Source organism: Arthrobacter pasteuri, from assembly GCF_054510955.1.
In genome coordinates this window covers 1-115,343 of the sequence record NZ_JBTNDO010000005.1, presented here as the reverse complement: position 1 = coordinate 115,343, position 115,343 = coordinate 1, and the positions used below count along the sequence as shown (strand labels likewise).

The window sequence follows — 115,343 nt, the reverse complement described above, 5'->3', positions numbered from 1 at the left end:
CGTGACGGCGCCGGACCGCGAAGCCGTCCTGGCCCGCTTCATCGGCAGCGTCTCCGAGGCAGAGGCAAAGACGCTCCGCAAGCTGCTCGGCGGCAGCTGACCCGTCCGTGTTCTGGGCCTCGTACCTGCTCGCGGCACTCGCGATCATCCTCGCGTGGCCCGCCCCGATCGCTCTATCACGCGCTTCCTGGCCCGCGCGTGCCCCCTTCACCGCCATGGTGCTCTGGCAGTCGATCGCGCTCGCCGGTGGCCTGTCCATGATCGGGGCGATGCTTGTCTGGGGCCTCCAACCGCTGGGTGACAACCTCGTGTCGGCATCGGCGGGGTTCTTCAACATCCTGATCGATGACGAGTCGGCCCAGACGCTCGGCGTGATCCACGTCTTCGCGATCAGTGCCGCCACCCTGTTGTTCGGGCACCTCGTCTTCACCCTGGTCCTGACCTTCATCCGGATCAGGCGACAGCGCAGACGGCACCGGGACATGCTCAACCTGCTGAGTTCTCCTGCCGCCGATCAACCCGCGACGCTCGTGATCAGTCATCCCGCGCCCGTGGCCTACTGCCTTCCCGGCGGGGCCCGGTCGGTCACGGTCATGTCCGACGGCCTCATGGGCCTCCTGTCCCGTGCCGAACTCGACGCGGTCCTCCTGCACGAAAGCGCGCACCTGCACCAGCGCCACCACCTGCTGCTATGGGCGTTCGCCGCGTGGCGGTCGGCCCTGCCATGGCTGCCGACGTCGCAGCTGGCGCAGCGGGCGGTGAGCGAACTCATCGAGATGCTGGCCGACGACGAGGCCCTCCGTACCGTGGACGAGCCGACGCTCGTCCGGGCGATTGCCATCGTCGGCTCCGGCGCCCTGCCGTCGCCCTCTTCGGCGCAGGACGCGTTCGAGGACCCCCTCGAGGAGGGCCGGCCGAGCCCGGGGAACGGCTCGATGGCCGTGACCGGCGGCACCGCGGATGCACAGTCGACAGCCCACCGACTACGGCGGCTGCTCACCCCCCTGCCGCCCCTCAGCAGGATCCAGCAGGCCGCAGCCCTGTCCGCCGCGGGCCTGCTGCTGGTGGTTCCGCCCGTCCTGCTGGTGGCCCCCGAACTCCTCGGCTGACCCGCCCTCCTCTCGGCGGCCCGGATGCCGTTTTCCTCGTCTTTCCCCGCCGACCACGGGCCTTCGACCTGCCCAGAACGGGCGTCCCGCTCCCCTTCCGCGGGAACGGGCTCCTGAGTAGACTGCCCGGCACGGGCCTCGGTGGGCTCGTAGGGAGCAGACCTGCGCTGGGCAGTGTCGTGGTTTGCAACCACTACCGCGCGCGTGCGTCGGCGACCTGGAAGCAAGGGCACTTCTAGAGATCGAGGTACTTCATGCGCAAGACATCACTACTCGGCGCCGCAGTCTGCGCCCTGGCACTGGCAGGTCTGAGCACATCCCCAGCATTCGCGGCCGGCCAGGTGGAAAGAGGCACCGAGCACGCCAATTCCATCTGTTCGTACTCCGGCCTGAACGACGAACCCGACGCCGCCTTCCCGGAGGGCGGCCGCGTCCAGTCCTACGGGCAGTTGGTGAAGCTCGGGCTCAAGGCTGAGGCTCCGAGCCCGGGCGAATTGTGCAACGGACACAAGTTCCCCTACCCCGAGGGATTCGGTCCGGAGGCTCCGTAGCGGATCGCCGGCGCCGACCCTCCGGTCTCGGGGCCGGCGCCGGCCATGCACGCCGTACCGGACGCGGAAAGGACACCCACAGGACGTCAGGTTCGGCCGCGCAGCACCGAAGCAGCGAGGTCGATCAGACGCCGATCAGGCGTCGTCGTAGATCAGGCGTCCATGTGGATCAGGCGTCGATGCGGTCCCGGTCCAGGGACGAGGCTCCCGCGACGATAAAGTCCTTGCGGGGGGCGACGTCGCTCCCCATCAGCAGGTTGAACACCCGCTCGGCCGATTCGGCCTCCTGGATCCGCACGCGCCGCAGCGTGCGATGCCGCGGATCCATGGTGGTCTCCGCGAGCTGGCCCGCGTCCATCTCGCCGAGGCCCTTGTAACGCTGGATGGGTGACTTGTACCGCTTGCCCTTCTTCTCCATGGCAGCCAAGAGGCGTGTGAGTTCCGCTTCCGAATACGTGTAGATCATCTCGTTGGCCTTCGAACCACCGTTGATCACCTCCACACGGTGCAGGGGCGGGACGGCGGCGTAGACCCGCCCGGCCTCGACCAGGGGGCGCATGTACCGGAAGAACAGCGTCAGGAGCAGCGTCCGGATATGGGCGCCGTCCACGTCCGCGTCCGTCATCAAGATGACCTTGCCGTACCGCCGTGCATCGAGCTGGAAGCTCCGCCCCGAGCCAGCGCCGACGACCTGGATGAGGGCAGCACACTCCGCGTTGGACAGCATGTCCCCCACCGATGCCTTCTGCACGTTGAGGATCTTCCCCCGGATGGGAAGCAGCGCCTGGTAGTCGGAGGACCGCGCAAGCTTGGCGGTGCCGAGCGCGCTGTCACCCTCCACGATGAAGAGCTCGGAGCGCTCCTGGTCGTCGATCCTGCAGTCCGCGAGCTTGGCCGGCATCGTCGAGGTCTCGAGCGCGTTCTTGCGCCGCTGCGTCTCCTTGTGCACCCGTGCAGAGATGCGGGACTTCATCTCGGCGACGACCTTCTCGAGCAGCAGCGCCGACTGTGCCTTATCGTTGCGCGCCGAGGATGACAGGCGTGCCTGCAGTTCCTTCTCCACCACCCGGGCCACGATGGCCTTGACAGCGGACGTTCCGAGGATCTCCTTGGTCTGGCCCTCGAACTGGGGCTCGGCGAGGCGCACCGTCAGGACGGCGGTCAGGCCGGCGAAGACGTCGTCCTTCTCGATCTTGTCCGTGCCGGCCTTCAGCTTGCGGGCGTTGGCCTCGATGACCTTGCGGAAGGTCTTCAACAGCGCCTGCTCGAAGCCGCTCTGGTGTGTGCCGCCCTTGGGGGTGGCGATGATGTTCACGTAGCTCCGGACCGTGGTCTCGTAACCGATGCCCCAGCGCAGGGCGATGTCGACGTCGCAATCCCGTTCCACCTCGGCCATCTGGCTGTGCCCACGCTCGTCGAGCACGGGCACGGACTCCTTGAAGCGGCCAGATCCCTGAAATCGCCAGACGTCCGTGACCGGCGCGTCGAGTGCCAGGAATTCGGCGTATTCGGAGATGCCGCCGTCGTGCTGGAATACCTCCTCCACCGGACCCGACTCGCCGGGCGTGCCCGGGAGCTTCCGCTCGTCCCTCAGCGCGATACGGAGGCCCGGCACCAGGAACGAGGTCTGCCGCGCACGCGTCTGCAGCTCCTCGTAGGAGAAGGTCGCGTCAGGGGTGAAGATCTGGCGGTCGGCCCAGTACCGGATGCGCGTACCTGTGACGCCGCGCTTGGCCGTTCCCACGACCTCGAGGCGGGAGCCGTCGAGGAAGGGTTCGAAGACGGACATGGGTGACGGCGTCCGGGCGTCCTTGAAGATGCCCGGTTCGCCGCGCCGGAAGGACATCGCATAGGTCTTGCTGCCGCGGTCCACGAAGACGTCCAGCCGGGAGGACAGCGCGTTGACGACACTCGCTCCGACGCCGTGAAGGCCGCCGGATGCCGTATAGGATCCGCCGCCGAATTTGCCTCCGGCATGGAGCTTCGTGAAGACGACCTCGACACCGCTCAGGCCCGTCTTGGGTTCGATGTCCACAGGGATGCCGCGGCCGTCGTCGTGGATCTCCACGGAGCCGTCGGCATGCAGGATCACCGTGATGCTCTGGCCGTATCCCGCCAGCGCCTCGTCGACGGAGTTGTCGATGATCTCCCAGAGGCAGTGCATCAGACCGCGTGAATCCGTGGATCCGATGTACATTCCGGGACGCTTGCGGACTGCTTCGAGGCCCTCGAGGACGGAGAGGTGCCGGGCGGTGTAGTCCGAGGTGGGGGGTGTCACGGTGGAATGGTCTCCTTGGCGGAACGGCACGATCCAGGACAGGCGTCAGGAGGGTGATGGCGGGGAAAGAGTGCCTTCAGTTTATTACGCACCACTGACATGGGGCGGACAGTGCGTCCTCACGCGCATTCCCGCACTCCGGGGACAACACATACCCCCTGGTACGCCCGGAGCGAAAGGAGGCCCAACCTGCGAAGGGCCGACTACGAATAGTGGTTATATGAGTACACGATCCACATGAGGAGGCATTCATGACCACTGCAGTAGCAACTCGCGAACTCACTGCCCTGGACCGCTGTGACCGATGCAGCGCCCAGGCCTACGTTCGAGCAGTCCTTCAGACCTCCGGTGGAGAGCTTCTGTTCTGCGGCCACCACGCGCGCGCCGTCGAAGCGAACCTGAAGCCGCTCACTTCTGAGTGGCAGGACGAGACGAATCGGCTTCACGAGAAGCCGGCCGTCGTCGGCGACTGACCGCCGACAGACGTACCCACTACCTGACGAACAGGCGCCCCGTGTACAGGCGTTGAAGCACAAGGAAGGGCCCCCTCCGCCAGGAGGGGGCCCTTCCTGCGTTCGGGGTGCTTCAGTTCCTCCCCCGGGTAGGGGGCATCGCGCTCAGCGCCGATCATGCTCGGGCCGTTCCGGCCACGAAAAAGGGCCCTTCCCGGGGGAAAGGCCCTTTTCGCGGATCCTGCCGGATCAGTCGAGGTAGTCCCGCAGCACCTGCGAACGCGACGGGTGACGCAGCTTGGACATCGTCTTCGATTCGATCTGGCGGATGCGCTCACGCGTTACGCCGTACACCTTGCCGATCTCGTCCAGCGTCTTCGGCTGGCCGTCGGTCAGTCCGAAGCGCATGGCCACGACGCCCGCCTCGCGCTCCGACAGGGTGTCCAGGACCGAGTGCAGCTGCTCCTGCAGGAGCGTGAAGCTCACGGCATCCGCCGGCACAACCGCCTCGGAGTCCTCGATGAGGTCACCGAACTCCGAGTCGCCGTCCTCGCCCAGGGGCGTGTGGAGGGAGATGGGCTCACGGCCGTACTTCTGCACCTCGACGACCTTCTCGGGGGTCATGTCGAGTTCGAGGGCGAGTTCCTCGGGAGTGGGCTCGCGGCCGAGGTCCTGCAGCATCTGGCGTTGCACGCGGGCCAGCTTGTTGATGACCTCCACCATGTGGACCGGGATACGGATGGTCCGGGCCTGGTCCGCCATGGCACGGGTAATGGCCTGCCGGATCCACCAGGTGGCGTAGGTCGAGAACTTGAAGCCCTTGGTGTAGTCGAACTTCTCGACGGCGCGGATGAGGCCGAGGTTGCCTTCCTGGATGAGGTCGAGGAAGAGCATGCCGCGCCCGGTGTACCGCTTGGCGAGCGACACCACGAGGCGGAGGTTCGCCTCGAGCAGGTGGTTCTTCGCCCGCTTGCCGTCGTGAATGACGAATTCGAGCTCACGCTTCAGCTTCGGATCCATGTCCGGGTCGGCGGCGATCTTCTCTTCCGCGAAGAGACCGGCCTCGATGCGGAGGGCCAGGTCCACTTCCTGCTCGGCGTTGAGCAGTGCGACCTTACCGATCTGCTTGAGGTAGTCCTTGACGGGGTCGGCGGTGGCGCCTGCCGAGACGACCTGCTGCGCCGGAGCGTCGTCGTCATCGGCGTCCGAGTAGACGAAGCCTGTCGTCGTTCCGACCTCCGCCGCTTCGGGCTTGAGGTCCTCGGGGTCGACGTCGACGGCAACGTCCAACGCCGGGTCCGCTCCATCGAGCCCATCCACCGCGGTCTGTGCGTCCGAGGTCGAAGCCTTTGCGGCCGCAGCGGACGAAGCGGCCTTGGTGGCAGGCTTCTTGGCCGCTACCCGTCGCTTGGTAGTGGTGGTACCAGCGTCTGTCGACGCGGGTACTGCTGTCTTCTTGACCGGCACAGAGAACCTTTCGTACGGCGGTGTGTGGTGCAACCAGAGGGACAACACCACTATGACCCTGTCAAGTCCGCGCTGGTTTCCAGAACGATCCGGCCGAACCGACTCCCTACGGAACAGTCCTGCCACCCTTGCTATTCCCCCGGAAATCGCTCGTCGGCGACGCCCGTTCTGGAATGCTCGGTGATTTTCTGATGCACGGACCCCACCGGGTCTCAACCTCCATTGTCTCACGTCGGGGGCGCACGCCGGAAATGCGCGACGTGCTTCGTCGTGCATTCTCCGTACCGCGGGGAGAGCCTGAATCACCGATCATGCTGCGTCCGGTGGCTCAGGGGGCGCACCCGGAGTCCAGGCGGTCGACCGCTTCCGCGCCCAGGCGGGCAGGCCCCCACGGCGGAGGAGCTCGTGCAGCAGGCGGGCCAGCCGATAGCCGGGTACCGCGCGCTCGGCTGCCTCCAGGTAGACCGCCGCCCTGGAACCGCGTCCTCGCGCGTATTCGAACCAGGCGGACATGGTGAGGGCAGCCGCACGGGACTCGCCGTCGGACACCGCGGCGAGCCGCGCCAGGAGGCATGCCGTCGCGTCGACCCTGTTCCAGGCGATGGCACCCGTGTGCCGGCCGGCGAGGACGTCCGCATAGAGCTGGGCGGCACGTCCCCCTGGCACCGGCGCACTGGACTCGGCACTCGTGGTCGCGGCGACCGGCTCCGCCATCGACGCTGGGACCGCTGCCAGTGCGGTCCGGAGTTCCCCTGCACACTGCGCATCGGGGAGGATCCACCCGGCAGGTGGGGCCGAACGACCCGACGGGACAGCAGCGGCATCAGCCGGCCCCAGGAGCCCACAGGCAGCAGCTCCCTCCAGCGCTGCGGCAGACCCGAGGCACGCACTCACCAAGAGGAAGTCCCGGACCACCCGGGACTCGATACTGGCCAGGAGGAACCCCGCGATCCCGGGCTCGGCCTCCGCCTCGAGAACCTCCGGCCGCAGGATCGCGGCATCCGACACAGCGGACGTAGCCCGGAACTGGTCCGGTGCGGTCCACCGGCCGGTGCAGCACGCGGCGTAGTGTGCCTGGGCATCCTCGACGGCCGATAGCCCTGGTGCCGATGGGGCATCCCGTCCCCCGACGGCGGGCACCATCCGGAGGACGGCCTCGGAGGGCGATGCATCGAACGCGCTTCCACCGAAGATCAATTCGGCGCCGAGAGGGCTGGAGAGGACGGCGTCGAGCGGCTGCCCGGGCCACGGGCAGCATTCCTCGTCGGTACAGAAGAAGTCCCGCCACCTGGTCGGCGAGACGAGCCACCCTGCTCTGACCGGCAACCCGGCGGCCAGGAGAACGCCGTCGATGGTCCCCACGAGTCCGTCGCGCGGCGGTGGCTCCAGGCGCCGCCAGCTCTCCTTCGTATAGATCACCAGGAGTGTCCCGTTGGCCCCGGTGTCGCCCTGCAGGAAGGAAAGCACCCCCTCCGCGAACGCGAGGAAATCTGCATCGTGGGCAGGCAGGTCCACCCGCAGGGTCGCCCCCAGCCTCCTGCCCGTCGTCGTTAGCACCACGAGGCTCTCGTCGGGCATGAAGCCGAGCGCATGGGGTATATAGGAGAGAATGTCCGCCGGCGAGGTGACGGAGAAGGACGGGGACCGGCCCGGCGCGGGGCTCATGGGAGATGACATGCCGCCAGCCTGCTGGTCCTGGGCGGTGATCAGTCGGCCTGCGGGCCCTATGTGGACAAGTGCCCCCCCCCCCCCGCGGGCACGAGCGGGTCCACGGACCCGCGGACCCCGGGCAGGCCAGGCGCGGGCGTCTCCGCCCGCAGCAGTGCTCAGCCGCCCTGGGGCTTCCGTGCGGCCTTCTGGTCGCGGCGGCGCCGGCGCTCGCGGGCGAGGGCATCGCGGATGGGCGGAACGACCACGCCCTGCTGTGCCATCTGCCGCCGCACCCTCCGCCGCGCGACGAGCAGGGCGGCCGTCCCGACCGCGAGGATGACGAGTTGTACGGACATCGCCAGCCGGAAGGACGGAAGGGCGTAGAGATCGCCCTGCGAGAACCCGGTTCCGAGGAGGACGTCGAGGATGATCCCGATGACGAACATGGACAGGAGGGACGCCATGAAACCGCCGATGTTGACGATACCCGTCGCCGTTCCCATCCTGCCTGCGGGATTGAAGGTGCGGGCGAAGTCGAAGGCGATCATGGAGCCTGGCCCGCCGATCGCCAGGGCGATCACCAGCAGCGCCAGGAGAGACAGGGGCGCCGGTCCGGGGTGAAGCAGCACCGCGAGCCAGGCTCCGGCCATCAGGGCGACGATCGCGAGCACCATCGTGGACCGCCGTAGGGGGTGCCGGCCCACGTAGCGTCCGAGGAGCGGCCCGCAGGCGATACCCACGGCGACGAACAGCGTCATGAGGGCGGAGGCCACGCCCTCCCCGACCTTCTCGGCGCGCACCAGGTAGGGGTAGCCCCACATGAGGACGAAGACGGTACCGGGGAACTGGACGGTGAAGTGCGACCACAGCCCCAGGCGCGTACCCGGTTGCCTCCACGCCTCCGCGAGCGAGATGCCGGTCTGCCGGAGCGTCTGCGGGGAGCGCTCGCTGGCGTGGGGCGAGTCGCGGATTACGGTGACGGACAGGACGACGGCGAGCGCGGAGAAGGCCGCGGCCGAGAGGAAGGCCGTCTGCCACCCGAACGTCGACAGCAGTGCCACGAACGGCAGGACGGACACCACCTGGCCCAGCTGGCCGATGATGCCCGTCCACTGGGTGAGGATCGGGATCCGACGGGGCTCGAACCAGGCGGGCAGCAGCCGGATGACACTGATGAAGGTGGTGGCGTCCCCGGCGCCCACGAAAAGGCGCCCGACGATGCCGGCGCCCACGGAGTCCGCGAAGGCCAGCTGTGCCTGACCCAGGGCCATGAGCACCCCGCCCGTGACGATGAGGACCCGGGGACCCCAGCGGTCCACGAGGACACCGACGGGCACCTGCAGGCCCGCATAGACGAGCAGCTGCACCACGGTGAAGACTGACAACTGCGAGGCGGAGGCTTCGAAACGATCGGTCGCCTCGAGTCCGGCCACCCCGAAGGTGGTGCGCTGGGTGACTGCGACGAGGTAGGCCGCTACACCTGCTGCCCAGACCAGAAGCGCCCTCGAAGAATTCACTCCCCCATTATGGCGCGGCGCACCGAACGCCCTGCTACAGGTCCCCGTGCACTAGGCCAGGAAGCGCGGCTCCGGGCCGGACGGTCCTTCGTCGTCGTGTCCCTCCGGCGCCGCGGGCTCCTCGCGGTCGCCGCGGGTGCCGTAGTCGATCGGACTCGTGCCGAGGAACTCCGTGTCCCACAGCAGGGTGGACTCCTCCTCCGCCTGCGGGCTCGCCAGGTACGCCTCGGCCGCGGCACCCAGCTCCTCGGCGCTGGCCAGCTCGCTGTTCTCCTTGACCAGAAGTGACCTGCGCTCGGCTCCCTCCGCGTACTCGTCGTACCGCTTCTCCAGCGAGGTGACGACGGACTGCACTTCCGCCGAATTGCCGACCTGTCGTGCGATCTGGCGCTCGACATCGCGTCCCGTCTCGCGCAGCCGGTCCGTCGGCAGGACGAGGCGGGCTGTGGCCCCCAGGTACTCGAGTCCTGCCACCGCTGCGGGCGGGTACTCGGCCTCCGAGAGGTAGTGGGGGACGTGGATGACGTGCCCCACGACGTCGTGCCCGGCCTCGATGAGCCGGAGCTCCAGCACGTGCCCGATGGACGCCTGCAGTTCGGCGGTCGGCCGCCAGGCGTTCATGCCGTCGATCAGGTCGGAGCGGTTGCCGTGCAGTGTCACGCCGATCGGACGCGTGTGCGGAACCGGCATCGGGATGGCGTGGATCCATGAGATGAGGGGAACCTCGAGGTCCTCCACGAGTCCGACGACGGCGCTCGCGAAGCGCTCCCACTGCAGGTCGGGCTCCACGCCGGTCAGGAGCAGGAAAGGCTCGCCCAGACCGTCGTACAGCCGGTGCAGCTCGAGCCGGTGCGGCTGGTAGTCCGTGAGGTGGTCCTCGGCGAAGGTGATCTTCGGGCGCCGCCCGCGGTAGTCCATGAGCTGGTCGGCGTCGAACTCGGCAACCAGGTCGTGGTCGAGGATCTCCAGCAGCTCCTCGCTCACCTGGGAGACGACGTGCCCGGCGTCCATGAAGCCGGTGAGGCTCACGAGCAGGGGAAGCCCCTTGGTCTCAGGGTCGCCGGAGACCTCGGCGTCCGTGTTGTACAGGGTTCGTGGGTCCAGCATGGCTCTCTCCTAGCGGTCGGGTCCTGCTGGTATCAACACCGCTCGGGCCTCCTTCATTCCGGGCGCTCCCGCCGTTCGGCCGCGGCGTTCCGCCCCCTGCGGGTCCGGCACCGGCAGCGTTCCGCGCAGCACCGGGATCGCTCCGGTGTAGCACCCTGTTCCGGCCCGGCACCGGCGCTGCCGGACAGCGCGCCGTCGGCGGCAGGGCAGAGACTACGATCGTCAGGATGGTTCCCGGTCCACCAGCTGCCGGAACCACGAATGCTGCTGCACCTGGACAACCCATCCGGACACGAGGAGACAGATTCTGTGATCAAGACGACCGAACTACACCTGACAGCTTCCGGGAAGGACCTCAAGAAGATTCCGAGCGACGCGCTGGTGATCGCGGTCGCCAAGGGGACGGACGGACCGGTCCTCCTCGACAGTCCGCTGCCGGCGAAGGCCGCACGCGCCCTGGGGGATTCGCTCCAGGTGCTCGGCATCACCGGTGCCGCCGACGAAGTGCGCCGTCTGCCGGGCCTGCCCGAGACCGGAGCCGATTCCCTCGTGCTCTCCGGTGTGGGAGCGGCGCCGGCCGGGGACGTCCTCGACCCTGAGACCCTGCGCCGCGCTGCCGGCGCTGCAGTACGCCAGCTGACCGGCCTGGAGACCGTCGTGATCGCCTTCCCGGCCGCCTCGGTCCCATCGGCAACGGCGGTCGCCGAGGGCGCCGCCTTCGGCGCCTACAGCTACGAGGGCCACAAGTCGGGGATCAGGGCCGATGGCACCGTCGCACCCGCCAAGGACAAGGCCGCCGTCCGCAACGTCGTCGTCCACACGTCCGCGGCCGACGACGCCGACCTCGCACCGGCCTTCCGGCGCGCCGTCATCCTGGGCAAGAACGTCAACGCCACGCGCTCGCTCGTGAACCAGCCGCCCAGCCACCTGTACCCGGAGACCTTCGCGCAGGCCGCGAAGGAACTCTCCCGCGGGCTCCCCGTCAAGGTGACGGTGATGGACGAGAAGCGCCTCGAGCGTGACGGCTACGGCGGCATCCTCGGCGTCGGCAAGGGATCCTCCCGGCCACCGCGCATGGTGAAGGTCGAGTACACCCCGGCCCGGTCCGCCGTCCACCTCGCACTCGTGGGCAAGGGCATCACCTTTGACTCCGGCGGTCTCTCCCTCAAGCCCGCCGCCGGCATGCAGACCATGAAGCTCGACATGGCGGGCGCCGCCGTCGTCCTGACCACGCTCCTCGCCGTCGCCGAACTCGGCCTTCCCGCCAGGGTCACAGCGTGGCTCTGCCTCGCCGAGAACATGCCGTCGGGCACGGCGCAGCGCCCCGAGGACGTCCTCACCATCTACGGGGGACGCACCGTCGAGGTCCTCAACACCGACGCCGAGGGCCGCCTGGTGATGGCGGACGGCCTCGCCGCCGCGAGCGAGGAAGCACCGGACGCCATCATCGACATCGCGACCCTCACGGGCGCCCAGATGGTCGCCCTGGGCACGCGTGTCTCGGGTGTCATGGGCGACGACGGGGTGCGCGACGCCGTGAAGGCCGCAGCGGACCGCGCGGGCGAGCAGTTCTGGCCCATGCCCCTGCCGGAGGAGCTCCGTCCGAGCCTCGACTCCCAGGTCGCCGATATCGCGAACATCGGCGAACGGCACGGCGGCATGATGACCGCCGCCGTGTTCCTCCGCGAATTCGTCGGCCAGGTCGACGGCGAGAAGATCCCGTGGGCCCACCTCGACATCGCCGGACCGGCCTTCAACGAGGGCGGTCCCTACGGATACACGCCGAAGGCCGGAACCGGTGTCGGCGTCCGCACGCTGCTGGCCTACGTCGAGGACGTCCTGGCCCGCACGGCCTAGGTTCCCCGGAGAAGGGCGCCGTGCCACCCGGCATGGCGCCCTTCGTCCCGCCCCTTCCTCCCGACCCTTCGTCCTGCAGCTCCCCCCGACTCCGTCCCCTACCACTGCCTCCACCCCGACCGTTCCGCGGCCCGCAGGGGCGCCGCGTGAGACTGAGCACATCAGGGCGCTATGGCGCGTCCCACATGCACTTCAAGTGGATGCAGGCTTCTTCTGGGGATAGGGTGAAAAACGAGATTCCAGCAAGCACCTGCGACCGCACCGCGACCGCATCAGCAATCGATTTATCAACCGACGCGCCCTGCGCGTCAACAGACCACGCGAGGGAGCGTTCAAGTGGCCGGATCGGCAACTGCGCAAGAATTCGACATCCTGGTACTCGGTGGAGGTAGCGGCGGTTACGCCGCGGCACTCCGGGCGGTGCAGCTGGGCTTCACCGTGGGGCTCATCGAGAAGGGCAAGCTCGGCGGAACCTGCCTCCACAACGGCTGCATCCCCACCAAGGCACTCCTGCACTCGGCCGAGATCGCCGACGGCGCCCGCGACTCCGAGAAGTACGGCGTCAAGGCCAGCTTCGAGTCCATCGACATGGCCGCGGTGAACGCGTACAAGGACGGCATCATCGCCGGGAAGTACCGCGGACTCCAGGGCCTCATCAAGTCCAAGGGCATCACCGTCATCGAGGGTGCGGGCAAGCTCGCGTCGCAGAACACCATCGACGTCGACGGCACGGTCTACACGGGCAAGCACATCATCCTTGCGACCGGCTCCTTCTCCCGCAGCCTCCCCGGTCTCGAGATCGGCGGCAAGGTCATCACCTCCGACCAGGCGCTGACGATGGACTTCGTGCCGAAGACCGCCATCATCCTCGGCGGCGGCGTCATCGGGTGCGAGTTCGCGTCCGTCTGGAAGTCCTTCGGCGTCGACGTCACGATCATCGAGGCCCTCCCCTCGCTCGTGCCGAACGAGGACGCCTCGATCGTCAAGAACTTCGAGCGCGCGTTCAAGAAGCGCGGCATCAAGTTCAACACCGGCACCCGGTTCAAGTCCGTCCAGCAGAACGACGACGGCGTCGTCGTCTCCCTCGAGGACGGCAAGACCTTCGAAGCCGACCTCATGCTCGTCGCCGTCGGCCGCGGACCCGTCACCCAGAACCTCGGATACGAGGAAGCCGGCCTCACCCTGGATCGCGGCTTCGTCATCACCAACGAGCGCCTGCACACCGGTGTCGGCACCATCTACGCGATCGGCGACATCGTCCCCGGCCTCCAGCTGGCCCACCGCGGCTTCCAGCAGGGCATCTTCGTCGCAGAGGAGATCGCGGGGCTGAAGCCCGTCGTCGTGGCCGACCTGAACATCCCCAAGGTCACCTACAGCGATCCCGAGATCGCCTCCGTCGGCTACACGGAGAAGGCCGCCCGCGAGAAGTTCGGTGACGACCGCGTCGAGACGCACGAGTACAACCTCGCCGGCAACGGCAAGAGCTCGATCATCGGCACCGGCGGCATCGTGAAGCTCGTCCGTGAGAAGGACGGTCCGATCGTCGGGGTGCACATGCTCGGCAGCCGCATGGGCGAGCAGATCGGCGAGGCACAGCTCATCGTGAACTGGGAGGCGTACCCCGAGGACGTCGCCCCCCTCATCCACGCGCACCCCACGCAGAACGAGGCTCTCGGCGAGGCGCACCTCGCGCTCGCCGGCAAGCCGCTGCACGGCTGAGGCCGGACACCAGCACACACCCGGCTTAGTCCACGCCCCGAGGGCGTGGACTAAGCTCGGACGCAGGAACTTCAAGCATTTCCAGCTGAACCGGCGCCGCTCGTCGACCAGCTGCCAGGAACGATCTACGAAGGAGAAACGGGCGCATTATGTCTGAATCCGTGAACTTGCCCGCTCTCGGTGAAAGCGTCACCGAAGGCACCGTCACCCGCTGGCTCAAGCAGGTCGGTGACCGTGTCGAGGTCGACGAGCCCCTCCTCGAGGTCTCCACCGACAAGGTCGACACCGAGATCCCCTCGCCCATCGCGGGCGTCATCGAGGAGATCCTCGTTGCGGAGGACGAGACCGCAGAGGTCGGCGCCCCGCTCGTGCGCATCGGCGACGGCTCGGGCAGTGGCGATTCGGGCAGTGCAGCCCCCGCCGAGGCCCCGGCCGAACCCGCGCAGCCGGCGGCGGAGGAAGCTCCCCAGGCCGCAGCAGCACCCGCGGCACCCGCAGCAGGCGAGGACTCCCCCGCCGGCGACACGGCGGGTGATTCCGAAGGCACCGAGGTCACGCTCCCCGCGCTCGGCGAAAGCGTCACCGAGGGCACCGTCACCCGCTGGCTCAAGGCTGTCGGCGACGACGTCGAGGTCGACGAGCCCCTCCTCGAGGTCTCCACCGACAAGGTCGACACCGAGATCCCCTCGCCCGTCGCGGGCAAGCTGCAGGAGATCCGCGTCAACGAGGACGAGACCGCCGAGGTCGGCGCAGTGCTCGCCGTGATCGGCTCCGGTGCAGCCGCACCGAAGAAGGTCGAAGCCGCCACGGGTGAGCCCCTCGTCGCCGCACCGGCCGAGGAGCGCAACGACGCCCCGACGGAGAAGCCTGCCGCCGGCCAGGAAGCCGGTCGGGCCTCCAGCACCTCCGAGCCCGACGACGATGCCAGCGGCGCCCCGGCCCCGCAGCCCGCCGCTGCAGAGGAGAAGCCCGCCGCTCCCGCCGGGAAGTCCTCGACGTCGGAAGACTCCGGCACCTCCGACGCCTCCGCCTACGTCACGCCCCTCGTCCGCCGCCTGGCGAACCAGAACGACGTCGACCTCTCGACCGTCAAGGGAACCGGTGTCGGTGGCCGCATCCGCAAGCAGGACGTCCTCGAGGCCGCGGAAGCCCGGAAGGCCCAGAGCGCGGCGCAGCCCGCAGCCGCGCCTCAGGCCGCGTCGGCACCCGCCGCGCCGTCGAAGCCCGCAGCTCCCGCCGTCGAGCCGTCCAAGCTCCGCGGCACGGTGGAGAAGGCCCCGCGGATCCGCCAGACCATCGCGAAGCGCATGCGCGAGTCACTCGAGGTCTCCGCACAGCTCACCCAGGTGATCGAGGTCGACATGACCCGCGTCGCGAAGCTCCGTGCGGCATCGAAGGACACCTTCCAGGCCCAGAACGGCGCAAAGCTCACCTTCCTCCCCTTCATCTCGAAGGCCGTCACGGAGGCGCTCAAGCAGCACCCGAAGCTCAACGCCTCCTTCGACGAGGAGAAGAAGGAAGTCACGTACCACGACGCCGAGCACCTCGCGATCGCGGTCGACACCGAGAAGGGCCTGCTCGTTCCGGTCATCAAGGATGCGGGCAACCTGAACCTCGGTGGGCTTGCCAAGAAGATCGCCGACGTCGGTGCTCGCACCCGCAACGGCCAGATCGGTCCGGACGAGCTCTCGGGCGGCACCTTCACGATCACGAACATCGGATCGGCCGGCGCCCTCTTCGACACCCCGATCATCAACCAGCCGCAGGTCGGCATCCTCGGAACCGGCATCATCGTGAAGCGCCCCGTGGTCATCACGGGGGTCGACGGTGACGACACCATCGCCATCCGCTCGATGATGTACCTGAGCCTCACGTACGATCACCGCCTCGTGGACGGCGCCGATGCGGGCCGCTTCCTGCAGACGCTGAAGGCACGCCTCGAGGGCGGCGCCTTCGAGGCCGACCTCGGCCTGTAGAACCACCCCGGCGCCGGCCGGCAGTAGTGGAGCCGCTTCCCGCCCGGGAGGCGGCTCCACTGCGTTGCCGCCCCGGTTCCGACGGTGCCACCACACTTCCGCGTCCAGGGCGAGGGCGTGGGCAGGCGATGGAACTACGTCCTGTGGCTCCCTAGGATGGGGTGAAGTACCGGACGCGATACCCGCGGCCGTTCGACAGCAAGGAGAACCATGGCTACCGTTCGCACAGCCCACACCATCTGGAGTGGGGACCTCCCCTCCGGCTCAGGCCAGGTAACGCTCGATTCGTCCGGGCTCGGGACCTACGACGTCACCTGGAAGGCACGCGCCGAGCAGTCCGAGGGCAAGACGAGCCCCGAGGAGCTCATCGCCGCCGCACACTCCGCATGCTTCTCGATGGCCTTCAGCCATGCCTTGGGCGAGGAGGGCAAAACCCCCGAACGCGTCGAGACGAAGGCGGAGGTCGACTTCCAGCCGGGCACCGGCATCACGGCCATCCGGCTCACACTCGACGCCACGGTGCCGGGCCTGTCCGAGGAGGACTTCCAGCGCGTGGCGCAGGCCGCCAAGGAGGGCTGCCCCGTGTCGCAGGCCCTCGCAGCCGTCAAGGACATCTCGCTGAACGCGACTCTCCACGGCTGACCCGCCCCACTGCACAACGGCAGGGAAGGACTCCGGACACTGTCCGGAGTCCTTCTGCTTTACCCGGCGCACGACTGACGGTGGGGTGCATGTCTCCGCGATGCGACGGTGCCCCGGGATCCAGGAGTGGCAGCGCAGCCTGCGGCGCGGGTGTCCCGGTACCCTTCGCAATGAACAAGTGGTTCGATGGGTCCATGCGCATCCTCCTTGCCGGCGCGTCCGGGACCATCGGCACAGCCCTCACCCGCCAGCTCGAGAAGAACCACGAGGTCACGCGCCTCGTCCGCAGGGCGCCGAAGGGCCCGTCGGAGATCCGCTGGAATCCGTCGGCGGGTGAACTGGATGTCTCGGCCGTCGAGCGCGCCGACGCCGTCATCAACCTGTCCGGAGCCGGCATCGCGGGCGGTCTGTGGACCAGGAGCTACAAGGAGACCCTGTACTCCTCGAGGATCCTGGCGACCCGGACGCTGGTCCAGGCGATGCGGAAGGCCGCCAAGCCCCCGGAGGTCTTCATCAGCCAGTCGGCCTCCGGCTACTACGGGGACCGGGGCGACGAGGTCCTCACGGAGGGCTCGGCCTCGGGCGGGACCCTCCTCGCCGATATCTGCCGCCGGTGGGAGGCCGAAGCGCTGCGCGCTCCCGACTCCGTCCGCGTCGTGCTGCCCCGCACAGGCATCGTGATGGCCAGGGACGGCGGGGCGCTGCCCAACCTCCTAATCCCGATCCGCTTCTTCGCCGGGACGTCCCTCGGCTCCGGCCGGCAGTGGTGGCCCTGGATCAGCCTGAACGACGAGATCCGGGCCCTCGAATTCCTCCTCACCGCACCCCTGGCCGGTCCCGTCAATGTGAGCGCTCCGGCACCGGCCACCCTGGACACCATCCTGCTGCAGCTCGGCAGGGCGTTCCACCGACCCGTGTGGTTCCGGGTCCCCGGCGCCATCCTGACATCGGTCATCGGCCAGCTCGCGTACGAACTCCTGCTCGTGAGTCAGCGCATGGAGCCCCGAGCGCTGACCCGCGCGGGCTTCGCGTTCGACGAGCCCACGCCCGAGGCACTCGCCGAGTGGGTGCGCAGGACCGCCGGGTCGACCGAACGGTAGGCGGACCGGACACGCGGCGGGACGTGATCGGCCTCTGGAGCGGCCCACCTCGTGTACTCGGGCCGCTCGGGCCGGTTGCGCAGCGTCTCACTCCGGAGGCGATACCACGGAGTGGATCTGCCACGCGGAGCCGGACTTCCACAGGACGAAGATGAGCTCCTGCTGGCCGGCAGCCATCAGCGGACTCGGCTCGGCATCCGCCTGCGGTGTCGACGCAGCCCTTTCCGTGTACGACGAGAGCGCCGCCGTCGCCCGGATGAGGGACACCTGCGTGCCGCCGGGTGCTCCGGCGACGCCCGGGAGGTCGGCAACCGCCGGCGCCGCTACAAGGTCGGCCTCACTCAGCACCACGGGATCCCGGATGTCGATCGACAGGCCGTGGAGGTTCCGGCCCGAGTCCGCGAGCGCCGCCACGGCCTTCCGGTCGGCTGACAGTGCTGGGGATCCTTCGACGTCGACGGTCGTCAGGACGGCGGTGTCCGCCGTGGTGAAGGCTGATGCCCGAAGATCCGCGAGACCCCTGAGCGCGGTGACAGGATCGCCGGTCAGCAGCGCCTCGGCCGGCGGCTCGGACGGCCCATCCGCTCCCCCGGATCCTTCGATCCCCTCCTGTCCTTCCGATCCGGGGTCGGCGCCCTCCCGGCCCGTGGCCCCCTGCCCTGCTGGCGAACCGAGGCCTGCGCTCGACCCGGGGCCGGACCCCGGGCCGGGAAGGACAGCGGTTGGAGCGCCGCCCGACGTCACGGCGATCCCCGCGACCAGAAGCACAACGGCGGTCAGAGCTGCCGCCACGGCAACGCTGTTCCGGGTCCGCTCGCCCGGTCGGCCTGTCCCGCGACGGGTGCCGAGCGGCGAGCCGCGGGACGGACCCTTGTGCCCGCGCGAGGGCGGCCGGCGTGCGCCTTCCGACTTTCCCGTCATGGTGCTTCCACGGCCCCCGATGATCCGCCTCCACCACGACGGGGGGACGGCGGGGCGCGGGCCCGCGTGCCTCGTCACCAGGTCGGGAAGCACGCTGGAGTGGACTGCTGACACGAGGTTCACGGGGTCCGGGGCCGCACTGGACAGCAGGATGCGCGCGAAGTGGTCGGCCGTGGGCCTGCGGTCCCGGGTGGAACTCAGTCCGTCCTCGATGAGCTGCATGAGCTGCTGGGGGACCTCTGGAACGATCAGGACGAGGGGTGGCCGTTGCTCCGTCGGACCGGGAACCCTGCCCGTCAGGGCGAACCAGGACACCGCCGCGAGCGCGAAGACGTCCGCGCCGGAATCGAACGGACCACGCCGCGTCGGATCGAGAAAACCCGGTGTGCCCGCAGCGGCTGCCCTGTCGGAGCCGAGGAGCCGCGCCGTTCCGAAGTCTCCGAGCAGCGGCTTGCCCTCGGCAGTGAACAGGATGTTTCCGGGTGTCACGTCGCCGTGCAGCGCTCCGGCGCCGTGAAGGTGGCTGAGCACCTGCGCTATGGGCACGAGGGCCGTGACGACTTCCGGGATGGGAAGCGGACCCCTGCTGGTGACGAGACCCAGCAGGGAACCGCCTGGTGCCAGGTCCATCAGCATGCCCGGCCCCTGGTCGGTCCGGACTACGCGGTGCACCCTGAGGAGGTGTTCATGGGAGAACCGCTGCAGGAGCCGGAGCTCCCGAACCATGTCCTCCGCCCCGGCTCCCGGTTCCGGGGGCGGCCGCTCCCCGTCCGCCTGCTGGAGCTGTTCCTCGGCCGACCCAGCGGCACGAGGTACCGAGGCGGATGTATCGGCCGGGGCCTGTGCGACACGACGGCCGCGCCGGACGGGCGGCGCACCCACAGGATGGTCCGATGCGCCCTCCCCTACCCGGGACGGACCCGCCACCTTGAGGGCGAACCGCTGTCCGCCGTCGTCCGTCACCAGCCAGACGGTTGAGGACCCGCCCCTGCCGAGCAACCTTCCCACGCGCAGCCCCTGGACCACAGGCGGTGGCACGTCCTCGGCCGAGGAACGGGAAGGTGAGGAACGGGAAGGTAGTGGGCCGGCCGGGGCATCCGGCAGGACTCCGTCCGGGGCAGTCCCCCGGTGATCCCCTGCAGGCAGTAATGGCGCGGCGTCGCTCATGCATCAGTTCTAGGCCACGGGAGCAGGTAGGGCGGCGTTATCCACAGGGACTCCCGCAACTGCTCCTACCCCGTTGCTTTCGTCGAACATACGTTCTATTTTTAACCCTCAGGCATCCACGAGACAGGCAACGTCATGAAGCCCACCCCCGACACGACCGGCCCCTGGCGGCCGTGCGACGAAGCGGTCGCGCTCACCTTCGAGGAGACCGGCGGCACGCCCGAACCCTCCTGCCTGCGCTGGCGCGGCTCGCTGTGGCGCGTCGTCGGGCGCAGCCGGCACTGGTCCACCTGGCATGCGCTGCCCGTGGCGCCCCTCCATGCGGGTGACGGGCCGACCACGCGGGGCTTCAGGGCCGACTTCTGGCGGTTCCGGGCGCAGACCGATCCGGTCTCACCCGTGGCATGCTTCGAAGTACGGCGGGCCCACCAGGGATGGCGCCTGGTCCGGCGCGACGCGACGTTCGACGTTCCTGGGCAGTTCGGCTAGGCAGCGCGCCGCGCCCCTCATGGAGCGGGCGGAACCGGTGGGAAGGAACGTCACGAACGGGACTACGATTGCACCATGACTCTAGTGCTGTCGCGCGTCGGCCTCGCTCCCGACTACATCGAGTACACACAGGCGTGGGAGATGCAGAAAGACCTGCATGCGAAGGTCGTCGACGGCGCAGCACCCAGTACGGTCCTCCTGCTCGAGCACACCCCCGTGTACACCGCGGGCAAGCGCACCGAGGACCACGAGCGCCCCTTCGACGGCACTCCGGTCGTCCCCGTGGACCGCGGCGGAAAGCTCACCTGGCACGGGCCCGGACAGCTGGTGGGATACCCGATCCTTGCCCTGCGGAATCCGGCGCGCGTCGCGGAGTACGTCCACACCCTTGAGGAAGTCATCATCACCGCCCTCCGCCACTTCGGCATCGACGGCATCCGGATCGACGGCCGGTCCGGCGTCTGGCTCGCGGCAACGGCTGACCGACCCGCGCGGAAGATCGCCGCGATCGGCATCCGTGTGAAGGATCGGGTCACGATGCATGGCTTCGCCGTCAACTGCAGCAACGACCTCGCACCGTTCCAGCAGATCGTTCCCTGCGGGATTAGTGATGCCGGAGTCACCTCCATCTCCGCGGAGAGCGGCCGCACCGTGCCTCCTGTGGACGTCGTTTCGCTTATCGAGGCCGAACTGCGCAAGAATGAGGCGTTGCTGGTGGCCGACGACGACGCCGCCCCATCCCAGATCGGCGCCCCTGGCACTGCCGCTACATCCGGCGCCACCCATGGCATCCAGCCAGAAGGAGCTTTACTGTGAGCCTTGCCCCCGAGGGCCGCCGCCTGCTGCGCATCGAGGCGCGCAATGCCGAGACGCCGGTCGAGCGCAAGCCGGACTGGATCAAGGCGAAGGTCAACATCGGACCCGAGTTCGTCGCCATGAAGAACCTGGTGAAGAAGGAGGGCCTGCACACCGTCTGCGAAGAGGCGGGGTGCCCCAACATCTTCGAGTGCTGGGAGGACCGTGAGGCCACCTTCCTCATCGGCGGCTCCGAGTGCACCCGCCGGTGCGACTTCTGCCAGATCGACACCGGCAAGCCGCAGCCGCTGGACCGCAGCGAACCCTTCAAAGTCGCCCAGTCGGTGAAGTCCATGAACCTGCGCTACGCGACGGTCACCGGCGTCGCCCGCGACGACCTCGCCGACGAGGGTGTCTGGCTCTACGCCGAGACCATCCGGCAAATCCACAGCATGAATCCCGGCACGGGCGTCGAGATCCTGATCCCCGACTTCTCCGGGCGCCCCGAGCACATCGCCGCCATCTGCGACGCCGCCCCGGAGGTCTTCGCACACAATGTGGAGACGGTGCCGCGCATCTTCAAGCGCATCCGTCCCGCCTTCCGCTACGAGCGCTCACTCGACGTCATCACCCAGGGGCGTGACCGCGGGATGGTCACGAAGTCCAACCTCATCCTCGGCATGGGCGAGACACGCGAGGAGATCTCCGAGGCCCTCCGGGACCTGCACGCTGCGGGATGCGACCTCATCACGATCACCCAGTACCTGCGCCCCAGTGAACGCCACCTCCCCGTCGACCGCTGGGTGAAGCCCGGCGAGTTCGTCGAGCTGAGCGAAGAGGCGGAAGAGATCGGCTTCCTCGGCGTCATGAGCGGCCCGCTCGTGCGCTCGTCCTATCGCGCGGGCCGCCTCTGGGCGCGCGCCATGCGGAAAAAGGGCCTCGAGCTGCCCCCCGAACTCGCGCACCTCGACGAATCCGGCTCCGCCTCCCAGGAAGCGACGTCGCTCCTCGCCGGCTGACGCCGTTACCGTCCCGGCGGCTACCGCAGCGAACCGCCCCCGGAACCGCAGCACATCGCCGGTGAACCGCCGGTCATCCTGATCTCATCCCGTAGAATCGAAGTACTATGTCGCACGCAATCGATCCTTCAGGCTCACCCACGCCCAAACGCCGCCTCTTCTCGCGCAAGCCGAAAGCCGGGGCTGCGCCGAAGCGGGCCGGGCGGATGAAGCAGGTTGTCGAAGTCTTCAAGATGACGCGGCGCAACGATCCCAGCGCCGTCTGGTTCATGCTGCTGGCGTTCGTCGGGATCATCGCGCTGGGCCTGCTCGTCGGACTCCTGATCAACAACGTCATCACGCTGATGATCATCGCGATCCCGCTGGCCGTCCTCGCGGCCATCTTCATCCTGTCCCGCCGGGCCGAACGCGCCGCGTTTTCCCAGATCGAGGGAAGGCCCGGCGCTGCCGGCGCCGCGCTGAGCGTCCTTCGCCGCGGGTGGATCCTCCAGGAGCAGCCGGTCGCAGTGAACCCGCGGACGCAGGACGCCGTGTTCCGGATCATCGGACGGCCGGGCGTCGTCCTGGTGTCGGAAGGCCCCTCCACGCGGGTCAAGCAACTCCTCGACGGTGAGAAGCGCAAGATGGCGCGGATCATCCCGAATGTGCCGGTGCACGTGATCGAGACGGGCCGCGACGACCGTCAGGTACCCCTCTCCAAGGTCCCGAAGACCGTGCAGAAGCTGAAGAAGACGCTGACCAAGCAGGAGGTCCACGCCGTCGACAAGCGCCTGGCCGCACTGGGCACCAAGCTTCCGATCCCCAAGGGCGTCGACCCCTTCAAGGCCCGCCCCGACCGCAAGGCGATGCGCGGGCGCTGACCACAGGCCACGCAGACGCGAAGAGCCCCTCCCGACGACGGGAGGGGCTCTTCGCGTATGCAGGATCTGCTCGCGGAGTCCCCGGCGCCCCAGCAGTGCTGGAGACGGCAGTGCTGGAGACGGCGGGGCTGGATACGGCAGGGCTAGATACGGCAGGGCTAGATACGGAACAGGCCGGTGTTCCGGGCCCGGTCGTGGAGACCGCGCTGGTCGGCGTCGATGATGAAGGCCGGGATGACGAGGCAGAGGAGCACACTGCGGACGATGGCTGTCAGGTAACCGGCCGGTCTGCCGTCGAGCGTCTGCACCTGCATCCGCAGGATCCGGTGCCCGATGCTGTAGCCGAAGAAACCCACGAACAGGATCTGCTCCACGAGGAAGATGTACAGCGTCGCGAAGCCGTCGTAGTCGAAGAACGCGAAGGAGATCAGCGAGCAGAGGATCCAGTCGATCAGCAGGGCAGCCGCCCTGGCCGGGAAACGGGCGAGGGACCCGGGTCCGTACTCGGGCCGGCCGAGCCGCTGTCCCGGCCATTGCTGATCGCCCGACGGTGGCGGGCCTTCCATCCACGAACCGAGGTTCTTCCTGTTCACCACGCCCCCAGCCTACCCGCGCAGCGGGAGCCTCCGGCCCGGCCGTATTATGCCGTCGCGGTCCCGGGGGCGCTAGGGTGGGAGGCGCAGTTCAGGTCATGTAACGTCCCGGAAACAAAGACGACACCAGCGAGAAACTGCCCGCTCATACAGTTGGGACGAGTCGGCGGTAGCGTACCAGCCTGCCAGAGCCCGTGACATCCCGTGCGGCGCAGGGACACGCGCTGGCGCCGGTTTTCCCCCAGCCATGCGTTAGGAGCATGAATCGATGTTTAAGAATGCGGACGAGGTCCTCAAGTTCATCGCCGACGAAGACATCAGGTTTGTCGATGTCCGGTTCACCGACCTCCCGGGAGTGCAGCAGCACTTCAACGTTCCCGCCAAGTCGGTCGACGCGGACTTCTTCGTGCACGGCCAGCTCTTCGATGGGTCCTCCATCCGCGGCTTCCAGGGCATCGCGGAATCGGACATGCAGCTCATCCCGGACGTGACGACGGCGTTCATCGACCCGTTCCGGACGGAGAAGACCCTCGCGCTGAACTTCTCCATCGTTAACCCCCGCACGGGCGATCCGTACCACCGCGATCCCCGCAGCGTCGCAGAGCGTGCCGAGGCGTACCTCTCCTCCACGGGCATCGCGGACACCGCGTTCTTCGCCCCCGAGGCGGAATTCTTCATCTTCGACAACGTCCAGTACGAGTCCTCCCCGCAGGGCAGCTTCTACAAGGTCGACTCGATCGAGGCTCCCTGGAACAGCGGGCGCGAGGAGGTCGGCGGCAACCTCGGCAACAAGACCCCGTTCAAGGGCGGCTACTTCCCGGTTTCCCCCGTGGACAAGCAGGCAGACCTGCGCGACGCGATCTGCATCGAGCTGGACAAGGCGGGCCTCGAGGTCGAGCGTTCGCACCACGAGGTCGGCGGTGCGGGCCAGGCCGAGATCAACTACAAGTTCACGACCATGACGCACGCTGCGGATGACCTGCAGAAGTTCAAGTACATCGTGAAGAACGTCTCCGACGCCTGGGGCAAGTCCGCGACCTTCATGCCGAAGCCGGTCTTCGGCGAGAACGGCTCCGGTATGCACTGCCACCAGTCGCTGTGGAGCGACGGACAGCCGCTGTTCTACGACGAGCGCGGCTACGCCGGCCTGTCGGACACCGCCCGCTGGTACATCGGCGGCCTGCTGAAGCACGCCTCCGCCGTCCTGGCCTTCACCAACCCGACGGTGAACTCCTACCGTCGCCTGGTCAAGGGCTTCGAAGCCCCGGTCAACATGGTCTACTCGCAGGGCAACCGCTCCGCCGGTATCCGTATCCCGATCACCGGATCGAACCCGAAGGCCAAGCGCATCGAATTCCGCGCGCCGGACCCGTCGTCGAACCCCTACCTGGCCTTCGCTGCCCAGCTCATGGCCGGCCTCGACGGGATCAAGAACCGCATCGAGCCCGCCGAGCCCATCGACAAGGACCTCTACGAGCTCCCCGCCGAGGAGGCCAAGGATATCCAGAAGGCTCCCGGCTCGCTCGAGGAGGCCCTGCTGGCTCTCGAGGCCGACAACGAGTTCCTGCAGGCCGGCGACGTCTTCACCCAGGACCTGATCGACACCTGGATCGAGTACAAGCGCGAGATGGAGATCAAGCCGCTCTCGCTGCGCCCGAACCCCTACGAGTTCGAGCTCTACTACGGCGTCTAGCAGCAGAACGGGTCGGAAGCGCGGGTAGTCCGCCTCCGGTCCGGGCAGCTGCGCGGAGGGTCCCTCGGATGACATCCGAGGGACCCTCCGTTCGTTGTCCGGCCCCTACCCCGACATCGCCGCTTCGCCGAGGCCAGCGGGTGAGCGGCGCAAGCCGTACCAGGAGGCCTAGTACCCGTAGAAGTGCCGCTCGAAGACGGCACGGCTCCGGCGGGTCATGCGGAGGTAGTCCTCCTCGAGGTCCGATCCGCTGCCCGGGCCGTACCCGCACCACCGGGCGACGGCTTCCAGGTCGCGGCGCGGAGCCGGCAACAGGTCCGACCCCCGCCCGCTCCAGATGACGTTCGCCGCGCGGATGCGGGTGGCGAGGCTCCAGCTCCCACGCAGCGTGGCGACGTCCTCCGCGGGGAGCAGGCCCTCCGCCTCGATCACGTCCAGCGCGGCGAGTGTGGACTGCACCCGCAGGGCCGGGACCGCGGCGGCATGCTGCAGCTGGAGCAGCTGTACGAGCCATTCGACGTCGCTGAGTGCACCCCGCCCCAGCTTGAGGTGCCTCGAGGGGTCGGCTCCGCGCGGGAGCCGCTCCGACTCGACGCGCGCCTTGATCCGCCGAATCTCGCGGACGTCCGACTCGCTGAGTTCCCGCGGGTACCGCACCGGGTCGATGAGTTCGGTGAATTCCGCGGCGAGCCCGTCGTCACCCGCGAGGGGACGGGCCCGCAGAAGGGCCTGCGCCTCCCAGACGAGGGACCAGCGCCGGTAGTACTCGCGGTAGGAGCCGATGGACCGCACCATCGCCCCCTGCTTGCCCTCCGGCCGGAGCGCGGCGTCGATCTCCAGGACCCGCTCGGCCAGGACCGGCGGCTTGCAGGGCTGGGTGAGCAGTGCAGCAAGGCGGGACACCACGGCCTCGGCCTGCTTCTGGGCGGCCGCCTCGTCGGCTCCGGGGAGCGGCCTGTGCACGTAGATCACGTCCGCATCCGAGCCGTAGGTGATCTCCCGACCGCCCTGGCGTCCCATCGCCATCACGACGACGTCGGTGAGCTGCTCCTCCTGCCCGAACACCTGGCTCTCCGCGACGTGCAGCGCGCCGAGGACGGCGGCACGGTCCGCGTCGGCGAGAGCTTCCCCCACCTCCGCCTGGGACAGGAGGCCGGAGCTGTCGGCGATGGCGATGCGCAGCAGCTCCCGGCGGCGGATCAGCCGGATCAGGCGGATGGCTTCCCCGGGCTCCGGATGCCGCGACATCTTCGACTGGATCTCCTGCCACTGGGCGTCGAAGGAATCCGGCACCAGCGCCGCGTCGGAGCCGAGCCACTGCGTCGACTCGGGCGATACCTCCAGGAGGTCGGTGATGAACCGGCTGCTCGACAGGACGGCGCAGAGCCTCTCCGCGGCGGCGTTGGAGTCGCGGAGCATGCCCAGGTACCAGTGGCTGTCACCGAGGGACTCGCTGAGCCGGCGGAACCCGAGCAGGCCTGCGTCTGGGTCGACGCCGTCCGCGAACCAGGCCAGGAGGATGGGCAGCAGCTGCTTCTGCAGCATCGCCCGGCGCCGCAGGCCGCCGGTGAGAGCCTCGATGTGGCGCATGGCCCCGCGCGGGTCCTGGTAGCCGAGGGCCGCGAGGCGGGCCTGTGCGGCCTCGGCCGTGAGTTGGACGTCCTCGGGCTGCAGCGTTGCGGCGTTGTTGAGCAGGGGCCGGTAGAAGATCGACTCGTGGAGCCGCTTGACGAGCCTCCGGGTCCGCTGCCACTTGTCGACAAGGCTCTGCGCGCTCGGCCTCACCGTGACCATGCAGCCCTCGGAGGACCGGGCGAGGGCGCGCAGGGCGGAGTTGTCCTCCGGCATGAGGTGCGTCCGGCGCATCTGCGTGAGCTGGATCCGGTGCTCGAGGACCCGCAGGTAGCGGTAGGAGTCGTCGAGGTCCAGCGCGTCCGAGCGACCGACGTACCCGCCGGAGCTCAGCGCACCGATCGCGGTGACGGTATCCCTCACGCGGAGGGACTCGTCGAGCCTCCCGTGGACGAGCTGCAGCAGCTGGACGGTGAACTCGACGTCCCGCAGGCCTCCCGGTCCCAGCTTGAGCTGTCGTGCTTCCTCGTCGCGCGGGATGTTGTCCGTGACGCGGCGGCGCATGGCCCTCACCGCCTCGACGAACCCCTCCCGCTGCGAGGACGCCCAGACGAACGGGGCGATGGCCGCCTCGTAGCGTCGGCCGAGGTCCGGGTCCCCGGCGGCGGCCCGGGCCTTGAGGAGCGCCTGGAACTCCCAGGTCCTGGCCCACCTCTCGTAGTAGGACACGTGGGACTGCAGCGTCCGCACGAGCTGCCCGTCCTTGCCCTCGGGCCTCAGGTTCGCGTCGACCTCCCACAGGGCGGGTTCCGGCCCCGGCGAGTACACCCCGCGGGACATGCCGGAGGCCAGGCCCGTCCCGATCCTGGTGAGCAGCGTGTCGTCGAGGTCCTCGCCTTCCACGACGTAGACGACGTCGACGTCGGAGATGTAGTTCAGCTCCCGCGCACCGCACTTCCCCATGGCGATGACGGCGAGCTTCACCCGGGCCACGACGTCGGCCCCGTACACCTCGCCCAGTTCGGCACGGGCGACGGCGAGCGAGGCCTCCAGGGCGGCCGATGCGAGGTCCGCGAGTTCCCGGGCGACGACGGGCAGGTAGTCGACAGGCGAACGGTGGCAGAGATCGCGGACCGCAAGGTCCGTCAGGAGGCGCCGATAGGTCACGCGGAGCCTCTGGTACGCGTCCACGCCGAACCTGCCGGCCACCGGGTTCGCATCGGCGGGTTCGGCGTCGACCGACCGCAGCAGCAGCGCCCGGAGGTCGTCCGGCGCCACGTCCGGGAGGGTCGCAGGATTCGGGCGGACGACGTCGAGGTGCTCGGGGTGGCGCATGAGGAATTCGCCGAGCGCCTCGGACGCTCCCAGCAGCCGGAAGAGGGGGCCTCGCCGGCCCTCGTCGGAGAAGGCCGCCAGCGAAGCCTTGCGGTTGACGGCAAGGAGGCGGACGAAGGACTGCAGCGCCAGGTCCGGGTTCGCGGCCAGAGCGATCCCGCCGAACAGGGCGTCGTCGTTCAGTCCCTGCAGCTCGGGCGCGTCCAGGAAGCGCCTGCTCTTCTCCAGGTCCGTGAAGCCGTAACTGATCAGCTTGCGGGTAAGGCTCATGGGCCAACCCTAGCCAAGCGCCGGAGATGCACGCAGGCCTACAGGATGTTGAGGTTCCTGCGCAGCTCGTACGGCGTCACCTGGATGCGGTAGTCGTGCCACTCGGCGCGCTTGTTGCGGAGGAAGTTCTCGAACACCTGCTCCCCCAGGATGTCCGCGACGAGCTCCGAGTCCTCCATCACCCGGATGGCGTCGTGCAGGCTGGCCGGCAGTGGGTCGTGCCCCATTGCGCGGCGCTCCGCGGCGGTCAGGCTCCAGATGTCGTCCTCCGCGGCCGGCGGCAGCTCGTAGCCCTCCTCGATGCCCTTGAGCCCGGCACCCAGAAGCACCGAGTAGGCGAGGTAGGGGTTGCTCGCGGAATCGATGCCGCGGTATTCGATGCGCGCGGACTGGCCCTTGTTGGGCTTGTAGAGCGGCACGCGGACCAGCGCCGAGCGGTTGTTGTGGCCCCAGGACAGGTAGCTCGGTGCCTCGCCGCCGCCCCACAGGCGCTTGAACGAGTTGACGAACTGGTTGGTCACGGCCGTGAACTCGGGCGCGTGCCGGAGGATGCCGGCGATGAACTGCCGAGCGGTCTTCGACAGCTGGAACTCGGCGCCCGCCTCGAAGAAGGCGTTGGTGTCGCCCTCGAAAAGCGAGAAGTGGGTGTGCATGCCCGAGCCCGGGTGCTCGGAGAAGGGCTTGGGCATGAAGGTCGCGTAGCTGCCGGAGGTGAGCGCGACCTCCTTGATGATGGTCCGGAACGTCATGATGTTGTCCGCGGTCTGAAGCGCATCCGCGTACCGCAGGTCGATCTCGTTCTGCCCCGGCCCGGCCTCGTGGTGGCTGAACTCGACCGAGATGCCCACGGACTCGAGCATCGCGACGGCCGTCCTGCGGAAGTCCTGGGCCACGCCGCCGGGAACGTGGTCGAAGTAGCCGGCCGAGTCCACGGGCACGGGCTGGCCGTCGGGACCGAGCTCCGCCGACTTCAGCAGGTAGAACTCGATCTCCGGGTGGGTGTAGCAGGTGAAGCCCATGTCGGCAGCCTTCGCCAGGGTCTTCTTGAGGACGCCGCGTGGGTCGGCGGTGGACGGCTGGCCGTCCGGCGTCAGGATGTCGCAGAACATACGCGACGTCTGTTCCTTGTCACCGCGCCACGGCAGGATCTGGAACGTGGTCGGATCGGGCTGGGCCAGCATGTCCGATTCGTAGATCCGGGCCAGTCCCTCGATGGATGATCCGTCGAATCCGAGGCCCTCCTCGAAGGCGCCTTCGACCTCGGCAGGAGCCAGGGCGACCGACTTCAGCGAGCCGACGACGTCCGTGAACCACAGACGCACGTAGCGGACGTCGCGCTCCTCGATCGTTCGCAGTACGAACTCCTGCTGCCGGTCCATGACCACCCTCATTCCTTGACTCGTCGCCCGGGCCGCCCGGTCAGGGCAGCGGGCTGTCCATGCCCGACGTCGTGCGCGTCCGGCTGCACCGTTCCCGGGGCGCGGATGCACCTCGTGCGCGCGTGCGCCTGCCGTGAACACTCTACTGACCCGCACGCTGATGAGGTGCACGTGCCCTCCCCGTTGCGGCGCGCCGGAAATCCCTGGCGGACACCACGCGCAGTCCATGGCCGGGCCCCGGGGAGGATCTGCATCCCGGGACCGTGGCAGAGGGTCCAGTAGTCTCATGGCATGACTTCCGCGGAATTGCCAGCCCCCTACGGAGAGGGAGCAGCCACGACGCCGGCCCGGGAGGCGACCGCCCCTGCCCCCGCCGGTACCAAGCCGGCGGGCCGGATCCGGATCCACCACCTGCAGCAGGCCAAGGACCAGGGCCGGCACTTCGCCATGCTGACGGCCTACGACCAGTACGCGGCGCAGGTCTTCGACGAGGCCGGCATCGAACTGCTCCTGGTCGGTGACTCGGCGGCCAACAACGTCCTGGGACACGCCACGACCCTGCCCATCACGCTCGACGAGATGATCCTCTTCAGCCGTGCTGTCAGCAGGGCGACGACGCGGGCCCTCGTCGTGGCCGACCTTCCCTTCGGCAGCTACGAGGTCTCACCCCAGCAGGCTGTCGAGTCCTCCGTGCGCCTGCTCAAGGAGGGGCTGGTCCACGCCGTGAAGATGGAGGGCGGCGCCGACTACGCGGACACCGTCCGCGCCCTCGTCCGCGCGGGCATCCCGGTCATGGCCCACATCGGGTTCACTCCGCAGAGCGAGCACGCGCTCGGCGGCTACCGCGTGCAGGGCCGCGGGGAGGCGTCGCAGCGCATCGTCGACGACGCCGTCGCACTCGCCGACGCGGGAGCATTCTGCGTGCTGATGGAGATGGTGCCCGCCGAGACCGCGAACGCCGTCGACGCGGCCGTTCGCGTCCCGACGATCGGCATCGGGGCGGGCCCGGGCACCACGGGCCAGGTGCTCGTATGGCAGGACATGGCCGGGCTGCGCGGCGGACGGCAGGCGACGTTCGTCAAGCAGTACGCCGACGTCCGGAGCGTCCTCTCCGATGCGGCCCGCGCCTACGCCGACGACGTGCGTGCGGGCACCTTCCCCGGCCCCGACCACACCTTCTAGGTGTACGGCCGGCCGGCTGAACGGAGCACGGGCCGAAGAGCCCTAGTCGTCGTCCTTGTCCCAGGCATCGTTGCGCTGCTGAACCTTCTCGAGGGCCTTCTCGGCTTCGGCGCGCGTCGCATACGGCCCGATCAGCTGGGACCAGTCCGACTGCCGGTCCTCCTCGACCTCGTGCGTGCGCACATTGAACCAGTACTCCGTCATGGCGACCCCCTCGATCCGTGGCATCCGGCCATGTCATCCGGCGATCGCGCCGTCGGCGCCTTTGAGCCGGTGACCTGAGCCCGCTATAGGATCAAGGGTATGCCCCAGTCCTCCCCCACCGCTCCCCTTGGGACCCTGACCCCCGGCACCATCTCGCCCCAGCGCCCCGTCCCGCCCGGCATCCCGCGCCCCGAATACGTGGGCCGGAAGGCGCCAGCGCCGTTCACGGGCTCCGAGGTCAAGACTCCGGAGACCATCGAGAAGATCCGCATCGCCGGCAGGATCGCCGCCCAGGCCATCGTCGAGGTCGGCAAGGCCGCCAGGCCCGGGATCACCACGGATGCCCTGGACCGCATCGGACACGAATTCCTGCTGGACCACGGCGCCTACCCGTCGACCCTCGGGTACCGGGGCTTCCCGAAGTCGCTGTGTTCATCGCTCAACGAGGTCATCTGCCACGGCATCCCCGACTCCACGGAGCTCAGGGACGGCGACATCCTCAACATCGACATCACCGCGTACAAGGACCGCGTACACGGGGACACCAACTACACCTTCTGCATCGGAGACGTGGACGAGGAGTCCCGCCTCCTCGTCGAGCGCACGCAGGAGTCCCTCAACCGCGCGATCCGGGCCGTCGCGCCCGGACGCGAGATCAACGTCATAGGGCGCACCATCGAGTCCTATGCGAAGCGCTTCGGTTATGGTGTTGTCCGTGACTTCACCGGGCACGGCGTCGGAGAAGCGTTCCACACGGGCCTGATCATCCCGCACTACGACGCCGCCCCCGCCTACAACCGCGTCATCGAACCGGGGATGGTCTTCACCATCGAACCGATGCTGACGCTCGGGACCATCGACTGGACCATGTGGGCGGACGACTGGACCGTCGTCACGAAGGACCGGAAGAGGACGGCACAGTTCGAGCACACGCTCGTCGTCACCGACCGCGGCGCGGAGATCCTGACCCTGCCCTAGCGCAGGCGCACCGCAGAGCCTGCCCGTACACCGCACCACCCCCATTCCGGCTAGCGCCGGCCGCCCAACCACTCGTCGACGGAGAATCATGGCCAAGGACACCGAGAAGAAGAAATCGAAGAAGCTCCCCGCAACCGTCATCGGAGTCGATATCGGCGGCACGGGCATCAAGGGCGGCATCGTCGACCTCGAGAAGGGCGTGATCGTCGGTGAGCGCTACCGCATCCCGACGCCGAAGCCGTCCACGCCGGAGGCGGTCGCCGAGGTCGTCGGCCAGATCGTCGCCGAGCTCGCCTCGCGGCCGGAGGGTCCCGCCGCCGACGTGCCCGTCGGCGTCACCTTCCCGGCCATCATCCAGCACGGCGTCGCCCGCTCGGCAGCGAACGTCGACAAGAGCTGGGTCAACACCGACGTCGATGCCCTCTTCACGAAGGTCCTCGGACGGGACGTCCACGTCATCAACGACGCCGACGCGGCAGGGCTCGCCGAGGTTCGCTACGGCGCGGGCAAGGGCAAGATGGGGACCGTCCTGGTCATCACCCTCGGCACGGGCATCGGCTCCGCCTTCATCTTCGACGGCCGGCTGGTCCCCAACGCCGAACTCGGCCACCTGGAGATCGACGGGCACGATGCCGAGACCAAGGCATCGGCCGTGGCCCGCGAGCGGGACGGGATCGACTGGGACGAGTACGCCGTGCGGCTCCAGCGCTACTTCTCGCACGTCGAGTTCCTCTTCTCGCCCGAGCTGTTCATCGTGGGCGGCGGCATCTCGAAGCGGAGCAGCGAGTACCTACCGTCTCTGCAGCTGCGCACCCCGATCATCCCGGCGCAGCTCAAGAACCACGCCGGCATCGTGGGCGGCGCCCTGCAGGCGGCGCTGCTCCTGGGCACCAAGGGCCACACGCCGGCCGGTCCCCTCGCCCTGACCCCGACCGACCTGGGCTGAGCTGACAGGGAAGCCCGGTACGGTTGCACGCCGTACCGGGCTTCCCTGCGTCGGCATCGAGGCTGACGTGGTGCCGGTGGTGGCGTCGGCTTCCCCTCCGCAGCCACCACCGGGGTTCTGGGGCGCTAGTGCGCCGTCAACGGCCTCCGTGCCCCGCTGGGCACGCGCTCGTTGTCCTTCGCCTGGTGGCGGAGGGTCTGGATGGCCTCTTCGAAGTCCTCGAGTGATTCGAAGCCCTGGTAGACGCTCGCGAAGCGCAGGTACGCGATCTGATCCAGCTTGCGCAGCGGACCGAGGATGGCGAGTCCCACCTCGTGCGCGTCGATCTCGGCGACGCCGCTGGCACGGACGTTCTCCTCGACCTCCTGCGCCAGGAGCGCGAGGTCGTCCTCGGTCACCGGCCGGCCCTGGCAGGCCTTGCGGACACCGTTGATGATCTTCATCCTGCTGAACGGCTCACCGGCTCCCGACCGCTTGATGACACTCAGGCTCGTGGTCTCGACGGTGCTGAAGCGGCGGCCGCACTGCGGACAGAGACGACGGCGGCGGATGGCCGACCCGTCATCGCCGAGCCGGCTGTCGACGACCCGGGAGTCGGGGTTGCGGCAGTACGGACAGTACAAGGCTCCCCTCCCGGTCGTGAGTTCTCGTCAGCCCCAGTTTAGAACTACATGTGGTGAAACAACAACACTGTAATTACCAGATGTGGTGCTCTCGGGGCATCCCGAGGATCAGGGGGCGGCGGCGTCGAAGCGGGCCGTGACCGCCTCGCCGTGTGCGGGCAGGTTCTCCGCACCCGACAGTGCGACGATCGAGGACGACACCTCGCGCAGCGCCTCGCGGTCGTAGTCGACGAGCTGGACGGCACGCAGGAAGGTCGTGACGTTCAGGCCCGAGGCGAAGGCCGCGGTCCCGCTGGTCGGCAGGACGTGATTCGATCCGGCGCAGTAGTCGCCCAGGCTGACGGGGCTGTAGTTCCCCACGAAGATGGCACCCGCATTGCGGATCCGTCCCGCGACGGCTCGGGCGTCCGCCGTCTGGATCTCGAGGTGCTCGGCGGCGTAGGCATCGCACACCGCGATGCCGTGCTCGAGGTCGTTGACGAGGATCACGCCCGACTGGGGACCCGCGAGAGCCGTGCGGACCCGATCGGCGTGCCGGGTGGCGGCGGCGCGCCCCTGGAGGGCCTCGACGACGGCGGCCGCGAGGTCCTCGGAGTCCGTCACCAGGACCGACGCGGCCTGCGGATCGTGCTCCGCCTGGCTCACGAGGTCGGCGGCGACGAGGTCGGCGTCGGCCGTGGCATCCGCGAGGACCGCGATCTCCGTGGTGCCCGCCTCCGAGTCGATGCCGACCCGCCCGCGGACCAGGCGCTTGGCGGTGGCGACGAAGACGTTGCCCGGACCGGTGATGACGTTGACCGGATCGATGGCGTGCTGCCCGGAGCCGTCGCCCTCCCCCTCGACGCCGTAGGCGAGGGCGGCGATGGCCTGGGCCCCGCCCATCGCGTACACCTCGGTGATACCGAGCATCGATGCCGCGGCGAGGATGACCGGGTGCGGCCAACCGTCGAACTCCTTCTGCGGTGGCGATGCGAGGGCGATCGAGCCGACGCCGGCGGCCTGCGCGGGCACCACGTTCATCACCACGGAGGACGGGTAGACCGCCAGTCCGCCGGGAACGTAGAGCCCCACGCGGTCCACCGCGATCCACTTGTGCGTGAGGCGGGCTCCGGGGGCGACCTCCGCCTCGACGTCGTCGGGTACCTGCGCCTGCGCGAAGATGCGCGCACGCCGAATGGCTTCCTCGAGTGCCGCCCGCACCGTGGCGTCGAGCCCGGCGACAGCAGCTTCGATGACCGCGGCCGGCACACGGGGGTGTTCCTGCTCCACGCCGTCGAACCGCCGCGCGAGGTCCCGCAGGGCCCCGAGGCCGCGCGAGCGGACGTCGTCGATGATGGCCTGGACGGCCGCTTCGGAGGAGGACGCGCTGGCGGCCGCCCGGGGCATGGCGCCCTTCAGGTCGCCCGGGGACAGGGTACGGCCGCGCAGGTCGATGGTGCGGAAGCCGACGGTCGGGGTGGTAGGCGCTGGATTCACCCTGAGAGTCTACCGGGAGGCCGGGGAGCGCAGGGTTCTGGGGCGCTCCCGGTCAGCTCCGCCGCCCCGGAGCGCTCAGCTCCGCCGGCGCGAGAGGCCGAGAAGCGCGGTGGCGAAGATGATGACGGCGGCGACGGCCGGCCAGACGGCGAGCGCTCCGTAGGACTGCAGCAGGAACGCGGAGCCGGGCACGTCGTCGCGCCCCTGCGGGCCGAGAAGGTGGGCGAGGCCCTCGCCGACCGCGAGGGCGAGGAGGGAGCCGAGGACCGATCCGCCGACGGCGGCGAGGATCCTGGCCACCACGCCGGGCAGCGCGAGGCGGAGGGCGACGACCGTGCCGACGGCGATACCGGCGGCCAGCTCCAGGCCCGCGAGGGTCAGGTCGCGCAGCAGCCACTGGTCGGCGGAGGCGGGGTCGCCGAAGAGGCGTCCCGTGGGTGCGAGGAGCCACCAGGACGCTCCGACCAGGGCGCCGAGCAGGATCGTGGATCCGAGCCACCAGACCACTCCGAGGGGAGGCACCGACCTCCGGTCCTCGGCCACGGCGTAGACCGGAGGTGGATACGTGCTTGATCCGGTGTCCGGCTCCTGGCGTGCGTACATGACTTCTACATTAACAAACCGCGCCCAGCGCGCGGCGCGCGCCTAGTGTGGTGGTGGCAGCGTAGAGGGCCGTCAGCATCGGACCGGCCATCCGCAACCGCGTTGTCCACCGACGTCGATCCCGGAGGAACCACGTGAACAACCCGAGCCCCGCACAGACAGGCCTGCAGTCCCCGTCCGAGCCTCACGGGGAGTCCTTCCGCGAGGTCTTCCGCCGTCATGCCGCAGGCGTCGCCATCATCACCGCGGTGTACGACGACGTCCCCTACGGCTTCACGGCCACCTCGGTCGCCTCGCTGTCCGCCGAGCCGCCCCGCTTCTCGTTCAACATGGCCCGGACGTCGTCCTCCTGGCCCGCCGTCGCGAACACCAACTTCGTGGGGGTCCACATGCTCAGTACGGAGAACGAGGGCCTCGCCAACCGCTTCGCGCGGACGAAGGACCGCTTCACCGGTGACCACTGGGAGCCGGGGCCGGAGGGCGTCCCCATCATCCGGGATGTCGCCGGCTGGCTCGTGGGCCGCATCAGCATGCGCCTGTCCTTCGAGAACAACGCCGTGGTCGTCGCCGAGGTCATCGCGGGGAACATCGGCCCGGACGGCGCGCCCCTGCTCTACCACGGCGGCAGCTACGGCACGCCGACGGCCACCGACTATGTCATCTGAGGACGTCCTCCCGGGGATGTCCTCCCGGGGATGACCTCCCGGGGATGTCCTGGGGATGTCCCTCACGGCAGTCGGCTGAGGCGGCGGTCCCCGGCCCCCGGAGGCCCGGCGGAGTGAGCGGGCCTCCACTCCCGCCCGTCAGGCGTCGAGGCAGGCGGGCCCGAGCAGCACCTTGAGGTCGCCGAAGAGACCCGGCGTCGGATTCACCCGCAGGTCGACGCCGAGCTTCATCACCTCGACCGTGCGGGACCCGTTCAGGCGGATCAGCACCTCGCTCGTCCCGGGATGCGTCCGCAGGACGTCCCCGAGCGCGGTCACGGCGGTCTCGGTGGCCTTGTGCTGCAGCATCGAGATCACCACGGGCCCGGAGTGTCCCTCGCTGAGGTCCGGCACCGTGAGTTCCTGCGCGTTGAGCATCACGGCGCCGTCGTCCCGGCGCTGCAGGCGTCCGCGGACCACCACGATCAGGTCCTCCGCCAGGACCGCCGAGATGGGTCCGTACACCTGCCCGAAGAACATGACCTCCATGGATCCGGCGAGGTCCTCGACCTCGGCCCGCGCGTAGGCGTTGCCGCTGTTCTTGGCGATCCTCCGCTGCAGGGAGGTGATCATGCCGGCGATCGTGACGATCGCGCCGTCGGCCGGTCCCTCCTCGCTGATGATCGAGGGGATGGACGAGTCCGCGTGCTGGCTGAGGATCCCCTCGAGGCCCTGCAGCGGGTGGTCCGAGACGTACAGCCCGAGCATGTCCCGCTCGAAGGACAGCTTGTCCTTCTTGTCCCACTCCGGCAGGTCGGGAACCTCGACGGACAGGCCGCCCACCGCGTCCGGGCCGTCGTCGAACGCGCTGAAGAGGTCGAACTGGTTGGCGGCCTCGTTGCGCTTGAGGACGATCACGGAGTCCACAGCCTCCTCGTGGATCATCGCGAGGGCCCGGCGGGGGTGCCGGAGCGAATCGAAGGCGCCGGCCTTGATGAGCGATTCGATGGTGCGCTTGTTGCAGACGACGGCGGGCACCTTCTGCAGGAAGTCGCTGAAGGACGTGAAGGCGCCCTTCTCCTCCCGTGCGCCCACCATGGCTCCCACGACGTTCGCGCCGACGTTGCGGATGGCGCCCATGCCGAAGCGGATGTCCTTGCCGACCGGGGTGAAGTTGACGCTCGACTCGTTGACGTCGGGCGGCAGCACGGTGATGCCCATGCGGCGGCACTCGTTCAGGTAGATCGCCAGCTTGTCCTTGTCGTCGCCGACGCTCGTCAGCAGCGCCGCCATGTACTCCGCGGGGTAGTGCGCCTTGAGGTACGCGGTCCAGTAGGACACGAGCCCGTACGCCGCGGTGTGGGCCTTGTTGAACGCGTAGTCGGAGAAGGACTCGAGCACGGTCCACAGTTTGTCCATGGCCGCCTGGGAGTAGCCGTTGGCCTTCATGCCCGCAAAGAAGTCCGCCTGCTGCTTGTCCAGCTCGGACTTCTTCTTCTTGCCCATGGCGCGTCGGAGCATGTCCGCCTGGCCGAGCGTGAAGTTCGCGAGCTTCTGCGCGGCCGACATGACCTGCTCCTGGTACACGATGAGGCCGTACGTCCCGCCGAGAATCTCCTCGAGCGGTCCCTCGAGTTCGGGGTGGATCGGCTCGATGTCCTGCAGGCCGTTCTTGCGCAGCGCGTAGTTCGTGTGCGAGTTCACGCCCATGGGCCCCGGCCGGTACAGCGCCAGGACGGCGGAGATGTCCTCGAAGTTGTCGGGGCGCATGAGCTTCAGCAGGGAGCGCATGGGCCCGCCGTCGAGCTGGAAGACACCGAGGGTGTCCCCGCGTGCCAGGAGTTCGTAGGACTCCTTGTCATCGAGCTCGAGGTCCTCGAGGACGAGGTCCACGCCCTTGTTCGCCGTGATGTTCTCGACGGCGTCCGTGATGATCGTCAGGTTCCTCAGGCCGAGGAAGTCCATCTTGATCAGTCCGAGCCCCTCGCACGTGGGGTAGTCGAACTGGGTGATGATCTGGCCGTCCTGCTCACGGCGCATGATCGGGATGATGTCGATCAGGGGGTCGGAGGACATGATGACGCCCGCCGCGTGCACGCCCCACTGGCGCTTCAGCCCCTCGAGGCCGAGGGCCGTCTCGAAGACCTTCGCGGAGTCGGCGTCGGTCTTGAGGAGCTCCCGCAGTTCCTCGGCCTCGGAGTAGCGCTTCGCGTCCTTGTTGTGGACGTCCGCGAGGGCGAGGCCCTTGCCCATGACGTCCGGCGGCATCGCCTTGGTGAGGCGCTCCCCGGTGGAGAACGGGTAACCCATGACGCGCGAGGAGTCCTTGAGGGCCTGCTTGGCCTTGATGGTGCCGTACGTGACGATCATGGCCACGCGCTCGTCGCCGTACTTCTCCGTCACGTAGCGGATGACCTCGGAGCGGCGGCGATCATCGAAGTCGACGTCGAAGTCGGGCATGGACACGCGCTCCGGATTGAGGAACCGCTCGAAGATCAGGCCGTGCTTGAGGGGATCGAGGTCGGTGATGCGCATGGCGTACGCCACCATGGAGCCCGCGCCGGAGCCACGGCCCGGGCCCACCCGGATGCCGTTGTTCTTGGCCCAGTTGATGAAGTCGGCCACCACGAGGAAGTAGCCCGGGAAACCCATCTGGGTGATGACGCCGACCTCGAACTCCGCCTGCTTGCGGACGTCGTCGGGCACGCCTGCCGGGTAGCGGTACTGCAGCCCGGTCTCGACCTCCTTGACGAACCAGGACTGCTCGTTCTCGCCCTCGGGGACCGGGAACCGCGGCATGTAGTTGGCCTTGGTGTTGAAGTCGACGTCGCACCGCTCGGCGATGAGCAGCGTGTTGTCGCAGGCGTCGGGGAAGTCCCGGAAGATCGCCCGCATCTCGGCCGGCGACTTGAGGTAGAACTCGTCCGCGTCGAACTTGAACCGCTTGGGATCGGCGAGGGTGGATCCCGACTGCACGCAGAGCAGCGCCGCATGGGCCTTGGAGTCCTCGGCGTGGGTGTAGTGCAGGTCGTTGGTGGCGACGAGCGGCAGGCCGAGCTCCCGGGCGAGCTTGATCAGGTCCGCCTTGACGTTGCGCTCGATGTCGAGCCCGTGGTCCATCAGCTCGCAGAAGTAGTTCTCGGCGCCGAAGATGTCGCGGAAGTCCGAGGCCGCCTGCTTCGCCTCGTCGTACAGGCCGAGGCGGAGCTTCGTCTGCACCTCGCCGGACGGGCACCCCGTGGTCGCGATGAGGCCCTTGCCGTAGGTCTGGAGGAGGTCGCGGTCCATGCGGGGCTTGTAGAGGTAGCCCTCGAGGGACGCCAGCGAGGACATCCGGAACAGGTTGTGCATGCCCTCGGTGGTCTCGGACCACAGCGTCATGTGCGTGTACGCTCCGGCGCCGGAGACGTCGTCGCGCCCGCCGCCGCCCCACTGGACACGCGTGCGGTCGTTCCGGGCGGTCCCCGGCGTGAGGTACGCCTCGACACCGATGATGGGTTTGATGCCGGCGCTCTTGGCCTTGCTCCAGAAGTCGAAGGCGCCGAAGACGAACCCGTGGTCCGTCGTGGCGAGGGCGCTCATCCCGAGTTCCTCGGTGTGGCTGAACAGGTCCGTCAGGCGGGCCGCGCCGTCGAGCATCGAGTACTCGGTGTGGTTGTGGAGATGGACGAACGGGTCGGTCGATGCAGGAGTAGCCACCGGACAAGTCTAGTGCGCCGGTGCCCGGGGAACCGTCGCGGGACTATCCTCCGAGGTGGGCCCGGCGTGTCACACGAGGCCCCTGGACAGCGCGGTCAGGGCGTACGCCAGGTCCACGGGATAGGGGCTCGTGACCGAGACCGGCTCGCCGGTCCTGGGGTGGGCGAAGCCGAGCCGGTGGGCATGCAGCCATTGCCGCGTGAGGCCCAGTTCGGCGGCCAGGCGCGGGTCCGCGCCGTAGGTGAGGTCGCCGGCGCAGGGGTGCCGGAGCGCGGAGAAGTGCACGCGGATCTGGTGTGTGCGGCCGGTCTCGAGGTGCACCTCCACGAGGCTCGCACGGCCGAACGCCTCGAGCACCTCGTAGTGGGTCACCGAGTCCCGGCCTCCCTCCATCACGGCGAAGCGCCACTCGTGGTGGGGATGGCGTCCGATCGGGGCGTCGATGGTCCCCGCGAGCGGCTCGGGAAGGCCCTGCACGACGGCGTGGTACACCTTGTCGACCGTCCGCTCCTTGAAAGCACGCTTCAGCGCGGTGTAGGCGGGCTCGGTCTTGGCGACGACCATGGCGCCCGAGGTACCCACGTCGAGCCGGTGGACGATGCCGACGCGCTCGGGCGCGCCCGACGTCGAGATCCGGTACCCCGCGGCGGCCAGGGCGCCGACGACCGTGGGTCCCACCCAGCCCGGGGACGGGTGCGCGGCGACGCCGACCAGCTTGTCCACGACGACGAAGTCCTCGTCGTCGAGCAGGATGCCCATGCCATCGACGGCTTCGGGGATCACGCGGTGCTTGTCCTCGGGATCCGGCAGGTCCACGTCGAGGCGGTCGCCGGCGTGGACGCGGTCCGACTTCGCGAGGCGGGCCCCGCCGCGCAGCACCCTGCCGTCGGCGCACCACTGGGCGACCGCCGATCGGGAGACGCCGAGCAGGCGTGCGAGGGCCGCATCGGCGCGGCTGCCGCCGTCGGACTCCGGGACGACGACCTCCTGGTGCTCATCGGCCATCGCCGTCACGCTCCCCGGTCCTGCTCTCCGGAGCGTCGGCTGCCCGCCCGGCGTTAGCCTGCGTGTCCGAGCTGCGCCTTCCGTCCATGCCGATGCCACGCAGGGTCAGGATGCAGATGAGCACCACTCCGCTCACGACGGCCGAGTCCGCGATGTTGAAGATGGCAAAGTTCGGCAGCGCGATGAAGTCCACGACGTGACCCTGGCCGAACGAGGGTTCCCTCAGGAGCCGGTCCGTGAGGTTGCCGAGCGCCCCGCCGAGGACCAGGCCGAGCGCCACGGACCAGCCCCAGGAGGCGATGTTCCGCACCTGCAGCGCGATGGCGACGGCCACGACCACCATGATGATCGTGAAGACCCAGGTGTAGTCCGTACCGATCGAGAAGGCCGCTCCCGGGTTCCGGATGAAGCGCCAGTTGAGCAGGGGCGGGAGCACGGGGATGACCTGGCCCTCGCTCATCGTCGACACCACCCAGGCCTTGGTCAGTTGATCCATCACGTAGGCGGCGAGCGTGCAGAGGAGCATGACGACGCCGTACCGGGCCGGGACCCGGCGGGCATGGCTCCGCCCCGGGGTCGCGCCGACGGCCGCCGCGCCGTCCGCGGTCCCCCGGCCCGGGGATGCAGGTTCCGGGCCGGCTGCGTCCGGGCTGCCGGGCCTCGGCGCGGAGTCCGGGGACCGGGCATCCCCGGAGTGGGTCTCTCGGGCCTGGGCATCCCGGGACTGCGACTTCCGGGACGGGGCATCCGGGACGGCGGACGCTCCGGCCTGCGGCTCGGGTGCGGGTTCGGCGGGCTGGTGCTCGTTCACGATCTGTCCAAGGTGTAGGTGCTGAAAGGGTGTGCCGCGGGAGCGGCACGAACGGCGGAAGGGCCGGTCCCCGGGGTGTGTGCCCCCGGCAACCGGCCCTTCTCCTGCTGCCCGGCCGGAGCCGGGCGGGACGTCCTGCTAGGAAGCCGCCGCGTCGGTCGCGAGGGAACCGCGGGCGTCCAGATCGCGCAGCTGGCCTTCGATGTAGGCCTTCAGGCGGGCGCGGTAGTCGCGCTCGAATCCGCGCAGCTGCTCGACAGTGCTCTCGAGCACTGACTTCTGGTCCTCCAGCTCGCCGAGGATCGTGCGGCTCTTGTCCTGGGCGTCGTTGACGAGGCCGTTGGCCTCGAGCTGGGCCTCGGCGATGATCTTGTCACGCTGCTCCAGCCCGGCGGTGACGTACTCGTCGTGCAGGCGCTGTGCCATGGCGAGGACTCCGGCGGCGGACTCGGCGGTGCCGGTCGACGCTGCGGGGGCGGGCGCCGGTGTGGGCTCTTCGACGTCGGCGGCGACCTCCGGCAAGTTGTCCTCGGCGGGGACGTCGTCGGTCTTCGTGCTGGCGGCGACCGGTGACGGTACGGCGGTCGTCGGGGAGACGTCCGAGGAGCCTCCCGCGGCCTTGCGCAGCTCCTCGTTCTCGGCGTTCAGGCGGCGGAGCTCGACGACGATCTCGTCGAGGAAGTCATCCACCTCGTCCTGGTCGTAGCCTTCGCGGAACTTCGTCGGCTGGAACCTCTTGTTGACAACGTCTTCTGGCGTCAGAGCCATATGGTCACCTCATACTGATAGGAGCCGGCCCGCCTGCTGGCGGGGCCGAGCTGCGGTACCGGACTGTGGACATGAACCGCTGGACTCACGTCGAACTGGAATTCAGCGTATATCTTCTGGAACTTCATCATGAAACGGACGGGGACGCTAGGTTGCGAGGCCCGCCGACACCGACATGAGGATCAGTACCAGGATGAAGAGCACCAGGAACGCGAGGTCGAGCTGCACGCCGCCCATGCGCAGCGGCGGGATGAGCCGGCGGAGGCCCTTGACCGGCGGATCGGTGACCGAATAGACGCCCGAGGCGACCACGAGGGCCAGCTTCTGCGGCCGCCAGTCGCGCGCGAACCCCTGGACGGCGTCGTAGATGATCCGCAGGATCAGGGCGAGCTGGAACAGCATCAGTACCAGGTAGATCAGGGCAAATACCAAACTCACAGAGCGGTTCCAGTCCTTCGGGCCTTGATGGGTCGGACGCGACCGTGACGGCCGCTGGGCTCAGCTCTGGTTGAAGAAGCTGGTCTGCGCTTCGCTGGCCTTCAGGTCCTCACCGAGGACTTCAATATACGACGGCGACAGCAGGAACACCTTATTGGTGACCCGCTCGATGCTGCCGTGGAGACCGAACACGAGTCCGGCCGAGAAGTCCACGAGACGCTTCGCGTCGGCCTCCCCCATGTCGGTGACGTTCATGATGACCGGGATCCCGTCGCGGAAGCTCTCGCCGATCAGCTTGGCGTCGTTGTAGGAGCGGGGGTGGATCGTGGTGATCTGGCGCAGGGCGGCGGAGTCCTCGCGGGACGACGGCGCGCGCTTGATCGGTGTGACGGGGGCACGGTATTCCTCGGCGGGGGCTACCCGGGCGGCAGGAGCCGGCTCGAGATGGCGTTCGTCGCGGTCGTAATCCACTGAATAGTCCTCGTTCCTGCTGGGCGCGCTTTTCGCTTCGGGCTCGTAGTGCTCGTCACCGTCGGCGAGCCCAAGGTAGATCATTGTCTTGCGCAGTGCGCCAGCCATGGTGACTCCTGTCTGAGAGAGAGTGGATCGTGGACTCCGGGGGCGTGCCGCATGCCGCACCCGGCTACCTGTCGTGCCGCCGTTACAGCCTCGACGCTACCCCACGGCCGGACGCGGACCGAGGACATCAGAACCAATCCGCAGGTGTGTCGCCCCTGCCGCGACGGCCTCCTCGAGGTCCCCGCTCATACCCGCCGAAACGGCCGTGGCGGACGGGTCGACGGCCCTCACCGAGTCGGCGATGCGGAGCAGCCGCTCGAACGCCGCTGCGGGCGGTGTGCCGAGTGGTGCCACGGCCATGACGCCGGCGAGCCGCAGGCCCGCGGTGGCCGCAACGGCCTCGGCCAGTGCAGTGGCCTCGCCGGGAAGCGCTCCTCCCCGACCGCCCGGGGTGGCCTCGGCATCGAGCGTGAACTGGAGGAAGCAATCGAGGTCGTCCCGGGCTCCGAGGCCGGCCGCTCCCCGCCGTTCCTGCTCGGCCGCAACCGCCCTGCCCAGCGCCGCGACCAGCGCGGCGCGATCCACCGAGTGCACGCTGTGCGCATAGCGGACCACCGACTTCGCCTTATTGGTCTGCAGTTGACCGATGAAGTGCCATGCCAGGGGGAGGTCGTCCAGCTCGGCCGCCTTGGCGGCGGCTTCCTGGTCCCGGTTCTCCCCGACGTCCCGGACGCCGAGGTCCGCGAGGATGCGCAGGTCGGAGGACGGGAAGTACTTGGTCACCACGATGAGCTCCGGTTCCGTCCGCCCCGCGGCCTCTGCCGCCGTCGCGATCCGCCTCCGCACTGCACCGAGCCGGGCCTCGAGGTCCCGCGCCCGGATGCCGTCGTGCTGCACGGGTCCGTCCGCGGTCACGCCCGCCACACCAGCCCGGCGAGGCGGCCGGCTCCCGGTTCGCGGCGATGGGAGTAGAGCGCGGGATTCTCCAGGGTGCAGGACGCCCCCCGTACCGGTTCGACCCGGACGGACGACTGCTCGAGCTGGTGCCGGACCGCTGCGGGCAGGTCGAGCGCCGGCGTGCCGGTCCTTGTCCGGGCTGCAGCCTCCGGAAGGCTACGTGCCATGGCGCGCATCATGTCCTCCGGGACCTCGTAGCAGGCGCCGCAGACGGACGGCCCGATCCAGGCGGACAGGTCGCTCGCGCCCAGGCTCCGCAGGGAACGCACGGCGCCACCGATGATCCCGTTGCCGACACCGGCGCGACCGGCATGCACCACGGCCGTCGCGCCGGTACCGCCGTCCGCGGGCGATGCGTCGGCGAGGACGATCGGCACGCAGTCGGCGACGAGCACCGCCAGCGGCTCGGTCCCGCGCGGGGAGATCATGCCGTCCGCGTCGGGCACTCCCTCCCCTCCACCCACGACGGCGACCCTGTCGGAGTGGGTCTGGCTCATGAAGCGCAGGGATCCCGGGGCGACCCCCATGTCATCCTCGAGGCGGCGCCGGTTGCCACGGACGCCGTCCGGGTCGTTCCCCACATGGAGGGCGAGGTTGCCCGCGCCGGCAGAGGTGAAGGCCACCCGGAGCCCCGGACGCACCTCCTCGTTCCAGTAGAACGGGGACGTGCGCCCGCGACCTGCGGCCGGCTGCATGAACGGCCGGACTACTTGAGGAAGTCGGGCACGTCGAGGTCGTCCGAGCGTCCGGCGGACAGGTCGGGCTCCACGATGGCAGGAAGGTCCACGTCGAAGCCCGAGTCGGCGGGCACGGCCTGGATGTTCTGCGCACGCTGCTGCGACCATGCGCCGAGGCCGGCGGTGGCTGCACCGGCCATGCGGTGCTGGTCTCCGCCGACACTCGGCGCGACGGCCGGCCTCGACGCGGGAGTAGCGGCTGCCACCGGCTGCGAGGTGGCGTCGACCTGGTCGAAGCCCGCCGCGATCACGGTGACGCGCGCTTCGTCGCCGAGCGCGTCGTCGATGACCGCACCGAAGATGATGTTCGCCTCCGGGTGCGCGACTTCCTGGACGAGGCGCGCGGCCTCGTTGATCTCGAAGAGGCCGAGGTCGGAGCCACCCTGGATCGAGAGCAGGACACCGTGGGCGCCGTCGATGGATGCTTCGAGCAGCGGCGACGCGATGGCGAGCTCCGCGGCCTTGACGGCACGGTCCTCACCGCGTGCCGAGCCGATACCCATGAGCGCCGAGCCGGCGCCCTGCATCACGGACTTCACGTCGGCGAAGTCGAGGTTGATCAGGCCCGGGGTGGTGATGAGGTCGGTGATGCCCTGCACACCGGAGAGCAGCACCTGGTCCGCCGAGCGGAAGGCGTCGAGCATCGAGACATTGCGGTCGCTGATGGACAGCAGCCGGTCGTTCGGGATGACGATGAGGGTGTCGACCTCCTCGCGGAGGGTGTCGATGCCGCTCTCGGCCTGGTTGGATCGACGGCGTCCCTCGAAGGTGAACGGGCGCGTGACCACGCCGATGGTGAGGGCGCCGAGCGAGCGCGCGATGCGGGCGACGACGGGGGCGCCGCCGGTACCCGTACCGCCGCCCTCTCCTGCTGTGACGAAGACCATGTCCGCCCCGCGCAGGACTTCCTCGATCTCCTCGGAGTGGTCCTCGGCGGCGCGACGGCCTACCTCCGGGTCGGCGCCGGCACCGAGGCCGCGCGTGAGTTCGCGTCCGACGTCGAGCTTCACGTCGGCGTCACTCATGAGGAGCGCCTGGGCATCGGTGTTGATGGCAATGAACTCGACGCCGCGGAGTCCCACCTCGATCATGCGGTTGACGGCGTTCACGCCGCCGCCGCCGATGCCGACGACCTTGATGACGGCCAAGTAATTCTGAGGTGCTGCCACGTCCTGTGTCCCTTGTTCGAATCTGTGTGCTGTACGGGGGCTGCCGGTGATCCGGCTTCAACCTTTACCCGAAAAACGTTAACGTTCAGGTTGAGAGTTAACGTTATGTCAAGTAACTTCTATGTTTGACGCTAGGTGCAAGCGTTCCGCGTTGCAATGACCGAACGCCGCGTGTCGGCATGTCGCTCGCTGCCCGCCTCCTTAAGGCTAGACTTCCGTCCGGCCTCCGATGACCACGGCCTGCTTCGTTCCGGCCTCACCGCGTGACCGGACGGTCGGGGGTGCTCACGTCGAATTCCTTCACCGGCGGGTCCGTGGCGCGCATCGCTAGCAGCGCCTCGAGCACCTTCGCCTTCTCGGCGCTGCGCTCGGCGCTCCCCCAGAAGATCTTCTGGTCCCCGGACAGCGACAGCTGGATCGAATCGACACTCCTGGCCGATGCGCTCCTGAGCCGTGACAGGACGGGGACGGGCAGCTCGGCCAGGACTGCGGTGATCGAGGAGAACACCTCTGAGTTGACCGCCTCGGTCCCGCCGTCGATCAGCGGCAGCTTGACCTCCTCGCGCCGGGCGACGTTCGACAGCTGGCGCCCCTCGGAGTCGATGAGCACGAACCCGCGTCCGCTCTGCAGCACCGCGACCGGCACGCGCTCCTCGATCGAGACAACGAGCGTCGACGGCGGCTCGGCCGCGATCTCCACGTCCTCGATGGGCGCCTTGTCGGCCAGCAGGTCGCGCACCTGGTCCGGCGAGATCCGCGTCAGCGACGTCCCCATCAGCGGAGCGAGCGCCGTGTCGACCTCGGTCGTAGGCACCAGCGAGTTGCCCTCGACCACGACGGTCCGCAGCGCGAGCGCAGGCGAGAAGACGGCGTACGCGACGACGCCGCCCAGGCACAGCAGCACCGCGGTGATCACGAGGACCGCGTTGCGCACCCGGTGCGTCCTCCGTGGAGCCGGGAAGTCGAGGATCGTGCCCCGCGGCAGCGGACCGTCCGCCCGATCGAGCAGTGAGACCTTTCCGCTCACCCGGTCCGCGGCCCGCGTGACGGGAGGCTTCCTCGGTGTCACTCCCCGGCCGCCGATGGTCCGGGTGAGGTGGAGCGCTCCCGCAGCAGGCCGACGAGCTGGACACCGTACTGCGTGACGTCCCCCGCGCCGATGGTGAGGATGATGTCGCCGGTCCGTGCGTGGCCCGTCACCGTGCGCAGGGCTTCGGCAGGGTCCTCGCTGTACGCCGCGCCTGCGCCGGGCATGAGCTGCGTGATCGTCCAGCCTCCTACGTCGTCGACGGGGTCCTCGCGCGCCGCATAGACCGGGAGCACGGTCGCGGTGTCGGCGAGGGCCAGCGCGTCGGCGAAGCCGGCGGCGAATTCCCGGGTGCGCGAGAAGAGGTGCGGCTGGAAGAGGACATGCACCCGATGCTCCCCCGCCACCGTCCGGGCCGCGGTCAGCGCCGCCTGTACTTCCGTCGGGTGGTGCGCGTAGTCGTCGAAGACCCGGACGCCGTCGCCCTCTCCCCTCGCCTCGAAGCGGCGCGCTGCGCCGGAGAAGGAGGACAGCCCTGCTGCTGCGACGGCCGGGTCGACGCCGAGTTCCAGGGCGACGGCGAACGCCGCGGCGGCATTGAGGATGTTGTGGCGGCCCGGGACGCGGAGCTGGAGCTCCTGCTGGGCGTCGAGGCCGTCGACGAGGAAGGAGAGCAGGCTGACGGTGGTGCTGCCGGCAGCCCTGGTCCCGCTGATCCGAATGTCCGCCGTCGCGGCATAACCGTAGGTCCGGACGCGGCGTGCCGCGGGGACGCCTGCGGCGAGTGCTGCAGCCCCGGCGTCGTCGGCGCAGGCGACGAGGAGCCCGTCCTCGGGAAGGCGCTGGGCGAACTCCCGGAAGGCCGAGTGGACGGCGTCTGCGGTGCCGTAGTGGTCGAGGTGGTCCGCTTCGACATTGGTGACGACGGCGATGCCCGGCGTGTAGTTCAGGAACGACCCGTCCGACTCGTCGGCCTCGGCCACGAATACGTCTCCCCCGGTCCACTCGGCGTTGACGCCGAGGGCGGCAACGTCCCCGCCGATGGCGAAGGACGGGCGGAGCCCGGCGCTGCGGAGCAGCACGGTGATCATGGCCGTCGTCGTCGTCTTCCCGTGCGTGCCCGCGACGGCGATGGCCTGCCGTCCGGTCATCGCGGCTGCGAGTGCCTGGGAGCGGTGCAGGACGGGGAGTCCGCGGCGGCGGGCCTCGGCGAGTTCCGGGTTCTCGTCGCGGATCGCCGAGGAGACGACGACCGTCCCTGCCTCGGGGACGGCTTCGGCGGAATGGCCCGTGGTCACGGCCGCGCCGAGCTCCGCCAGCGCGCGGAGGCCCCGGGACTCGGCGGCGTCCGACCCGGACACGCGCAGGCCCTGGCCGAGGAGGACCCTCGCGACGGCCGACATCCCTGCGCCGCCGAGTCCGATGAAGTGCACGGGTTCCTGCAGCCCGGCAGCGCGTGCCGGGGCGGTGCTGCTCGTTGCGATGCCGCTGCCTTCCATTCCGCCCGATGTCCGGGCCGTCGTCGTTGCCTGGTTCCCGAGGGCCGATACCGCCGGGCCTGCCGCCTCGTGCCCGGTGGTCATCGCCCGGCTCCCGCCGCGGCGAGGACCAGATCGGCCATCCGCTGGTCCGCGTCGCGGACGCCCTGCGCGTGCGAGGCCGCTGACATCCCGCCGAGCCGCACGGGGTCGGTGACGAGCGTCAGCACGTTCTCCCGGATCCACCGCGGGGTGAACGCGGCGTCATCGACCAGGACGGCTCCGCCGGACTCCACGAGTCCCGCGGCATTGAGCCGCTGCTCCCCGTTGCCGTGCGGCAGAGGGATGAGTACGGCGGGCAGGCCCACCGCGCTGATCTCGCTCACGGTGGCGGCACCGGCACGGGCGATGAGCAGGTCGGCTGCTGCGTAGACCCGCTCCATCCCGTCGACGAACTCGACCTGGTGGTAGCCCGGCGTCGCCAGCGGGGCGTCGTCGTCGCCGGCCACCTGCTTGCCGCGCCCCGTGATGTGGAGGACCTGCACCCCGGCGGCGGTCAGTTCGGGGACCGCGGCGGCGAGGGAGCGGTTCAGGCTCGCCGCTCCCGACGACCCGCCCGTCACGATCAGGGTCGGACGGTCCGGCTCGAGTCCGAGCGACGCGCGGGCCTGGGTCCGGGCTGCTGCGCGGTCGAGATCCGCGATGCTCCTGCGCATCGGCATGCCGACGAGGACCGCATCGGCGAGTCCCGTCCCCTCGAACGCGACGGCGACGCGTGCCGCGATCCTGGCCCCTACCCTGTTGGCGATGCCGGGGCGCGCGTTCGCCTCGTGGATCACGACGGGCACGCGACGCGTCCAGGCCGCGAGGTAGACCGGGGTGGAGACATACCCGCCCACGCCGACGACGACGTCGGCCGCAGCGTCGGACAGGATCGTGCGTGCCTGCCGGACGGCGCGTACGAGGCGGACCGGGAGCTTGACGAGGTCGGTCGACGGTCGCCTCGGCAGAGGCACGCGGTCGATCGTCCGCAGCTCGAACCCGGCGGCGGGGACCAGGCGCGTCTCCATGCCTGCCTCGGTCCCGACGGCGGTGATGCGCGTTCCGGGACGCTGCTCGAGAATCGCCCCCGCGATGGCGAGAAGCGGGCTGACGTGCCCGGCCGTCCCGCCACCCGCGAGGACGACCGACACTGGGCGGTCACCCGGGCGGTCACCCGGGCGGTCAACCGCGCGTTCGCCTGTGGGTTCAACCGTGCGTTCAGGGGGGGATGTCATGAAAGGATGTGGCTTCTTCCGGAGGTGGTGGCAGGGGCGCCTGCCGGGACGGACGCGTGCGGGGTCTTCCGCGCGAAGGACAGCAGGACGCCGACGGCGGCGAGCGTGAACGTCAGCGCGGAGCCGCCGTAGGAGATGAAGGGCAGCGGTACGCCGATGACGGGCAGCAGGCCCGTGACCATGCCGATGTTGACGAAGGCCTGGCCGATGATCCAGACGAGGATGGACGCCATGAGGATCCGCACGAAGGGGTCGGTGTAGCGCAGCGCCACCCGGATGGTGGCCACCGCGAGGATGCCGAACAGGAGCACGACGACGAGGGTGCCGATGAGCCCGAATTCCTCGCCGATGATCGCGAAGATGAAGTCGTTGTGCGCTTCCGGGATCCAGTTCCACTTCTGCCGGCTCTGTCCGATCCCCACACCGAACCAGCCGCCGGAGGCCATGGCGAACAGGCCGTTGTTCGACTGCAGGCAGAGGTCCGCGCCGTCGTCGCAGTTCAGGCCCAGCCACGCGCTGATGCGCCCGCCGCGGTTGGAGCTCGTCGCCACCATCAGGAGGGACCCCGCCAGCGCGACCGCTCCGGCGAGGGAGAACAGCTTGAGCGGCGCACCCGCGAAGAACAGCGCCGCTCCGGCGATCATCATGAGGACGAGTCCGGTTCCGAGGTCCCCGCCGATGAGGACGAGGCCGATCGGCAGGCCGCCGAGGGGCAGCGCCGGGATCATGGCGTGCTTCCAATCCCGGATGAGTGCCTTCTTCCGCTCGAGCACGGCGGCGAACCAGAGCGCCAGTGCGAGCTTCGTCGGTTCGGACGGCTGGAAGGTCTGGGAGCCGATGCGGATCCAGTTCTTGTTGCCGTTGATCTCCACGCCGATCACGAGCACCAGGATCAGCAGCGCGATGGCGATGCCGAGGCTGGGCCACGCGAGTGCCTTATAGGCGCGGGGGCCGAGCCTGGACAGCACGAGCATCAGGACGAGGCCCGCACCGGCCCAGATGGCCTGCTTGAGGAAGAGGTCGAAGGTGTGCTTGCCCTCGGAGATGGCCTCGACGGACGAGGCCGAGAGGACCATCATCAGCCCGATGGCGGTCAGCGCGAGGGCCGCACCGAGAATCAGGTAGTAGCTCGACCCGGAAGGGGCCCGGTCGGAGCCCTCGAGGAAGGTCCAGCCGCGCTTCACCAGAGCACGGATGCCCATGCCTGCCTGCCCGGAGCCGGTGGGGTGCTCCGCCGTCGCCGGCCCGCCGGGCTTGATGGTCCGCGCCCTGGCGGCGGCACTCCCGGCGGTCGTGCTGCCCGCGGGAAGGGCGTTGCCGGGGCCGGCGGTCCTGCCCGTCTCCTTGGTCCGGACCGGCCGGACGGAGGGCTTGCGTCCTCCGGGCCTGGTTGGGGTGGCCACCATTACGACTCCTTCGCGGTTGTCCCCTGTCCGCCACGTGCACCGACGGCCGCCATGAAGGCGGCACCCCTGTGCGCATAGGAGGAGAACTGGTCCATAGAGGCAGCGGCCGGAGCCATCAGGACCGTGTCGCCGTCCCGGGCGAGACGCCCTGCTTCGGCAACGACCCACTGCATCAGGGAATCGCCGGTCACCGGATCGGACGACCCGTCGCCGCTCCCCTGTCCAGTGTGAAGGCTCGGGTGGAGGGAGACCGGAACATCGGGTGCGTGTCGGGAGAGGGTGCCCAGGAGCGGTTCCGGGTCCTCGCCGAGGAGCACGACGGCCCGGAGACGCCGTGCGTGGGTCTTCACGAGGTCGTCGTAGGAGACTCCCTTGGACAGCCCGCCGGCGATCCAGACCACGGAGGAGAACGAGGCCAGCGACGCCGAGGCCGCATGGGGATTGGTGGCCTTCGAATCATTGATCCAGAGCACTCCCCCCTCGTTCGCGACGACCTGGATCCGGTGGTCCCCCGGCTGGAAAGCCCGGATGCCGTCGCGCACTGCCGACGCCGGTATGCCCGCGGCGCGGACGAGGGCCGCAGCGGCGAGGGCGTTGGCCACCAGGTGCCGCGGGACGACCTCCCCGAGCTCGCTGACGGAGGCGAGCTCGGCGGCCGAATCCTTACGCTGTTCGATGAAGGCGCGGTCCACGAGCAGGTCCTCGACGACGCCCATCATGCTGATGGACGGCATGCCGGTCGTGAAGCCGACGGCCCGGCAGCCCTCGACGACGTCGGCCTCCTCGACCATCGCCTCCGTCTCGCGCTGCTCGACGTTGTAGATGCAGGCGATCTTCGTCCGCTCGTAGACCGAGGCCTTCGCGGCGAGGTAGGCCTCGTAGCTGCCGTGCCAGTCCACGTGGTCCTCGGCGATGTTGAGGCAGACGCTCGCGAGCGGCGAGAGGGAGTGGGCCCAGTGCAGCTGGAAGCTGGACAGTTCGACGGCGAGGAACTCGTAGCCCTGGGGGTCGCGGATGACGTCGAGGATCGGCGTGCCGACGTTGCCTGCCGCGACCGCCCGCTTCCCGGCGGCGAGGAGCATGGACTCCGTCAGGCCGACGGTGGTCGTCTTCCCGTTGGTCCCCGTGATCGTCAGCCATTCGGCGGTCGGGCGACCCTCGCGGATGCGCACGCGCCACGCGAGCTCGACGTCGCCCCAGATGGGCACGCCGGCGGCTGCGGCCCGGGCGAGGAGCGGCTGGGTGGGCGGCCAGCCGGGAGAGGTCACGACGAGGTCGGCCTGCTCGCCGTCGACGAGCGGCAGGGAGGCGGCGGAGTCCGGGCCGAGCAGCACGGCATGCGCTCCGACGATGCGCAGGGTGTCGGCCTTCGCCTCGTTCTCCTCGGTAACACCGCCGTCCACCACGACGACGACGGCGCCGAGCTCGATCAGCGTGTCGGCCGCGGAGAAACCGGACGCTCCGATGCCGGCGACGACGACCCGCAGGCCTGCCCAGTCGGCATCCCAGGTGGTCAGGTCCCGGACGCGCGGCGTCTCCCAGGGAGGGGCACCGGTGGTGCCGTCTGCTTCGCTCATCCGACGACCCATTCCGCGTAGAAGATTCCGAGTGCACTGGCTACGAAGAGCCCGGCGAGGATCCAGAACCGGACGACCACCGTGACCTCCTGCCAGCCCTTGAGTTCGAAGTGGTGCTGCAGGGGTGCCATCTTGAAGACGCGCTTGCCGCCCGACAGTTTGAAGTAGCCCACCTGGATGATCACGGACAGCGTGATCATCACGAACAGTCCGGCCAGGATCACCAGGAGGAGCTCGGTGCGGGTCAGGATCGCGAACCCGGCGATCGCGCCGCCGATGGCCAGCGAGCCGGTGTCGCCCATGAAGATCTTCGCGGGTGAGGTGTTCCACCAGAGGAAGCCGATGAGTGCTCCGCACATGGCGCCGGCGATGAGCGCGAGATCCAGCGGGTCCCGCACTTCGTAGCAGACGCTTCCCGCCCCGGGCGAACCGCAGTTCTGGTTGCTCTGCCAGATACCGATCAGGAGGTAGGCGCCGAAGACGAGGACAGATGCGCCGGCTGCCAGCCCGTCCAGGCCGTCGGTGAGGTTCACGCCGTTGCTCGCCCCCGTGATGATCAGGTTGGACCACACGACGAAGAGGATCGCCCCGGCCAGTGTTCCGGCGAATGCCAGGTCGATCGGGGTGTCACGGATGAACGAGATCGCGGTCGATGCCGGGGTGCGTCCGGCGTCGTCGGGGAACTTCAGGGCCAGGACGCCGAAGGTCACACCGACGGCGGTCTGGCCGATGATCTTGGCCGGTGCGCTCAGGCCGAGGCTGCGCTGCTTGGAGATTTTGATGAAGTCGTCGGCGAAGCCCACCAGTCCCATGCCCGCGGTCAGGAACAGCAGCAGCACCCCCGACGCGCTGGGGCCTCCCACCGTCGAGCCTGTCGCCATCATGAGCAGGTGTGTCAGGAAGTAGGCCAGGAGCACCGATCCGACGATCACCGCCCCACCCATCGTGGGAGTGCCGCGCTTGGTGTGGTGGGCCGTCGGACCGTCGTCGCGGATGAACTGGCCGTACCCCTTCGTCACGAGGAACCGGATGAAGAGGGGCGTGCCGACGAGGGAGAAGAAGAGTGCCGAGGCCGAGGCTATGAGGAGTGCGATCACGGCTGCTGGGCCTTTCCGGAAGCGTCGGGTGCACTGCCGGCTTCGAGGTGTGCGGTCTTGGAGGCCGGATCGTCGTCCGGGGTGTTCCCCGGCGGCCCGTCCGGGGCGTCACCCTGGCTGCCGGCCGGCGCCGGCAGGGCCCGGGCCACCCGATCCCCGAGGAAGCGCAGTCCTGCGCCGTTCGAGGACTTGAGCAGGACGATGTCACCGGGCTCCAGCTCGGCGGCGAGCAGCCGCTCGGCGGCCTCGACGTCGTCGACGTGGACGGCCTCGCTGCCCCAGGAACCCTCGAGCACGGCGCCGTTGAACAGCGCCCGGGTATTGGGCCCCACGCAGATGAGCTTCGAGATGTTGAGGCGCACCACCACGCGGCCCAGGAGGTCGTGCTCCTCGATGGAGCGGTCCCCGAGCTCGAGCATCTCCCCGAGCACCGCCCAGGTCCTGCGGCGTCCGCGGCCGAGTTCGGCGAGCGTGCGGAGCGCCGCACGCATCGACTCGGGATTGGCGTTGTAGGCGTCGTTGATCACGGTCACGCCGTCGGGGCGCTCGGTGCGCTCCATGCGCCAACGGCTCGCCGCGGCCTGCGCCCGGAGGCTCGACGCGATGCGTTCCGGGGCGCAACCGAGCTCGTAGGCGACGGTCGCCGCCGCGAGCAGGTTCGTCGTGTGGTGCAGGCCGAGGAGCGGCGAGACGACGTCGTGCTCGCTGCCGTCGGGGAAGACCAGCAGGAAGGAGGGGTTGCCGTCGGCGGTCGTGGTGCTGTTGCGCGCCCGGACGACGTCCGTGTCCGCCCTGAAATCGTCGGTCGACGTGAAGAAGGCGGTCCGGGCCCGGGTACGCCCCTGCATCCCGAGGACGCGCTCGTCGTCGGCGTTGATCACGGCCGTGCCGGACGGCGCGAGGGCCTCGAAGAGTTCGCCCTTGGCCCGGGCGATGTTCTCGACCCCGCCGAACTCGCCCGCGTGCGCCGATCCCACGCCGAGCACGACGCCGACGTCGGGCTGGACGAGCGAGGCGAGGTACGCGATGTGCCCAGGCTTGGTGGCGCCCATCTCGATGACCAGGTACCGCGTGTCCCACCCTGCTTCGAAGACGGTCAGGGGAACCCCGACCTCCCCGTTGTAGGAGCCGCGCGGCGCGACCGTCGGCCTCTCGGCCGCCAGGATGCCGGCGAGCAGGTCCTTGGTGGTGGTCTTCCCCGCCGAGCCGGTGATACCGATGACGGTCACCTCTCCGTTCCCGCGGAGCCGGCGGACCGTCTCGGCGGCCAGCTCGCCCATCGCGAGGACGGCATCGGGTACGACGACGGCGGCGAACGGCGTCCCGTCGGGCCGGGAGACCTCGCGCTCGGCCAGCGCCAGGACGGCGCCGCGTTCGAAGGCCGCTCCCAGGAAGAGGTGCCCGTCGGACTCCTCGCCGGGCTTGGCGACGAACAGGGACCCGGGCACGCACTCGCGGGAATCAGTGGCTGCGGAGGTGACGATGATGGAGGAGGTTCCGGCTCCCACCAGGACACCGCCCGTGAGTGCCGCGATCTCGGCTGCGCTGAATTCAATCATGACGGTTCAGGACTCTATCCCGGAGGTGGAAAGCACAGAGAATCCGTGCCTTGTCAACGCGGACCGCAATTCGACGCGGTCGTCGAGGGACAGGTTCACGCCCTTCACTTCCTGCCATACCTCGTGGCCGCGCCCGGCGATGATGATGGTGTCGGCGGGCGTCGCGAGGGCGACGGCACGGTCGATGGCATCGGCACGCGGGAAGACCTCGAGCACCTCGCAGTCGAGCCCTTCCTCGCGGACTGCCGTATCCGCGCCCGACCGGACGGCGGCCCGGATGACGGCGTCGTCCTCGTCGTGCGGGTCGTCATCCGTCACGATCAGGATGTCCGAGAGCCGCGCGCCCACGGCACCCATGATGGGGCGCTTCGTCTCGTCACGCTGGCCGGTGGCCCCGAACACGCTGATGACCCGACCGCCCGGCCGGCGTACCGAGGCGAGGGTCCGCTCGAGGGCGTCGGGGTTGTGCGCGAAGTCGACGATCGCCGCGGGATCCTCGCCGATGAGCTGCATGCGTCCGGGCACTTCCGTGGTGAAGGGATCGTGCGCGTCCAGCGCGCGCTGGACGTCCTCCACCGGGACGCCCGACGCGAGGACCATGACCGTCGCGAGGGCTGCATTGGAGATGTTGAACGTCCCGGGCAGGCCGGTACGGACGCGGAGGTGTTCCCCCGTGCTCCCCGCCAGGACGAACGCGTGGCCGAGGCCGCTCGGTTCGACGCCGGTCACCGTCCAGTCCGCTGCCGGCCCTCCCCCGTCCTCGCCTGGGCCGGTCCGCACCGTCAGGACGGGCACGTCGGCCACGTCGGCCAGCCTGCGCCCCCACACGTCGTCGACCAGCACCACGGCGCGGCGGCAGCGCTCCTTCGTGAAGAGTGTGGCCTTGACGGCGAAGTAGTCCTCCATGGTGCCGTGCAGGTCCAGGTGGTCCTGCGTGAGGTTGGTGAAGCCGGCGACGTCGAAGCGCACGCCGTCGACCCGCCCGAACTCGAGTGCGTGCGAGGAGACCTCCATGGATGCCGCATCGAGGCCCCGCTCCCGCATCAGTGCGAGGAGGGAGTGCACCTGCGGCGACTCCGGCGTGGTGAGGGCGCTGGGGATGGCGCCGGCACCGGCGCGGATCTCGATGGTGCCGATGAGTCCGGTGGTCCTGCCGAGCGCCTCGAGGAGTGCATTGAGAAAGTAGGTGGAGGTGGTCTTCCCGTTCGTCCCGGTGATGCCGAACAGGGCCGGAGGGGCACCTGCCGAGTCGTCCTGGCGACCGGAGAAGATCTCGCGGGCGAGCGGTCCCACAGCGTTCCGGGGATCGGGGACGACGACGACCGGCGGCATCCGCAGATCGCCGGCCCCTCCACGGTCCGCCTCGGCCACGATGCGGGCGCCCGACTCGTCCGTCAGGATCGCGAGTGCGCCTGCCCGGACGGCCTGCACCGCGAACTCGGCGCCGTGGCGGGTCGCGCCGGGCAGGGCTGCATAGACATCGCCGGGGAGGACCGACCGCGAGTCGATGGTGATGCCGGTGACGGTGGGAAGCCCGCCCTGCGCCGTCGGACCGGCCGGCACGCCGGCGGCTGCGAGGGCCGCCGAGAGGTCGACCGGGTGTGGGGCGCGCGGCCGCATCAGGGAGGCGGGGGCCCCCTGCGAGGTGTTCAGTTGCACGGTGCTGTGGCCTCCGGGTCAGTATTCGACCGGGTAGATGTCCGGCTTCGCCGTCGAGGCCGGAACGTTGTTCGAGTTGAGGACCTGCTGCATGACCTTCTGGAAGGACAGGCCGGGAATCAGGTAGTACAGGTCACCCTGAGGACGCTGGAGCGTGACCACCACGACGTACTTGGGATCCTCGATCGGCGCGATCCCGGCATAGGACAGAGTGTAGCCGTCGTAGCCGCCGGTGGCGCCGGGGGCCTCGGCCGTGCCGGTTTTCGATCCGACCCGGTACTGGTCGAGCTCGCCGGACTTGCCGGAGCCCTCCTCGGTGACCGTCTCCAGCATCTTCCGCGTCTCGGCCGCGGTCTCCTCCGACACGACCCTCGTGCCCTCCGCCTCGGGCACCTTGTGCTCGGTGCCGTCCGGGTCGATGTAGGCGTCGATCAGGCGGGGCTGCAGGCGGACGCCGTCGTTCGCGATCGTCTGGTACACCATCGCCGTGTGCAGGGCGGTCTGCGTGAGGCCCTGCCCGAAGAGGACCGTGTACTGCTGGCGGTCGTCCCAGCTGTCCGGCGTGGTCAGCAGGCCCTGGTTCTCCTCGCCGAGTCCCGTGCCGAGCGGCTCACCGATGCCGAACTTCTTGAGCCAGTCGTAGCGCTCCTGCTTGGTCAGCTTCTGCCCGATCTGCACGGTTCCGGTGTTCATCGACTTCGCCAGGATACCGGCGGCCGTCCGCTTCTCCTTCCCGTGCTCCCACGCGTCCTTGAACGTCTGGTCGCCCACCGTGTAGCGGTTCTCGAGGACGAACTTCGACGTCGGCTCGATGAGTCCCTGCTCGAGGGCTGCCGCCATCGTGATGACCTTCGTCGTCGAGCCGGGCTCGAAGGAGGCGCTGACGGAGTTCGGGCTGCGCTTATCGGCCGGTGTCGTCTCGGGATCGTTCGGGTCGAGCGTCGTCGACTCGGCCATCGCCCGGATCGCGCCGGTCTCCGTCTCGACGACGACGATGTTGCCCCATTCGGCGTCGTAGTCCTTCACCTGGGAGGCGATGGTCTGCTGCGCGAACCACTGCAGGTCCTGGTCGATCGTGAGGCGTACGCTCTCACCGTCCACGGCCGGCACGTCCTCGTTGGTCGCGTAGGGGATGCGGATGCCGTCACCGCCGATCTCGAAGGTGCGGCTGCCGGCCTCTCCGGTGAGCTGGTCATCGAGGGAGACCTCGAGCCCGGACCGGGGGGCGCCGTCCGCGCCGACGTACCCGATGACGGACCCTGCGACCGGGCCCGCCGGGTAGGTGCGCACACTGGTCTTGTCGGCGTAGACACCCGGGATGCCGACGGCCAGGGCGCGGTTCTTGACCTCCGGGGTCACCGACTTCGCGACGTAGTTGAAGCTCTTGTCACCCATGATGGAGCCCTTGAGGGTCTCCGCGTCGATGCCGAGGACGGCCGAGAGCTCGGCGAAGCCCTGGTCGATCGGGATGTCCGTCTCACGCTCGTCCGCGTCGGGGACGCTGCGGTCGAATTCCTCGACGGCGCTCAGGCGCTGGTCCACGACGATGTCGTAGCGCTCGACACTCCGGGCGAAGTACTTGCCGTTCATGTCGACGATGGACCCGCGGATCGGCTGCACGGCCGTGCTGGTGAGCCGTTTGGACAGGCCCGCCTGCGCCATCCCGTTGAGGTCGAGCGCCTGCAGCTGGAACAGGCGCACGCCGAGGACCAGGAGGAGCACGAGGACGAAGGCCAGCCCCACGCGGAGCCGGGTCGAGCCGAGGGCCAGGCGCAGGCTGTCAGGGCTGCCGGTGCGTGCAGGGGTCACGGAGGAATCCTTGTCGATCAGTACGTGCAGGGCGGAGAGCGGCGGGTATGCCTGCTACCCGTCCGAGCCGAACTGCTGGGGACCCGGGATCGTTCCCGAGGCCGAGCCGTCCGCTGTGACATCGGGGTCCGCGGTGCCGGGGTCCGCACCGGCCAGGCCGGCATCGCCTTCGGTCCCCGTGCCTGCAGCCTCCTCGGGCGTTTCGACCGGAGGTGCCTCCACGGCCACAGGTGCCGGCTGCTCGGTGACTAGCTTCGGAGCAGGAATCAGCGCTTCGGGCTTGGGACTGTCCGTCGCAGGTTCCGGCGTGCCCGTCACCTTCTTGGAATCCAGCTCGACGGTTCCGAAGGTCGGCGAGGAGACCATGCCGAGTTTCGTCGCGGCGGCCGCCAGGTTCTGCGGCGCTTCCTTGCCCTCGATCTCGAGGACCAGGGCCTCGTTCTGCTGGCTCAGGGCGACCTGCTGGTTCCGGAGCTGCACCAGTTCGTACTGCGTGCCCGAGACGGAGATGTTGAGCATGAGCACGGCGGCCAGCGCAGCCGCCAGCACGAGCAGGCTGAAGACCGCGAAGGGCACCCTGCGGCGGGCCGGGCGCGCGGGCACGACGGACAGCGGGGTCCGGGGCTTCGGGGACGTTCCTGCGTAGCGTCCGGCGAGCCGCTCGGGGGCGACGGCGAGAGCGCCGTGCCCCGAGAAGGCCGCAGCGCCGTGTCGCTTCTCAACAGTCAGTGCCTGGCTCATCTGGTGTTCCTGTCGACGGGTCCTGCTTTGATTCGTTCAACTGCCCGCAGCTTGGCCGATGCCGCCCTGGGATTCTCCTCGATCTCCGCCGCCGTGGGCGCTTCGGTGCCGCGCGTCAGGGAACGGAGATAGGCCTTGTGTTCCTCGAGCTCCACCGGGAAACCGACGGGCGCGGAGGACTTCGTCCCTGCGGTGAAGGCGCTCTTGACGATGCGGTCCTCGAGTGAGTGGTAGGACATCGCCACGACACGGCCGCCGGTCAAGATCGAGTCGACGGCTGCAGGTACAGCGCGCTCGAGGACGGTCAGCTCCTCGTTGACCTCGATGCGCAGCGCCTGGAAGGTCCGCTTCGCAGGGTGTCCCCCGGTGCGTGCCGCAGAGGCGGGCACGACCTTGCGGATGACGTCCACCAGCTGCGAGGTGGTCCGGAGCGGTTCGACCTCCCGGGCCTGCACGATCGCCGTCGCGATCCGCCCGGCGAACTTCTCCTCGCCCCAGGTCCGGATGATGCGGAGCAGGTCCTCCGCAGCGTAGGTGTTGACGACCTCGGCCGCGGTGATCCCCCGGCTCGTATCCATGCGCATGTCGAGAGGCGCGTCGTAGGAGTAGGCGAATCCGCGCTCCCGCTCGTCCAGCTGCAGGGACGAGACGCCGAGGTCGAACAGGACGCCGTCGACTCCGTCGATGCCCAGGTCGGCCAGGACATCGGGCAGTTCGTCGTACACGGCGTGCACCAGGTCCGTGCGGTCGGCGAACCGGGCGAGCCGCTCGCCGGCGAGCCCGAGGGCCTCGGTGTCACGGTCGATGCCTACGAGGTGGGCCTGGGGGAAACGCTCCAGCATGCTCTCGGAGTGTCCGCCCATCCCGAGGGTCGCATCGACGACAACAGCCCGGCGTCCGGCGGCTTCGGCGGAGGCGACGGCTGGAGCGATGAGGGATACACAGCGGTCGCGGAGGACGGGAATGTGTCGCTCACCCGTCGGCCGGTCACCCCCCATGCGCACTCTCTCCCCTGCAGCTCGTGGTACAGCTCGTCATACATCGTCTCGGTGTGTGCAGGCTGTCGGGAGGAGGCTCCGCCTTCTTGGATCAGATCCCCATCCGGCCGGAAGGTCGTCGCCTGGCTTCGGGGAAGTGAAGCCAGGAGTCCAACCACCGGCGGCTGGAGATCTCATCCAAGGGACGTTGCCCATCCGCGTCGTCGTTGCTGCGTCCGTGCCCTGCTGGTCCTGCTCGTCGTTCTGGTCGTACTGGTGGTGCCGGATCAGATGATGCCGGGGAAGGCATCCTCGTCCGTGTCGGAGAAGGCGGCCTCCTTTTCCGCGAGATACGATTCCCATGCCTCCGCCGCCCAGATCTCTGCGCGACTTCCTGCACCGATGACCGCGAGGTCCCGGTCCAGTCCCGCGTAGCTCCTGAGTGCCGGCGGGATGGTGATCCTTCCCTGCTTGTCGGGAACCTCGTCGGAGGCTCCTGACAGGAAGATGCGGTTGTAGTCCCTCGCCTGGCGTGACGAGATCGGCGCCGCACGCATCTGCTCGTGAACCCTTTCGAACTCACCCATGCTGAACACGTAGATGCACCGTTCCTGGCCCCTTGTGAGGACCAGCCCCTCGCTCAGTTCCTCCCGGAACTTCGCAGGAAGGATCAGCCTGCCCTTCTCGTCGAGGCGGGGGGTGTGAGTTCCGAGGAACATCCCTGACCGCCTGTTCTGAGTCCGCCAAGCCCAGCTCGGTGCTGCCTTGCTCTTATATTCCCCACTTTACTCCACAACTCTCCACGGTCAACGCAGCCTGGCGCGGCGCGGGGCGTGTCGCTCCTCCCGCGGTCGGGGCCGTTCTGGTGAGGGCGCGGGCTATGTGGGGGGCGGTTCCGGGGAGGAGAGTGGAGGGCGCAGCGGAAGAGCTCCCGGAGCTGCCGTGAGCCTGCGTCGGACCTGCGGTGAAGCTGCAGTGAAGCTGCAGTGAAGCTGCGTCGATGCTTCGCGAAAAAAAGAACCCGCCGTGGCGGGTTCTTTCTGGGCGTTCCGGCAGCATGTGCCGTCAGCAGGAGTACAGGCGGCGGGTGCCGCCCCGGGGGCTAGGTCTGGTCGCGCTTCCGCTCGTCCCACTTGTCCTCGAGGCTGGACATGAATCCGCTCTTGCCACCGGACGCAGCTTTCGTCGGCTTGCCCATCGGCTGCCCCGCCTCCACCTGCCTGGACTTCGAGGTCGCAAAATACACTCCGCCGCCCATGATCAGGAAGCCGACCACACCGATGAAGATGTTCTGGTAGACGATGCCCGCGAGAAGGACGAGGATTCCTGCGATCGTGATGAGCGATCCGATGACGAGACGCCGGGTCGACATCGACTTCCGGGTGTCCGAGGCCATCGAGTGCGCGAACTTGGGATCGTCGGCATGCAACTGCTGTTCAAGCTGATCAAGCAACCTCTGCTCGTGTTCCGAGAGTGCCATGACCGCCTCCTTGATTATGGGTACCAACGTTCCTTCACCCCACCAACGTTTCGAACGCGGACCAGGTTCCCGGTGGAAGGGTCGATGACCACGGGCTCCGGACGATGGACTTGCGTACTCCACGGCAGTTGAGCTACCGGGTTAAAGACTAGTTTGCTACGGGGTAGGTGCAAAGTCACAATGCGGGGTTGATCGGCCGTTCCGACGGATGATATTCGTCCCCGATCGGCTCAACGGCGCGGTTTCCGTCCATTGTCCCCCCGCTGCGCCGGCGGCACTCCCGAACCCGATGGCGCTCCCGCCCGGTTCGCCCCATCGGGTCCGGGAGCGGCCCTACCGTTCCCCGGAGTGTGGTCACCCGACCCGACTGTTTGCCGCCCGCCCGGACGGGGAGACAGGAGGCCCGCCGGGACGACCCCTGCATCCCCGAATTTCCGGTTCACGTCGTCCAGGGCGCGCTCGGCGATCCTCCAGTTGTCGTCCCGCCGGTCGATGGTCAGCTGGGTGGAGCCGTCCCCTCCGGTCTCGAGGGACTCGGCTCGCAGGCCGATCAGCCGGACGGACATGGGACGCTCCCCCAGGGCTGCGAGGAGAGCCGTCGCTGCACCGTAGAGGGCGTTCGCACTGTCCACCGGCTCATCGAGCCTCTTCGACCGGGTGAGCGTGGAGAAGTCCGCGTAGCGGAGCTTCAGCGAGACTCCCCCGGCACGGTACCCGGAGGCACGGAGCCGGGTTGCGGTGCGGTGAGCGAGCCTCAGCAGTTCCCGCCGCAGGACGTCCGAATCATCGACGTCGTTGGAGAACGTCTCCTCCGCGCCGATGCTCTTCTCCGGACGCGACACGACAACCCGCCGTGGGTCCCTTCCCCAGGCGAGGTGGTGGACGTGCTCGCCCGACACCCCGAGCAGTCTCCTGAGGGTGGGCAGGGGAGTATGGGCGACGTCCTCGACGGTCCGGATGCCGATCCGGGCGAGCACTTCCTGCGTCTTCGCACCGACACCCCAGAGCGCGGATACGGGCAGCGTGTGCAGATAGGCGACTGTCTGGTCCCCCGGGATCAGCAGGAGACCATCGGGCTTGGCCCTCGTCGACGCGATCTTCGCGACGAACTTCGTGGTCGCGGCTCCCACGCTCGCAGTAATCCCGAGGGACGATCGGATCTCGGCCCGGACCTGCTCGCCGATGGCGCGGGGTCCGCCGAGCCGCCGGATGGACCCCGAGACGTCGAGGAAGGCCTCGTCCACGCTCAACTGCTCCACCTCGGGGGTCACCGAACGGAAGATCTGCATGACCTGCCCCGACACCTCCGAGTACCGCCCGTGATGGGGCGGCAGGATGACGGCCGTGGGGCATTGCCGCATCGCGACGGCCATCGGCATGGCGGAGCGTACCCCGAACCGGCGCGCTTCATAGGAAGCGGACAGCACGACGGAGCGCCCCGACGGGGACCCGACGACGACGGGCACACCGCGTAGGTGGGGATGGTCGAGGAGTTCCACCGAGACGAAGAAGGCATCCATGTCGATGTGCAGGATGGAGCACTCCGCGTGTTCTGTTGCCCTCGGTCCCTCGTCGTTCGACACGGACATATCGTACGCAGCATCACCGACACCGCGGCATCGGGCCTGTGCCTGCCATCTCCCCGGCCTGCCTCGCCTGCCCGACCTGCGGCACGGTCCTCGGGGAGCCGGACGGCAGGACGTCCGGGCCCGCCGGATAGAGTGGACGGACCACGACCAGCCGAGCTGCCCGGGAGATCCATGCCGTCCGCACCTGCCACCCCCGACACGGGCGGATCCATCTCCGACATCGTCACCGCCGAGCAGGACGGCTTCCGGTCCTCGCTCACGCAGACGATCGAGGACTTCCTCGCGGAGCAGCGGGAGGTGCTGGCAGGAATCTCCGACGAGTCCCTTCCCCTCATCTCGAGCATCGCCACCCTGACGAAGGGCGGCAAGAGGATGCGTGCGCTCCTGTGTTACTGGGGATGGCGGGCTGCGGGCGGATCACCGTCCGCGTCGGCGCCGGTCGTCGCCGGAACGGCCCTCGAGTTCTTCCAGGCGGCGGCACTCATCCATGACGACATCATCGACCGGTCGGACACCCGTCGGGGGCGGCCCAGCGTCCACCGGCAGTTCACGGCCCGGCACTCGGACGCGGGCTGGCACCTCGATCCCGAGCGCTTCGGGGTGTCGGCGGCCATCCTGGCCGGAGACCTCTGCCTCGCTTTCAGCGAGGAGCTCTTCACGGCGTCGTGCCCGGATGCCACGGCCGGTGCCGCCCGCACGATCTTCAACCGCATGCGCACGGAAGTGATGGCCGGACAGTACCTCGACCTCCTGGAGGAGGCCGTCGGTCCGGACCAGGCACCCGCCGTCGCCGAGGAGCGCGCCCTCAACATCCTCCGGTTCAAGTCCGCCAAGTACTCGATGGAGCGTCCGCTCATGCTCGGCGGGGCGCTGGCCGGAGCGGACGACGCGGTACTGCGGTCCTACTCCGCCTTCGCCCTTCCTCTCGGCGAGGCGTTCCAACTCCGGGACGACGTCCTCGGCGTGTTCGGCGATCCGGAGGTGACCGGCAAGCCCGCGGGAGACGACCTCCGCGAGGGCAAGCGGACCTTCCTCATCGCGCGCGCCCTGGGGTCCAGCGGAAGCAAGGCGCGCGCCGGGATCAACGCAATGCTGGGCGACACCTCCCTGGACGACGCCGGGGTCGGGATGCTGCGCGGCCTGATCGTCGAGAGCGGCGCGCTGGCCCACACCGAGCGACTGATCGCAGTCAAGTCGGAGGAGGCCTTCTCAGCACTGGCCGGGCTCGGGATCGATGCCGTGTCGAGGCGCGCACTGCACCTGCTGGCCGAAGCGGCGGTCACCCGGACCGCGTAGACGCAGCGGCCCGCCGACCCGAGGCAGGACCGCCGTGACCGGTGAGGCTGGACCTCCTACCAGGCGGCTGCCTGGGCACGACGCCGGATCTCGGTCTTCCGTCCTTCGCGGAGTGCATCGATAGGGCGACCCGGAAGGGATTCATCATCGGTGTAGAGCCAGCGGATGATGTCCTCATCGCCGTAGCCGGAGTCCGCGAGGACGACGACGGTCCCCCGCAGGCTGTCGAGGACATCGCCGTCGACCAGGAAATCGGCGGGCACGCTGCGGACTTTGCGCTCTCCGATCCGCACGCTGACCAGGGACCGGTCGCTGATGAGCGAGTGCACCCTGGTGATCGGCAGATCAAGGGCCTCGGCCACCTCCGGAAGGTTGAGCCAGGCCGGGACGAGTTGTTCGATGTCAGTCACCGTCCAAGCGTGCCATGCTCCGGCAGCCAACTCCACCCGAGAGGCCGCGGGGCACCTGCGGCGCGGCCGGGAGGTCCATCCGACGCCGGAGCACTCCCCCAGCGACACGCCGGGCGGGAGAAATCCGCGGTTTCCGCACCCCTTGTGCTACGCCCTTTTTCGTGTAGATTCACAGGAGTCACACAAGTAACAGTATCAACAGTGAACTCACTAGCATCATCAGAACGTGCAGGTGCCCGGCCACGACCAGCTCTTCGGGTACATGCGTCCGCGCGGACTCAGCCGCCAACAGACGAGGAACGAAACATGACTGCCCAGCGATCGAATGCACCGCTGAACGGGAACCGCCGGAAGGTTGCCGGCGCACGCCCGCGCGGCCTGAACGTCGCCGTGACCACCGCCGCCCTGCCCGCGGTGATTCTCTCTTCCGTCGCCCTCGCCCAACCGGCGTCGGCCGCCCCCGCCCCGCAGACATCCTCCACCCGACACATCGCAGCAGCAGCGGTGACGCTTCCCGCGCGTGCAGTCGTGCCTGCCGCCCTCGTCGCCGGCCAGGTACCGGCGCGCAACATCGCCATCGCGGCCCAGACCGTCCCCAGTGAATACACGATCAAGCCGGGCGACACGATCGGGGCGATCGCCAAGCGCTACGGCCTGTCCACGGACGCGGTCCTCAAGCTCAACGGGATGACCGCGCGCACCATCATCTACCCGGGCCGGAAGATCCGGCTGACAGGCAGCGCACCTGCGGCCACGCCCGCTCCCGCCCCGGCCGCTCCCTCCTCGGGAACGACCTACGTAGTGAAGCCCGGCGACACCCTCGGTGCCATCGCAGCACGGAACGGCGTCAGCCTTCAGAGCGTCCTCACGGCCAACAACCTCTCGCTCACCTCGACCATCTACCCCGGGCAGAAGCTCCGCCTCTCGGGTACGAGCCAGGCTCCCGCGCCCGTCAAGCCCGCGCCCGTCAAGCCGGCACCCGCGCCTGCTGTCAGCACCTATACGGTCAAGGCCGGCGACACCCTGGGCGCCATCGCAGCACGGAACGGCGTCAGCCTGCAGAGCCTCCTCACGGCCAACAACCTCTCGCTCACCTCGACCATCTACCCCGGGCAGAAGCTCCGCCTCTCGGGGACGAGCCAGGCTCCCACCCAGCCCACACCGCCGAAGGCGACCCAGCCGGCGCCCGCGCCCGCCGCCGGCTCCTACACCGTGAAGGCCGGTGACACGCTCGGCGCCATCGCGTCACGCAACGGTGTCAGCCTCTCGGCCCTGCTCACGGCCAACAGGATGACGACGGCCACGGTCATCTACCCCGGGCAGAAACTCGTCCTCCCGGGCAAGAGCACCACACCTGCTCCTGCTCCCGCTCCCTCCGACCTCGTCCCCTCGACCTTCCTCGGCTACACCTACCCCGACAGGATCGTTGCCGACGCGAACGCCAACAAGGCACTGCTCAACTCACTCCCCGCGCCATCGCCCGCGGAGATGAAGCAGATCGTCGCCGACACCGCCCGCTCCATGGGCGTGGATCCCAGCCTCGCGCTGGCCTTCGCCCACCAGGAGTCGGGGTTCAACCAGCGGGCTGTGTCTCCTGCGAACGCCATCGGCACCATGCAGGTCATCCCCTCCTCCGGGGAGTGGGCGAGCGACCTCGTCGGCCGCAAGCTGAACCTTCTCGACCCGTACGACAACGCGACAGCGGGCATCGCGATCATCCGCTCGCTGGTGCGCACCAGCCCGTCCCTGGACATCGCCATCGCCTCGTACTATCAGGGCCAGTACTCGGTGCAGACGCGGGGGATGTACGAGGACACCAAGCAGTACGTCGCATCCATCAAGGCCCACCAGAAGAACTTCCGGTAGGACCAGGACTGCTCGGTAGGGGCCGTGCCCGACAGGCACGGCCCCTACCGGGCACCAGCGTGATACGAGGACGGTACGGGGGCGGGGTCGCGTGGTGGTTCCGCCCCCTCCTGCCGCGCGCGCTTACTATCGGATGGTGCACCAGCAACGGAAGGACCCGCTCGAGGGCGCGACCGTCGACGGTCGATACGTCGTCCAGTCGCGGTTGGCCCGTGGCGGCATGTCCACCGTCTACCTGGCGACCGACCGCCGGCTGGACCGCCGCGTCGCGCTCAAGGTCCTGTATCCGCACCTCGCGGACGAGCCGGGCTTCGTCGACCGCTTCGAGCAGGAGGCGAAGTCCGCCGCACGCCTGTCCCACCCCCGTGTCGTCGGAGTCCTCGACCAGGGCGTCGACACCATCGGCGGTCAGGCGCTCGCCTACCTCGTGATGGAGTTCGTCCCCGGCAGGACGCTCAGGGACGTGCTGCGCGAGCACGGCCGCCTTCCGCCCCGCCGTGCGCTGGACCTGCTCGATGCCGTCGTCGAAGGGCTCGCGGCCGCACACGAGGCCGGGCTGATCCACCGCGACGTCAAACCGGAGAACGTCCTCCTGTCCGACGGCGGGCAGGTGAAGATCGCCGACTTCGGCCTCGCCCGCGCGGTGTCGGCGACCACAGGAACCGCGACCCTCGTCGGCACGGTGGCCTACCTCTCCCCCGAGCTTGTGCTCGGCAGGCCGGCGGAAGCCCAGAGCGACATCTACTCGATCGGCGTCCTGCTCTTCGAACTCCTGACGGGCCACCAGCCCTTCACGGGCGAGACGCCCATCCAGGTGGCGATCCAGCACGCGCAGTCGGAGGTGCCGGCCCCGTCCGTGCTGCTCCCCGGACTGGCACCGGACATCGACGAGCTCGTCCTCTGGTGCACCTCGCGGGACCCGGAGGACCGCCCGGTGGACGGCTCGGCCCTGCTCGGCGAACTGCGGCACATCCGGCAGACCCTGACCGACGAGGAACTCGACTTCGCGCCCGCAGCTGCTTCCTCCCCGGCGCTCCACCAGGACCAGCTCACCGCGACGGCGATTCCGCGGCTCCCGGACGATGGGCGGACCAAAGCGCTCTCCCGGGTGGACCCCGAAGGTGACGAGGACGCTGCCTCCCCGCCCGGATCGACGGAGGTGCTGCCGCACGCGGCCCATCAGGACAACGCGACGAGTGTCGTCCGCCGGCACTCCAATGCCACGAGGGTGATCGGCGCAGTGCCGGCAGTGCCACCGCCGCCGTCCGCGCCGTCCGCCGCCTCCGGCTCGGCCACGCCGACAGGCGAGTTCCCGAACCGGGCCGCGCAAGGTACTCGCCCCGGCAGCGGCGTCTCCGACGAGGACGGCTCCGGCGAGGACGGGTTCGGCGAGGACGGGTTCGGCGAGGACGGGTTCGGCGACGAACAGCACCGCCATGGCTACGAAGGATCCGCCGGTGCCCGTCCATCCGGTGGCCGTCCATCCAGTGGCCGGACGGGGAGCACCGTCCGCCCGCCGTCCAGGAGGCAGCAGGCACGGCAGGCCCAACGACCGCAGAACACCCTGCACGGCCGGGGTGCCCGACGCTCGGTGCGGCTGCTCGTGGTCCTCCTGGTGCTCCTCGCGGGACTTACCGCCGCGGCCGGCTGGTTCTTCGGGTCCGGCCCGGGCGGCGTCGTCTCGCTGCCGGACGTCGCTGACGTCCCCCTCGCCACGGCACGGGCCGCGCTGAACGAGGAAGGCTTCGCGGTGGGAACCATCGAGGAGCAGTACAACGAGTCGGTGGTTGCGGGGATCATCGTCGGGCAGGTACCCGAGCAGGGCGCCGAGCGGCGCCGGGGCTCCGCCGTGGACCTGACCGTCTCCCTGGGTCCCGAGCCGGTCGCCGTCCCGGACGTCACGGGCCTGCCCGAACAGGATGCCGTCGCGGCGGTGGAGCAGGCGGGGCTGGAGGCGGTTGTGGACGACGCCGCCGGGTACAGCCGCACCGTGCCCGCCGGCGCGGTCCTCGGCCAGAGCCCCTCGGGCCAAGTGCAGCGGGAAACGCGCGTCACTTTGACGCTGTCCAGGGGGCCACGCATTGTGCGGGTCCCCAACGCCTTCTCCTCGGCCTCGTAGCCGGACAGAGTCCGACGGGCGACCAGCCCGAAGGGACGACGATCCGTATCACCGTCACCTGACCCAGACTGCTCCGCCACTCCGGACACCGAGCCCGTCCGGACCCCGAAGCCATCCGGGACGCCGAAGGCGGCTACCGGGGGTAGCCGCCTTCAGTGCACTGCGCGAACGGGAACGGGCTGGTCAGCGCTTGGACAGTGCTCCGGCGACGAGGAACGCCATCTCGAGCGACTGCATGTGGTTGAGGCGGGGATCGCAGACCGACTCGTAGCGCTCGATGAACGCGTCCTGGTCGATCGGGTCGGACCCACCGAGGCACTCTGCGACGTCGTCGCCCGTCATCTCCACGTGCAGGCCACCGGGGAAGGTCCCCAGGGAGTTGTGCACCTCGAAGAAGCCGCGCACCTCGTCGATGACGTCGTCGAAGTTACGTGTCTTGTACCCGTTGGGCGAGGTCACGGTGTTGCCGTGCATCGGGTCGGTGACCCAGAGGACCTGGGCACCCGAGTCGGTCACGCGCTCGACGAGCTTGGGCAGCTTCTCGCGGATGTTCTGGGCGCCCATGCGCGTGATGAACGTGAGCCGGCCGGGCTCGCGGTTCGGATCGAGCTTGTCGATCAGGGCGAGCGCGTCATCACCCGACGTCGAGGGCCCGAGCTTGACGCCGATCGGATTCCGCACGCGGGACAGGAAGTCCACGTGCGCGCCGTCGATGTCACGCGTCCGCTCCCCGATCCACAGGAAGTGGGCGGAGGTGTCGTACGGCAGGGAGGTGCGCGAGTCGATGCGGGTCAGCGCGCGTTCGTAGTCGAGGAGCAGGGCCTCGTGGCTGGCGAAGAACTCCACGCGCTTCAGTGCCTCGAAGTCCGCTCCGCAGGCGTCCATGAACCGCACCGCACGGTCGATCTCCCGCGCCAGCGATTCGTAGCGGGAGTGCGCGGGGTTGGCCATGAAGCCCTTGTTCCAGTGATGGACCAGCCGCAGGTCCGCGAACCCGCCCTGCGTGAACGCACGGATCAGATTCAGGGTCGATGCGGAGGTGTGGTAGGCCTTCACCATGCGCGACGCGTCGTGCCCGCGGGTCTCGGGCGTGAAGTCGTAGCCGTTGACCATGTCGCCGCGGTAGGCGGGAAGCGTGACGCCGTCGCGCGTCTCGTCGTTGGACGAACGCGGTTTGGCGAACTGGCCGGCCATGCGCCCCATCTTGATGACGGGCAGCGAGGCGCCGTAGGTGAGGACGACGGCCATCTGGAGGATGGTGCGGACGCGGGCGCTGATCTTGTCGGCGGTCGCACCGTCGAAGGTCTCCGCGCAGTCCCCGCCCTGCAGGAGGAATGCCTTCCCCTGGGCCGCGGCCGCGAGCCGCTCACGCAGCACGTCCACTTCACCAGCGAAGACCAGCGGCGGGAGGCTCGAGAGTTCCTTGACCGACGCGGTATAGACATCCGGGTCCTGCCACGAGGGCTGCTGGACTGCTGTCATCGAACGCCAGGCATCGAGGCCGGCGGTGGGGGACGAGGCAGGAGCCGCGATACGCGGAAGGACGGGAGCTAGTGAATCAGTCACACGGAAATTCTACTGGCTGCGAGCCCGGCCCCCGATTCGGCCTGTCATCGCCGCTTAGCGCGATGTCACACAGCCGGCGGGACGTCCGCCGGCAGCGTCACACCGCTTCGGTTCCGGCTTGTCCGGCGTCCGTGTCGTCCGCCGGCTTCGCCTTGTCCGCCGAAGTGGCCCGGCCGATCTCCGTGACGGTACCCGGTGCCGGACCGGCGGGGTCGCTCGAGATGCGCACGGCGGCCCGGCGGCTGTCGGCTCCTGGTTTCGGCGTCTTGCGGCCTGCTGCCTTCTCCGCTGCCAGGCGCTCCTTCACCGTGCTCGCGTAGGCATCGACGTACTCCTGCCCGGACAGGCGCATCAGTTCGTACATGATCTCGTCGGTGACGGAACGCTGGACGAAGCGGTCGTCCTCCAGTCCCTCGTACCGGGCGAAGTCGAGGGGCTCACCGATGATGATGCCGACCCGGCGGATGTTGGGGATGCGGCGGCCGATGGGCTGCACCTTGTCCGTGCCGATCATCGCCACGGGGATCACCGGCACGCCCGTGGCCAGCACCAGCTTCGCGACCCCCGTCTTGCCGCGGTACAGGCGTCCGTCGGGGCTGCGGGTCCCCTCCGGGTAGATACCGAGGATGCCGCCCTCGTTCAGGATGTCCATGCCCGCCGTCAGAGAGGACGACGACGCCGCGCCGCCCGAGCGGTCCATCGGCAACTGGTTCGACAACCGGAAGAAGAGAGCGGTGAGCCTGCCCTTGACGCCCTTGCCCGTGAAGTACTCGGATTTCGCGAGGAAGACGACGGGCCTCGGGACGACGATCGGCAGGAAGATCGAATCGGAGAAGGACAGGTGGTTGCTGACGATCACCGCCGGTCCCGACGAGGGGATGTTGTCGAGACCCTTCACCCACGGCCGGAAGAGGAGATTGAGGATCGGACCGACGATGATCCGCTTCATCACCCAATAGAACACGCTGCCAGCCTCCCTGCATGGACGGTGCGGCATCCGGCATGCCGCCCGCTTTTTCCTGTGGAAGCCTACTCTAAGGGCGCCGGGGTCTTTCGACGGCGGCGATCCTCCGGAACCCGACCCCGCAGACCGGCAGTTCGGGAGCCAGGACCGGCTGGGGAGCGGCCTGTTGACGTAGGGGCGCCGGATGTCCACGATTGAATCAGCACGCCCTCAGATTTCCAGGACGCCGGCCGGACATCCTCCGAACCCGGGCCGCAGCACGCGACGGCAGGTAGCAACGTATGGGCCCCCGAGGTCAGGAACCGAACGAATCCACGGATGACGCAGTCTGGCAGGACCTCGTGGCGCGCCTCGAAGGAACCTCTGCGGATCCCCCGGGGCCGAACGCCTCCGGTTCCTCCGCCGCCGAACGGACGGACCCGGACGGTGGCGTCGGCCGGGGACGGACCGATGCGCGCGGCGAATCCGGGGCCGGCGGACCCACGGACCGCGAGCGTGCCGACGCGATCTTCCGCAACCAGCCCTTCCACCCCAGCGGGCCGCGGGACTCCGCGCCCGTCGAGCCGGAGGACGACGAGGGCTTCACACCGGAGGAGCCCCCGCCCCTCGGCTCGGGCGACCCCCTGACGGTCCTCGCCTGGATCGGCGCGGCGGGCGGGCCCATCCTGCTCCTCCTGTTCGCCATGTTCTGGCGGAACGCGCCGCTGGCGGCCACGCTCGGAGTCCTGGCGATCTTCCTTGCGGGTGCCGGCTACCTCGTGACGAAGCTGCCGAAGAACCGGGACATCGGGGACGACGGCGCGGAGGTCTAGCGCTGCCCCTCCCGGTGGGCCGGTGACCGGTCAGGTTCCGCTGCGGGAGAGCAGGCGGGACAGGTCCGCCGCTCCGATCAGCCCGGCCTCGGGCCCCAGGGCCGCGCGTTCGATGCGTGCGGCCGGGCGGAAACCGCGGCCCGTCAGGTTCCTTCCGAAAGCCCGCCGGGCAGGCTCGAGCAACAGGTCGCCGGCGGCGCTCAGGCCGCCTCCGATGACGAACGTGCCCGGATCCAGGGCGGCGGCCAGGTTGGCCAGCCCCAGTCCCAGCCACTGCCCGACGTCGTCGACCAATTCCCGCGACGCCGGGTCCCCCTCCATCGCGAGGCGGGTCACGAGCGCGCCCGTGATGGCCGCGCCGTCGCCCTGAGCCGCCGCGATGATCGCCTGGGCCACCGGGGAGTTCGCTGCGGCAAGTTCCCGTGCCTCGCGTCCCAGCGCGTTCCCCGAGGCGTACTGCTCCCAGCACCCGCGGTTGCCGCACTCGCAGCGGTGGCCCTGGGGCACGATGATCTGGTGTCCGAACTCCCCCGCGACGCCATGCCGACCGCGCTCCACGCGCCCGCCCAGGATCATCGCGCCCCCGATGCCGGTGCCGAGGGTGACGCAGACGAGGCGTGACTCCCCGCGGCCCGCGCCGAACCGCCACTCGGCCCAGGCAGCGGCGTCGGCGTCGTTCACCACGGTCACGCGCCGCCGGAGCAGTTTCTCGAGGTTCCGCCGCAGTGGCTCGTTGCGCCACGCGAGGTGCGGGCTGAACAGGACGGTGCTGTTGGACAGGTCCATCCACCCGGCCGCCCCGATGCCGATCGAACGGATCCTGTAGTCCGCGGACAGCTCCCGGACGAGGTCGGTGATCACGGATTCGACCGCGCGTGGATCCTGACCCGGGGTTGCGCGGCGCGCTTCGGCGAGGATCTGCCCGTGGACGTCGACCACGCCCGCTGCGACCTTCGTCCCGCCGATGTCGACGCCGACCGAGAGGCCGCGCCGCGAGGGATTCGGGAAGGTGCTGCGCGCGGCCCGTGCGGTCAGCGGGCCGTTGCCGCGCCACGCAAGACCGTATTCGGTGCGCAGCCGACGGGCATGGGGGCCGGCCGCCTCGGGCATGATCGGCATACGGTCCTTCCTCGTCCTGTTCCTCGTCCTGTGCTGCGCGATGGCGCGCCGTCGTTACCGATTCGTACAGTACTGGAAGGTAATTCGAGCGGGTAACCCTATAGTCTGAAGCGACCGGTCAAGGTGATACCGAAGGAGTTATCGTGCGCGACATCAGCGTTCCCGTCCTCGTGGACGTCCCCCGCCGGAGCAACATCACGGACCTGGTGGTCCGGCAGGCGGCGAAGCCCTCCAATCCGGCGCTGTTCGCCGTCAAGGGCGCGTCGGGCGAGTGGAAGGACATTTCGGCCACGGAGTTCCGCCGACAGGTCGAGGACATTGCGAAGGGCCTGATCGCGTCGGGCGTGCAGCCGGGCGACCGCGTGGCGATCATGGCACGTACGCGGTACGAGTGGTCGCTGGCCGACTTCGCCGTCTGGTTCGCGGGCGCGGTCTCGGTTCCGGTCTACGAGACCTCCTCCCCCGCGCAGGTGGCGTGGATCCTCGGTGATTCCGGGGCCGTCGGTGCCTTCGTCGAATCCGCCCGCCACGAGGACGTGGTCCGCCAGGCGGTGACGCTGGGGACCATCGGGTCCCTGCAGCACGTCTGGCAGTTCGACGGCGACGGACTCGACACGCTGCGGACCGCCGGGGCAGGCACCGACGAACAGGCCCTCTCCGACCGCCGTGCCTACGCCGGGCTCGACGACGTCGCGACGATCATCTACACCTCCGGCACCACCGGAAAACCCAAGGGCTGCGAGCTGACGCACGGCAACTTCGTGGACCTCTCCGAGAACGCCGCTGCCGCCCTTCCCGAGGTGGCGCACGAGGGTGCTCAGACGATCATGTTCCTGCCCCTGGCCCACGTCTTCGCGCGGTTCATCTCCGTGCTGTGCGTTGCGGCCGGCGCCACCGTGGCCCACACCCCCGACGTCAAGAACCTGCTCCCGGACCTCCAGAGCTACCAGCCGACGTTCATCCTGGCCGTGCCGCGCGTCTTCGAGAAGGTGTACAACAACTCGATGCTGAAAGCCGAGGACGGCGGCAAGGGCAAGATCTTCCACGCAGGGGCCGACGTGGCCATCGCGTGGTCGAAGGCCGAGCAAACCGGCAAGATCCCGCTGGGCCTTCGAGTGAAGCACGCCGTCTTCGACCGGCTGCTCTACGGCAAGATCCGCACCGCAATGGGCGGGCGCGTGCAACACGCGGTGTCGGGCGGTGCGCCCCTGGGAGACCGGCTCGGCCATTTCTTCCACGGTATCGGCCTGCTGGTGCTCGAGGGCTACGGCCTGACGGAGACGACCGCCCCCATCACGGTGAATACCCCGAAGCGCGTCAGGATCGGCACGGTGGGTGCTCCGCTCCCCGGCAATGCCGTGAAGATCGCGGACGACGGCGAGATCCTCACCAAGGGTGTCTGCGTCATGAAGGGCTACTTCAACCGTCCGGACCTCACCGACGAGACCTTCGTCGACGGGTGGTTCCGGACCGGCGACATCGGTGAGCTGGACGACGACGGGTTCCTCCGCATCACGGGCCGCAAGAAGGAGATCATCGTGACGGCCAGCGGGAAGAACGTCGTCCCGGCGATGCTGGAGGACGCCATCCGGTCGAACGCCCTGGTCTCCCAGTGCGTCGTGCTCGGCGACCAGCGCGCTTTCATCTCGGCGCTCATCACGCTCGACGAGGAGGCGCTGCCCGGCTGGCTCGAGCGGCACCACCTGCCGGCCGGGACCACGACGGCCGAAGCCGCCGTGCATCCGACGGTCCTCGCCGAGGTCCAGCACATCGTGGACACCGCCAATACGACGGTGTCCCGCGCGGAAGCCATCAAGGAGTTCCGGATCGTCCCGACCGACTTCACGGAGGCGACCGGCCACCTGACACCGTCCCTCAAGATCAAGCGCGCCCAGGTCCTCACGGACTACGCGGACATCGTCGAGTCGATCTACGCGCCGGCCACCGTCTAGGCGATCCGGCTGACTCCGGCGAGGCGTCAGCCGGTCCGAAGGGACAGCAGCGCGTTCTCGATTACCTCGGTGAGTGCCGGGTGGATCCAGTACTGGCCCCGCGCCATGGTGTGCGCGTCGAGGCCGAAGGACATCGCCTGGATGACGGGCTGGATGATCACCGAGGCCTCATGGCCGAGGATGTGCGCCCCGAGGATGCGCCCTGTCGACTGCTCGGCGATGAGCTTGGCGAATCCCTGCGTGTCCTCCATCGCCCACCCGTACGCCGTCGAGCCGTAGTGCTGGACGGCGGTGACGATCCGCGTTCCCGACGCCTCGGCATGGGCGAGGGCCTCCTCCTCCGTCATGCCGACGGAGGCTGCCTGCGGGTGCGAGAACACCGCCGCGGGCACGAAACGGTGGTCGCTGGCGCGGAGGGCGCCGGGGTGCAGCAGGTTGTGCGCGACGACCTTAGCCTCGTGGTTCGCCACGTGCTTCAGCTGGTGCGCGCTGCTCACGTCACCGAGCGCCCACAGCCCCTCGACGGGCTCCCCGTGGCGGAGGACACGCTGGTACTCGTCCACGGCCAGGCGGCCGTCGTCGTGCAGGTCCAAGCCTGCGTCTGCTGCCCCGATCCCGTCGGTGTTGGGCGTGCGCCCGACGGCCATGAGGACGACGTCGACCTCGATCTCCGTCGGGCCGGCCGGCCCGTTGAGGCGAGCCGTCACACTGCCGTCGTCGTTCGCGACGATCTGCGTGACGTCGGTGTCCAGCCGGAGGTCCCACTGGTGGGCGGCCTGGCGCGTGAACGCCTCGGACACGGTCGCGTCGAGATGCCGGAGCATGCCGCCGGAGCGGACGGCGAGGGTGACATCGGTTCCGAAGGCGCCGAACACGTGGGCGAACTCCGCCGCCACGTATCCGCCGCCGACGATCAGCAGGCGGCGGGGCAGCTCGTCCAGGCGCATCACGGTGTCCGAGGTGTGGACCTGGGGCAGGCCGATGCCAGGGAGCCCGGGCAGGACCGCCCGCGACCCCGCCGCGATGACCAGCTGGTCCGCGGTGATGACATCGCCCGAAGGAGTCTCGAACGACTTCTCCCCCGTGAGCCGTACGTACTCCTCGATCAGGGTCACGTTCTCGAGCTCGTCCGCGCGGTAGTCCCTCCCGCCACTCGAGATGGCATCGATCCGGGTGAAGATCCTGTCCCGGATGTCCCTCCAGCGCACGCCGTCGAGGGCGAGGTCCACCCCGAGTCCTGATGCTTCCGCAGTCGCCGATGCCAGCTGCGCCGGGTACACGTACATCTTCGTGGGGATGCACCCCACGTTGAGGCAGGTACCGCCGAAGGTACCGCCCTCGACAAGGACCACCTTCCGGTCATCCCACGCGGGCGAAATGAGCGTATTCCCTGAGCCGGAGCCGATGATTGCGAGGTCGTAGTGGGTCACACGACGCAGTCTAGCCGCGCCCGCCCGCCCGGTCGGCGGGAAGGGCGGACGCGGCAGGCCGTCAGGCGGGGGTGATGATGAGGAGGAGGTCTCCGCCCTGGGCGGGTTGGACGCCGGTGAAGGTGGTGCGGTGGATGGTGCCGGTGATGGGGGTGGTGATGTTGGCTTCCATCTTCATGGCTTCGATGGTCGCGACGGTGTCTCCTGCGGTGACGGGTGTTCCTTCGGTGAGGGTGATGGTGACGGATCCGGCGAAGGGTGCGGGGATGTGGCCGGGGGTGGCGGGGTCGGCTTTCTCGGCGGTCTTCACGTTGCTGGTGATGGCCCGGTCGCGGACGGTCACGGGCCGCATCTGCCCGTTGAGGGTGCACATGACGGTCCGCATGCCCTTCTCGTCCGGGTCGGACACCGCTTCGAGGGTCGCGATGAGCCGGACGCCCTTGTCGAGTTCGATGACGTGCTCGGTGCCCGGCTGCAGGCCGTAGAGGTAGTCCGCGGTGCCCAGCACGGACACGTCCCCGTAGGTGTCCCTCGTGGCGGTGAAGTCCCGGGCGGGCCCGTTGAAGAGCAGGGTGTTCAGCGCTGTCCGGCGTTCCTTCGGCGTGCCAGCGAGTTTCTTCTCGTCGTCGGCGGTGATCTCGGCGTCGCGGGGTTTGAGTTCCCGGCCCTTGAGGGCCTTGGTCCGGAAGGGTTCGGGCCACCCGCCGGGCGGGTTGCCGAGCTCCCCGTTGAGGAACCCGATGACCGAGTCCGGGATGTCGTAGGCCTGCGGGTTGGCTTCGAACTCCTTCGGGTCGGCGTTGGAGCCGACGAGGGCCAGGGCGAGATCACCGACGACCTTTGAGGACGGGGTGACCTTCACGAGCCGGCCGAGGATCCGGTCCGCGGCGGTGTACATGTCCTCGATGGCCTCGAAGCGTTCCCCGAGCCCGAGGGCGATGGCCTGCTGCTTCAGGTTCGAGAGCTGACCTCCGGGGATCTCGTGCCGGTACACGCGCCCTGTGGGTCCGGGCAGCCCGGACTCGAAGGGTGCGTACATGCGCCGGACGGCCTCCCAGTAGGGCTCGAGCGCGCACACGTTCCCGAGGTCCAGGCCGGTGTCTCGGGGCGTGTGGGCCAGAGCCGCGACCAAAGCCGAGGCGGAGGGCTGGCTGGTCGTCCCGGCCAGGGGCGCACTGGCGACGTCTACGGCGTCCACCCCGGCGTCCACCGCCGCCAGCAGGGTGGCGAGCTGGCCACCGGCGGTGTCATGGGTGTGCAGGTGAACCGGCACCTCGAAGCGTTCCCGCAGGGCGCTCACCAGTCGCGCCGCTGCCGCGGGGCGCAGCAGCCCGGCCATGTCCTTGATCGCCAGGATGTGCGCGCCGGCGTCCACGATCCGCTGCGCCAGCTCCAGGTAGTAGTCCAGGGTGTAGAGCTTCTCCGCGGGGTCGAGCATGTCCGCGGTGTAGCAGAGGGCGACTTCGGCGACCGCGGTCCCGGTGGCCCGCACCGCCCGGATCGCCGGTTCCATCTGGGACACGTCGTTCAGGGCGTCGAAGATCCGGAAGATGTCGATCCCCGACGCCGCGGCCTCGGCCACGAACGCGGTCGTGACCGCTTCCGGGTACGGGGTGTACCCGACGGTGTTGCGGCCGCGCAGCAGCATCTGCAGGCAGATGTCCGGGATCTGGCGGCGCAACGCGTCCAGGCGCTCCCACGGATCCTCCCCCAGGAACCGCAGTGCCACATCATAGGTCGCCCCGCCCCACGCCTCCACCGACAGCAGGCCCGGCGTCAGCGCCGACACCGCCGGCCCGGCCGCGGTCAGGTCCCGGGTCCGCACCCGGGTCGCCAGCAGCGACTGGTGCGCGTCCCGGAACGTCGTATCCGTCACCGCCACCGCCGTCTGCTCCCGCAGCGCCCGCGCGAAACCCTCCGGGCCGAGTTCCAGGAGGCGTTGCCGGCTTCCCGGCATTCGCGCCTCGCGCTGGCCATTAGTGTCGGCTTCAGGGAGTGCGGGGAGTTTCTCCCGGGGGTCCAGGTGCGCCGGCCGGGCCCCGTTGGGCTGGTTCACGGTCACGTCCGCGAGCCAGGTCAGCAGTTTCGTGCCCCGGTCCGCGGGGATCCGGGCGGTGAGCAGTTCCGGGCGTTCGTCGATGAACGACGTCGCGACGTTCCCGGCGATGAAGTCCGGGTCATCCAGGACCGCCTGCAGGAAGCTGATGTTCGTGGACACCCCACGGACCCGGAACTCCGCCAGGGCACGCCGGGCACGGGTAACGGCGGCCGGGTAGTCCCGGCCCCTACAGGTGAGCTTGACGAGCATCGAATCGAAGTGCGGGCTGATCTCCGCCCCCGCGTACACGGTCCCACCATCCAACCGGACCCCGGCGCCACCGGCCGACCGGTACGCCGAAATCCTGCCGACGTCGGGGCGGAACCCGTTCGCCGGGTCCTCCGTCGTGATCCGCGACTGCAGGGCAGCACCGCGCAGCGTCACCGTGTCCTGCGACAGGCCCAGGTCGGCCAGGGTCTCCCCGGCCGCGATCCGCAGCTGCGACTGGACCAGGTCCACGTCGGTGACTTCCTCCGTGACGGTGTGCTCGACCTGGATGCGCGGGTTCATCTCGATGAACACGTGCTGACCCGCGCGTTCGCCGACGGTGTCCACCAGGAACTCCACCGTGCCTGCGTTCACGTACCCGAGTGCGGTCGCGAACTTCACCGCGTCCCGGTGAAGTGCCTGCCGGATGCCCTCGTCCAGGTTCGGGGCCGGGGCGATCTCGATGACCTTCTGGTGCCGGCGCTGCAGTGAGCAGTCCCGCTCGAACAGGTGCATCACGTTCCCGTGCGCGTCGGCGAGGATCTGCACCTCGATGTGCCGGGGCCGCAGGACGGCCTGTTCCAGGAACATCGTCGGATCCCCGAACGCGGACTGCGCCTCCCGCATCGCGGCCTCCAGAGCCTCCGGCAACGCCTCCCGCGTATCGACCCGGCGCATGCCCCGGCCCCCGCCGCCGGCGACGGCCTTGGCGAACACCGGGAACCCGATCTCCTCCGCGGCCGCGATCAGCTCACCGACATCCGCGCTCGGACGCGAGGACGCCAGCACCGGGATGCCCGCCGCCCGGGCGGCGTCCAACGCCTTGACCTTGTTCCCGGCCAGTTCGAGCACATCAGCGGGAGGGCCCACGAAGGTGATGCCCGCATCGGCAGCCGCCCGGGCCAGGCCCGGGTTCTCCGACAGGAACCCGTAGCCCGGGTAGATCGCGTCACAGCCGGCGTCCTTGGCGACCCGGATGATCTCGTCGATGTCCAGGTACGCCCGCACCGGGTGGCCTTCCTCCCCGATCAGGTACGCCTCATCGGCCTTCTGCCGGTGGATCGAATTCCGGTCCTCCTGCGGGAACACCGCGACCGTCTTCGCCCCCACCTCATACCCGGCCCGAAAAGCACGGATGGCGATCTCGCCACGATTAGCTACCAGAATCTTCGAGAACATAACGCTCCTGCATCCTTGCGGGTCGGGTCCTGCACGCTGGCTCGATCCTACCCGGCCTACCCGGCGCGTCCACGGTGCATGTCATCCTGCTTCACGACCGCATGGAAGCCGCGGATTCGCGGGCCGGGGCCGGCCCGGGCGCGTGCACCGATCACCCTAGAATGGGGCGGGGGCCGATCCGCGAGCCTCGGTGTCCGCCAGAGATAGGTAGAGGGTTATTCCGTGCAGGTAGTGAGCATCAGCAGCCTCAAAGGCGGCGTGGGAAAGACGTCGGTCACCCTGGGGCTGGCCTCGGCCGCACTGGCAGCAGGGGTCCCCACACTCGTCGTCGACCTCGATCCCCATGCGGATGCCACCACCGGACTGGCGGTCCGACCGTCCGACCAGATCGACGTCGGGCGCCTGCTGAAGGACGCGCGGCGCGGGGACCTTGCGGCCAACACCGTCCCGAGCGGCTGGGTGACCACCGCCGCGCGACTCAGGGCATCCGGGCGGTCCACGCTCGATGTCGCCATGGGCTCCGCCTACTCCGGTATCTACGACCGGCCGGACCTCGGGCGGCGCGACCAGCGCAGGCTGGCAACGCTTCTGTCCCGCGTGAAGGGGTACAGCCTCGTCCTGATCGACTGCCCTCCCTCGCTCAACGGCCTCACACGCATCGGCTGGACCGCGAGCAACAAGGTCCTCCTCGTCGCTGAACCCGCCCTGTTCTCCGTGGCGGGCACCGAACGGACGATGCGCGCCCTCGAGCTCTTCCGCCGGGAGTTCGCACCCGACCTGCACGCGGCGGGCATCGTGGCGAACCGGGTGCGGCCCACGTCGAACGAGCATGCGTTCCGCCTCGGCGAGATGCGGCAGATGTTCGGCGACCTGCTGCTCAGCCCGACGATCCCGGAGCAGGCCAACTGGCAGCAGATCCAGGGCGCTGCCCACTCCGTGCACCACTGGCCCGGGGATTCCGCCCAGCAGTCGGCAGGTTACTTCGATGAACTGCTGAGGAGCGTCCTGGATTCGGGCAGGATGCGGAGTCGCACCGCCAGGCGGGCATGATCCGGCGAGCGGTAGGAACGGCCCGGAGGTAGGGATGGGCCCGGAACTGCGAAGGAGCGGGCCCCTCGGGGCCCGCTCCGTCGTCTGCTAGCTGATCTTGCGTGTCACGCGGCGCTTGCTGAGCTCGTCCCCGGGGAATTCCTGGTCGGGGGCGTGCTCGCTGGGAAGGGCCGCAAGGCTGCCCTCCACTTCGCGCCAGACACGGCCGACGGCGATACCGAAGACGCCCTGCCCGCCCTGCACGAGGTCGATGACCTCGTCCGCCGATGTGCATTCGTACACGCTGGCGCCGTCGCTCATGAGGGTGATCTGGGCGAGGTCCTCGACACCGCGCTCCCGCAGGTGCTCGACCGCGGACCGGATCTGCTGGAGTGACACGCCCGTGTCGAGCAGCCGCTTGACCACCTTGAGGACGAGGATGTCGCGGAAGCCGTAGAGGCGCTGTGTGCCGGAGCCGGAGGCGCCGCGCACGGCGGGTTCGACGAGGCCGGTCCGGGCCCAGTAGTCGAGCTGGCGATAGGTGATGCCCGCGGCCTTACAGGCGGTGGGGCCGCGGTATCCGGCGTCCTCGTCGAGGACGGGGAGGTCTTCCGTGAACAGCAAGCCCTGGGCGCTGGGCGGGACACCCGTGCCTGCCGGGCTGGCTGCCTTGCCGGCGTCACCCTTCGGACTCACGTGTTGCCTCCTCGTCGGGTTCCCGGGGAAAAATGCCGGCTGGGCGGGACCTCAGGATGTGCACTCAAGTGTGCCCCGAGTCCCCCACGCACGCAATGGGAACTGTATCCTTCGACGTTAGATCCCGTGAGGGGCAAGGTCAAAGATGCTGGGCCGTAAGAACGGCCGTGTCGCCGGCCGCCCGATCGGCGCCCGCGCATCGCAGGCCCGCCACCGCGCCGTAGGGGACGGGCAGCGTCAGCGCTCGAAGTCCTCGGGCTCGACGTCGGCGAGGAACTCCCGGAACTGGAGGACCTCCTTCTCGGCCGTCTCCTCGGTGTCGCCGTCCTCCGTCTCCTCGGCGTCGGCATCCGCTATCTCGACGCCGGCCAGGGCCAGGACCTCGTCCGCACAGTAGATGGGGCAGGGTACCCGCAGTGCGATGGCGAGGGCGTCGGAAGCCCGGGAACTGACCGTCACACCGTCGCTGAAGACGAGTTGCGCGTGATAAACCGTGTCCTCCACGGAGGTGATGCGCACCTCGGAGATCGTCTTGCCTGCCGCTGCGACCACGTCGACCAGGAGGTCGTGGGTCATCGGCCGCGGCGGCACGATGCCCTGCTGGACGAAGGCGATGGCGCTGGCCTCCGGGGCCCCGATCCAGATCGGCAGGTGCCGCTCCCCCGCGGTCTCGCGCAGAAGGACCAGGGGCTGGTTCGACGGCAGTTCTATCCGCACGCCCACCACTTCTACTTCGATCACGGGAAGCCGCCTAACTGTCCATTCGGGCTATATGGCTGTGCACGAGGGCGCTGTGCAGACCGAGGCAGAGTTCGCTGATCTCACGCGCCGTCTCGGCTGCACGGGCCTTCGATGCGACGTCCTTGCGGGATGCGACAGGAGCGACGACACGCTCGACGAGCCCCAGTTCCCGGTCCGCAGCGGCCCGGAAGGGCCTCAGGTGGCGGGGTTCGATCCCGTGGCTCTCGAGTTGCACGCACGCCTTCGTGATCTTGAGGGCGTGCTCGTCGAAGCGGTTGTCCACGGCGGTGATCAGGCCGAAGCTCACGAGGTCGTCGACGAGCCGGCGGGGTGCGCCGGCCTCGGCGGCGAGCGTCTCCGCGGTGAGCCGACGGCCGTGCGCACTGAGCTCGCGGGACAACTGGTCCGACACGACGCGCGGCGATAGTGTCATGCCGCCGGGCAGTGACTCGGGCCGCTCTCCGCGGTCGATCGCGTCGACGTAGTCCTTGATGACCTTCAGGGGAAGGTACTGGTCACGCTGCAGGGCCAGGACGAAACGCAGGCGTTCGACGTCGTGCGCCGCGTACTTCCGGTACCCGGCGCGCGTCCGCTGCGGGGAGATGAGGCCCTTCTCCTCGAGGAAACGGATCTTGGAGGCCGTGACCTGGGGGAAGTCCTCGGCCAGCTCGCGCAGGACCTCACCGATGTTGAGGACACCGGTGCCGGAGGAGCCGGAAGCGATGCCGGCCGGCTGGCGGGCGGGTCGGGAAACAGGCATGAACCGGACTAGGCCTGCGCTGCCGTGTGCCGCGGCGCCCGGCCGGACGTCTTGCGCGCGGCGTAGAAGGTCAGCCGGAACTTGCCGATCCGCACCTCGTTGCCGTCGCGCAGGGCGACACTGTCCACGCGGTCGTTGTTGACGTACGTGCCATTGAGGCTGCGGGTGTCCACGACGACGAAGCCGCTGTCGGTCCTTCGGAACTCGGCGTGCTGGCGGGACACCGTCACGTCGTCGAGGAAGATGTCGGCATTCGGGTGGCGCCCGGCCTTGGTGACGTCCTCGTGGAGGAGGAACCGCGCACCGGCGTTCGGTCCGGAATGGGCTATCAGGAGGGCGGAGCCCGCCGGGAGTGCGGCGACGGAGGCCTGCTCCTCCCGTGTCAGATGTCGCTCGATCTCTTCCGCGGCGGAGTACGGCGGCAGACTGATCGACGTTGTTTCAGGAGACGTCATGTTCGGCTCTTCTCCTTTTCCGGATCGATTCACGTTGCGTACCATCGGTCTTCCTCCCCCTGCTGCGCGGTATGCCCGGTTGTCGCCGGCCGTACCGTCCCCGCTGACTTCGCCGGGCAGTTCTAGCCTACCTGCTGGGAGTAGTCGGCTGAACTCAGGAGGTCCTGGACCACGGAGGGATCGGAGACCTTGATCTCCAGCAGCCAGCCTTCACCGTAGGGGTCGGAGTTGATCAGGGACGGGTCGTCGTCGAGCGCTTCGTTGCGCGAGACGACCTGGCCGGTGACGGGTGCGTAGATGTCGCTGACGCTCTTGGTCGATTCGACCTCGCCGATCACGTCGGCGCCCGTCACGCTGGTGCCCTCCTCGGGCATCTGCACGTAGACGACGTCGCCGAGCGCGTCCTGGGCGAAATCGGTGATGCCGACGCGGACCGTGCCGTCGATGGCGGGCTCGCTGACCCACTCGTGTTCCGCGGTGTAGTAGAGGCCATCGGGAATGTTGCTCATGGTTGCCTTTCGGACGCGCGGTCTTCAGCGGCGGCGGACGGCCGCCGGGTACTGGTCGAGTATAGGCATATCCGGCGGACACGTGACGCGCCTCTCACACGGTCGGTGATGGCGGGCTGCCACCGGCCCGGACATGCAAAAGGCCCGTCTCCTCCGGCGGATTGCCGGTGGAAACGGGCCCTGCAGTGTCGGGATGACAGGATTTGAACCTGCGACCCCTTGACCCCCAGTCAAGTGCGCTACCAAGCTGCGCCACATCCCGATCGGCCCGTCCAGCAGGCCAAACCACTCGGATAACAATACAGCATTCTCCGGGTGGATCCGCACACTGGGACGGTGTCAGCGCTTGCGGCTCCGCTTCTCGCGGACGCGCATACTGACCTCGATGGGCGTGCCCTCGAAGCCGAACGTCTCGCGGAGGCGGCGGGTGATGAAGCGGCGGTAGCCGGGGTCCAGGAATCCCGTGGTGAACAGGACGAACTTCGGCGGCCGGCTGGAGGCCTGCGTCCCGAAGAGGATGCGCGGCTGCTTGCCGCCGCGCACCGGGTGGGGGTGCGCCGCGACGAGCTCACCCAGGAACGCGTTGAGGCGGCCCGTGGGGATGCGCCGGTCCCAGGACTCGAGTGCGACGTCGAGGGCGGGCACCAGGCGGTCCTTGTGCCATCCGGTCAGGGCCGAGATGTTCACGCGGGGCGCCCAGTCCACGTGCGCGAGGTCCTGTTCGATCTCGCGCTCGAGGTACCGGCGGCGCTCGTCGTCCAGCAGGTCCCACTTGTTAAAGGCCAGCACGATCGCCCGGCCGGACTCGATGGCCATGTTCAGGATGCGGATGTCCTGCTCGCTGAGCACCTCGTCGACGGCGAGAAGGACGACGGCGACCTCGGCCTTCTCCAGCGCCGACTGGGTGCGCAGTGAGGCGTAAAAATCGGCGCCCTGCTGCATGTGCACCCGGCGGCGGATGCCTGCGGTGTCCACGAAGCGCCAGGTGCGGCCTCCGAGTTCGATCATCTCGTCCACCGGGTCGCGGGTGGTCCCGGCCAGGGGATCGACGACGACGCGGTCGGAACCCGCCAGCTTGTTGAGCAGGGAGGACTTGCCGACATTGGGTCGCCCGATCAGGGCGATACGCCGCGGCCCGCCGGACCGCTCGATGCCGCCGTGCTCCGAGAACTCCGGGAGGATCTCGTTGACCTTGTCCAGCATGTCGGCCGTGCCGCGCCCGTGGAGGGCGGAGACCGGCCAGGGCTGACCGAAGCCGAGTCCCCACAACACCGAGGCATCCGCCTCGTTCTGGATGTCGTCGACCTTGTTCGCCACGAGGATGACGGGCTTCTTCTTGCGGCGCAGCATGCGCACCACGGCCTCGTCGGTCGCGGTGGCGCCGACCGTCGCGTCCACGACGAGCAGCACGGCGTCGGCCATGTCCACGGCGATCTCCGCCTGGTCGGCGACGCGGGCAGCAATGCCCTTCGCGTCCTGCTCCCAGCCTCCCGTGTCCACCAAGGTGAAGTTGCGGCCCGACCACTGCGCCGGGTAGGACACCCGGTCGCGGGTCACTCCGGGGGTGTCCTCGACGACGGCCTCACGGCGGCCGAGGATGCGGTTCACCAGAGTGGACTTGCCGACGTTCGGTCGCCCGACGATGGCCAGGACGGGGTTGAGCCGGCCCTCTGCCTCGTCGTCGTAGTCCTCGTCCTGCCGGGCGAGGAGCGCGGCATCCTCGTCGTCGAGCTCGTAGTCCTCGAGCCCGGCACGCAGCGAGGCGGCGCGCTGCTCGGCCTCGGCGTCGTCGAGGGTATCGAGCACCTCGCTGACATGGTCCTCGCCGCTCGGCTCGTAGTCCTCGTCGGCGCCCTGGGCCGTCGCATTCGGCGAAAGGTTCTCGCTCATCTTGTTTCCTTCGGTTGGTGTTCACCGTCTCCCGACGGTAATCCTGGTGGGCTCACGCCCGAATACTTGCGGTGGTGCCCTGCTAGTGCGCCACGGTGCGTACGATGCCGATGACCGCCGCCACGGTCTGCTCGAAGTCGAGGTCCGACGAGTCGAGCGTGACGACCCCATCCGCCGCCTGCTGGAAGTTGACCACGGTGGAGTCCCTCGCGTCACGGTCGATGACCTGCCGCTTGAGCTCCGCGTCGGTCTGCGTTCTGCCGAGCTGGTCGCCGCGGCGGCGCAGGCGGGCTTCCTCGCTCGCGGTGAGGAGGATGCGCACCTCCGCGTCGGGCGCGACGACGGTGGTGATGTCCCGTCCCTCGGCGACGATCCGGTGACCGGCACCGGCGATCAGTGCACGCTGGCGCCGGATCAGCTCGGCCCTCGCACCCATGGTCGTGGCGACGGCGCTGACCGCCGAGGAGACCTCGGGTTCGCGGATGGCGGAGGTGACGTCGTCGCCCGCGATGGTCACGGACTCGCGGTCGGGGCTGGTGCTGATGAAGAGTTCGATGGACCGCGCCGCGGCCTCGACCGCCGCGCTGTCCTGGAGGTCGATCCCGGTGGCGATGCAGTGGAGCGTGACGGCCCGGTACATCGCGCCGGTGTCGAGGTACGCGGCGCGCAGGCGGCGGGCCACCTCGCGGCTGACGCTCGACTTGCCGGACCCGGAGGGACCGTCGATGGCGACCACGAGCGACTTGCCGAGGCGAAATCCGGAGTAGGGGCCCGACGGAGCGGACTCCCCCGCCGGAGCTCCGGCCCGGATGGCCTGCGTGGTTTCTGCTGAAGTCTGGGTCACTGCACTACCTTCCAGCCCCGCTGCGTCAGGGACTCCGTCAATTCTTGTCGCTTGCCCGGCAGGACCGAGAGCTCCGCAAGGCCCACCTGCCGTCCGGGAGAATGCTCGAGGCGGAAATCCTCGACGTTGATGCCGGTGTGGCCGATCTCCGTGAGGAGCTTCGCGATCTGGCCGGGCACGTCGTCGACGAGCACGGTCAGGCGCGCGAAGGAGTTCGGCGGGGTACCGTGCTTGCCGGGAACACGCGCCTGACCCGCGTTCCCCTCGGACATCAGCTGCGCCATGTCGAGCCGGGCTCCGCCGGCCGTCGGGTCCTCGAGGGTGCCGATCAGGCGGTTCAGGTCCTCCCGGACGCCGTAGAGGATGTCGACGAGGCGGCCGGCGTTGGCGGACAGGATCTGCACCCAGAGGCGCGGGTCACTGGCCGCGATGCGGGTGACGTCCCGCAGTCCGTTGCCGGCGAGCGAGAGGGCCTGCACCGGCGAATCCTGCAGCCTGCTCGCCACGAGGGATGACACCACCTGGGGCAGGTGCGAGATGAGGGCGACCGCCTCGTCGTGCTCCTCGACGGACATCCGCGCCGGCACCGCACCGAGGTCGACGGCGAGCGACTCGGCGCACAGCACGGCCTCGGGGGCACTGTCGGCGTGGGGGCAGAGGACCCACGGAGCGCCCGTGAAAAGCTCCGCACGCGCGGCGACGGGCCCGGACTTCTCGCGGCCGGCCATCGGGTGCGTCCCGACGTAGCGGGAGAGATGTGCACCGATGCCGGGAGTGGCGGTGAGCTCCCGGAGGATCGCCTCCTTCACGCTGCAGATGTCGACGACGACGGCGTCGGGGTGCGCCAGCAGGGCGGCTGCCACCACACGCGCGGTGACGTCGGGCGGCGTGGCCACCACGACGACCTCGGGCGCTACCTGAGCCGCGCCCTGCGCGTCCGCGAGGAGCCGGCCGGCACCGATGTCGCGGGCGACGGCTTCGGTCGACGGCGAACTATCGAACAGGACGACGTCGAGCCCGCGCGTGCGCAGACCCAGCCCGATGCTGGCTCCCAGCAGACCGGCCCCGATGATCAGAACCGGTCCGGCGAGGTGCGTTCCCTGCTCCGTGCGCATGGTCATCGGTTAGAGGCCCACCGATGCCAGCAGGTGCCCGACCTCCTGGCGCCCGAGCACACGGATGCTGCCCTGACGCTGGTCGCCGACCCGGATGGGGCCGAGCTGGGTCCGGACGAGGCGCTCGACGGGGTGGCCGACCGCGTCGAAGAGCCTGCGGACCACGCGGTTACGGCCGGAGTGCAGCACGACCTCGACGAGGACGTGTCCCGGTGTCGAGTCGACGAGCTTGAAGGAGTCCACCTGTGCAGGGCCGTCCTCGAGCTCGATACCCTCCTTCATCTGCGCACCGATACCCTGCGCCATCGGGCCCCGTACCTGCACGAGATAGGTCTTCGGGACCTCGTAGGAGGGGTGGGTCAGGCGGTTGGTGAGTTCGCCGTCGTTGGTGAGCAGGAGCAGGCCCTCGGTCTCCGCGTCGAGGCGACCGACGTGGAAGAGCCGCTCGTTCTTGTTCTTGTTCTTCAGGAAGTCACTGATGCAGGGACGGCCCTCGGGGTCCTCCATGGTGGAGACGACGCCGCGCGGCTTGTTGAAGACGTAGTACTTCAGGTGCTCGTTGAGTTGCAGGCGGATGCCGTCCACATGGATGGCTACCTGCTCGGGATCGACGCGCACGCCGAGCTCGGTGACGACGGTGCCGTCGACCTCCACGCGTCCGTCGAGGATCATCTCCTCGCACACGCGGCGGGAAGCGACGCCCGCGAGAGCCATCACCTTCTGCAGCCGCACGCCCTCCGGGTTGTGGACGTCGATCTCGTCCGCCGGGCGGCTCGCGCGCTTGGGCTTCGAGGGACGCACCGGACCGAGGTTCTGCCCGAAGCGCTCCCGCCCGAAGGCCTTGGCTCCCGCAGGCTTTGGACGACCGGCACCGTCCTGGCCACCGGAACGGGCACCGGACGTGGCACCGGGGCGCCCGGGCTTCCCGGCGGCACGTCCTCCGGCCTTGACACCGAAGCGGCTGGACGGGGTCCCAGCGGACGGCCTGCCCGCGGCAGAACGGGCTCGGCCGTCGGTGGAACCACGGCGATCGCCGCCCGCAGCGGGGCGCCCGTCGGACGAGCGCTCCTGGAACGGACGACCCTCGCCGGACCGGCCGCCGCGCTCGTTGCGCTCCTGGAACGGGCGACCCTCGCCGGGCCGGCCGCCGCCGCCCTGCCCGGATCCGCTGCGCGGTGAGGACGTCCGCCGGGCAGCGTCGGATGGGCGTCCGGTCGATCCGCCGCGGCGCGGCGTATTACGTCCGGAACCGGATCCTGGCTGCTGTGTCATGTAGAAAGTCCTTCTCGTAGGTCGTGCTCAGTACGTCGTCTCGTCATACTCCCCAAGGCTCTCGAGGCCCGGCAGGTGGGGAGCGATCCGGGGCAATTCGTCGACGCTGCCCAGCCCCAATCTTTCCAGAAAGAAGGTGGTGGTCCCATAAAGGACCGCGCCGGTCTCCGGATCGGTCTCCATCTCGACAACCAGTCCGCGCTGAAGCAGGGTGCGGACCACGGAATCGACGTTGACGCCACGAATTGCAGAAACCCGGGCACGGGACACGGGTTGGCGGTACGCGATGACCGCCAGAGTCTCGAGTGCTGCTTGTGAAAGCCGGGCAGATTGGCCATCGAGCACGAAGTCGGCAACAACGGAGGCGAAGTGCTTCCGGGAGAAGATGCGCCACCCGCCGGCGATGTTCCTGAGTTCGAAACCGCGCGGCACGAATGATTCGGCGCTTCGGGGGCCTGACCCAGTATAGCCGTCGTACTCCCGCTGCAGGTCCACCAGCACCGCGTGCACCTGCGCCGTCGGCCGATCGAGCACGGCAGCGACCTGATCGTCCGTCACAGGGCGGTCCGCCACCATGAGGATCGCCTCCACTGCCGCGCGGAGCCCGCCCGGCAGGTCGTCGACGGAGACGCCGTGTCCGTCGGGAGCGCTCTCGTCGGATTCATGCATCGTGCACTCCTTTCGTGTCTGCCTGGTCGTAGTCCTCGAAGTCGCTCGCCAGCAGTTCGGCCGTCCAGCGCTCGTCCTCGGCGCTCCACCTCACCACCAGCTCGGCCAGCGGCGCGGCCTGGTCGAAGGAGACGACGCCGTCCCTGAACAGCTCGAGCAGGGCCAGGAACCGCACCACGAGGACCAGCCGAGACTCCGCGTCCGCGGTCAGCTGCCGGAAGGACAGCGGTCCCCGCGACCGCAGCAGGTCCTGCAGCACGACCGCCTGGTCGCGCACGCTCACCGGCGGGGAGTGCAGGTGCTCGATGCTGACCTCGGCCGGCTGCTCCTGGCGCGGCGTGAGCACCTTCGCCGCGAGTGCCGCGAATTCCTCGGGTGAATGTTTCCAGATGAGTTCCGGCAGGAGCCGGGTGAACTCGGTCTCGAGGGGTACGCTCCGCGGGTGCCGCGCCTCCTCCTCCTCGAGCCGCCCCGCAAGGTGACGGGCCATCTCCTTGAAGGCCTTGTACTGGAGGAGGCGGGCGAAGAGCAGGTCGCGCGCCTCGAGGAGCGCGATGTCCTCCTCGTCCTCCACGGCGCCGGTGGGCAGGAGCCGGGCGGCCTTCAGGTCGAGGAGGGTGGCGGCGACGACGAGGAACTCACTCGCCTCGTCGAGCTTCCATTCCCCCTCCGCGGCCTGGATGCGGCGGATGTGGGCGATGAACTCGTCGGTCACCTGCGCCAGGGCGATCTCGGTGATGTCGAGTTCGCGCCGCGAGATGAGGTTCAGCAGCAGGTCGAAGGGACCGCTGAAGTTGGTGAGCTGCACCTCGAAGACCGGCGGGCGGGCGGGTTCCTGCTCCGCGGCAGCACCACCCGCAGCACCACCGCCGGTACCACCGCCGGCGTGGCGGCCGTCGCCGGGTCCTGGGTGCCCCTGCAGGGCGGCCTCCGCCGTCGTGGCCTGTCCGCCCGCACGCGCGGGCGTTGTGTCCGCCATCTAGCGGAACCGGGCGGACCCGGGATCGACGGGCACTAGGGCGCTCCGCCCCTACTGATGAGCTCCTTCGCCAGCCGGCGGTAGGCATCCGCACCCGAGTGGTTGGCGGCGTAGGACGTGATGGGCTCGGCGGCCACGGTCGCGTCCGCGAACTTGATGGTGCGCTTGATGACCGTCTCGAAGACCTTGTCCCCGAAGGCCTCAACGAGGCGCGCGATGACCTCGCGGGAGTGCAGGGTTCGCGCGTCGTACATGGTCGCGAGCACGCCGTCGATCTGGAGACGCGGGTTCAGGCGGTCCTGCACCTTCTCGATGGTCTCGACCAGCAGGGCCACGGCGCGCAGGGCGAAGAACTCGCAGATCAGCGGGATGATGACGCCGTGGGCCGCCGTGAGGGCGTTGACCGTGAGCAGTCCGAGGGACGGCTGGCAGTCGATGAGGATGACGTCGTAGTCGTCGGACACCTTGCGCAGCGCCCGGTCGAGGACCTGCTCGCGGGCGACCTCGTTGACGAGCTGCACCTCGGCCGCGGACAGGTCGATGTTGGCGGGCAGCAGGTCGATGTTGTCGATCGCGGTGTGCTGGATGGCGTCCTGGATGGAGACCTTACGGTCCATGAGCACGTTGTACACGGTCACGTCGAGCTCGTGCGGGTTGGTGCCGAGGCCGGCGGACAGCGCGCCCTGCGGATCGAAGTCGACGAGCAGCACCTTGCGTCCTGCTTCGGCGAGCGCGGCGCCCAGGTTGATGGTCGACGTCGTCTTGCCGACGCCGCCCTTCTGGTTGACCATCGCGATGACCCTCGCCGGGCCGTGCGAGTCGAGGACCCGGGGCTCAGGGAACTCCGTCACAGGGCGGCCGGTCGGGCCGAATCCCGCGTCCGCTGCGCTGGGCAGAGTTGTGGAACCCTGTTCACTACTCACGTATTTCTCCACGCTTCCATCAGAATCGGTGCAGGCCGGTCGATCATCGTCCCGAGCGGCATTTCTATAGTCCACGGTACAACGCCGACGGCAGCACCCGTGGAGACGAGTGCTCTTCCGTTACGAGCCTTGAGCCTCAACCTGAGGTCGAATGTTCCCCGGTGCTGCCGTCCGCAGAGGCTGCACCGGCCATCCCCAGGCTGCCTGCCGGCCCTTCTGCCTCCCTGCCCGGAGACGACGACGGCGATGGCCCGGTCGCGTTCCGGGCCATCGCCGTTCATCCTGCCGAGCCTCGGCTCAGCACTGGAAGGGTGTCAGTGGGCTGCGGTCCCTCGCACCGCCGCGTTGGTCCTGACGGCGGCACCCTCCTCGACGTCGACGTCGTCGCCGCTCTCGAAGCGGTGATCGGTGCTCATCGTGGCCTCGTCGAAGGGCAGGCGTCCCTCGAGGACCTCGTCGACACGGCCGCGTTCGATCTCCCGCGTCCAGGTGCCGATGAGGACGGTGGCGACGGCGTTGCCGGTGAAGTTCGTCAGCGCACGCGCCTCGGACATGAACCGGTCGATACCGACGATCAGGCCGACGCCGTCGACCAGGTCGGGGCGGTGCGACTGCAGGCCGCCGGCAAGGGTTGCGAGGCCGGCGCCGGTGACGCCCGCTGCACCCTTGGACGCGATGATCATGAAGACCAGCAGGGAGATCTGCTCGCCGAGGGCCAGCGGCGTGCCCAGTGCTTCCGCGACGAAGAGCGAGGCCATCGTGAGGTAGATGGCGGTGCCGTCGAGGTTGAACGAATAACCGGTGGGCACGGTCACGCCGACCACGGGCTTGGAGACACCGAGGTGTTCCATCTTGGCGATGAGGCGGGGCAGTGCGGCCTCCGAGGAGGAGGTGCTGAAGATCAGCAGGTACTCGCGGCCCAGGTACTTCATCAGCTTGAAGATGCTGACGCCGGTGACGAGCTTCAGCAGTCCACCGAGGATGATGACGATGAAGAGGATGCAGGTGATGTAGAACGCGACCATGAGGGTGGCCATGCTGATGATGGCCTGCACCCCGGTCTCGCCCACGACGGCGGCGATGGCGCCGAAGGCGCCGATCGGCGCGAGCCACATGATCATGACGAGGATGCGGAAGACGAGCGCCTGGATGTGCCCGATGCCCCGGAGGACCGGCTTGCCGGCCGAACCCATCTTCTGCAGCGCGAAGCCGACGAGCAGTGCCACGAACAGCGTCTGCAGGATGCTGGGGCCGGTCAGCGCGGACAGGAGCGTCGTCGGGATGATGCTGAGCAGGAAGCCGACGGTGCCCTCGGGAGCACCCTCGGCGGCTGCGGGCAGTTCGTAGGTCGATGACGAGATGTCGAGGCCCTCGCCCGGCTGGATGAGGTTGCCGACGACGAGGCCGATCGCGAGCGCGAAGGTCGACATCAGCATGAAGTAGCCCAGCGCGAGGCCGCCCACCTTGCCGACGGTCGCCGCCTTGGCGATGGAACCGACGCCCAGCACGATGGTGCAGAAGATGATCGGTGCGATCATCATCTTGATGAGGTTGATGAAGCCCGTGCCGAGCGGCTTGAGCGACTTGGCGAATTCGGGGGCCATGAGGCCGAGGATCGCACCGAGCACCACGGCGGCGATGACCGCGATGTAGAGGAAGTGGGTCTTGTCGACCCGCTTGCGGGGTTGTGCGGGTCCGCTGTCGGACCGCGATGGCGCCATAGCCATAGTGTTCTCCCTTGGTGTCGTCCGCCCTGTGGCGCCGGCGGCGAAGGTCGTTCTTCGTCCGCGGGGGTCTCTCCAGGAAGCGTACTGTTGAGTGTTTCACCCTCATCATGGCATCGCGAGTGACCGGGATCACCATTGAGTTCATACTGGTCGTGACCCGGCGAATCCGGCGCAGCGCCGCCGGCAGAGGCCGGCAGAAACCGGAAGGAGCAGGATCACCGCGTGAGTCGATGGAGCCTCGCCCGGCAGTTCTTCCTGGCCCAACTCATCTTCGTCCTCGTCCTCTCGGCATCCCTCTCGGTGATCCTGTACGCGGACGCGGCGGAGGGCGTGAACCACGCCGCGGCGGAGCGCATGGTCGCCGTCTCCACCGCCATCGCCCTCGACCCCGCCGTGCTCGACGCCGTGAAGGGGCCCGATCCGTCCGCCACGCTCCAGCCCTACGCCGTCGAGGTCATGGACCGGCTGGGCGTGGACTTCATCACGATCATGGCTCCGGACCGGACCCGCTACACGCACCGCAACCCGGAGCAGATCGGCAGGCCGTACATCGGTTCGGTGTCCGACGCCCTGGCAGGCCGTACGCACACCGAGACGTACGCAGGGACCCTCGGCCCGTCGATCCGCTCCATCGTGCCCGTGGTCGACGACGAGGGGACCGTGCAGGCGATGGTCGCCGCCGGGATCACGGTGGATCGTGCCGTCATCGCGCGCAACGCGCAGCTCCCGCTCGTCGCCTTCATCGCCCTCGGTGCGCTCGCCCTGGGCGCGCTCGCCTCGTTCCTGCTCAGCCGGCGCCTGCGGGACGTGACCCTGGGGATGGGCCCCGCCGAACTCTCACGCACCTTCGTGTTCTACGATTCGGTCCTCCACTCCGTGCGTGAGGGCCTCCTCCTCATCGACGCCTCGGGACGGCTGATCCTGTACAACGACCAGGCCGCGCGGCTCCTCGGCCTCGACGGGACGCAGGAGCCGGTGCCGGCGGCGCACCTCGCGGTTCCGCCGTCGCTCCGCGAGCTCCTCATGTCGGGGCGCCGGGCCCACGACGAAGTGCACCTGACCGACGACAGGGTGCTCGTGGTCAACCAGGAGCCTGCTGTGCCTCCCACCGCTGCCGGGCGCGGCGCCCATGTCCCGGCGGCCCTCGGCACCGTCACGACCCTGCGGGACCACACCGAAATCCAGGCACTGACCGGACAGGTGGAGACCATGCGCACCCTGACGGACGCCCTGCGCTCGCAGACCCACGAACACGCCAACCGCCTGCACACCATCGTCTCGCTGGTGGAACTCGGCAGGAGTGCGGACGCGGTCGACTTCGCGACGAGGGACCTGCAGCAGTCGCAGCGGCTCACCGATGAGGTGGTCGAGGCGATCGACGAGCCCTTTCTCGCTGCGCTCCTGGTGGGCAAGGCCGCGCAGGCGAATGAGCGAGGCATCGAACTGATCCCGGACATCGCCCAGGACGCCCAGGCGGGCTCCCTCAACCCCGTGGACCTGGTGACGATCATCGGCAACCTCCTCGACAACGCGTTCGACGAGGCCGCCGCCTCCGAGGACCCCCGCGTGCTCCTCACCGTGCGCCGGGTGACCGGCGGGAGCGGGTCCCCCGAACTCGAGATCGCCGTGGAGGACAGCGGCAACGGCCTGCCCGACTCCGAGAAGGCGAAGGTTTTCGACTTCGGCTACAGCACGAAGGCATCCCCTGATGCGACGGGTGCCGGGCGCGGCGTCGGCCTCGCCCTCGTCCGCCAGGCGGTCCAGCGCTTCGCCGGCTCGCTGGAGGTGACGGACACGGACGACGGCGGCGCCCGTTTCGCCGTCCGCCTCCCCTATCCGGCCACTCCGGCGGGCACGCCGGCGGGCAGTCCGGCGGGCACGCCGGCGGGCAGTTCCGCGCAGGATCCGGACAGCAGTCCGCGAGCGCCCGGGGACTCCGACGTCCCGCTCCGTGCCGACACCGGCGGCGGGGCATGAGCGTAATCCGGGTCCTCGTCGTGGAGGACGATCCCGTGGCTGCGGACGCGCACGCCGAATACGTGCGGCGGCTCGCGGGCTTCGAGCTCGCGGGTGTCGCCCGGAGCGGTGCGGAACTCGCGGCCTTCCTTCACCTGACCGGCGAGGGGACGGGCCAGGCGGAGGCCGCCGTCGACCTCATGCTGCTGGACATGAACCTGCCGGACGCGCACGGCCTGGACATCATCCGCCGGGTGCGGGGGCTCGGCCTGCCGCTGGACATCATCGCGATCACCGCGGTGCGCGACCTGCACGTGGTGCGCTCGGCCATCTCGTCCGGCATCGTGCAGTACCTCATCAAGCCCTTCACCTACTCCGCGTTTCGGGAGAAACTCGAGGCCTACCGGGAGTTCCGCCAGAACCTGGTGGACCAGGCGTCCGCCACGACGCAGGCGGAGGTGGACCAGGCCTTCGCCTCCCTCCGGCCCGTCACGGCGGCCACGCTACCCAAGGGCCTCTCGGCCGAGACCCTGCGGGCGGTCTCGCGCCTGCTGAAGGAACTCCGGGAACCGACGTCGGCCATCGAGGTGTCGGAGGCCCTGTCCGTGTCCAGGGTCACCGCGCGGCGCTACCTGGAGTACCTTGCGGACCAGCAGTCCGTCCTCCGGACCCCCCGCTACGGTACGCGGGGACGCCCCGAGTTCGAATACAGCTGGGCGCGGACCAGCACGGAGGGGTGACGGGCTGCCGCTCGCGCGGCCGGCACCAGGAGGGTTGCGCCCGGAACCGTCACCGCAGGGCGTCACTCCGGCGGTGGTCGCAGCAGTGGCTCCAGCGCCTCGAGGACAGCGGGGTCCTCGATGGTCGAGGGCACGACGTAGGACTCGCCCGCCGCCATCTGCCGCATGGTCTTCCGCAGGATCTTGCCCGACCTGGTCTTGGGCAGCGCCTCGACCACGACTGCGGACTTGAAGTCCGCGACCGGGCCGATCGCCGTGCGGACCATGGCCACGAGGTCGGCCTGGAGCGTCCCCGGATCGACGGACGCACCCGATTTGAGGACCACGTACCCGCTGGCCCGCTGGCCCTTGAGCGGGTCCTGCAGGCCGAGGACGGCGCATTCGGCGACGGCGGGGTGCTGTGCGATCACCTGCTCGATGGCCCCCGTCGAGAGCCTGTGGCCCGCGACGTTGATGACGTCGTCGGTGCGTCCCATGACGAAGACGTAGCCGTCGGGGTCCACGAAGCCGGAGTCACCGCTCGTGTAGTACCCCTCGAACGAGCTCAGGTAGGAGTCCCGGTACCGGGCGTCGCTCCCCCACAGCGTGGTCAGGGTACCCGGTGGAAGCGGAAGCCGGAGGGCGATGCTCCCCTCCGTCCCGGCCGGGACCGCGGACCCCCGGTGGTCGAGGACGACGACGTCGAATCCGGGAGACGGCAGCGACGGCGAACCGGCTCGCAGCGGTACTCCGCCGAGTCCGCGGGGGTTCGCGCAGATCGGCCAGCCGGTCTCGGTCTGCCACCAGTTGTCGACCACGGGCACGCCGAGGACTTCCCCGATCCACCCGGACGTTCCCGTATCGAGCCGCTCGCCCGCCGAGAACAGCGTGGCCAGCGAGGACAGGTCGTGGGCCCGGAGCGCCGTGCCCTCGGGGTCCGCCCGCCGGATGGCGCGCAGTGCGGTCGGCGCGGTGAACAGGACCTTGACGGAGTGCTGTTCGATCAGCCTGCCGAAGACCCCGGCGTCGGGCGTGCCGACCGGCTTGCCCTCGTACAGGACCGTCGTGGCGCCCGCCAGCAGCGGACCGTAGACGATGTAGGAATGGCCGACCACCCAGCCGACGTCGGACGCCGTGAGCATCACGTCGCCCGGTCCGATGCCGAAGATCCCCTGCATCGACCACGTGAGGGCGACGGCGTGTCCTCCGTTGTCGCGCACCACCCCCTTGGGAGCGCCTGTCGTGCCAGAGGTGTAGAGGATGTAGAGGGGATCGGTGGCCGCGACCTCGACCGGTGGGACAGCGGAGGCCGTGGACACCGCGTCATCCCAGTCGAACCAGGAGGTCCCCGGCTCCTGGTAATCCCGAATGCCGTGCGCGAAGCCCTCGCGTGCCTTGGCGACGACGGGTGTGCCGACGCTGTCCGCGAGCGCGAGCGCGGCGTGGACCGCGGGCAGGTACTCGACGCGCCGGCCGGGCTCCAGCCCTCCCGACGCCGTGAGGATGGCCGAGGGCCGGGCGTCCCTGATGCGGGCGGCCAGCTCGGCCGGGGCGAACCCGCCGAAGACCACGGAGTGGACCGCGCCGAGCCGGGCCGCGGCGAGCATGGCCACCACGGCCTCGGGGATCATCGGCAGGTAGATGAGGACGCGGTCGCCCTTCCCGACGCCGAGCCCCGCCAGCACGCCGGCGAAGACGGCGACCTCGTCCAGGAGCTCGGCGTACGTGTAGGTCCGGGTGACGCCGAGCATCGCCGAGTCGTAGACCAGTGCGGCCTGGTCGCCCCGGCCCGCGTCGACGTGCCGGTCGAGGGCGTTGTAGCTGGTGTTCAGGGACGCGTCGGGGAACCACCGGTAGAAGGGGGCGGACGAGGCGTCGAGGACGGCCGCGGGCGGCGTCATCCAGTCGACCGCTCCGGCTGCCTCGCGCCAGAAGGCCTCGGGGTCGGCCAGGCTCGCAGCGTGCAGCCGGCGGTACCGGTCCAGCCCGGAGTTCGCCTGGTCGACGTTGCCGTGGTCGACGTCGTGTCCTGCAGCAGCCATGGTCGCCCTTCGTCGCGCGTGGGGGAACAGTACCACGGGCACACCCACCAGTCCGGGGACCTGTATACAGAACTGGTGGGCGCGTTCGGCCTGGTCCTGCTTCTCTTGCTCACGCCCCCTGCTGTGTATACATTGGGCGTATCGCGCGTCCCGAACGCGGAGATGTCGGAAGGAACGGGAGGCAACGAGGATGCGGGCCAGCGATCGCGCCTATTCCCTCCTGCGGTCCGACATCGTCGAGTGGCGACTGGCCCCGGGTGACCTGCTCGCGGAGGTCGAACAGTCCGCCCGGCTCGGCGTCTCGAGGACGCCCCTGCGCGAGGCACTCTCCCGGCTCGTCGCCGAAGGGCTCGCCGCCCCCGCCGGCCGCGGCGTCGTCGTCTCCGCCATCTCCCTCGACGCCGTGACGGACCTGTTCGAGGTCCGGCTGCCCCTCGAATGCGCGGCCGTCCGGCTCGCCGCCCATCGGGGAGACCCCGCCCTCTTCACCGCGCTCGCGGAGGAGTTCGCCGCTGCGGGGAGGCTCATCGAGGACGACGACGGCGGGCAGGACGCCTACTACGCGCTCGTCGCACGGCTGGACCGGGAGATCGACGACGCGGCGCGGAACCCCTACCTCCTGCAGGCCCAGAAACCGATCCGGACGCACCTCGCCCGCGTCCGCAGGCTGGCACGGGACAATCCCCGCCGGCTCCTGGCCTCGGCACGCGAGCACGAGCAGATCGCCCTCGCCCTGGGGGCGGGGAACGCCGAGCTCGCCGAGGCCTCCATGCGCGTGCACCTCCACAACAGTCTGCAGCACCTCCGCTCCCCGCTCGCCGGGGACCCCGACACGCACCACCGAGAGGAACACCATGGTTGAACTCCATCCCGTCCGCGTCCACCGCAGCGAGGAGAACCTGCCCCGCACCGGGCAGCTCGCCTGGAAGATCGCCGAGGTCGCAGCCGATCCCGTCGAGGTCCCCGCCGACGTGACCGACATGGTGATCAACCGCGTCATCGACAACGCCTCCGTCGCCCTCGCCTCCCTGAACCGGGCCCCAGTCATCGCCGCGCGTGCGCAGGCGACGAGTCACCCGGTCTCCGCACACGGCGAGGGTGCCGCCGTCTTCGGCGTCGACTCCCCCGTCTCGGCGGAGTGGGCGGCCTGGGCCAACGGTGTCGCCGTGCGCGAACTCGACTACCACGACACGTTCCTCGCCGCGGACTACTCCCATCCCGGCGACAACATCCCGCCGATCCTCGCCGTCGCGCAGCACACCGGCGCGTCCGGCCGGGACCTGGTCCGCGCCATCGCCACGGGCTACGAGATCCAGGTCGACCTCGTGAAGGCGATCTGCCTGCACGAGCACAAGATCGACCACGTGGCCCACCTCGGCCCGTCCGCGGCCGCAGGCATCGGCACCCTCCTCGGACTCGACCCGAATGTCATCTTCCACGCCGTCGGCCAGGCCCTGCACACGACGACGGCGACCCGGCAGTCACGCAAGGGCGAGATCTCGACGTGGAAGGCCCATGCCCCGGCGTTCGCAGGGAAGATGGCCGTCGAGTCGGTGGACCGGGCGATGCGCGGGCAGACCTCCCCCACGCCCATCTACGAGGGCGAGGACGGCGTGATCGCCTGGCTGCTGGACGGCCCCGAGGCGCACTACGAGGTGCCCCTTCCGGCGCGGGGCGAGCCGAAGCGCGCCATCCTCGACACGTACACGAAGGAGCACTCCGCCGAGTACCAGGCCCAGGCCTGGATCGACCTCGCGCGGCGCCTGCACGGGGCGCACCCGGAGGCCACCGACCCGGACAACGTCGAGTCCGTCGTCATCTCCACCTCGCACCACACCCACTACGTCATCGGCTCCGGAGCGAACGATCCGCAGAAGTACGATCCGGCTGCCTCCCGCGAGACACTCGATCACTCGATCCCCTACATCTTCACGGTGGCCCTGCAGGACGGCCGCTGGCACCACGAGGACTCCTACGCCCCGGCACGAGCGGCCAGGCCCGACACCGTAGCACTGTGGCGGAAGGTCACCACCGTGGAGGACCCCGAGTGGACGCGCCGCTACCACTCCCTCGACATCGCCGAGAAGGCCTTCGGCGGCAGCGTGGAGATCACGCTGACGGACGGCACCGTCATCAGGGACGAGATCACGGTGGCGGACGCCCATCCCCTGGGGGCCCGACCCTTCGCGCGGGCGGACTACATCGCCAAGCTGCGGATGCTCGCCGACGGCGTCGTCGAGGACGCGGAACTGGACCGCTTCCTGGCCGCCGTCGAGCAGTTGCCCGACCTCCCGGCAGGCTCGCTGGGACAGCTGAACATCCTCGCCCGGCCCGGGTACCTCGATGCGGCCGCCGCGCCGCAGGGACTCCTGTAGGCCGCCGTGCTGTACTCGACCGTGACCCCTGAGCAGAAGCGCCGCGCACTGCGGGACGGGCTGGCGTCCGGACGCCTCCAGCAGTTCCCCGGAGCCTTCAATCCCCTGTCCGCCCGGCTCATCGGGGACAAGGGATTCGACGGCGTCTACATCTCCGGAGCCGTCATCGCCGCCGATCTCGGGCTGCCGGACATCGGCCTCACCACCCTCACCGAGGTCGCACACCGTGCCGGGCAGATCGCCCGCATGACCGACCTGCCGTGCATCGTCGACGCCGACACGGGGTTCGGTGAGCCGATGAACGTCGCCCGCAGCGTGCAGGAACTCGAGAACGCCGGGCTCGCCGGCTGCCACATCGAGGACCAGTTCAATCCGAAGCGGTGCGGGCACCTCGACGGCAAGAACGTCGTCGACCTCGAGACGGCCGTGAAGCGGATCCGCGCCGCGGCCGATGCCCGCCGCGATCCGAACTTCCTCATCATGGCCCGCACCGACATCCGCGGCACCGACACCCTCGAGGCCGCACAGGAGCGCTCCCGTGCCCTCGTGGAGGCGGGGGCGGACGCCATCTTCCCCGAGGCGATGCGGACCCTGGACGAATTCCGGGCCATCCGCGCCGCCGTGGACGTACCGGTTCTCGCCAACATGACGGAGTTCGGCAAGAGCGACCTCTTCACGGTCGACCAGCTGCAGGATGCGGGCGTGACGATGGTGATCTACCCGGTCACGCTGCTGCGCAGTGCCATGGGCGCCGCCGAGCGTACGCTGGACTCGATCAGGACGCAAGGGACGCAGGAGCCGGCCGTGGAGTCCATGCAGACGCGCAGCCGCCTCTATGAGCTGGTGGACTACGAGGGGTACAACCGCTTCGACTCCTCGGTCTTCAACTTCGAGGTGCCGGATGGGCGCTCCGGCCGGGGCGATCGTTGACCGCGCCGGCACGCACACCGGATTCCGCAGGATCATCCCCAGGAGGAGCAGCCGTGACAGAACCAGAGATCCACAAGGGGCTCGCAGGGGTCGTGGTGGACTACACCGCGATTTCGAAGGTCAACCCCGAGACCAATTCCCTGCTGTACCGGGGGTACCCCGTGCAGGAGCTGGCCGGGCACCGCGACTTCGAGGACGTCGCCTACCTGCTGTGGAACGGGGAACTGCCGGACGGATCCGAGCGCCGGCAGTTCGACGCCTTCGAGCGGGCGCACCGCACGTTGCCCGGGCACGTGGTCGCGGCGATCGACCTGCTGCCCCTGTCGGCGCACCCCATGGACGTGGCCAGGACCGCCGTGTCCGTCCTGGGGGCGAGCCACCCCCTCGCCGGGGACGACTCGGTCGAGGCGAATAAGGAAAAAGCCGCGGCGCTGTTCGCCGTCTTCCCCGCCGTCGTCGCCTATGACCAGCGCCGGCGGCGCGGCCAGGCCCTCGTGGAACCGCGCGACGATCTCGGGTACTCGGCCAACTTCCTGTGGATGACCTTCGGGGAGGAAGCCCCGGCAGAGGTGGTCCATGCGTTCGACGTCTCCATGGTCCTGTACGCGGAGCACTCGTTCAACGCGTCCACCTTCACGGCGAGGGTCATCACCTCGACGCTCTCCGACCTGCACTCGGCCGTCACGGGTGCCATCGGCGCCCTCAAGGGGGCGCTGCACGGCGGCGCCAACGAGGCGGTCATGCACACCTTCGAGGAGATCGGCATCCGGGAGGACGAGACCGCCGAGGAGGCCGCAGTCCGCGCGAAGGCCTGGATGGAGGACGCCCTGGCCTCGAAGAAGAAGGTCATGGGGTTCGGCCACCGCGTCTACAAGAACGGCGACTCCCGGGTCCCGACCATGAAGGCGGCACTCGACGCCATGATCGGGTACTACGGGCGCAGCGAGATCCTCGGGCTGTACTCCGGGCTGGAGACGGCGATGGACGAGGCCAAGGGCATCAAGCCCAACCTCGACTACCCTGCCGGCCCCACCTACCACCTGATGGGCTTCGACACGGAGATGTTCACGCCGCTCTTCATCGCGGCGCGTATCACCGGCTGGACGGCCCACATCATGGAGCAGGCGGCGTCGAACTCGCTCATCCGTCCCCTGAGCCTCTACAACGGCCCGGACGAACGGCACGTGGGCGACAGCTGAGGACCCGCACCGGCGGCTCCCGCGCCGCCGGTGCGGTGGCCGCCGGTCATGGTCTCCGGTCATTGTCTCGCTGCCCCGGAGTCGGGGCAGCCGGAGTCGGGGCGGGCCGCCGCAGCTCAGTCCACGACGGCGCTGGCCACGCCCTCGTTGTCCGGTCCCATCACGATGTGCGCGTCGATCTGGCGCCCGTCGAGCAGGGCCGGTATCCAGTAGGGGGCGTCCTGCCACATACCGGTCCACGGGATGTCGTCGACGGCGTACCAGCGGGGTTCGATCTCCTCGCTGGCCACCGGAGGCGTGATGCCGGCGTCCGCGGTGAAGAGGGACGCCGCCATGTTCCAGGCCGGCTGTGCGGGGAAGGACCACCTGATGCGGCCGGCGTCGCGCAACTCGCCCCGCACCAGCTCGATGCCGCTCTCCTCGCCGATCTCACGGACGGCAGCCTCGACGGCGGTCTCCCGCCCGTCGATCTTCCCGCCGAGCGCCACGACCCTGCCGGCGCCGAACCCGGTGCGCTTGAGTCCGAGCAGGACCTCCCGTCCGCCGCCGCGGGAGCGGAAGAGGAAGCAGAGGACCACACAGCGATACGCGATGCCATCGACGGTCAGCCATTCGCCGGGAGGCTCCGGTTCCGCGGAGGCCTGCGGCACCGGTGCGCTCTCGGGCGCGGCGTCAGGCACCGGCACGGAGTCCTCCTCCGGCACGGGCGCGGTCTCAGGCACGGGCCCTGGGATGGGCCGCGGCATAGACTTCGCGCAGGGTGTCGGCGGTGACCAGCGTGTAGACCTGGGTGGTCGTGACCGACGCATGCCCGAGGAGTTCCTGCACCACCCGCACATCCGCCCCGCCCTCGAGCAGGTGGGTGGCGAAGGAATGCCGGAGCGTGTGGGGTGAGACCTCGCGGGTCACCCCGGCCCGCTCCGTCGCCGTCTTGAGAATGCTCCAGGCGCTCTGGCGGCTCAGGCGGCCCCCGCGCGTGTTGAGGAAGAGGGCGGGGCTGCCCTTGCCCTTCGCGGCGAGGGCCGGACGGCCCTGCACGAGGTACGCGTCGACCGCCCGGGCGGCGAAGGACCCTACCGGTACGAGCCGCTCCTTCGAGCCCTTGCCCGTGAGCCGGACGACGGCGGGGCCCTCGAGTGCGTCGCTGACGGACACGTCGTCGACGTCGAGGCCGACGGCCTCACTGATCCTCGCGCCGGTGGAGTACAGGAATTCGAGCAGCGCGCGGTCGCGCTGCCCGGACGGCGTCCCGATGTCCACGGCCTCCAGGATCCGGACCACCTCGGCGACAGGGATCGCCTTCGGTAGGCGCTGGCCGGTCATCGGAGGATGGACGTCACGGGCCGGGTCGCCGTCGGTGACGCCTTCCAGGGCCCAGAAGCGGTGGAGGCCCCGGACCGCCACGATGGTGCGTGCAGCCGAGCGCGGGCTCAGGCGCGAGAACCCGTCCTCCCCCGACACGACGGCCTGCGCGAAGGCGGACACGTCGTGCCGGGTGATACGGGCGGCATCATCCGCACCGCGGGACACGAGGAAGGACTCGTAGCGCCGGAGATCGCGTCGATACGCGGCGAGCGTGTTGGCCGACAGCCCGCGTTCCACCGACATGTGCTGCAGGTAGTCCCGGACGAGGACTGCTATCGGCCCGTCGTCCCCTGCCGCCGGATCCGGCACGGTCGTCAGTCCTCCAGCACGGCGCCACGCGGCCAGGTCGGATGCTGGCTCGGGTGCTCGGGCCAGGGGGTCGTCGCGGGGCGGAGCTCGCGGAAGCCTGTCTCGCGTGCCACGCGTGCTGCGAGGATGGCGGCGACGGCGGACGGGCTGTGGATGCGGCCTTCCAGCACGGCGTCCACCGCGGCGTCGAGGTCCACCCACATCAGCTCGATCTCGGCTTCCTCGTGCGTGCGCGTGTGCCGGTCCGCCTCCGGGACGTCCCCGATCCCCCGCGCCAGGTACACGCGCAGGGCCTCCGACGATGAGCCGGGCGACAGGAACATGTCCACCAGCACGTCCCACTGCCGCGCCGTGAGGTCGGCCTCCTCCGCGAGTTCGCGTGCAGCGGCATCGACGAAGTCCTCGCCCTCCTCGTCGAGGAGGCCGGCCGGGATCTCCCAGAGCGCCATCCGCACCGGGTGCCGGTACTGGCGCAGCAGGAGTACCTGTCCTTCGTCGTTCAGCACCAGCACGGCGACGGCGCCCGGGTGCCGGATGAAGTCGCGCGTGATGGCCTCGCCGTCGTCCGCGAGGGTGAACTCCTCGCTGACGACGTCCCACACCCGCCCCTCGTAGACCGTGGTGGTCCCGAGGAGGCGGCGCGGGCTCTGCCCGTCGCTGAACGTGGCGTCGTCGCTGCCGGCCGGCTGCACCGTCAGGCCTTCGCGCCGCGGAGGTCGAGTGCCGCCTTGACCAGGCCCGCGAACAGCGGGTGCGGCCGTGTGGGGCGTGAGCTCAGCTCGGGGTGGGCCTGCGTCGAGACGTAGTAGGGGTGCACGTCCTTCGGCAGCTCAGCGAACTCCACCAGATTGCCGTCCGTCGTCGTCCCGGAGAACACGAGGCCCGCGTCCGCGATCTGCTCGCGGTACTCGTTGTTCACCTCGTAGCGGTGGCGGTGTCGCTCGAAGACCGTGGTCTTGCCATAGGTCCCCGCGACGACCGAGCCCTCCTGGAGCTTCGCCTCCCAGCGGCCGAGGCGCATGGTCCCGCCCATGTCGCCCTCACCTGCGACGATGTGGAGCTGCTCGGCCATGGTCGCGATGACGGGGTACTCGGTGTCGGGCTCGAACTCGCTCGAGGAGGCGCCCTCGAGTCCGACGACGTTCCGGGCGTACTCGATGACCATGCACTGCAGTCCGAGGCAGAGCCCGAGGGTCGGGATCCTGTTCTCGCGGGCGTAGGTCAGCGCGCCGAGCTTCCCCTCGAGGCCGCGGATACCGAACCCGCCCGGGATGCAGACGGCGTCGACGCCCGCCAGGGCCTTCTTCGCGCCCTCGGGGGTCTGGCACTCATCGGAGGGGACCCACTTGATGGTGACCTTCGCCTTGTTCGCGAAGCCTCCCGCCCGCAGGGCCTCGGTCACCGACAGGTATGCGTCGGGCAGGTCGATGTATTTGCCGACCAACGCGACTTCCACCTGGTGCTTCGGGTTGTGGACCGCTTCGAGGAGCTTGTTCCACTTGGTCCAGTTGACGTCCTTGAACTTCAGGTCGAGTGCCTGGACGATGTACGCGTCGAGGCCCTGGGCATGCAGCGTCTTCGGGATGTCGTAGATGCTGGGCGCGTCCGCGGCATTCACGACGGCGTCGAGGTCGACGTCGCACATGCGGCCGATCTTCTCCCGCATCGCTGCGGGAACCTCGCGGTCGGAGCGGATCACGATGGCGTCCGGCTGGATGCCGATGGACCGCAGCATGGCGACGGAGTGCTGGGTGGGCTTGGTCTTGAGTTCCTGCGAGGGGCCGATGTACGGGACCAGCGAGACGTGCAGGAAGAAGACGTTGTTCCGGCCGACGTCCTGGCGGACCTGGCGGGCCGCTTCGAGGAAGGGCTGCGACTCGATGTCGCCGACCGTTCCGCCGATCTCCGTGATGATGACGTCGGGGGTCTTCTTCCCCGGTACCGCGTCGGCCGGCAGGCGCATGCGGCGCTTGATCTCGTCCGTGATGTGCGGGATGACCTGGACGGTGTCGCCGAGGTACTCGCCGCGGCGTTCCTTCGCGATGACGGTCGAGTAGACCTGGCCCGTCGTGACGTTCGCCGACCCGTCGAGGTTCTCGTCGAGGAACCTCTCGTAATGGCCGATGTCGAGGTCGGTCTCGGCGCCGTCGTCCGTGACGAACACCTCGCCGTGCTGGAAGGGGTTCATCGTGCCGGGATCGACATTGAGGTAGGGATCAAGCTTCTGCATCGTCACGGAGAGGCCGCGCGCCCTCAGGAGGTGACCCAGGCTGGATGCCGTCAGTCCCTTGCCGAGTGAGGAGGCCACGCCGCCAGTCACGAAGATGTGCTTGGTCGTTGCGGATTTCAGGAACCGGGAGTTTATTTGCTGCGCCACGGAATTCAAGCCTATCACCGAGCGAAGGTGCGGGCCGCATCGGCGAGGAGTTCCTCGGCGTGAGCGCGTGCCGACGCGGAGTCCTCCTGGCCCGCGAGCATCCTCGCCAGCTCCCTCACGCGCTCCTCGTCGGGCAGCACCTCGACATCGCTGGCGGTGACGCCCCCGCCCTCGCCGTCGCGGGAGACGTTCTTCGTGACCCGTATGTGCCGTGCGGCGAAGGCCGCGACCTGGGGCAGGTGCGTCACCACGATGACCTGGACGTGCTCCGCGAGCATGGCGAGCCGCCTGCCGATCTCGACGGCGGCCTTGCCTCCCACACCTGCGTCGACCTCGTCGAAGACGAAGGTGGGCACGGGGTCGACGGCAGCGAGGACGACTTCGATGGCGAGCATCACGCGGGAGAGCTCTCCCCCGGATGCTCCCTTGCCGAGGGCGCGCGGCGCCGAGCCGGGATGCGGCTGGAGGGTGAAGGCGATGTCGTCGGCGCCGTGGGCCGTCAGTGATTCCGCCGGGGTGACGTCGATCAGCAGCTGGGCGTCCGGCATCGCGAGGGCTGTGAGCTCGTCACTGACCTTCCCGGCGAGGCTTTCGGCTGCGGTGCGGCGCAGGGCGGACAGACCGTCCGCGAGTTCGTGCACCTGGCGGTCGAGGTCGGCGATGACGTCGTCGAGCTCCTCCACGCGCGAGGAATCACTGCTGAGTTCGAGCAGGCGCTTGATGGCGTCCTCCTGCCAGGCCAGCACCTCGTCGATCGTGGGAGCGTACTTCCGCACGAGGACGGAGAGCGCCGCGCGTCGCGATTCGACTTCCTCGAGCCTGCCCGCGCCCTCGCTGTCGAGTGCGGTGCCGTACCCTGCCAGTTCGGCGGAGATGTCGGCCAGGAGGTAACCGACCTCGGCGAGCCGTTCGGCCAGCGCGCCCAGGTCGGCGTCGTGCTCGGCGACGGCCTCGAGCTGCCGTTTCGCCTCGTCGACCAGCGACACGGCGTCGGCACTGGCTCCGATGTCCTCGGAGACGAGTGCCTGATGGGCCACGAGGGCAGCTGTGCGCAGTTCCTCGAGGTTGCCGAGACGCATCGACTCCGCCTTCAGCGCAACGTCCTCCCCGGGCTGCGGATCGAGATCCCCGATCTCGGTCAGCGCGGCTTCGAGGCCCTCGGCCTCACGCAGCCGTTCGCGGGCTTCGCTGCGCAGACGGTCGCGCTCGGCGAGGGCGTCGCGCCACTGGCGGAACGCGTCCCCGTAGGCCCGGAGGGCTTCCTCCACGGGCTTGCCGCCGAACTTGTCGAGCGCCTGCCGCTGCGCGGGGGCGCCCTTCAGCCGCAACTGGTCCGACTGGCCGTGCACGACGACGAGTTCGTCACCCAGCTCCGCCAGGACACCGACGGGCGCGGCCCGGCCGCCGACATAGGCGCGGCTTCGTCCCTCGCTCGTCACGGTCCGCGCGAGGATCAGTTCGGCGACGCCGTCGTACTCCTCCAGCACGGCGCCCGCCTCCATGGCACGGATGGCAGCCGGACTGTTCGGATCCAGCCGGAGGACGGCCTCCGCCGACGCGGACTTCGCATTCAGGCGGACGGCCCCGGCATCGGAGCGGGCACCGCGCAGGAGCCCGAGCGCCGTGATGACCATGGTCTTGCCCGCGCCCGTCTCGCCGGTCACGACCGTCAGGCCGGGGCCGAGGCTGAGCGTGGCGTCGGTGATCACACCGAGGTCGCGGATGCGCATCTCCTCGATCATCGCTGCCCGTCCTGGTGCTTCACGGGGCCGCGCCACCCCTGGATCGGCAGCTCGAACTTGCGGACGAGGCGTTCCGAGAACGGTGTCTGGTGCGTGCGGGCGAGGCGCACCGGGTGCTCCGAGCGCCGCACTTCGACCCGGGCTCCGGGCGGGAGGTCGATGCTCCGTCGTCCGTCGCACCAGAGGACCCCGGCGGCCTCTGTGCGGGTCAGGAGTTCCACGGCGAGCACCGACGTGGGTGCCACCACCAGTGGCTTCGCGAACAGCGCGTGGGCGCTGATCGGGACCATGAGCAGCGCCTCCACCTCCGGCCACACGATGGGGCCGCTGGCGGAGAAGGCATAGGCCGTGGAACCCGTCGGCGTCGCGAGGACGACGCCGTCGCAGCCGAAGGAGCTCACGGGACGCCCGTCCACCTCCATGACCACCTCGATCATGCGCTCACGGTTCGCCTTCTCGATCGCCGCTTCGTTGAGCGCCCAGCTCTGGCCCAGCAGAGTGTCGCCCTGCCAGACGAGGACCTCGATGGTGGTCCGCTCCTCCACGGTGTAGCTGCGGTCGGCCACCCAGCCCACCGTCTCCTCGAGGTCGGCCCGCTCGCTCTCGGCAAGGAAGCCGACGTGTCCGAGGTTGACCCCGAGCAGGGGGATCTCCGCCTCCCGCACGAGCTCCGCCGCACGGAGGATGGTGCCGTCGCCGCCGAGGACCATGACGAGTTCGACGTCGCCGAAGTCGACGCCGTCGCCCAGCGCTTCGGCAGGAGCAGCGAGGGCGCCGTACTCGCTTTGAAGGTCGGCGAGCTCCTCGGGACGCATGACCGGCTGGAGTCCGAGGTCGTGGAGGCGCGTGCATGCTTCCTGCGCCGCGACCATCGCGTTCCTTCGGCCGGTGTGCGCGAGCACCAGAATTCTTCTACTCATCGAGCTCCGTCTGATTGGTAGGGCGGGGCGGTGGCGGACAGAGGGCTCCCTGGGCGAGTGCCTGGTCCACCAACCGGTCCAGCTCCCCCTCGATCCTAGGCATCAATCCCCCGCTCGGCACCTTTATCCACACGAAGTACTCCAGGTTGCCGTCCTGGCCCGGCAATTCGCTCTGCGCGACCCCGGCAACCTCCAGCCCGCACTCGAGCGCACTGCGCAGCACTCCTGCCACAGCCCTGGACCGGGCCTCGGGGGACGTGACGACGCCGAGCCGGTTCAGCCCGCTGCGCCCGACCTCGAACTGGGGCTTCACCATGAGGACCAGCTCGCCGCCCGGGCAGGTGGCACGGGCGAGCGCAGGCATGACGAGCCGGAGCGAGATGAAGGACAGGTCCGCGACGGTCAGCTGCACCTGCCCCCCGATGTCGGCAGGGTCGAGGTGACGGACGTTCATGCCCTCGAAGACCTGGACGCGGGGGTCGTCGCGCAACTGCTGCACGAGCTGGCCGTGCCCGACGTCGACCGCCGCCACTTCGCGCGCTCCCCGCCGCAGGAGGACGTCCGTGAACCCCCCGGTCGAGGCGCCCGCGTCGAGGCATCGCCTGGCCACCGGATCCACGGCCGGGAAGGCACGGAGGGCGCCGTCGAGCTTGGTGCCGGCCCGGCTGACGTACTCCTCGCCGCGGTCCTCGACGTCGAGGCGGTCGGCCGGGAGGATCGGCGCAGAGGCCTTCCTCGCCACGGCACCGTCCCTCAGGACACGGCCGGCCGCGATCAGCTGCGCCGCGTGGGAGCGGGACCGTGCGAGGCCGCGGGCGACGAGCTCCTGGTCAAGACGCGCCATGGGCTCCCGCCTGGCGGAGTCGCTGTTCCGGGTTGAGCTCGCTGCTCAGCCGGGCATGGACGTCGAGGTACACGTCGACGTGCTCCGGCACGGGAAGGTCGTCCAGCCCGTCGAGCACGGCCACGATCCGGTCGACCTGCGGGTCGCCGGTCAGCGGACGCGGGGCGCCGTCGCCCCCGCTACCCATGTCGTCGTCCATTGATCGTCCTTCCGTGCCGAAGCTGTCGTTCCTCCAGCCTAACGACCCGTCGTGAATCGGATCTCCGGCAAAGCCGCCGGCGCCTCCTCGGGGTGGACCGACCACCACGCCGCGCACGCGGCACGCCAGCTGTCGAGGTCGTCCTCGCGCCCGCTGATGGTCACCGTCGTCTCGGTCGCATGGGCCGCTGACCCGCCGCAACCATACGAGCCGTCGTCGTACGTGACCGCCGGGTACTGCTCGTACAGTTCCGCGAGGGAGCCGATCAGGTAGTCCGGGCGCTCGTCGACCCGCGCTACCAGGGCGGTGCGGACCGAGTCCACGCCCGTGAGGACGAGTGCCGTGGCCATCCCCGCGCGGTTTCCGCCCAGGATGTCGGTGTCGAGGCGGTCCCCGACCACCAGCGCGCGGTCGACGCCGGAGTGGCGGGCCGCTGTCTCGAAGAGGGCGGCCTCGGGCTTTCCCGCGACCGCCGGCGACTTCGCGGTGGCAGCGGCGACCGCCGCCACCAGGGAACCGTTCCCGGGCGCGATGCCCCGCTCCTGAGGAATGGACATGTCCGTGTTGGTGGCGACCCAGACCGCGCCGGCAGCCACGGCGTAGGCAGCCTCGGCAAGGTCCTTCCATCCCACCCCGGGAGCGAATCCCTGGATGACGGCATCCGGCCGGTCGTCGGCCGACGCGACGACGACCAGGCCCTGCGCCCTGACGGCGTCAGCGAGGGTCTCGCTCCCGACGACGAGCACCGTCGACCCCGCGGCCACCATGCCCGCCAGCAGCTCCGCGCCGGCAAGGGCCGAACCGAAGACCTGCTCCGCTGCGGCCGGAGCCCCCAGTTCCCGGAGATGGGCTGCCACCTGCTCGGACGATCGGGACGCGTTGTTGGTCACGTATGCGAGGCTCTTGCCCTCCCCGGCGAGCTTATCGAGGGCTGTGGTAGCCCCCGGGATGGCATGCGGCCCGGCATAGACGACGCCGTCGAGGTCGGCGAGCACGCCGTCGTATCCGTCGATGAGGCGCTCAGTCATCGACGACGTCGTCCTGGCTCGCCCTGGCGCTGCCGGACCGCTCACGCGTATCGGCTTCGTCGCCCACGGCGTCGCCTGCCTGCTCGCTTGCCTGCCCGCCTGTGCCGGCGTGACGCCCTGCTGGGCTCGATCCTGCTTCCGAGAACTCGACGGCCGGGCCTGCCGAGGGCCGGCGCACGTCCGCTGATCCATCGCCTGCTGGCGCGATGTCCGCCGCGCCCGACTCGTCCATGCTGAAGAGCATCTCGGTCTGGAGGGACTCGACCGGGTGGGCGGTCTCCCCGACCGGCACGGCATCGGCCGGCACTGCCTCGGATTCGCCGCCGTCCTTCTCGCTACCTTCGCCGCCGTCCTTCTCGCTTCCTTCGGCGTCGTCCGCCTGACCGCCTGCTACCTCGGGTGCTGCCGCCTCTGTGCTGAGCGGCAGACGTGGGCCCGCGTCCGCGTCTGCGTCCGCATCCCCGTCAGGGTCGGACAGACGTTCAGGCGTGTCGTCCGTCGCACCGTCCGGGATTTCGGCATCGCTGGTATCCGTTGCTTCTGCATCCTGTGCGGGGACATCGCCATCCTGCGCGGGGACATCGCCGGCAGGATCCTCTGCCGGAGCGGCAGCGGCCCTGCCGAGTACGTCACCGACCTTGGGCACCGCCACGGGAGCAGGCTCGTCGTCCTCGCCGAGGTCGATGATGTCGGGCTCGAGATCGTCGACGAGCCCGAGGGCCTTCTCAGCGACGCCGGCCTGACGACGCCACTTACCTGATTCGTCGGAGCGTCCGACAGCATCGAGTGCATCCGCGTAGGCGCGGAACAGCCGGGGGCTGAAGGAGAAGGCCCGGTGCAGGTCCAGTTGCGGGATCTCGAGCGCGGCGACTGCAGCATCCAGTTGACCGAGATCGGTGCGTGCGCCGGAGACCACCATGGCGAGCTCAGCTTTGCCGGCAGCGTCGAGCGACTCCGCTTCCTCGCTCCGCGCGAGATCCAGCGCCCGGTCGGGACGCCCGAGGCCCCGCTCGCAATCAGCCATGACCGGCAAGTGGACGTTCGATCCACTGATCCTCCGGAAGGTCCGGAATTCCCGCAGGGCTTCGCCGTAGTGGCCGGCGGCATACGCCGTAAGGCCTACGGCTTCGCGGACTGCAGCCAGGCGACCACCACGACGGCTCGCTGCCAGGGCGTGCTGGAAGGCAAGCTCAGGCTCGAAGTCGATGAGCCGCCCCGCCATCACCAGGTGCTTCGCGACCCATTCGGCGCTGCGTTCCTCGAGGTTGCGGACCTGAGCGCGGGTGACCCGATCGAGCTCATCACCCTTGACATCCTCATCGATCTCGGGAGACCGTTCACGATCCGGCCTGTTGGCGCTGCGGAGGTCGCGCGCATTGTGGGGGCGCGGCCCTGCCGACACTGCGTCGTCCGGCCGGTTTCCGTGGCGCCGATCATCACTGCGACGCTCGCCGCTGCCGCCCCGGTCCTGGCGATCTGCCGGGCGACGGAAGGAACCGCTCCGCTCAGGCGACCGTCGTTCACTCCCCGGGCGACCTTCCTCCGAAGCAGGGCGCGACTGCCAGGGACGCTCTCGGCTTTCGCCGGTGCGGCTGGTCGGCGCTCCGCGACCCGCAAAACGGGACTGCTTGTCGCTGGAAGATCCTGATGCTGAACCACCACGAGAGGCTGTGCCACGCAGCTGCGCACCCCTGCCGCCCTCGGGCGCCCTGCTCGGACGATCCGAGGACCGTTCGGAGGACCGGCCGGCGCCCGATCCCGAGCGTTCGTTGCGGCCCTCACTGCGCCGCTGACCGCCCTGACCATCCCGGGCGTATCCCGGGCGGTCTCGCTGACCACCCTGGTCATCCCGTCCGTACGCCGGACGATCACGCTGACCGCCGCGGTCCTCCCGACCAGACGCTGGTCGATCACCCTGGCCACCCCGCCCGTAGGACCCGCCTGCGCGGTCGCCGCCTCGTGCATCAGACTGGCCCTTCCAAGCCGGGCGTCCGCCTGCGGGCCGTCCGCCGCTGCTCGTTCCGCGGAAACCGCCCTCCGAGCGGGGGGCACGGCGTTCGTCGTTGGACGCCTCGCGCTCTCCGCCCGCCCGTCCGCGCGTCGCGTTGCCCGGCTCCGACCCTGTTCGCCCGGACTCCCCGCGGTCACGGGATTGCTCGTTGCTGGAACTACGCGGAGACGACGACCGTGCACCGGCATTGCCGGCTTTCGAGCCCCATGAATGACGACGACCCGACTGCTCGGATCCTCCCTGATGACCGCCGGTGCCATCTTCAGCCCTACGGGACTCCCCGTCTCGTCCAGCGGTGTGCTCCTGCTCAGCCATGGCAGCGGGGTCCTCTCATCAGGTGCCGGCGCTTCTCCGCCGGCGGATCTCTATTTTGCTGTGGGTCCTACCTATCTATGGAACCACGAAGCACCGCCGGCCACTTCATCGACCTCCGCGCTCAGCACAGATGTGATGGAGCCCTCCGAGCCTTACCCTTGTCGCGCGCTTGCGACAATCGTCCGCCCTGCAAAGGCGCGGCCTTGGACGGGCGCGCCACTCGGGGCTCGAGTGAGCCGGTCGTGGTGTGTCCTGGGCTACGGGGGTCACCCGGGGCTGATGCCTGTGGGGTCCTTGTGTGCGGTCCGGGGTGCCGTGTACGGGTGCCGTGTACGGGTGCCGTGTACGGGTGCCGGCGGGGTGCGTACCGGCCTGCGGTGGGTGTGCCCGGTGCATGTGGTGGGGTGTGGTTTAAGTGGGGAAGGCCCCGCA

The 115,343-nt window shown here is 69.4% G+C and carries 96 protein-coding genes and 1 tRNA gene (1 of these 97 running past the window's edge); 30 read left to right on the top strand and 67 right to left on the bottom strand.

Going from position 1 to position 115,343, the window contains the following annotated elements:
* From ACX80H_RS15910 to ACX80H_RS15900, 3 genes are all read left to right on the top strand, one after another.
* Positions 1–100 carry the end of a BlaI/MecI/CopY family transcriptional regulator gene (locus ACX80H_RS15910; RefSeq protein WP_459314376.1) on the top strand. Its footprint begins 269 nt before the window's first position, so 100 of the gene's 369 nt are visible here — the last part of the coding sequence; its start codon lies off the left edge, out of view; the stop codon is at positions 98–100.
* A gap of 7 nt (positions 101–107) precedes the next feature.
* The gene (locus tag ACX80H_RS15905; protein ID WP_459314375.1) at positions 108–1,109 is read left to right on the top strand and encodes a M56 family metallopeptidase; all 1,002 of its coding nucleotides are present in this window, start codon (positions 108–110) and stop codon (positions 1,107–1,109) included.
* Between the two features lie 254 nt (positions 1,110–1,363).
* A complete protein-coding gene (locus ACX80H_RS15900; RefSeq protein ID WP_459314374.1) occupies positions 1,364–1,660 on the top strand; it encodes a hypothetical protein in 297 nt (98 codons plus the stop codon).
* A 169-nt stretch (positions 1,661–1,829) separates the two neighbouring features.
* Here the strand turns inward: ACX80H_RS15900 and ACX80H_RS15895 are convergent, their stop codons facing one another.
* Positions 1,830–3,938 carry a DNA gyrase/topoisomerase IV subunit B gene (locus tag ACX80H_RS15895; RefSeq protein WP_459314373.1) on the bottom strand — a complete coding sequence of 703 codons (2,109 nt, stop codon included), beginning with the start codon at positions 3,936–3,938 and terminating at the stop codon, positions 1,830–1,832.
* Between the two features lie 251 nt (positions 3,939–4,189).
* On the opposite strand from ACX80H_RS15895, the gene ACX80H_RS15890 reads away from it, so the two are divergent.
* Positions 4,190–4,411, top strand: a complete 222-nt coding sequence (locus ACX80H_RS15890) for a DUF7455 domain-containing protein (protein ID WP_459314372.1) — start codon at positions 4,190–4,192, stop codon at positions 4,409–4,411.
* Between the two features lie 228 nt (positions 4,412–4,639).
* On the opposite strand, the gene ACX80H_RS15885 is transcribed toward ACX80H_RS15890, so the two are convergent.
* From ACX80H_RS15885 to ACX80H_RS15870, 4 genes are all read right to left on the bottom strand, one after another.
* Complete coding sequence (locus ACX80H_RS15885; protein ID WP_459314371.1) at positions 4,640–5,857, bottom strand: RNA polymerase sigma factor; 1,218 nt, start codon at positions 5,855–5,857, stop codon at positions 4,640–4,642.
* Between the two features lie 309 nt (positions 5,858–6,166).
* Complete coding sequence (locus ACX80H_RS15880; RefSeq protein ID WP_459314370.1) at positions 6,167–7,534, bottom strand: DUF4192 domain-containing protein; 1,368 nt, start codon at positions 7,532–7,534, stop codon at positions 6,167–6,169.
* 149 nt (positions 7,535–7,683) lie between these two features.
* Positions 7,684–9,024 (bottom strand): MFS transporter, encoded by a 1,341-nt coding sequence (locus ACX80H_RS15875; RefSeq protein WP_459314368.1) that lies wholly within the window; start codon positions 9,022–9,024, stop codon positions 7,684–7,686.
* A 51-nt stretch (positions 9,025–9,075) separates the two neighbouring features.
* A complete protein-coding gene (locus ACX80H_RS15870; RefSeq protein ID WP_459314367.1) occupies positions 9,076–10,131 on the bottom strand; it encodes a proteasome assembly chaperone family protein in 1,056 nt (351 codons plus the stop codon).
* 309 nt (positions 10,132–10,440) lie between these two features.
* On the opposite strand from ACX80H_RS15870, the gene ACX80H_RS15865 reads away from it, so the two are divergent.
* From ACX80H_RS15865 to ACX80H_RS15845, 5 genes are all read left to right on the top strand, one after another.
* A complete protein-coding gene (locus ACX80H_RS15865; protein WP_459314366.1) occupies positions 10,441–11,988 on the top strand; it encodes a leucyl aminopeptidase in 1,548 nt (515 codons plus the stop codon).
* A gap of 336 nt (positions 11,989–12,324) precedes the next feature.
* Entirely contained in the window at positions 12,325–13,707 is a 1,383-nt protein-coding gene (lpdA, locus tag ACX80H_RS15860; protein WP_459314365.1) for a dihydrolipoyl dehydrogenase, read from the top strand.
* A gap of 149 nt (positions 13,708–13,856) precedes the next feature.
* A complete protein-coding gene (gene sucB, locus ACX80H_RS15855) occupies positions 13,857–15,683 on the top strand; it encodes a 2-oxoglutarate dehydrogenase, E2 component, dihydrolipoamide succinyltransferase (protein WP_459314364.1) in 1,827 nt (608 codons plus the stop codon).
* Positions 15,684–15,893: 210 nt separating this feature from the next.
* Complete coding sequence (locus tag ACX80H_RS15850) at positions 15,894–16,325, top strand: OsmC family protein (RefSeq protein WP_459314363.1); 432 nt, start codon at positions 15,894–15,896, stop codon at positions 16,323–16,325.
* Between the two features lie 194 nt (positions 16,326–16,519).
* Positions 16,520–17,425, top strand: a complete 906-nt coding sequence (locus tag ACX80H_RS15845) for a TIGR01777 family oxidoreductase (RefSeq protein WP_459314362.1) — start codon at positions 16,520–16,522, stop codon at positions 17,423–17,425.
* An 87-nt stretch (positions 17,426–17,512) separates the two neighbouring features.
* On the opposite strand, the gene ACX80H_RS15840 is transcribed toward ACX80H_RS15845, so the two are convergent.
* Positions 17,513–19,354 (bottom strand): serine/threonine-protein kinase, encoded by a 1,842-nt coding sequence (locus tag ACX80H_RS15840; protein ID WP_459314361.1) that lies wholly within the window; start codon positions 19,352–19,354, stop codon positions 17,513–17,515.
* 294 nt (positions 19,355–19,648) lie between these two features.
* On the opposite strand from ACX80H_RS15840, the gene ACX80H_RS15835 reads away from it, so the two are divergent.
* From ACX80H_RS15835 to ACX80H_RS15820, 4 genes are all read left to right on the top strand, one after another.
* On the top strand, positions 19,649–20,002 hold the full coding sequence (locus ACX80H_RS15835; protein WP_459314360.1) for a hypothetical protein: 354 nt from the start codon (positions 19,649–19,651) through the stop codon (positions 20,000–20,002).
* Positions 20,003–20,077: 75 nt separating this feature from the next.
* The gene (gene lipB, locus ACX80H_RS15830; protein WP_459314359.1) at positions 20,078–20,818 is read left to right on the top strand and encodes a lipoyl(octanoyl) transferase LipB; all 741 of its coding nucleotides are present in this window, start codon (positions 20,078–20,080) and stop codon (positions 20,816–20,818) included.
* On the top strand, positions 20,815–21,816 hold the full coding sequence (gene lipA, locus ACX80H_RS15825) for a lipoyl synthase (RefSeq protein ID WP_459314358.1): 1,002 nt from the start codon (positions 20,815–20,817) through the stop codon (positions 21,814–21,816). The genes lipB and lipA overlap by 4 nt, the downstream gene beginning before the upstream one ends.
* Before the next feature lie 107 nt (positions 21,817–21,923).
* Positions 21,924–22,676 carry a DUF4191 domain-containing protein gene (locus ACX80H_RS15820; protein ID WP_459314357.1) on the top strand — a complete coding sequence of 251 codons (753 nt, stop codon included), beginning with the start codon at positions 21,924–21,926 and terminating at the stop codon, positions 22,674–22,676.
* Between the two features lie 158 nt (positions 22,677–22,834).
* Here ACX80H_RS15820 and ACX80H_RS15815 read toward each other — a convergent pair whose 3' ends face one another.
* Positions 22,835–23,272 (bottom strand): RDD family protein, encoded by a 438-nt coding sequence (locus ACX80H_RS15815; protein WP_459314356.1) that lies wholly within the window; start codon positions 23,270–23,272, stop codon positions 22,835–22,837.
* Positions 23,273–23,537: 265 nt separating this feature from the next.
* Between ACX80H_RS15815 and glnA (ACX80H_RS15810) the strand changes: the two genes are divergently transcribed.
* A complete protein-coding gene (glnA, locus tag ACX80H_RS15810; protein ID WP_459314355.1) occupies positions 23,538–24,962 on the top strand; it encodes a type I glutamate--ammonia ligase in 1,425 nt (474 codons plus the stop codon).
* Between the two features lie 168 nt (positions 24,963–25,130).
* Here glnA (ACX80H_RS15810) and ACX80H_RS15805 read toward each other — a convergent pair whose 3' ends face one another.
* Positions 25,131–28,139: a bifunctional [glutamine synthetase] adenylyltransferase/[glutamine synthetase]-adenylyl-L-tyrosine phosphorylase gene (locus ACX80H_RS15805; RefSeq protein WP_459314354.1), complete on the bottom strand. Its 3,009-nt coding sequence runs from the start codon at positions 28,137–28,139 to the stop codon at positions 25,131–25,133.
* 38 nt (positions 28,140–28,177) lie between these two features.
* On the bottom strand, positions 28,178–29,518 hold the full coding sequence (gene glnA / locus ACX80H_RS15800; protein WP_459314353.1) for a type I glutamate--ammonia ligase: 1,341 nt from the start codon (positions 29,516–29,518) through the stop codon (positions 28,178–28,180).
* A 291-nt stretch (positions 29,519–29,809) separates the two neighbouring features.
* On the opposite strand from glnA (ACX80H_RS15800), the gene panB reads away from it, so the two are divergent.
* Positions 29,810–30,700: a 3-methyl-2-oxobutanoate hydroxymethyltransferase gene (gene panB / locus ACX80H_RS15795; RefSeq protein WP_459314352.1), complete on the top strand. Its 891-nt coding sequence runs from the start codon at positions 29,810–29,812 to the stop codon at positions 30,698–30,700.
* Between the two features lie 42 nt (positions 30,701–30,742).
* Here panB and ACX80H_RS15790 read toward each other — a convergent pair whose 3' ends face one another.
* A complete protein-coding gene (locus ACX80H_RS15790; protein ID WP_140395032.1) occupies positions 30,743–30,904 on the bottom strand; it encodes an SPOR domain-containing protein in 162 nt (53 codons plus the stop codon).
* Positions 30,905–31,003: 99 nt separating this feature from the next.
* On the opposite strand from ACX80H_RS15790, the gene map reads away from it, so the two are divergent.
* Complete coding sequence (gene map / locus ACX80H_RS15785) at positions 31,004–31,882, top strand: type I methionyl aminopeptidase (RefSeq protein ID WP_459314351.1); 879 nt, start codon at positions 31,004–31,006, stop codon at positions 31,880–31,882.
* Between the two features lie 88 nt (positions 31,883–31,970).
* Positions 31,971–32,828, top strand: coding sequence for a polyphosphate--glucose phosphotransferase (ppgK, locus tag ACX80H_RS15780; RefSeq protein ID WP_459314350.1), 858 nt, complete (start codon positions 31,971–31,973; stop codon positions 32,826–32,828).
* 125 nt (positions 32,829–32,953) lie between these two features.
* Here ppgK and nrdR read toward each other — a convergent pair whose 3' ends face one another.
* From nrdR to ACX80H_RS15765, 3 genes are all read right to left on the bottom strand, one after another.
* On the bottom strand, positions 32,954–33,451 hold the full coding sequence (nrdR, locus tag ACX80H_RS15775) for a transcriptional regulator NrdR (RefSeq protein WP_459314349.1): 498 nt from the start codon (positions 33,449–33,451) through the stop codon (positions 32,954–32,956).
* Between the two features lie 108 nt (positions 33,452–33,559).
* On the bottom strand, positions 33,560–34,927 hold the full coding sequence (gene hisD / locus ACX80H_RS15770; protein ID WP_459314348.1) for a histidinol dehydrogenase: 1,368 nt from the start codon (positions 34,925–34,927) through the stop codon (positions 33,560–33,562).
* A 75-nt stretch (positions 34,928–35,002) separates the two neighbouring features.
* Positions 35,003–35,530, bottom strand: a complete 528-nt coding sequence (locus ACX80H_RS15765; RefSeq protein WP_459314347.1) for a hypothetical protein — start codon at positions 35,528–35,530, stop codon at positions 35,003–35,005.
* 134 nt (positions 35,531–35,664) lie between these two features.
* Between ACX80H_RS15765 and ACX80H_RS15760 the strand changes: the two genes are divergently transcribed.
* A complete protein-coding gene (locus ACX80H_RS15760; protein WP_459314346.1) occupies positions 35,665–36,195 on the top strand; it encodes a flavin reductase family protein in 531 nt (176 codons plus the stop codon).
* A gap of 138 nt (positions 36,196–36,333) precedes the next feature.
* On the opposite strand, the gene dnaE is transcribed toward ACX80H_RS15760, so the two are convergent.
* The 23 genes from dnaE to dinB all read right to left on the bottom strand — a co-directional run bounded on the left by dnaE (position 36,334) and on the right by dinB (position 63,953).
* The gene (dnaE, locus tag ACX80H_RS15755) at positions 36,334–39,873 is read right to left on the bottom strand and encodes a DNA polymerase III subunit alpha (protein WP_459314345.1); all 3,540 of its coding nucleotides are present in this window, start codon (positions 39,871–39,873) and stop codon (positions 36,334–36,336) included.
* A 69-nt stretch (positions 39,874–39,942) separates the two neighbouring features.
* Positions 39,943–40,878, bottom strand: a complete 936-nt coding sequence (locus ACX80H_RS15750; RefSeq protein ID WP_459314416.1) for an RluA family pseudouridine synthase — start codon at positions 40,876–40,878, stop codon at positions 39,943–39,945.
* The gene (gene lspA / locus ACX80H_RS15745) at positions 40,868–41,404 is read right to left on the bottom strand and encodes a signal peptidase II (RefSeq protein WP_459314415.1); all 537 of its coding nucleotides are present in this window, start codon (positions 41,402–41,404) and stop codon (positions 40,868–40,870) included. Before lspA ends, ACX80H_RS15750 begins: the two co-directional genes overlap by 11 nt.
* A gap of 423 nt (positions 41,405–41,827) precedes the next feature.
* Positions 41,828–42,457 (bottom strand): DivIVA domain-containing protein, encoded by a 630-nt coding sequence (locus ACX80H_RS15740; protein WP_459314344.1) that lies wholly within the window; start codon positions 42,455–42,457, stop codon positions 41,828–41,830.
* Between the two features lie 147 nt (positions 42,458–42,604).
* Entirely contained in the window at positions 42,605–42,895 is a 291-nt protein-coding gene (locus ACX80H_RS15735) for a YggT family protein (protein ID WP_459314343.1), read from the bottom strand.
* A 60-nt stretch (positions 42,896–42,955) separates the two neighbouring features.
* Positions 42,956–43,474 (bottom strand): cell division protein SepF, encoded by a 519-nt coding sequence (locus ACX80H_RS15730; RefSeq protein WP_459314342.1) that lies wholly within the window; start codon positions 43,472–43,474, stop codon positions 42,956–42,958.
* A 96-nt stretch (positions 43,475–43,570) separates the two neighbouring features.
* The gene (locus ACX80H_RS15725; protein WP_459314341.1) at positions 43,571–44,338 is read right to left on the bottom strand and encodes a YggS family pyridoxal phosphate-dependent enzyme; all 768 of its coding nucleotides are present in this window, start codon (positions 44,336–44,338) and stop codon (positions 43,571–43,573) included.
* Positions 44,326–45,066: a purine nucleoside phosphorylase YfiH/LACC1 family protein gene (locus ACX80H_RS15720; RefSeq protein WP_459314340.1), complete on the bottom strand. Its 741-nt coding sequence runs from the start codon at positions 45,064–45,066 to the stop codon at positions 44,326–44,328. Before ACX80H_RS15720 ends, ACX80H_RS15725 begins: the two co-directional genes overlap by 13 nt.
* An 11-nt stretch (positions 45,067–45,077) precedes the next feature.
* Entirely contained in the window at positions 45,078–46,277 is a 1,200-nt protein-coding gene (gene ftsZ / locus ACX80H_RS15715) for a cell division protein FtsZ (RefSeq protein WP_459314339.1), read from the bottom strand.
* Between the two features lie 256 nt (positions 46,278–46,533).
* Positions 46,534–47,304, bottom strand: coding sequence for a cell division protein FtsQ/DivIB (locus ACX80H_RS15710; RefSeq protein WP_459314338.1), 771 nt, complete (start codon positions 47,302–47,304; stop codon positions 46,534–46,536).
* 38 nt (positions 47,305–47,342) lie between these two features.
* A complete protein-coding gene (murC, locus tag ACX80H_RS15705) occupies positions 47,343–48,707 on the bottom strand; it encodes a UDP-N-acetylmuramate--L-alanine ligase (protein WP_459314414.1) in 1,365 nt (454 codons plus the stop codon).
* A 176-nt stretch (positions 48,708–48,883) separates the two neighbouring features.
* Entirely contained in the window at positions 48,884–49,975 is a 1,092-nt protein-coding gene (gene murG, locus ACX80H_RS15700; RefSeq protein WP_459314337.1) for an undecaprenyldiphospho-muramoylpentapeptide beta-N-acetylglucosaminyltransferase, read from the bottom strand.
* A gap of 80 nt (positions 49,976–50,055) precedes the next feature.
* The gene (ftsW, locus tag ACX80H_RS15695; RefSeq protein ID WP_459314336.1) at positions 50,056–51,465 is read right to left on the bottom strand and encodes a putative lipid II flippase FtsW; all 1,410 of its coding nucleotides are present in this window, start codon (positions 51,463–51,465) and stop codon (positions 50,056–50,058) included.
* Entirely contained in the window at positions 51,465–53,042 is a 1,578-nt protein-coding gene (murD, locus tag ACX80H_RS15690) for a UDP-N-acetylmuramoyl-L-alanine--D-glutamate ligase (protein ID WP_459314335.1), read from the bottom strand. Before murD ends, ftsW begins: the two co-directional genes overlap by 1 nt.
* Entirely contained in the window at positions 53,039–54,139 is a 1,101-nt protein-coding gene (mraY, locus tag ACX80H_RS15685; RefSeq protein WP_459314334.1) for a phospho-N-acetylmuramoyl-pentapeptide-transferase, read from the bottom strand. Before mraY ends, murD begins: the two co-directional genes overlap by 4 nt.
* Positions 54,136–55,698, bottom strand: a complete 1,563-nt coding sequence (locus ACX80H_RS15680; protein WP_459314333.1) for a UDP-N-acetylmuramoyl-tripeptide--D-alanyl-D-alanine ligase — start codon at positions 55,696–55,698, stop codon at positions 54,136–54,138. The genes mraY and ACX80H_RS15680 overlap by 4 nt, the downstream gene beginning before the upstream one ends.
* Positions 55,699–55,704: 6 nt before the next feature.
* Positions 55,705–57,318 carry a UDP-N-acetylmuramoyl-L-alanyl-D-glutamate--2,6-diaminopimelate ligase gene (locus ACX80H_RS15675; RefSeq protein WP_459314413.1) on the bottom strand — a complete coding sequence of 538 codons (1,614 nt, stop codon included), beginning with the start codon at positions 57,316–57,318 and terminating at the stop codon, positions 55,705–55,707.
* A gap of 57 nt (positions 57,319–57,375) precedes the next feature.
* Complete coding sequence (locus ACX80H_RS15670; protein WP_459314332.1) at positions 57,376–59,166, bottom strand: peptidoglycan D,D-transpeptidase FtsI family protein; 1,791 nt, start codon at positions 59,164–59,166, stop codon at positions 57,376–57,378.
* Between the two features lie 54 nt (positions 59,167–59,220).
* A complete protein-coding gene (gene ftsL, locus ACX80H_RS15665; RefSeq protein WP_459314331.1) occupies positions 59,221–59,907 on the bottom strand; it encodes a cell division protein FtsL in 687 nt (228 codons plus the stop codon).
* Positions 59,904–60,905, bottom strand: a complete 1,002-nt coding sequence (gene rsmH, locus ACX80H_RS15660; protein ID WP_459314330.1) for a 16S rRNA (cytosine(1402)-N(4))-methyltransferase RsmH — start codon at positions 60,903–60,905, stop codon at positions 59,904–59,906. Before rsmH ends, ftsL begins: the two co-directional genes overlap by 4 nt.
* 266 nt (positions 60,906–61,171) lie before the next feature.
* The gene (mraZ, locus tag ACX80H_RS15655) at positions 61,172–61,603 is read right to left on the bottom strand and encodes a division/cell wall cluster transcriptional repressor MraZ (protein ID WP_459314329.1); all 432 of its coding nucleotides are present in this window, start codon (positions 61,601–61,603) and stop codon (positions 61,172–61,174) included.
* A 383-nt stretch (positions 61,604–61,986) separates the two neighbouring features.
* Positions 61,987–62,364, bottom strand: a complete 378-nt coding sequence (locus ACX80H_RS15650) for an SCO2097 family morphological protein (protein ID WP_459314328.1) — start codon at positions 62,362–62,364, stop codon at positions 61,987–61,989.
* A 230-nt stretch (positions 62,365–62,594) separates the two neighbouring features.
* A complete protein-coding gene (dinB, locus tag ACX80H_RS15645; protein ID WP_459314327.1) occupies positions 62,595–63,953 on the bottom strand; it encodes a DNA polymerase IV in 1,359 nt (452 codons plus the stop codon).
* 171 nt (positions 63,954–64,124) lie between these two features.
* Here dinB and ACX80H_RS15640 point away from each other — a divergent pair, with 171 nt between their 5' ends.
* Positions 64,125–65,249: a polyprenyl synthetase family protein gene (locus ACX80H_RS15640; RefSeq protein ID WP_459314326.1), complete on the top strand. Its 1,125-nt coding sequence runs from the start codon at positions 64,125–64,127 to the stop codon at positions 65,247–65,249.
* 56 nt (positions 65,250–65,305) lie between these two features.
* On the opposite strand, the gene ACX80H_RS15635 is transcribed toward ACX80H_RS15640, so the two are convergent.
* Positions 65,306–65,659: an Rv2175c family DNA-binding protein gene (locus ACX80H_RS15635; RefSeq protein WP_459314325.1), complete on the bottom strand. Its 354-nt coding sequence runs from the start codon at positions 65,657–65,659 to the stop codon at positions 65,306–65,308.
* Between the two features lie 306 nt (positions 65,660–65,965).
* Here ACX80H_RS15635 and ACX80H_RS15630 point away from each other — a divergent pair, with 306 nt between their 5' ends.
* Complete coding sequence (locus tag ACX80H_RS15630; RefSeq protein ID WP_459314324.1) at positions 65,966–67,525, top strand: LysM peptidoglycan-binding domain-containing protein; 1,560 nt, start codon at positions 65,966–65,968, stop codon at positions 67,523–67,525.
* A 133-nt stretch (positions 67,526–67,658) separates the two neighbouring features.
* Complete coding sequence (locus ACX80H_RS15625; protein ID WP_459314323.1) at positions 67,659–69,644, top strand: protein kinase domain-containing protein; 1,986 nt, start codon at positions 67,659–67,661, stop codon at positions 69,642–69,644.
* Between the two features lie 183 nt (positions 69,645–69,827).
* Here the strand turns inward: ACX80H_RS15625 and ACX80H_RS15620 are convergent, their stop codons facing one another.
* A complete protein-coding gene (locus ACX80H_RS15620; RefSeq protein WP_459314412.1) occupies positions 69,828–71,177 on the bottom strand; it encodes a class II 3-deoxy-7-phosphoheptulonate synthase in 1,350 nt (449 codons plus the stop codon).
* 130 nt (positions 71,178–71,307) lie between these two features.
* A complete protein-coding gene (locus tag ACX80H_RS15615) occupies positions 71,308–72,174 on the bottom strand; it encodes a lysophospholipid acyltransferase family protein (RefSeq protein ID WP_459314322.1) in 867 nt (288 codons plus the stop codon).
* Between the two features lie 281 nt (positions 72,175–72,455).
* Between ACX80H_RS15615 and ACX80H_RS15610 the strand changes: the two genes are divergently transcribed.
* Positions 72,456–72,986: a hypothetical protein gene (locus ACX80H_RS15610; protein ID WP_459314321.1), complete on the top strand. Its 531-nt coding sequence runs from the start codon at positions 72,456–72,458 to the stop codon at positions 72,984–72,986.
* Positions 72,987–73,016: 30 nt separating this feature from the next.
* On the opposite strand, the gene ACX80H_RS15605 is transcribed toward ACX80H_RS15610, so the two are convergent.
* Positions 73,017–74,096, bottom strand: a complete 1,080-nt coding sequence (locus tag ACX80H_RS15605; protein WP_459314411.1) for an ROK family glucokinase — start codon at positions 74,094–74,096, stop codon at positions 73,017–73,019.
* A 152-nt stretch (positions 74,097–74,248) separates the two neighbouring features.
* Here ACX80H_RS15605 and ACX80H_RS15600 point away from each other — a divergent pair, with 152 nt between their 5' ends.
* Positions 74,249–76,057, top strand: a complete 1,809-nt coding sequence (locus tag ACX80H_RS15600; RefSeq protein ID WP_459314320.1) for an AMP-dependent synthetase/ligase — start codon at positions 74,249–74,251, stop codon at positions 76,055–76,057.
* A 26-nt stretch (positions 76,058–76,083) separates the two neighbouring features.
* Here the strand turns inward: ACX80H_RS15600 and ACX80H_RS15595 are convergent, their stop codons facing one another.
* Positions 76,084–77,487 carry a mycothione reductase gene (locus ACX80H_RS15595; protein ID WP_459314319.1) on the bottom strand — a complete coding sequence of 468 codons (1,404 nt, stop codon included), beginning with the start codon at positions 77,485–77,487 and terminating at the stop codon, positions 76,084–76,086.
* A gap of 61 nt (positions 77,488–77,548) precedes the next feature.
* Positions 77,549–80,971: a pyruvate carboxylase gene (locus ACX80H_RS15590; protein ID WP_459314318.1), complete on the bottom strand. Its 3,423-nt coding sequence runs from the start codon at positions 80,969–80,971 to the stop codon at positions 77,549–77,551.
* A 222-nt stretch (positions 80,972–81,193) separates the two neighbouring features.
* Between ACX80H_RS15590 and ACX80H_RS15585 the strand changes: the two genes are divergently transcribed.
* Entirely contained in the window at positions 81,194–82,021 is an 828-nt protein-coding gene (locus ACX80H_RS15585) for a ParA family protein (protein ID WP_459314317.1), read from the top strand.
* Positions 82,022–82,108: 87 nt separating this feature from the next.
* Here ACX80H_RS15585 and ACX80H_RS15580 read toward each other — a convergent pair whose 3' ends face one another.
* The 14 genes from ACX80H_RS15580 to ACX80H_RS15515 all read right to left on the bottom strand — a co-directional run bounded on the left by ACX80H_RS15580 (position 82,109) and on the right by ACX80H_RS15515 (position 94,574).
* Positions 82,109–82,696 carry a MerR family transcriptional regulator gene (locus ACX80H_RS15580; protein WP_301228512.1) on the bottom strand — a complete coding sequence of 196 codons (588 nt, stop codon included), beginning with the start codon at positions 82,694–82,696 and terminating at the stop codon, positions 82,109–82,111.
* A gap of 237 nt (positions 82,697–82,933) precedes the next feature.
* The gene (locus ACX80H_RS15575) at positions 82,934–83,437 is read right to left on the bottom strand and encodes a bifunctional nuclease family protein (protein ID WP_301228514.1); all 504 of its coding nucleotides are present in this window, start codon (positions 83,435–83,437) and stop codon (positions 82,934–82,936) included.
* A 10-nt stretch (positions 83,438–83,447) separates the two neighbouring features.
* A complete protein-coding gene (ftsR, locus tag ACX80H_RS15570) occupies positions 83,448–84,197 on the bottom strand; it encodes a transcriptional regulator FtsR (RefSeq protein ID WP_459314316.1) in 750 nt (249 codons plus the stop codon).
* 8 nt (positions 84,198–84,205) lie between these two features.
* Positions 84,206–84,652, bottom strand: coding sequence for an FHA domain-containing protein (locus tag ACX80H_RS15565; protein ID WP_459314315.1), 447 nt, complete (start codon positions 84,650–84,652; stop codon positions 84,206–84,208).
* A gap of 122 nt (positions 84,653–84,774) precedes the next feature.
* Positions 84,775–85,161 carry a glycine cleavage system protein GcvH gene (gcvH, locus tag ACX80H_RS15560; RefSeq protein ID WP_459314314.1) on the bottom strand — a complete coding sequence of 129 codons (387 nt, stop codon included), beginning with the start codon at positions 85,159–85,161 and terminating at the stop codon, positions 84,775–84,777.
* Positions 85,162–85,349: 188 nt separating this feature from the next.
* Positions 85,350–85,423 (bottom strand) — tRNA-Pro (locus ACX80H_RS15555).
* A 77-nt stretch (positions 85,424–85,500) separates the two neighbouring features.
* Positions 85,501–87,051 carry a ribosome biogenesis GTPase Der gene (gene der / locus ACX80H_RS15550; RefSeq protein ID WP_459314313.1) on the bottom strand — a complete coding sequence of 517 codons (1,551 nt, stop codon included), beginning with the start codon at positions 87,049–87,051 and terminating at the stop codon, positions 85,501–85,503.
* Between the two features lie 82 nt (positions 87,052–87,133).
* Positions 87,134–87,862 (bottom strand): (d)CMP kinase, encoded by a 729-nt coding sequence (cmk, locus tag ACX80H_RS15545; protein ID WP_459314409.1) that lies wholly within the window; start codon positions 87,860–87,862, stop codon positions 87,134–87,136.
* 29 nt (positions 87,863–87,891) lie between these two features.
* Positions 87,892–89,016 carry a prephenate dehydrogenase gene (locus tag ACX80H_RS15540; RefSeq protein ID WP_459314312.1) on the bottom strand — a complete coding sequence of 375 codons (1,125 nt, stop codon included), beginning with the start codon at positions 89,014–89,016 and terminating at the stop codon, positions 87,892–87,894.
* A gap of 3 nt (positions 89,017–89,019) precedes the next feature.
* Positions 89,020–90,282, bottom strand: coding sequence for a pseudouridine synthase (locus ACX80H_RS15535; RefSeq protein WP_459314311.1), 1,263 nt, complete (start codon positions 90,280–90,282; stop codon positions 89,020–89,022).
* Positions 90,283–90,309: 27 nt separating this feature from the next.
* Entirely contained in the window at positions 90,310–90,951 is a 642-nt protein-coding gene (scpB, locus tag ACX80H_RS15530) for an SMC-Scp complex subunit ScpB (protein WP_459314310.1), read from the bottom strand.
* Positions 90,944–91,930 carry a segregation and condensation protein A gene (locus tag ACX80H_RS15525; protein ID WP_459314309.1) on the bottom strand — a complete coding sequence of 329 codons (987 nt, stop codon included), beginning with the start codon at positions 91,928–91,930 and terminating at the stop codon, positions 90,944–90,946. Before ACX80H_RS15525 ends, scpB begins: the two co-directional genes overlap by 8 nt.
* Positions 91,931–91,965: 35 nt before the next feature.
* Positions 91,966–92,853, bottom strand: coding sequence for a ParA family protein (locus ACX80H_RS15520; RefSeq protein WP_459314308.1), 888 nt, complete (start codon positions 92,851–92,853; stop codon positions 91,966–91,968).
* Positions 92,854–93,167: 314 nt separating this feature from the next.
* Positions 93,168–94,574, bottom strand: coding sequence for a cation:dicarboxylate symporter family transporter (locus ACX80H_RS15515; RefSeq protein ID WP_459314408.1), 1,407 nt, complete (start codon positions 94,572–94,574; stop codon positions 93,168–93,170).
* A 228-nt stretch (positions 94,575–94,802) separates the two neighbouring features.
* Between ACX80H_RS15515 and ACX80H_RS15510 the strand changes: the two genes are divergently transcribed.
* Positions 94,803–96,557 carry a sensor histidine kinase gene (locus ACX80H_RS15510; RefSeq protein ID WP_459314307.1) on the top strand — a complete coding sequence of 585 codons (1,755 nt, stop codon included), beginning with the start codon at positions 94,803–94,805 and terminating at the stop codon, positions 96,555–96,557.
* Positions 96,554–97,276 (top strand): response regulator, encoded by a 723-nt coding sequence (locus ACX80H_RS15505; protein ID WP_459314306.1) that lies wholly within the window; start codon positions 96,554–96,556, stop codon positions 97,274–97,276. Before ACX80H_RS15510 ends, ACX80H_RS15505 begins: the two co-directional genes overlap by 4 nt.
* A gap of 62 nt (positions 97,277–97,338) precedes the next feature.
* Here ACX80H_RS15505 and ACX80H_RS15500 read toward each other — a convergent pair whose 3' ends face one another.
* Positions 97,339–99,297 (bottom strand): AMP-binding protein, encoded by a 1,959-nt coding sequence (locus ACX80H_RS15500; protein WP_459314305.1) that lies wholly within the window; start codon positions 99,295–99,297, stop codon positions 97,339–97,341.
* A 190-nt stretch (positions 99,298–99,487) separates the two neighbouring features.
* On the opposite strand from ACX80H_RS15500, the gene ACX80H_RS15495 reads away from it, so the two are divergent.
* Genes ACX80H_RS15495 through ACX80H_RS15480 form a run of 4 tightly spaced genes read left to right on the top strand, consistent with a single transcriptional unit; the run spans position 99,488 to position 103,801 of the window.
* Positions 99,488–100,159, top strand: a complete 672-nt coding sequence (locus ACX80H_RS15495) for a GntR family transcriptional regulator (protein ID WP_459314304.1) — start codon at positions 99,488–99,490, stop codon at positions 100,157–100,159.
* The gene (locus ACX80H_RS15490) at positions 100,152–101,672 is read left to right on the top strand and encodes an MmgE/PrpD family protein (RefSeq protein WP_459314303.1); all 1,521 of its coding nucleotides are present in this window, start codon (positions 100,152–100,154) and stop codon (positions 101,670–101,672) included. The genes ACX80H_RS15495 and ACX80H_RS15490 overlap by 8 nt, the downstream gene beginning before the upstream one ends.
* Before the next feature lie 6 nt (positions 101,673–101,678).
* On the top strand, positions 101,679–102,602 hold the full coding sequence (gene prpB, locus ACX80H_RS15485; protein ID WP_459314302.1) for a methylisocitrate lyase: 924 nt from the start codon (positions 101,679–101,681) through the stop codon (positions 102,600–102,602).
* Positions 102,603–102,655: 53 nt separating this feature from the next.
* Complete coding sequence (locus tag ACX80H_RS15480; RefSeq protein ID WP_459314301.1) at positions 102,656–103,801, top strand: bifunctional 2-methylcitrate synthase/citrate synthase; 1,146 nt, start codon at positions 102,656–102,658, stop codon at positions 103,799–103,801.
* Between the two features lie 116 nt (positions 103,802–103,917).
* Here the strand turns inward: ACX80H_RS15480 and ACX80H_RS15475 are convergent, their stop codons facing one another.
* The 10 genes from ACX80H_RS15475 to ACX80H_RS15430 are packed head-to-tail and all read right to left on the bottom strand — an operon-like array spanning position 103,918 to position 113,987.
* Positions 103,918–104,523, bottom strand: coding sequence for an 8-oxo-dGTP diphosphatase (locus tag ACX80H_RS15475; protein ID WP_459314300.1), 606 nt, complete (start codon positions 104,521–104,523; stop codon positions 103,918–103,920).
* The gene (gene xerD, locus ACX80H_RS15470; RefSeq protein WP_459314299.1) at positions 104,516–105,475 is read right to left on the bottom strand and encodes a site-specific tyrosine recombinase XerD; all 960 of its coding nucleotides are present in this window, start codon (positions 105,473–105,475) and stop codon (positions 104,516–104,518) included. Before xerD ends, ACX80H_RS15475 begins: the two co-directional genes overlap by 8 nt.
* A 5-nt stretch (positions 105,476–105,480) precedes the next feature.
* A complete protein-coding gene (locus tag ACX80H_RS15465) occupies positions 105,481–106,167 on the bottom strand; it encodes an NUDIX domain-containing protein (protein WP_459314298.1) in 687 nt (228 codons plus the stop codon).
* A 2-nt stretch (positions 106,168–106,169) separates the two neighbouring features.
* Complete coding sequence (gene pyrG / locus ACX80H_RS15460; protein ID WP_459314297.1) at positions 106,170–107,870, bottom strand: CTP synthase; 1,701 nt, start codon at positions 107,868–107,870, stop codon at positions 106,170–106,172.
* Complete coding sequence (gene recN, locus ACX80H_RS15455) at positions 107,867–109,594, bottom strand: DNA repair protein RecN (protein ID WP_459314296.1); 1,728 nt, start codon at positions 109,592–109,594, stop codon at positions 107,867–107,869. The genes pyrG and recN overlap by 4 nt, the downstream gene beginning before the upstream one ends.
* Positions 109,591–110,514: an NAD kinase gene (locus tag ACX80H_RS15450; protein WP_459314295.1), complete on the bottom strand. Its 924-nt coding sequence runs from the start codon at positions 110,512–110,514 to the stop codon at positions 109,591–109,593. Before ACX80H_RS15450 ends, recN begins: the two co-directional genes overlap by 4 nt.
* The gene (locus tag ACX80H_RS15445) at positions 110,507–111,358 is read right to left on the bottom strand and encodes a TlyA family RNA methyltransferase (protein WP_459314294.1); all 852 of its coding nucleotides are present in this window, start codon (positions 111,356–111,358) and stop codon (positions 110,507–110,509) included. The genes ACX80H_RS15450 and ACX80H_RS15445 overlap by 8 nt, the downstream gene beginning before the upstream one ends.
* The gene (locus ACX80H_RS15440; protein WP_459314293.1) at positions 111,345–111,557 is read right to left on the bottom strand and encodes a hypothetical protein; all 213 of its coding nucleotides are present in this window, start codon (positions 111,555–111,557) and stop codon (positions 111,345–111,347) included. The genes ACX80H_RS15445 and ACX80H_RS15440 overlap by 14 nt, the downstream gene beginning before the upstream one ends.
* Before the next feature lie 38 nt (positions 111,558–111,595).
* On the bottom strand, positions 111,596–112,585 hold the full coding sequence (locus ACX80H_RS15435) for an HAD-IIA family hydrolase (RefSeq protein WP_459314292.1): 990 nt from the start codon (positions 112,583–112,585) through the stop codon (positions 111,596–111,598).
* Positions 112,578–113,987: a hypothetical protein gene (locus ACX80H_RS15430; RefSeq protein WP_459314291.1), complete on the bottom strand. Its 1,410-nt coding sequence runs from the start codon at positions 113,985–113,987 to the stop codon at positions 112,578–112,580. Before ACX80H_RS15430 ends, ACX80H_RS15435 begins: the two co-directional genes overlap by 8 nt.
* Positions 113,988–115,343: the final 1,356 nt, after the last annotated feature.

Excerpts from the sequence above, each read along its gene's own strand:
- ACX80H_RS15900 (WP_459314374.1), top strand. The coding sequence starts at position 1,364 with ATGCGCAAGACATCACTACTCGGCGCCGCAGTCTGCGCCCTGGCACTG.
- ACX80H_RS15890 (WP_459314372.1), top strand. The coding sequence starts at position 4,190 with ATGACCACTGCAGTAGCAACTCGCGAACTCACTGCCCTGGACCGCTGT.
- ACX80H_RS15880 (WP_459314370.1), bottom strand. The coding sequence starts at position 7,534 with ATGTCATCTCCCATGAGCCCCGCGCCGGGCCGGTCCCCGTCCTTCTCC.
- ACX80H_RS15870 (WP_459314367.1), bottom strand. The coding sequence starts at position 10,131 with ATGCTGGACCCACGAACCCTGTACAACACGGACGCCGAGGTCTCCGGC.
- sucB (WP_459314364.1), top strand. The coding sequence starts at position 13,857 with ATGTCTGAATCCGTGAACTTGCCCGCTCTCGGTGAAAGCGTCACCGAA.
- ACX80H_RS15850 (WP_459314363.1), top strand. The coding sequence starts at position 15,894 with ATGGCTACCGTTCGCACAGCCCACACCATCTGGAGTGGGGACCTCCCC.
- ACX80H_RS15845 (WP_459314362.1), top strand. The coding sequence starts at position 16,520 with ATGCGCATCCTCCTTGCCGGCGCGTCCGGGACCATCGGCACAGCCCTC.
- ACX80H_RS15835 (WP_459314360.1), top strand. The coding sequence starts at position 19,649 with ATGAAGCCCACCCCCGACACGACCGGCCCCTGGCGGCCGTGCGACGAA.
- lipB (WP_459314359.1), top strand. The coding sequence starts at position 20,078 with ATGACTCTAGTGCTGTCGCGCGTCGGCCTCGCTCCCGACTACATCGAG.
- ACX80H_RS15820 (WP_459314357.1), top strand. The coding sequence starts at position 21,924 with ATGTCGCACGCAATCGATCCTTCAGGCTCACCCACGCCCAAACGCCGC.
- glnA (WP_459314355.1), top strand. The coding sequence starts at position 23,538 with ATGTTTAAGAATGCGGACGAGGTCCTCAAGTTCATCGCCGACGAAGAC.
- ACX80H_RS15805 (WP_459314354.1), bottom strand. The coding sequence starts at position 28,139 with ATGAGCCTTACCCGCAAGCTGATCAGTTACGGCTTCACGGACCTGGAG.
- glnA (WP_459314353.1), bottom strand. The coding sequence starts at position 29,518 with ATGGACCGGCAGCAGGAGTTCGTACTGCGAACGATCGAGGAGCGCGAC.
- panB (WP_459314352.1), top strand. The coding sequence starts at position 29,810 with ATGACTTCCGCGGAATTGCCAGCCCCCTACGGAGAGGGAGCAGCCACG.
- ACX80H_RS15790 (WP_140395032.1), bottom strand. The coding sequence starts at position 30,904 with ATGACGGAGTACTGGTTCAATGTGCGCACGCACGAGGTCGAGGAGGAC.
- map (WP_459314351.1), top strand. The coding sequence starts at position 31,004 with ATGCCCCAGTCCTCCCCCACCGCTCCCCTTGGGACCCTGACCCCCGGC.
- ppgK (WP_459314350.1), top strand. The coding sequence starts at position 31,971 with ATGGCCAAGGACACCGAGAAGAAGAAATCGAAGAAGCTCCCCGCAACC.
- ACX80H_RS15765 (WP_459314347.1), bottom strand. The coding sequence starts at position 35,530 with ATGTACGCACGCCAGGAGCCGGACACCGGATCAAGCACGTATCCACCT.
- ACX80H_RS15750 (WP_459314416.1), bottom strand. The coding sequence starts at position 40,878 with ATGGCCGATGAGCACCAGGAGGTCGTCGTCCCGGAGTCCGACGGCGGC.
- lspA (WP_459314415.1), bottom strand. The coding sequence starts at position 41,404 with ATGCTCCTCTGCACGCTCGCCGCCTACGTGATGGATCAACTGACCAAG.
- ACX80H_RS15740 (WP_459314344.1), bottom strand. The coding sequence starts at position 42,457 with ATGGCTCTGACGCCAGAAGACGTTGTCAACAAGAGGTTCCAGCCGACG.
- ACX80H_RS15730 (WP_459314342.1), bottom strand. The coding sequence starts at position 43,474 with ATGGCTGGCGCACTGCGCAAGACAATGATCTACCTTGGGCTCGCCGAC.
- ACX80H_RS15720 (WP_459314340.1), bottom strand. The coding sequence starts at position 45,066 with ATGCAGCCGGCCGCAGGTCGCGGGCGCACGTCCCCGTTCTACTGGAAC.
- murC (WP_459314414.1), bottom strand. The coding sequence starts at position 48,707 with ATGTCGGCCGTCGCGAGGGTCCTCCTCGGCCAGGGCCTGCGCGTGTCC.
- ftsW (WP_459314336.1), bottom strand. The coding sequence starts at position 51,465 with ATGGTGGCCACCCCAACCAGGCCCGGAGGACGCAAGCCCTCCGTCCGG.
- murD (WP_459314335.1), bottom strand. The coding sequence starts at position 53,042 with ATGAGCGAAGCAGACGGCACCACCGGTGCCCCTCCCTGGGAGACGCCG.
- ACX80H_RS15680 (WP_459314333.1), bottom strand. The coding sequence starts at position 55,698 with ATGATTGAATTCAGCGCAGCCGAGATCGCGGCACTCACGGGCGGTGTC.
- ACX80H_RS15675 (WP_459314413.1), bottom strand. The coding sequence starts at position 57,318 with ATGCGGCCGCGCGCCCCACACCCGGTCGACCTCTCGGCGGCCCTCGCA.
- ftsL (WP_459314331.1), bottom strand. The coding sequence starts at position 59,907 with ATGAGCCAGGCACTGACTGTTGAGAAGCGACACGGCGCTGCGGCCTTC.
- rsmH (WP_459314330.1), bottom strand. The coding sequence starts at position 60,905 with ATGGGGGGTGACCGGCCGACGGGTGAGCGACACATTCCCGTCCTCCGC.
- mraZ (WP_459314329.1), bottom strand. The coding sequence starts at position 61,603 with ATGTTCCTCGGAACTCACACCCCCCGCCTCGACGAGAAGGGCAGGCTG.
- ACX80H_RS15650 (WP_459314328.1), bottom strand. The coding sequence starts at position 62,364 with ATGGCACTCTCGGAACACGAGCAGAGGTTGCTTGATCAGCTTGAACAG.
- dinB (WP_459314327.1), bottom strand. The coding sequence starts at position 63,953 with ATGTCCGTGTCGAACGACGAGGGACCGAGGGCAACAGAACACGCGGAG.
- ACX80H_RS15640 (WP_459314326.1), top strand. The coding sequence starts at position 64,125 with ATGCCGTCCGCACCTGCCACCCCCGACACGGGCGGATCCATCTCCGAC.
- ACX80H_RS15630 (WP_459314324.1), top strand. The coding sequence starts at position 65,966 with ATGACTGCCCAGCGATCGAATGCACCGCTGAACGGGAACCGCCGGAAG.
- ACX80H_RS15625 (WP_459314323.1), top strand. The coding sequence starts at position 67,659 with ATGGTGCACCAGCAACGGAAGGACCCGCTCGAGGGCGCGACCGTCGAC.
- ACX80H_RS15610 (WP_459314321.1), top strand. The coding sequence starts at position 72,456 with ATGGGCCCCCGAGGTCAGGAACCGAACGAATCCACGGATGACGCAGTC.
- ACX80H_RS15605 (WP_459314411.1), bottom strand. The coding sequence starts at position 74,096 with ATGCCCGAGGCGGCCGGCCCCCATGCCCGTCGGCTGCGCACCGAATAC.
- ACX80H_RS15590 (WP_459314318.1), bottom strand. The coding sequence starts at position 80,971 with ATGTTCTCGAAGATTCTGGTAGCTAATCGTGGCGAGATCGCCATCCGT.
- ftsR (WP_459314316.1), bottom strand. The coding sequence starts at position 84,197 with ATGCCTGTTTCCCGACCCGCCCGCCAGCCGGCCGGCATCGCTTCCGGC.
- ACX80H_RS15565 (WP_459314315.1), bottom strand. The coding sequence starts at position 84,652 with ATGACGTCTCCTGAAACAACGTCGATCAGTCTGCCGCCGTACTCCGCC.
- gcvH (WP_459314314.1), bottom strand. The coding sequence starts at position 85,161 with ATGAGCAACATTCCCGATGGCCTCTACTACACCGCGGAACACGAGTGG.
- der (WP_459314313.1), bottom strand. The coding sequence starts at position 87,051 with ATGAGCGAGAACCTTTCGCCGAATGCGACGGCCCAGGGCGCCGACGAG.
- ACX80H_RS15540 (WP_459314312.1), bottom strand. The coding sequence starts at position 89,016 with ATGACCATGCGCACGGAGCAGGGAACGCACCTCGCCGGACCGGTTCTG.
- ACX80H_RS15535 (WP_459314311.1), bottom strand. The coding sequence starts at position 90,282 with ATGACACAGCAGCCAGGATCCGGTTCCGGACGTAATACGCCGCGCCGC.
- scpB (WP_459314310.1), bottom strand. The coding sequence starts at position 90,951 with ATGCATGAATCCGACGAGAGCGCTCCCGACGGACACGGCGTCTCCGTC.
- ACX80H_RS15525 (WP_459314309.1), bottom strand. The coding sequence starts at position 91,930 with ATGGCGGACACAACGCCCGCGCGTGCGGGCGGACAGGCCACGACGGCG.
- ACX80H_RS15515 (WP_459314408.1), bottom strand. The coding sequence starts at position 94,574 with ATGGCGCCATCGCGGTCCGACAGCGGACCCGCACAACCCCGCAAGCGG.
- ACX80H_RS15505 (WP_459314306.1), top strand. The coding sequence starts at position 96,554 with ATGAGCGTAATCCGGGTCCTCGTCGTGGAGGACGATCCCGTGGCTGCG.
- ACX80H_RS15500 (WP_459314305.1), bottom strand. The coding sequence starts at position 99,297 with ATGGCTGCTGCAGGACACGACGTCGACCACGGCAACGTCGACCAGGCG.
- ACX80H_RS15495 (WP_459314304.1), top strand. The coding sequence starts at position 99,488 with ATGCGGGCCAGCGATCGCGCCTATTCCCTCCTGCGGTCCGACATCGTC.
- ACX80H_RS15490 (WP_459314303.1), top strand. The coding sequence starts at position 100,152 with ATGGTTGAACTCCATCCCGTCCGCGTCCACCGCAGCGAGGAGAACCTG.
- recN (WP_459314296.1), bottom strand. The coding sequence starts at position 109,594 with ATGATCGAGGAGATGCGCATCCGCGACCTCGGTGTGATCACCGACGCC.
- ACX80H_RS15450 (WP_459314295.1), bottom strand. The coding sequence starts at position 110,514 with ATGAGTAGAAGAATTCTGGTGCTCGCGCACACCGGCCGAAGGAACGCG.
- ACX80H_RS15445 (WP_459314294.1), bottom strand. The coding sequence starts at position 111,358 with ATGGCGCGTCTTGACCAGGAGCTCGTCGCCCGCGGCCTCGCACGGTCC.
- ACX80H_RS15440 (WP_459314293.1), bottom strand. The coding sequence starts at position 111,557 with ATGGACGACGACATGGGTAGCGGGGGCGACGGCGCCCCGCGTCCGCTG.
- ACX80H_RS15435 (WP_459314292.1), bottom strand. The coding sequence starts at position 112,585 with ATGACTGAGCGCCTCATCGACGGATACGACGGCGTGCTCGCCGACCTC.